Genomic DNA, 115343 nt, shown 5'->3' with positions numbered 1-115343 from the left:
ATTGCGATTAGATAAGTATAACCTTCATTGATTTTTTTAAAAATCTGCAATGTTCCGCTAGGAATTATTTTTATAAAATGCGGAATATTTTTGGGATTCACGCCGTTTAACATCAAAGCATTGCCGCTGACCCTGAAGCTTACGCCTTTACTTCTAAGCATATTAAGTAAACGATTGTATTTCTTATGCGAAACGGTTAAGAACTTTACGACGGGTCCGTAAAAAACTACCTGTATGGAATATTTTTTGCCTTCCGAATTAAGGTACTTTATTGCATGTTCCGCATTCAGCATGGAAATTCCTAACTGTTGTCCAGGCATATTGACGCCGGCAACTATCCTTACAGGTTTATTATAGTTTCTAAAAAATCCGCCGTAGTAAGAATTTTGTATAGCGAACGCGGAAACCGAGCTAAAACCTAAAATAAGAATCGAAGCGGCTATTAATATTAATCTAATCCTAAACATAAAAGTAATCCCCCTTTTAAATTATTTCTAATTATTCCTTCTTAACCATTGATAATAAAATTTGTTTAATAAAATTATCATTATTATTTAAAAATTTCTGTCGCGTAAGAGACATTTTTATAAATTCATTATCATTATAATATGTTATAATAAAAAAATGATCAAAAAAGACAGGAATCAAAAAATGCCAATTTATCAGTATAAATGCCAAAAGTGCGGCAGGGATTTTGAAGTTTATCGAAGCAAACTTTCCGAATTTTATAGGAAAACCTTTAAAACAAAATTTGTGCCCGATGTATAAATTGACGGTAGCCTTTTAAAAAATGCCGACTGTAACAATCGTGACATAATAATCCCAAATTGTAAAGTAAAATATACTGTTATATAATAAATAAAAATTAACTAATTGGAGGTGCTTTATGAAAAAATTAATTTTCATGACAATGGCCGCATTTATGATGTTAGGTTTGATTGCGGTTGGAAACGCAAATGCAAGTAATACAGGGATGTCAAACCCTTGCGGCAAAAACATGTCAAATGCCTGCGGCAAGAAAAAAACCTCGATGAAAAATTCTCACAGTAAAATGAAAAATCCCTGCGGAAACGGCGGCGGAATGAAATAGAAAAAGGCCGTTTATTGCCGGCGTAGATTAATTAACCGTTTCTTGCTTTATCATTATATTATAGATTATATAATATAAGATAAAGTTACGGATTTTTAATGCTGCGCCGGTTTGTTTATTTTAACGAGGATGCGGTTTTGTGAAGTTTGAGAAATATAAATCGTTGCATGCCCTTCAGGGTATTTTTAGATTTAAGCGGTTGAAGAACAGCGCACTTTATTTACCCATAATTTTAATCCCGTTACTTTTTGCATCCGTTATTTTTTTAACCATTTATGTTTATGCTAAAGTTAATGTAAGAAATCAAAATGCCGATAAAAAATATTTATATTTGAAGAAACTTGCCGCACATAAAAATACCCATAAGTTCCTAAATATTTACTGGAAAACTCCCATCGATGAGGGGAAACCCCCGTATAAATGGCCCGAGATTCAAAAATCCCTTTCACCCTCTTCTTGCATGGCATGTCATTACGATCAATACGAGGAATGGAAAAATTCAAGAATGGCGCATTCGATGGATGCCGGTGTAGTAGCGCAGCTTTTATTAAAAAAAATGACATCAAAACACTGGAAGCCTTGGGTAGAAAGTTGTATGAGCTGCCATTCGCCCATCGGCGAATATTATGTAGAGCATGGCGGATATAAAGGACTGACGGCGAAGGAAAAGAATATCTTAAAAAATGGCTCAAAAGCGCAAAAAGCGATGGTCGTCGCTTTAAATATGCTAAAAATACCGATGGGCAGGGGTGCGTTAAGCGTCAGTTGCGCCGCCTGTCATGTCAGATATTACCGCAGATTCGGGCCCGGCGTTAAAAAATATATGAAAGAAGGAAACATTGTGCATGGAGGTTTTGTTCCGTCTAATGCATTCAATCATTCATTTTTTTGTATAAAATGCCATCAATTTGGACATGATCAAAGGAGGCTTGACGGGAAATTGTTTGAAAATACATACAGCGAGTGGAAACGAAGTATTTATGCAAAAAAAGGTATTTCATGCGAGGTTTGCCACAATCCGCAAGGGTCAATGGCATTTAAAAGCATTTATAATAAAAATTTTGTTTTGAAAGCCGTAACCATTCGCTTTAAAATAATTCATATTAATTCCGGCAATGTCCATGCAATTCTAAGTTTAAAAAATTCGGAAGTCGGACATGATTTTCCTACTTATACGACACCTAAGGTTATTTTGTACATAGGTCAAGAAAATTTTGAAAAAGAAATTTATCAAAAAACGGTTGAAAGTTATATAATCGGCTGGAGCGTTAGTTTAAATTTAAAAAAGCAGTATTTTGACACGCGACTAAAGCCGTTTCAAACCGCTAAACTAATTTATGACCGCCCGTTAGTTAAGGCAGCTAAATATCTTAAGGCATGGGTAGTTGTTGAACCGGAATCTCATTATGTTAGATTTTTTAAGGCATTTTTAAAAATTAAGCGGTTGCCTAAAATTATTAAAACTTTAATGTCAGAAGCACTAAAACAAGATTTAGATAGTAAATATATTTTATGGAAAAAACAGATAAAATTAAATTAATAATTTTTCAAAAATGACCGGCTATTTCTTTTAATTTATTTAAATCTTTTATAATAAGTCTTTTTTTATAAAAATCTATAATTCCAAGATATTTTAATTTATCCAGTATAATCGTCGTTCTCTGTCTTGATGCTCCTGCCAAATTTGAAATTTCTTCGTGAGTTAATTTAAATTTAATTTGTAAGGATTGTTTGGTTTCAAGCGGTGATTTTTCTATCATTTCTTTAATTCCAAAATTATTTGCAAGGTATATTAAGACCTCGGCAATTCTAACATCTAAACTTTTATATGCTAACGATATAATTTTAGTTGAAATATATTTAAATCGCAAACCGATTAATTTTAAAATTTTATTACTTATATCCGGATAAAAGGTCAGTATTTTGTCGAAATCATCTTTTTTGAATTTACAAACCAGAGAATCCGTCAAAGCGTAAGCGTTTTCTGCTTCTAAAAAATCGAGTTTTGCTGGGCTGCTCAAGATATAATCGCCGAAATTACCAAAAATTTCACCAGGTTTTAGAATTTCAACTATATATTCTTTTCCATCTTCATTCGACAAAGTTATTTTAACGTTACCTTCTTTTAAAATATAAATAGAACTAAATGAAGGTTCATCTAAATATATGTTATCATTTTTCTTATAATATTCCATTTTAGATAGTTTATCTATATTCTCAATATCTTTTGAAGGAATATTTTCAAATATTCTTAGTTTTTGCAAAAGCCATATTTTATTCATATATTATTGTAAATTTTGTTGATATAAAAAAATAAAAATAAATTAATTTATATGTTATATATTATCAAAAATAAAAATAATAAACAAAATTTTTTATTGACAACTTATATTCATAATTTTATAATGAATATATGAATATAAATTCATATATTAAATTTTCATTATTTCTTTTAGCTAACATTTTTTTATAAAAATATATGACAAATAACGAGTTGATGCTTAACAAATTTTTTAAACTGCTCGGCGACGAAAACAAATTTAAAATAATTTCCGAACTAAAAAACGGAGAAAAATGCGTATGCGTTATTTATAAGGCGCTTGGTCTCGACCAGACTTTGGTTTCGCATCATTTGTCGGCTTTAAAAAAAGCAGGATTAATAGACGGCAGGAAAGCAGGGAAGTGGGTTTATTATTCTCTCAACAGGAAAGCATTTAAAGAACTCGAAAATCTTTATAATAATTTATTTGGAATTAAAAATTTAAAAGAAGCTAAAAGCGATGATTGCGACGATGCAATATGTGGCGTTTAAATATGCATAATTAATTTTTAAAAAAGGAGGTATGAGTTAATTATGAATAAAATTGTTTTTGAGATTTATGATCCTGCTTTATGTTGTTCTACTGGCGTTTGCGGTCCAAATCCAGACGAAAAACTTATAAAAGTCAGGAATTTAATCGACAAATTAAAATCGGATTTCGGCGAGTATATCGAAATAAAAAGGCAGACGATATCGCAGGAACCGAAGAAATTTCTTGAAAATCCTTCGGTTAAACTTTTGATTCAAAACGAAGGCAAGACGGCGCTTCCGGTCTGCATTTTAAACGGAAAAGTCTTAACATACGGGAGATATCCCGAAGAAAAAGAGGTTTATAGCTATATTTCTTCTTTATCTTCTTAAATTAAACCGTTCTTAAGATATTTCGGAGGATAAAATGCATTATTATTTTTTTCACGGTAAAGGCGGCGTCGGCAAGACGACGGTCTCGTCGGCATTTGCCGTGAGATTTGCGCTAGAAGGAAAAAAAACATTAATTGTTTCGACCGATCCGGCTTCCAACTTGAGCGACGTTTTTGAACAAAAAATAGGGAGCGCCGAAAAAAAGATTGAAGGATTTGAAAATCTTTACGCGGTAGAAATGGATACGGATGCCGAGGTTATAAAGTATAAGCAGAAAATCCTTGGGGATAGCGCAGAGTTTCTGCCCGAAGAGGTTTTAAATTCTATCGAAGAAGAATTTAAATCTCCATGCACCTCGGAGATAGCTTTTTTTAACAGTTTTACCGAGCTTTTTCTTAAGAAAAATTACGATGTTATTATATTCGATACGGCTCCTTCGGCTCATACCTTAAGGCTTCTTGAACTACCCATGGAATGGACCACATATATCGACGAAGTCAAAAAAGGAGCAGGACAGACATGTATGGGGCCCGTGGTAAATTTAGACGGATATTACGAACAATATAAAACCGCCCTAAATGGAATAAAAGACCATGAACTTACGACTTTCGTATTCGTAATGCATCCTAAAGAGCTTGATTTGCTTGAAATTAAAAATTCAATAGACGAAGTAAAAAAATTCGGTGTAACAAATATAGAAATTGTAGTTAATGCTATTTTACCGGATGAATTATACCGCAAGGCGGAATTTAAAGATATTATTGATGACCAGAGGAAAATTTTAAAACAAATAGATTCAATGGGCTTTAAAATCTTAAAAATAAATTTAAAAAAGAACGAGGTCAAGGGATTAAGGTCGCTGGCCGTCTTTTTTTCAAGTTTGATTGAAAATTTCGATGAAGATAGAATTGCTTTTTCGGATGAAATCGACATTAAACAAAAAAACAACGAACTTGTTCAAAATATAACGCCTCAAAAGACGCCGTTTTACCTGTTTTTTACGGGTAAAGGCGGGACGGGCAAAACAGTGTCTTCCCTTTTGTTCGGGAAATATTTCGCCGGCAGAAGAATGAAAACATTGGTGGTTTCCGCCGATTATTCCGGGCATATCGCAAAAATAACCGGATTAAAAAATATCGGCGAAGTTCCTGCAAAGTCGGAAGATGACGATAATCTCTATTTTGCCGGAATTTCTCCCGATTCGGCTTTGGGCGAATATAAGAAAAATACAGTCGAATATTTTAAATCATATTCAAATAACGAACAATCGCTTAAGGTTTTAGAAGAGGAGTTAAACTCTCCGTGTACAGAAGAGGTTGCCGTTTTTAAAAAATTCAGCAGTTTCTTTTTTGGTTATAAAGATTATGACGTTATAATTTTCGATGCCGCTCCCACCGGCCATGCACTAAGGCTTTTATATATCAGTTTGGAATATGCCAAAATGGACAAGAAAGATGAGGGACTTGAAGAATTTGTTAAAATACTTAAAGATACAAATAAGACCATATTTTCGCTCTGCCTTTATCCCGAATACAGCCCTATCGAAGAAGCCAAAAGGGCATACGACGATTTAAAAGCGGCGGGAATTAATACATCCTTTCTTATCGTTAATTATATTCTCGGCGAAAATTTTAACGACAGCTTTTTTAACGGTAGGAAGAAAATGCAGGAAACTTATCTTGAATCGATAAAGCAAAAATTCGGCATTCCTCTTTTCACGATACCGCAATATTCAGGCGAAATTAATAATCAAAAAACTTTGGATGCTCTTTATTCCGTCGTATTTTAACCAATAGATTTTTACGATAATTATTTTAATCCTTAAATAGAGTATATGTTATGTATGATATTGAAATTAAAGTAAAAGATTTATGTTTCACGTGAAACATAAAAATTAAATTTAAAAAAGAATAATTTTATAAATATGATTGATGAAAATATAAATATTTTAGAGTTTTGCAAAAAACCGAGCCAGTTTGAAAAGGTTAACAGGGTTTCTTCGGAATGGTCGCTGTCTGATTATTCAGGCTCCGTAAAATGCAGGATAAGCAATTCGTTCAGGATGAAATATAGGATTAAACCGGGGATGTATGCTGTCGGCGAACCGGACGCGAATTCCGAGGTATTTGCAAGCGCAAATTATAAATTAAGTTTCGATATTCTCAGAAAAGCGCTGAAGGGTTTAAACGTATGGATCTTGGTACTCGATACTAAAGGCATAAACGTATGGTGCGCCGCCGCAAAAGGAACATTCGGCACCGAAGAGCTTGTAAAACGGATAGGCGGGGTTAAACTCGGAAATTTTTTAAATCACCGGCGGATAATACTTCCCCAGCTCGGAGCGGTCGGCGTTAATGCGGATGCAGTTTTTAAACGGACGGGGTTTAAAGTTTATTTCGGTCCCGTGTATGCAAAAGACATTAAAGCTTATTTAAATTCCGGCAGAAGAAAAACTCAGGAAATGAGAAAAATTAAATTTTCTATGGTCGACAGGCTTGTTCTCACTCCGAGAGAAATTATTCCGGCAATGAATAAATTTATTATTTTTGCGGTCATTATACTTTTATTTTTCGGCATCCAGCCTACGGGCATTTTATTTAAAAGCGCATGGGTTTACGGAGAGCCTTTTATTTTGCTCGGACTTGCGAGCGTTATATCGGGTTCGTTTATAACTCCGGTTTTGCTTCCTTTTATACCTTTTCGTTCATTTGCCTTAAAAGGCTGGATAAGCGGAATGTTATTAACCGTCCCCGTAATTTTCCTGTTCAACACGCCGGAGTTAGAGAATATTCTAATTTTTATCTCGGCAATTCTTTTCTTTCCTATGGCAAGCTCGTATTTAGCATTGCAATTTACGGGTTCTACGACATTTACAAATATGTCCGGAGTAAAAAAGGAATTGAAAACAGCCCTGCCGGTTTATTTAATATCTACTGTTATATCTATTGTTTTGTTGATAATTTATAAACTTCATAAATTGGCGGTTATATGAAATATCTTAAGAATGTATCGAGCCTTAAATTTTTTGCCGAAAAATGCACTAATTGTTTAGTATGTATAGACGTATGTCCCCATGGAGTATTTCAACTAAAAAATAAAAAAGTCGGCATTGCCGATAAAGATTTATGCATGGAATGCGGCGCCTGCGCTCTTAACTGCAAATACGGGGCTATCAGCGTAAATTCGGGCGTCGGATGCGCAAGCGGCATAATAAACGGAATGCTCACCGGAGGCGAGCCTTCATGCGATTGCGGCGGGTCATCTTCTGCCGAATGCTGTTGAATACTATCTCTAAAAAATACATAGTAATTAAACTAAACTCTTCAAATATTTCTTCTATAAAAAATTCCAAGGCGCCTGCAAAAAAAACTTGACATGATACCTAAGTATAAGGTGTAAAATATTAATAGTCGGAGATGTATAAAAATTTTAAAATTTAATAAATTAAAAATAGAGGCTTTTATGAAAAACTATTTAAACAGGAAAAAATTTGTCGGAGGTATTTTAGCAATTTTGATTTTTACAGCATTAGTATTAACGGCATCTGCATTTGTTTATCAAAAGAATTACGATTCAAAGAACTTAAATCTTACGGATTTTACAAGTTCAAATATTGTTCATACCGACAGATTTAAGGTTTACGGGCTTGTTTGCGGCGATACTTTTTGCATAACAAGTATTCAAAACGCATTATACAAGATTAAGGGAGTCGATAACGTAAAGATTGATATGCAACATCAAGAGGCTATAGTAAAATTTAAAGGAAACATATCACCGAAAATATTTATAAAGGCGATAGACGGCGCATCGAACGCTATGTTCCATTACAGCGCGCGCTATATAAAATAAAATATTTAGCAATAAGTTTAAGTATAATTACATTGATTAACTTGCTATTGCAGGAGAATATTATGAAAACAAAAAAATTATCAAATTCAGTTAACGAAGTAAGCTCAAGCGCAACATCTTTTTCAGCCGGAATTTTTGCTATTTTAGGCGGAGTTTGCTGCTGGGGACCGTTAGTTTTCAGTATACTTGGAGTAGGCGCAAGCACAGGCGGGGTATTGGGATCTACCGCATCTTTTCTTGGCGCAATTGCACCGTATAGAAACTATTTTTTGTTATTAAATATTATCGGCATTCTTTTATCTTTTTTATTTATTTACGTGATGCCGAAAATATCTTTCCAAGGTAAAAAAGCGTCGGATATCGAAGTAAGCGCTAACGGTGAAACCTGCGATTGCGAGACTTCGTCAGGCTCTTTTAATTTTAGCAAAATAGTCTTTTTCTCATCTGTTTTGATAACGGTTGGTATTTTTATATATTTGTATGCCGACACAGGTCAGATTTTTATGGCTTGGCCGCAGTTGTAAATAAAAATACTTTTATTTACATATAAAGCGTCAATAAAGCATAAGGAATGATTTAGCTAAATTAATGGAGGTGCAATTATGCAGAGCAAAAAAATGAACGAAGAATTTCAAGATACTATACAGAGTTTACTGATAGAAATAGACAATATTAAAGAATATCTCGAAGAAATATACGGTTATGACGGAGAAGTAAAAAAACTTTTTGAAAATTGCGAAAATGCAACTTATATTGAAAATAAAGTAAAAGAATTAAATGATAAAATTGCGGTTTTTAACTGGTGGTGGAAGGTGGCAGCAAGAGATGTAGAAGAGATGAAGGGAAAACTCATTAAATAAAAAAAATTTTATTTTTTTTGTCGAACCGGAGGTATAGCAAACCAAACGATAAAAACTGTTATGCCGAATACTATATATATTGCATTAAACATCCATATAGGAAAATTATAATATAAAACTTTATTAACCATTCCGGCAATAAACGGCATAGAACTATGCCGCATATGGTCTAAAGACATAAGCTTATATTCAAGCCAAGTTAGCGGACATTCGATATTAAAGACGGATTCAAAAGCCACAATTCCAATCATTGAAAGATGAATTAACCTGAAAGTAAAATTTCTTACCCATTTCCAACGCGCAAAAAAACCCGCAATTATAAGAAAAAACCCGATTACAATTATAAGCGCGTAAAGCAAATGCACTATATATACCGTTGAAATAGCGATAGAATAAAATTCTTTCATAATTATCCGCCTTTATTTATTATATTCCACTTTGATTTAAATGTTAAATTATTTTGTGAAACCGTGCATTGTTGCTTATATACAAAATCTGTAATATAATGAAAAAAATTTTGAAAATTGGAGCGAATAACATTATGTCGATATTTAACAGGAATAAAGCGGCGATAGTTCGTTTTTCCGGCGCTATAACCGCGCAAAGCGTTTTGCCTTATATTAAACTTTTGAAAAAACTTGAAAAAATGAAATCCGTAAAAGGAGTTATGTTCGTTATAGACAGTCCGGGAGGCAGCGCTATTCACTCTGAACTGCTGTTTTTAGCAATAAAAAGGCTCAGAGATAAAGGCAAGGTAATATACGGATATCTCGAGGTTGCGGCTTCGGGCGGTTATATGATAGCATGCGGATTGGAAAAATTGTATGCTCCGTCAACTGCGCTAATCGGCTCAATAGGCGTTATAAGCGTTAAACCGGTGCTTAAAGAAATATTAGAAAAAATAGGAATAGGCTATGAAGTCGTTAAAAAAGGCAGCCGTAAAGATATGTGGCTTTTTACCAGAAATTATACGGAAGAGGAAAGGGAAAGCATAAGCGAACTTCAGGCCGAAATTTACGATCGTTTTATTGAAATAGTTTCGGAGGGAAGGGAGATTCCAAAAGATGAAGTCCTTAAAATAGCGACGGGAGAACTGTTTTCTTCAAAAAAATCCGTTGCGTTAAAATTAATAGATAAGGTGTCGGGTTTTGACGACGCGCTTGAAGAGTTATGCAAAACCGTTAATGCCGACCCCGATAAAGCAGTCAGACTGGGGATAAAAAAACCTTTTTTTCAAAAGATAATAGGAACTTCTATTAACAATATCGTAGAAGAAATTTATTACGGAGCGCTTTATAAAAGTTAGCTAAAGGTGAATTAAAAAATTAAAGAGAATGTATTATTAAACCTATAGCGGCTAAAGATAAAATTATCAATACCGAATAGTAAAAAGTTTTTTGATTTATTTTAAAATGCATCTTATTTCCGAAAAATAAACCGATAAGCAAAGAAGGTATTAATAATCCGGAAAATTTTAAGACTTTTATGGTTATAAGCCCGAACGATAAATAAATAGCCGCCCTTACTATGCTGTCGGTAATTGCGACTATCTGAAACGTTGCCCTGAACGTGCGTTTGTCGTGGTGTTTCATCTGAAGGTAGGCGACGATAGGCGGACCTCCGCCGCCGTATAAACTGCCTATAAAACCTCCTAAAAAACCTAAAGGCGCGCCTACGGCGTTTTTAACGTAAGGCAATTTGTCCTGTTTTACTTTTAAGGCGTATATTATATACATTATAATAAAAATGCCGAGAAAAATTGTTAGTTTTTGCGGGTCCGCATATTTTAATACGTAAGCTCCAAGCAAAAGCCCTAAAACCGTTGAAGGAAGTAAATATGAAAGATCGTTCCATTTTACTTCTTTAAGGTCGTATGCGCCCAGAATTATGCTTCCGATAAAATCAAGTATAAAAACGGCGGGAACGGTAATTCTTATGGGAAGCAGTATAGTTAAAAACGAAACCGATATTAATCCTGAGCCGAAACCAATCGTCGCCCTGACGAAGAATGCAAAAAGTACTACTAAAATTCCCGCAATTACGTCAAATAGAGGTATGGATATAAAGTGCATTAAGATAAATATTTAAATAAAAATTATGTTTCTATTTCTTCGTAATATCTTTCCAGAAATTATATACTCATAAATATTAAAGTCAAGTCGTATATTTTTTTTACATTTTTTTTATAGTATAAAAGTATAGGCGAAAGCTGTAATTGCCTCTTGAACGCAACGTATTTTTTGCCAATGTTTATTTGACAATCCGAACTTTTATGATATGTTGTTATATAGAATTACGTCAAAACGATTGACGAAAAATAGGGGGAATAACATAATGGCAAACGACGACGAATACTTGGATTCATTAAACGGCTATAATTATTATAACGAGTACGATGGAAATTTAAGATTTTATTTCAATAAGATTAAACGTTATCCTTTGCTTTCCCGCGAAGAAGAATATGAACTCGCCCTAAAAGTATGCGACGGCGATAAAGCGGCAAGGCAAATAATGATAAAATCTAATTTAAGGCTGGTTATAAACGTAGCTAAGAAATTCATCGGAAAGGGGCTTTCATTCGGCGATTTAATAATGGAAGGCAATATAGGGCTTATAAAGGCAGTAGATAAATTTATTCCAAAAAAAGGATTCAAGTTTTCAACATATGCCATATGGTGGATACGTCAGTCTATAGAAAGAGGAATATCCAATTCGGCAAGGCTTATCCGCATACCAATACATATATCGGATAATTTTTGCAAATGCAGTAAAGCTTCAAAAGAAATAGAAGTAAAACTTAAAAGAAAACCTTATATATCTGAGATTTCCGAATTTATAGGAATTAAAGAAGAAAAAATAGAAGGAATATTTAATTCCAATTTTATTATATCCTCTCTTGACGATTCTTACGAAAGCAATGATGAAAACATAAATATTTTAGGTCGTGGGGGGGGGGTAGCTTTTCTAAATATATCACCGAAGATAAAGAATCTATATCTCCATGTGAAATTTTAATAGACTACGAAAAACTTGAGATATTGGACGAATCTTTTTATAATCTTGACGAATTACAAAAAAAAGTATTAATTTCAAGATACGGTCTTGATGGCGAAAATCCGAAAACTTTGAATGAAGTCGGCTTAATGATAGGGCTAACAAAAGAGCGCGTAAGGCAGATAGAAGTAAAAGCTATATCTATACTAAAAAAGTCATTGGAAGATTAAAATATTGCATTTTTATTTTGAGGTTTGTATAATATTAAGCCGTCAATGAATAAATTAATATAAGATATTTTTTAATTTTAATTTAATTTTAATAATTGCTATTGATACTATATAAAAACATGCATTTAGAAATTTAATATTAATGAAAACATATGCGACGAAAGATTATTCGGCTTTTGACAAACTTCTGTGCCCTATACTGGCAATTAACGCAAATTTTAACGTAATATTTTTAAATAAAACCGCCGAAGAAGTTTATAAAACCGATAATAACTGCATTAATAAATTTGAAGAAAATTCAAAAACTGCAGGTAGTTTATCCTGTAAATGCTATAAAATATCCCACGGTTACGATATACCCTGCTACGAGCTGAAGTCGGAGGAGATAAGATGTCCTATAAAAGAACTTAAAGAAAATAAAGATATAAACGTTTCCAACGTAATTCATAATCATAAGGGATATCTATATAAAGTAGAAGCTTTCAGGGACGATTCCGACAGCCAATTGTTTTTTGAATCTCACACTAATATAACAGAATTTATATCCGAAATAGACATCGTTAAAAAAGCAAAAGAAAAGGCAGAATCGTCTGAAAAAAGAATCGAAACTTTTTTTGAAAACATTCCGGTTCCTACTTTTATCATAGATATCGAATCCGGCGTTATAGTTAATGCAAACAAAAAAGCCGTAGAATTTTACGGTTATTCAAAAGAAGAATTTAAAAATATGACGGTGCGGGATATTAACCCGTTCATATCCGATAATGATTTAAAAAATTATAGGAAGCAGGCTTTAAAAGAAGGTTTGAATCATAATTTTTTTAAACACAGGCTTAAAAACGGAGATATAAAAGATGTAGAATCTTTTTTTGCGACTGTTAATTATAACGGCAAAACTTATATTTTAAGGATAGTTGTAGATATAACCGAAAAGAAAATTCTCGAAGACAAACTTAAAGAATCTGAAGAGACGTTTAGGATTATTTCCGAAAATATTCCGATAGGAATAGATATACACAAAGAAAAATTTATTTACGCAAACCCGGCTCTCCTGAATATGCTCGGTTGCACTCAAGAAGAACTAAAAGGTAAATTCTCTTGGGAATTTTTTTCGTCTGAATACTATAAAGAGCTGCAAGAATCTATCGAAAAAGGGTTAAGCGATATCGGCCATAAATATTCACGAACTGATAAAATAATAAAAAAATCAGGAGAAGAGTTATGGATTTATCTTTTTGCGGTTTCGGTCAGATATAAAGGAGAAATAGTAAGAGTAGCAAGCTGGACGGATATTACCGAACAGGTTAATTTAAGAAAATCTTTAGAACAGGAAAGAAATATTTTTAAAGTTTTAATTGAAAATATTAATTCGGGAATAGCTTTATACGATAAAGATAAATTATTATACGTAAATTCGGCTCTGCTTGATTTATTAGGTTTGACCAAAGAAGAACTTATTGCCGGCAGTCCATTCGATATATTTAGGATAGACGAAACTCAGCTTTATTCTTCAAGTATTTCTCTATTTAATATGCATCACACCGATGAATTTTCTTCCCATTTTATTTATAAATACGATAAAGCCGGAAACATACGTTATATAGACTTATTCAGAACGAAGGTAACTTACAACGGAGGAGATGCTGGTCTTGCAATTTTTACGGACGTTACCGATCAGTTATTGAGAGAGCAGAATATGCTTATCGAGAAAGACAAATACAAAGAACTTTCCGAAATTGACTCCTTAACGGGAATTTATAACAGAAGGTCTATGGATTTAAAACTTACCGAACTTTTAAACCTTGCTAAAAGATACGAAAGGCCCTTTTCTATAATTATGTTCGACATTGACAGATTTAAAAATATAAACGATTCCTGCGGGCACGATACCGATGATACAATTTTAAAAGATCTTGCTAAATTAGTCAAAAAAGAGCTTAGAAACACCGACTTCTTTGCGAGATACGGCGGAGAAGAATTTATGGTGCTTGCGCCGGAAACTCCTATAGAAACGGCTTTAGAACTTGCCGAAAGATTGAGGCTTAAGGTTCAGAACCACGATTTTAAAATAGGAGAAAGGGTTACTATAAGCTTAGGCGTTGCGTCGCTTATTTTTTCCGACAACGAAGCCGATCTACTTAAAAGGGTAGATTTAGGGCTTTATAAAGCAAAAAATGCCGGAAGAAATTTGGTCGGGGTTGTTTAAACTAAAGTATTAACCGCAGATTATTTGACTATGTAAAATTTTGCAATAATAATTTATAGATTACATAATAATTGAGTTTAATATTAAATAGACAAACATATTTTATATTTAGTACTTATTTTCATAAATTAGTGATATAATTATTAAATTTAAATAAAGTAAAATTCGGTTAAATTTAAACATATTAATTTAATCGGTTCATATTGAATAAACATTATGGTTGAAACAACTGAAGCGTATATTAATAGCATATCGCGATTAAGAAATTTATTGGATAATGACGGCAATGTATTGCTTGCTTTTATATTTGGCTCTTTAGCGGCAAACAGACAAAGAAACGATAGCGATATTGATATTGCAATTTTTTACAAAAATCCTCCTTCAGGATTCGAAATTCTGTACGAAATCGATAAACTATCCAAATCTGCCGGAACAGACATACATTTAGTTATTCTTAACAACGCTTCTCCTCTTTTAAAACATCAAGTTATGAAAAATAAGATAAATCTTATCGTAAAAGACGAAATACTTTTTCGAAAATTCAGGGAAAACATAATGTCGCAATACGAGGAATATAAGTATATTTCGGGACTCGGAAAATATGAATAAAATTAAATTATCGTATGAATTATGATAGATAAAGTTTTGATAGAAAAGAAATTAAGAAAAATAAAAGAATTTTTGAATGAAATTAAATCCGTTGAGATTAATTCGCTGAACGAATTCAAAAATAACGTTATGGTAAAAAGATTTATCGAAAGAAATATAGAACTATGTATTGAACAAATGATCGACGTTTGTAAACATATAGTTGCAGGATTAGACCTCAAAGAGCCTGGGACTTATGGAGAATGTTTTGAAATCATTTCCGCTAAAGGAATAATATCGGAAAATAGTTATAAAATTTATGAATCTATGGCTAAATTTAGAAATTTAATTATACATTCATATGACGATATAGACGATTCTATTGTTTACGGTATTTTTAAAAATCATTTGTCAGATTTTACTAATTTTATAAATGAAATAAGAAAATATTTAAAGATTTCAAGCAGTAATTAATAAAGTAATAAAAAGTCTATTGTTTTTAAATTAAAATTATGTTAATATTTCTCTGTATTGGTCCGTCAAATTCGCAAAGAAAAATTCCTTCCCATCTTCCGAGATTCAGCTTATTGCCGGAATAAGGCAATATCCTTGAATTGCCTATTATCGCCGCTTTTATATGGGCGTCGGAATTTCCTTCGGCGTGACGGTAATTATTGTTTTTAGGCGCCAAATTATCTAAAAAACGATTTATATCGAAAGCGACGTCTGGGTCATATGCTTCATTGATAATAACTGCGGTTGTAGTGTGAGGCGAATAAACCAAACAAAGTCCGTCATCTTTGCCGTATTTGACTATAAAATTTTCAACGGTTTGCGTAATGTCTATTAATTCGCTTCTTTTGGCGGTTTTTACCGAGAAATTATATATTTTCATAGATTTTATGCCTGCTTTTTGCAATAGGTAAGATTAAGCTTTTCAAGAAAGACCGCTTATAATTTTGATTAAGAAAATTAAATGGATCTCATTATACAAATTTTAAATAATTTTTTTGATTTTCCAATTTTGAGTTCTTTATTAAAATTATATATTCTCTCTTAATTTTAATACTATCATAATTTGACGCTTTTTCAAGCGGCGGGTAACAGCCTGAAAGCCTAAGTAAAAAATTAATTTTTATAGTATAATAGTTTTTTTACCGGATTTTTTACTCGAAACCGTATCAGTAAAATTTTATTAATATATTAAATTATGCTTCGTTTCATAGATACGATTAAATTAATCGACGGACATTATAAACTTATCGATTATCATAATAAAAGAATTAATAATACCATAAATCATTTTTGCGGGTTCAATCCCGAAATAGACCTTAATTTTTTCTTGCCTGAACCATGCAAATATAAACCCGGCATTTATAAATGCCGGCTGACTTATTCTAACCGTATCGAAAATATCGAAATTACCCCTTATATTAAAAGAACAATCAAAGGATTAAAGGTTGTCGATTTAGATTCAAAGGTTTTTCTTCCAGAGTATAAGACGTTTAATTATGAGTTCAAATATCAAGACAGAACGCTTATAAATTCATTCTTAACGGGAATTGACGCTTTGTCCGACATTCTTTTTATAAAAAACGGCCTGTTAACCGATACCTCTTTTTCTAATATAATTTTGTTTGACGGAGAAAAATGGATTACGCCGGATACTTACCTTTTAAACGGAGTGAAAAGGCGCCATCTTTTAGAAAATGGCGAGATAATAGAAAAAAAGGTTTCTACCTACGACCTAAGCCGTTTTCAAAAAATATCCCTAATAAACGCAATGCTCGAACCGGAAGATATTACTATCGATATTTGCAACGTAGTATTTTAATTTGTTCGCTATAAAACACGATTTGCCAAATCTTAACGCGATATGATTTTAGATTCTAATTTCATAGAAAAAATGAATTATTATGGGATAAACGGAATCAAGTTTCTTTTTATCGTAGATTTTGAGATGAAGTTTCCCGTTATTATGGAATTAGCGGAGACGAAAGACCACGATATAAAATATTCTATAGACGGCGCAGACAATTATACGGGATATGCAGATAATATATTTGATAAAAATGAATTCAGAATTAAAAAAAATCCGGTCCCGTTCGAAATTTATAAAAAAGCTTTCAATAATGTTATTAAACATGAGAAGGCCGGCAATTCGTATCTCGTAAATTTAACCTTTAAAAGCCCAGTAAAGATTAATCTTGGTTTGCAGGAAATATTTCATAAGAGCAGGTCTAAATATAAGCTGTATTTTAAGAATGCGTTTCAAGAATTTGTTTTATTTTCCCCCGAAACTTTTATCAACATATCCGGCGGAAAGATTTTTACTTATCCTATTAAAGGAACGATAGACGCCGGTATTCCTAACGCAAAAGAAATTCTTGTAAACGATAAAAAGGAAAGGGCAGAACATTTAACGGTCGTTGACCTTTTAAGAAACGATTTGAATATCGTATGCAAAGACGTAAAAGTCAACAGGTTTTGTTTTATAGAAACGGTTAAAACAAATTTTGGAGAATTATTGCAGATGACCTCCGAGATTGAAGGCAAAATTAAACCTGAATTAAATAGGCGGTTCGGGGACATTCTTTGCGGCATGCTTCCTGCAGGTTCCATTTGCGGGGCGCCTAAAAGAAAAACTTTGGAAATTATAAAGGAAACCGAACCGGAAGAAAGGGGCTACTATACAGGAGTATTCGGCATATACGACGGGGAAACCTTTAAAAGTTCTGTTATGATAAGATTTATAGAAAAAACGGCGGGAGAATATTTTTACAGAAGCGGCGGCGGCATTACGGTTTACAGCGATATTAAAAAAGAATATGACGAAATTATTAAAAAAATTTATATTCCTATATATTAAGATTATAAGTATTTTAAGAACCATTCTGCGCTAAGGCGGGCAACTTCTTCCAGCGCCCCCGGTTCTTCAAAAAGATGAGTAGCTCCCGGTATAATTTCAAGTTTCTTTTTTGCCGGAATATTTTTATAAGCGGTTCTATTTAATTCGATAATCTCAAAGTCGTTCCCTCCGACTATTAACAGCGTCGGCGCCTTAACCTCAGGTAAACTCTCCATGGCAAGGTCTGGACGGCCGCCCCTTGAAACGACGGCATAAATAATGCTTGGTCTTTTTGCAGCTGCGATTAGAGCCGCCGCGGCTCCGGTGCTTGCCCCGAAATAACCTAATTTTAGAACCTAAATATTAAAGTCAAACGTAAAATTAAAAAGTAAAATAAATGTCCAAATTCCATATATCTCATATTAATTATGTATGTTAATTGACAAACTAAAATTATGTGATATTTAATTATATATAGAATATCACATAATATATGCGAAAAGGAGGAGTTATGGAAAGCGTTACTGCCACAAAAAAATTTTATAAAATAATTAATATTAAAGATAAAGAATATGAATTAGTCTTAAAAATTAAAGAGGATGATAAAAAAGTAATGGATTTAAGATTAACTCAAGCTTATAGATAAATGAGGTAAATACTACTATGAAATCGATGATGTTAACTAAAATATCGGATTTAAAAATAAATAAAACGCCTCTAATTGCAGCGGAATCCGAAATTCCTAAAATTAATAAAAATGAAGTTTTAGTTAAGATTAATGCCTGCGCGGTCTGCCATACCGAATTAGACGAAATAGAAGGAAGAATACAACCTATTAATCTTCCTGTTATTCCCGGACATCAGATAGTCGGCAGAGTAATTGAGACCGGCAGCGAAGTAAATAAACTTAGGATAGGAGACAGGGTTGGGATAGGCTGGATTAATTCTGCTTGCGGAAAATGCGAATATTGTAAAAGCGGGTTTGAAAACTTATGCGTCAATTTTGTCGCTACAGGTAAAGACGTGAACGGCGGTTATGCGGAATATACTAAGATAAACGAGAACTATGCCGCAATTATACCGGAAAGTTTTACGGATGAAGAGGTTGCTCCGCTTTTATGCGCAGGCGCCGTAGGGTATAGGGCTTTAAAACTTTCGGGAATTAAAAACGGAATGAATTTAGGTTTTCTCGGATTCGGAGCTTCCAATCATTTAGTCCTTAAGATAGCCAAAGCCATTTTTCCGGATTCTAAATTTTTTGTTTTTGCAAGATCCGGAAACGAAAGAAAACTTGCCTTACGGTTAGGCTCATACTGGAGCGGAGATATTAAAGATATTCCGCCGGAAAAATTACATGCGGTTATAGATACCACTCCGGTCTGGATGTCGGTAATAGAAATTATGAAAAATATAAAACCAGGCGGTCGACTTGTTATAAATAATATAAGAAAAGAAGATTCAGACAAAGATTATATATTAAATATCGATTATGCGCGTGATTTATGGATGGAAAAGGAAATAAAATCGGTTGCCAACGTTGCGTTTGCAGATATTAAAGAAGTCTTGGAAATTGCCGCAAGGTTTAATATAAAACCTGAATTTCAAATTTATGATTTAAAAGAAGCAAATACCGCTTTATACGAAGTCAAAAATAAAAAAATTGAAGGCGCTAAAGTTTTAAAAGTTTCATAATTAGATATTCCGTTATATATGTTTCACGTGAAACGTATATAACGGAATAAATTTTGCTTTAATGGGAACAGCCTGCATTATGGTGATGTTCGTGCGAAGAGCAGGTATGTCCAAATTCAAAAGTCGAAAAATTATTTTCCTTGCTGTCCGTAAGAATATCCGAAATTAAACTTTTATCGGTTTTATAAACCTTAATGCCGTTTCTTTCCAGATTTCTTATAGCTCCTTCCCCTATGCCGAAACAAACGACCGTATCTACGTTTTTGCCGGCTAAAGCGCCTACAGGGTTGCACATATTGTGTTCGTGATTTTTATTTGAATTTGCAATAACTTCGGAAGTTTCCGTTTCAGTATCGTATATAAAAAAATAAGGGGCGCTTCCAAAATGTTTGCTTATTTTTTGGGCTTCAAAATTTACCGTCGGGATACATAATCTCATAGTTTATCTCCTTGTTAAAATTAAAAAATTAAATTAAAGTATTTTTTATTATCTATTAATTTCCGTTTGCGCAACGGCGTCCCTTTCTTCCATGTCCGCATTTTTCGTTTCTATCGTTAACCCTGCGAAAGTTTTTATCTCCGCATTTCGGACACTTTTCAGGCCTGCCGGTTCCAAACGGCTCATTCCAAGTACCGTTGCAGTTTGAACAAAAAAAGTTTCGTTTCATTTCTATCTCACCTCCTTCTATTTTAAGAGCTTTAGCATTAACTAAGCAATCCGCTATTTTTCGGCGAGCGGAAGCTATAATATTTCCGAACGTCTGTCTTGATATGCTCATCTTCTCCGCCGCTTCTTCCTGATACAGGCCGTTTAAATCAGCTAGCCTTACCGCTTCGAATTCATCGACCGTCAAAACTACTTTCTCCAAAAATTTTGCCGGAATTCCGTTCGGTTTAAAAAATTTTATTTCCGGCTCTTTCTCAATTCTTCGGCACTTATAAGGTCTCATATTTATTTCATTTTTAATTTTATTATTAGCATATGCCAATAACTATATATTAAAATAAATATATATGAATGTCAATATATTTTTGAAATTATATTTTTTATTCTTAAATTTATTGGTATAATAAGTCGGTGAATCTTTTATATAGGAGGAATTAATTGGCTAATATAGCCGTATTATCTCTAAATCCCGCATTAGACGTTACATATAAAATTCAAAAGTTAGTCGACGACGAAAAAATTCATTCGTTTGAAACAAGGTTTGATCCGGGCGGAAACGGAATAAATGTGGGCAGGGCATTAAAAGACTTAAAACAAAGGCTACGACTTGCTGTGTTTTAGCCGGAAAAATAGGAACTCTTATAGCCGATATTCTAAGAAACGAGTTAGACGACCCGCATTTTATATGGGAGGAAGGCGAGACAAGGATAAATTGCGTTATTCAGCAAAGCGACCCTGTTTCGCAATATGAGATAAACGGCATGGGTCCCGCTATGAGCGCGTCGGTTCTCGATAAACTGGAAAAAGAACTATATACGCTTATTCAAAAGACGGTTTTGCCGTGCTTACAGGCTCCCCTCCTTTAAATATAACCCATGACATATACAGCATATTATGTATGCGTTTGAAAAACGCTGGCATAAAATGCTTAGTAGATGCAGACGGCGCCTTATTGAACAGCGCGGTAAAATCTAAGCCTTATATAATAAAGCCGAATATACATGAACTTGAAAGGTTAGTCAAAAGAAATTTTGATTCTGCGAATGATATTGCCGCTGCGGCAAAAGAGTTGCATAATTACGGCATAGAATACGTATTCATATCTATAGGGCATAAAGGAGCGATATTAGCCTCAAAAGAAGGCGTTATGTACGGTGTGTGTGTGTGTGTCTCCGGAAGTTCCCGTGGTGTCGAGAGTAGGAGCAGGAGATTCTATGGTTGCCGGTATTTTGAGCGTTATCGCAAACGGAGGCAGTGCCGAAGATTCCCTAAAACTTGGAATAGCTTGCGGTACGGCAACAGTGCAGATGCCGGGGACCGAGCTGTTTACAATGGATATTGTCGATAATATCGTAAAAGAAATAAAAATAGAAAAAATAAATATTTAGTCGGCAGTACCTATACTTATATCTGTTGCATACGAATTTCGTCTATAATATAATAATAAAAATTTTTAATAAATTTATTTATAAGTAGTCATATTAATTAAGATTGAGGTCTTTTATGAAATCAGTTGTACGGACAGCGTTAATTTTTATGTTTTTGAGCTGTTTTTTAATGCCTTTATCGGCTAACGCCAAGACCGTAACTTATTTTTCTCCGAGATATAATCTTCAAAATATAGACATACATTGGTTAAATAAATCTTTGATTTCCAAGAGATTATATATCGCAATGTTTTCTTTCACCGATTATAAAATTGCAAAAGATTTAATATATCTTGCGCATAGAGGGGTTAAGATTTATATTTATAGGGACGATTTACAGATGAAAGACAAAACAGACAGAACTTATATGCTTAAAAACGTAAAAAATATTTTTATAAAAGCAAAAAGAGACAGAGGGTTTTGGAATATAATGCATGAAAAAATATTTATCATACCCGGCGTCGTATTTAGGGAGGGTTCGGCTAACTGGTCGCCTTCGGCGGAGGGAGCATCCTGCTACGAGGGAAATTGCGGGCATGCCGAAAATCAAGACAACAATGCTACGTATATTACTAACAAAAGCGAAATAAAAATTGCGCTGCGCAATTTTTATTATATGTGGAACAGAAAATCTAATATAGACGTCAATTAAAAATAAAAATCGCATATTTTTTTAATAATCGTATTAAAATCGTATATAAAAGGAGCGCATTTACATGATAGTAGTTACCGGCGGTGCGGGATTTATAGGATCTAACATTATAGAGGAACTCAATAAAAGAGGCGAGTCCAATATATTGGTCGTAGATAATTTAACTAACGGAAAAAAAATGTATAATCTTCACGATCTTGATATTTTAGACTATATGGACAGGGAAGATTTTATTGAACGAATCAAATCAAATTACGATTTTGGAAAGATAACGGCAATTTTTCATGAAGGCGCTTGTTCTTCGACTACCGAATGGGACGGGAAATTTATAATGAGGAATAATTTCGAGTATTCCAAAGAGCTTTTAAAATGGTGTCAGGAAAATGAAGCCCAATATATTTATGCCTCTTCGGCTTCGGTTTATGGACTCGGCAAAAAAGGGTTTACGGAAAAAAGAGAATGCGAGCTTCCGATAAATATGTATGCTTATTCAAAGTTTCAGTTCGACCAGTTCGTCAGGAGCGTAATTAAAAGTGCGAAGTATCAAATAGCTGGGTTTAGATATTTTAACGTTTACGGTCCGCGGGAATCTCATAAAGGCACTATGTCGAGCGTCGCATATCATTTTAACAACCAGATAATTGCAACGGGAAAAGCAAAGCTTTTTGAGGGGACAGACGGTTACGGCAACGGAGAGCAGAGACGCGATTTTGTTTACGTCGAAGACTGCGCAAAGATTAACTTATGGTTTATGGACAATCCTTCAAAATCCGGAATATTTAACATAGGTACGGGTAATGCGAGGTCGTTTAACGATGTTGCAAACGCCGTAATAAAATATCACGGGAAAGGCTCTCTGGAATACGTTAAGTTTCCGGAGCACCTTAAAGGCGCCTATCAAAGCTTTACCGAAGCGGATATAGCGGCATTAAGAAACATCGGATATAAAGAAAACTTTACGCCGGTCGAAGAAGGGGTAAAAAAATATTTAGGCTGGCTTAACCGATAAGATTTTTTAAAGTATCCAAATCCGCCTTATGTTCTTTGTCGCCGCCCGGGGTTTCTATTATGAGCGGAATGTTTTCAAGCCTTTTATCGTTTAAAATAAATCTGAATGCTTCAAGTCCTATATAGCCTTTTCCTATAGGAGCGTGACGGTCGATTTTTGATCCTAAAGGTTTGAGGGAATCGTTCAGGTGAAAGGCGTATAATTTATTAAATCCTATTATCTTATCAAAGTATTTCATAAAATTATCGTAAGCGTCGGACGTTCTTATGTCGTATCCGGCGGCAAAAATATGGCAAGTATCTATACAAACGCCGAGTCTTTCAGAATTATTGGACAGTTTAATAATTTCGGCAATATGTTCCGGTTTGTAACCTATCTGGTTTCCCTGTCCGGCAGTAGTTTCTATTACTAAAATTACGTTTTTAAAATCCTTAGTTTTACTTAAAATTATATTCAAATTTTCGGCAATTTTATTAATAGTTTCTTCTTCCGTTAAATTTTTATTAGATCCGGGATGGAATATTAAATATTTAATGCCGAGCATACTGCATCTATTAATTTCGCAGATAAAGGCGTTCAACGACTTTTTCGTTATATCTTCGTCAGAACTTCCAAGATTTACCAGATATGAAAGGTGCGACAAAACTATTAATTTTTGAGCGGCTGCGCATTCTTTAAAATCTTTAATTTCATTGACATTCAATTCTTTAGCCTGCCATCTTAATTGGCTCTTGGTAAATATCTGTATAGCCGTCGAACCGGTATTTTCTGCGGAAATACAGGCATTTTTAAGTCCTCCGGCAACTGAAACGTGAGCGCCTAAAACCATATGCATAAATATATATAATCCTTTTTCGCAATTAATTTAAACTTGTTATCTATTATACCCCGGACGGATTATTTTTGTATGATATAATTAATATACAAACCGGAAAATAAATAAAATATTTTAAAATTCAGGAGGCAAAGTTTATGAAAGGCAGCGAAGAAATTATTAAAAGGCTTAATTTAAGGCTTGCAGAAGAGCTAACCGCTATAAATCAGTATATGGTTCATGCAGAAATGCTGGACAACTGGGGTTATGAAGAATTGCATAAAGAAGTAGAAAAAAGGGCTATAGACGAGATGAAACATGCCGAAAAATTAATAGGCAGGGTATTATTTCTCGAAGGAATACCGATTGTGTCTAATTACAATAAACTTCATATAGGGTCTAACGTCGAATTAATGCATAAAAACGACAGGGAAGCAGAAGAAGTCGCAATCAAAGCTTATAACGAAGATATAAAATTTGCCGCAGAAATAAAAGACAACGGCACTAAAGATTTATTGCAGTCGATTTTAGACGATGAAGAACAACATATAGACAGGCTTGAGGAGTATCTTGACCAGATAGAACAGATGGGGCTTCCCGTTTATCTTTCTACATTTCGGAAATAATATAATATTTTAATGCAAGGAGACTTTGTATGGAGTACGTTAATTTGGGGAATACAGGACTAAAAGTATCGAGGCTTTGCTTAGGAACGATGACTTTTGGGTTTAAGTTCAGGAATATAGGCGCGGTAGGGCAGGAAGACGCTAATGCAATGGTTAAAAAAGCATATGAATCGGGAATAAATTTTTTCGATACGGCGGATATGTATTCGTTCGGAGAGTCCGAAGAGATACTAGGCAATGCATTAAAAATCTTAAACGTTCCAAGAGAAAAATTCGTTATCGCGACGAAAGTTCGTTCGCCGCTTAGCGAAGCGGCGATGAACGGCACGGGAGACGTAAATAATGCCGGTCTTTCCAGAAAACATATTATAGAGGCGTGCAATAACAGCTTAAAAAGATTAAAAACCGATTATATCGACCTTTATCAGGTTCACGGCTGGGATCTGTCCTGCGGATTGGAAGAAACTCTCGAAGCCCTGAACGATTTAGTAAGGCAGGGCAAGGTTCTCTATCTCGGCGTTTCAAACTGGACGGCACGGCATATTATGAAAGCATTATACTTGGCAAAAGCGAAGAATTACGCAAACTTTGTTTCTCTTCAGGCATATTATTCTCTTGCCGCACGTGATTTAGAACATGAGCTTCTGTCTTTATGCAATGAAGAAGGTCTTGGGGTGCTTACATGGTCTCCTTTATCCGGCGGTTTTTTAACGGGAAAATATACAAGGCAAAATCAAAAGCCGTCAGGCGCAAGAAGAAGCGAATTTAATTTTCCTCCTATTGATGAAAGGGGATTTGATGCGATAGACGTATTGACGGGCATATCGAAAAGTAAAAACGTAACGATTGCTCAATTATCCCTTGCCTGGCTTTTGGCTCAAAAAGGCGTTACGTCGGTTATTGTAGGTGCCAACAAGATGTCTCAGCTTGAAGACAATTTAGGTTCCGTAAAGATTAATTTAACGGAAGATGAAATTTCCAAACTGTCGAACGTTACTATGCCGAAAAAATTATATCCGCAATGGATGGTAGAATGGCAGAATAACAGAAAATCATTAAATCCGGACGAATTAAAATAAAATTGCGGCAATGCCGGAATTCAATTCCGGCATTGTATTAAAAGTGAGAATTTTACTGCAAAATAAAAGGAGTTTCTTTAGTAACTAATTTAGTAAGCGAAAAATCGCCGGGACCCATAATAAATATGCTTAAAGCGATTACAAATTCCGTTAATGCATATTCGTATCCGTTGGCCATTATGTTGAAACCGTTAGGCAGGTGCAGTAAAAATATGGCGCCCAGCATTACGAGCATAATGTTTATAGCGCCGATTCTTGTTAAAACTCCGCTAATCATTGCAAGACTGCCGGTAGTTTCTGCAATTCCTACAAGAACGGCAATTGCGATAGGGAAATGCATGTATCCGGCAAATCCTTTAACTCCGGGTCCGTCAAACCAGTCGAAAAGAATTCCCGTTCCATGATAGAAAAAGCTAAGGAATAACACAAATCTTAAAAAGAATAATGTAACAGATTCTTTTTTCATAATAATTCCTCCGTTTAAAAATTTAAAGTTAGTTAAATAACTTAATGTAAATATGTTATGTAATAATGATATTCTATTAAATAAAAATCGTCAATCAGGGATTTTTTTATTATTAAGTATAATAAAAGATACTTAATTGACATTTTATATTAGAAAATGGTATTATTTTATATTATGGAAAACGAAACCAATAAGAACTATTGTCCAGCGCAGGAAGCTTTTAAAGTACTTGCAAACAAGTGGTCTTTGATGATAATTAAAGAACTTTCAAGCGAAAAAATGAGATTTAACGCAATTAAAAAAAAGATAGATGGAATTTCCTCGCGCGAACTTTCAAAAAGGCTGGAAGTTTTGGAGCAAATAGGCGCAATAAACAGAAAAATCATTTCTATTAAACCTATAATGGTGGAATACAGTCTTACCGAAGCCGGCAATGAACTTACCGATGCTATTGAAATACTGCACGATTGGACGATTAAAAATAAAAAGAATATCAAACAGATCGAAAAATCAGCCCACATTTAAGTATATAAAAAGTACTAAGTATTTTTAAAATCCCTGATTGACAATATATACGTAGAAACATTATATTATTATTAAGGATAAAATTTTATAAACATTAAATTAACTTAATTTAATTAAGGAGGTATTTATTATGCCCAGATTAGTCAAGCACGAAAAGAAACTGCCTATTGCAATCGAAGAAAAAGACGCAAAATTTCCTATTTATGTATGCGCATGCGGTTTATCAAAGAATTTTCCGTTTTGCGACGGTTCGCACGACCATACGAAGGACGAATCCGATAACGGAGTTTATGTTTATGAAGGAGAAAAAAGAGTTAAACTATAATTAGTAATCATTAAAACCATTCTACTGCAATATATAATATAAAAATGTGTCAGGTTTTATTTTACGCATACGAAAATAAATTATTAACGATAAAAGATTTTAAGTAAAATTAATCTGACGCATTTTTATATTCCCTGCCTTTAAATGATTTTGTTGAATAACCGCTTTCATATATGTTATTCTATACGCAATCAAATTTAACTATTAAATAAATTAAATAAGCATCAATCAATATAATTAATAAAAATGAAAGAAAATTTAAAAGCGGACGGAGTCAGGGTTCGTTTTGCGCCGAGTCCTACGGGGAATTTACACATAGGAGGGGTGAGGACAGCCTTTTTTAATTATATTTTTGCCCTAAAATACGGCGGTGAATTTATCCTAAGAATAGACGATACGGATAGAGCGAGAAGCAAAAAAGAGTATGAAACCGAAATTATTAAAGATTTAAATTGGTTTGGAATTAAATACGACGGTTTTTACAGGCAGTCCGAAAGGACGAAGGTTTACGAAAAATATCTTGAAGTTCTGAAAGAAAAAGACCTTATATATGAATGCTTTTGCACCGAAAAAGAAATTTTAATGTCCAAAGAAATTGCCGTTAAGTCAAAAAAACCTTATATATATAACGGCAGATGCGCAAATCTTTCAAGCTACGAAAAAGAAAAATTAAGCGGTCAGTTTAAAGAACGGGGCATATATCCGTCAATTCGTTTAAATATAGCCAAAGTTTTAAAAGCGGGAGGAAATTTTAAAGCCGTAGAATTTGAAGACGCCGTTCACGGACTGCTTTCGTTTAATCCGAAACTTATAGGCGATTTTATTTTAAAAACGGAGCATAACAGGTTTACGTATAATTTCGCCTCTATAATAGACGATTACGATATCGGAATAACCCACGTAATAAGGGGCGAAGACCATATAAGCAATACGCCTAAACAGATTTTAATTCTTAACGCTTTAGATAAAATCCCGCCTGTTTTTGCGCATATTTCACTTTTGTACGGAAAAGACGGCAAAATTATGTCGAAAAGAGATGCGGCGGCAAATATCGAATATTATAAGAAAGAAGGCTATCTTCCCGAAGCGATATTAAATTACCTTGCGGTAACCGGCAATACTTTTACCGTCCGTCAATTTGAAAACGGCAAAGAAAAAATATCGGAAAAAGAGATATTTTCCGATATTTTAGAAATTGCGGAGCTTTTTGACATAAAAAAAGTAAGGGGTTCCAGCGCAATCTTTAGCGAAGAAAAATTAAAACACATAAACGAAAAATGGCTGCAGAGTATAAAAACCGAAAGATTGATAAAGATTTTAATCGAAAAATTTAATTCGGAAGAAACGCTTAAAAAACTACAAGAATCTTACGGAGAAACAGTATTCGTCGAAATAATAGATTTTTTAAAAAACGAGTTTAAGACCGTTAAAGAAATTTTAGCCGCAATTAAGATATTTTTTGAAGATTTTAAGACAGAAACGCAGGAAATTAAATATGATATTAAATTAAAAGAAACGCTTTTAGATAATCTTCAAAAAATAAAATCCGATAAATTCGACGAAAATGCAATAAAAAATGCCGTTAAAGAATCTGTTTCCGAAAGCGGCAAAACCTTAAAAGACTGCTATGAAACGTTAAGGCTTTGCATAACAGGACGGCCGGACGGCCCGTCAATTCTTAAAATTATAAAATTTATGGGCAGGGAAAGAACGCTTAAAAGGCTATATGGGAGGCAATAATTGGATCCGTTAAAAAGATTTCATAACGAAGACTGGCATACGCCGGAAGGCAGATTGATAAGAGAATTCGTATTTGGAATTAACGACGGTTTAGTTACTACGGTCGGTTTTATAGCCGGCGTCACCGGCGCATTGATAAACTTAAAAATTGTTTTAATGTCCGGCGCCGCGGAAATCGTCGCAGGTACAGTTTCGATGTTTTTTGGAGCTTATCTTGCCACAAAATCGCAGAACGAATTTTACCAGAAAGAAATCAACAGGGAGATAAGGGAAATTAAAGAAAATCCGGAACATGAAATTGAAGAAATATATGAAATATACCAAGATAAAGGATTTACGGTAGAAGAAATAAAGCCTATAGTTAAAAAACTTATGTCGGATAAAAAAATACTGCTTGATTTTATGGTTCAGGACGAACTTGGGATAAGCAAAGATTACTATGAAAACCCGATAAAAATAGCATCATATACCGGATTATCTTTTTTAGCAGGCGGTATTCCGCCTCTGTTGCCTTTTTTCTTTATTAAACATTCATTAACGGCAGTTTCCGTTTCAATTATTTTTACCGTCGTCGTTCTTGCCTTTACCGGACTTGCCAAAGCAAAAGTAACTAAGACAGGCAGATTAAAAAGCGCTTCCGAAATGGTTTTGATAGGCGGAGCCGCCGCCGCCGCAGGGTTTATTTGCGGAAAGCTTATAGCATTAATGTGAAAGAATATAATTGTTTCACGTGAAACAATTATATTCTTAAAATTAAACGAGAATAAATTGGAATTAAATTTAATTAATGATATAATTATTCCGTAATTTTTTGATTATATATATAAATGATGTTTGCGGGTTAATTTTATGTCAAAAGTAGTATGTATTTCAAATCAGAAAGGCGGAGTGGGCAAAACTACTACCGCTGTTAATATTGCCGCATGCTTATCTGCATACGAGAAAAAGGTGCTGCTGATAGATGCGGACCCTCAGGCGAATGCCACAAGCGGGTTAAACATTTCCGCCGATAACGGAAAACCTACCGTTTATGAATGTCTTGCAGGCACGGCCGAAGTAGTCGATGCAGTTTATCGTACGCAGATGAAAAATCTTTATTTAATGCCCGCAAATTCAGACCTTGCCGGCATAGAGGTAGAACTCGTAAACGTTAAGGAAAGAGAGTATTTTTTTAAAAAAAATATTATAAATAAAATAAAAGACGATTATGATTATATTTTTATCGATACCCCGCCTTCTTTAGGGCTTTTGACTATTAATGCACTGACCGCTTCGGACAGCGTTTTAATTCCTATGCAGTGCGAGTACTATTCTTTAGAAGGGATATCTCGGCTTATGCAGACTATAAAATTAGTCAATCAAAGATTAAACAAAAATTTATGCGTAGAAGGGGTTTTGTTTACTATGTTCGACGGAAGAGCCAACCTTACAAATCAAATCGTAAGCGAAGTTAAAAAATATTTCGGAAAGAAAATTTACGAAAACGTTATACCGAGAAACGTAAAACTTCCGGAAAGTTCCAGTTTCGGAAAGCCCATAATTCTATACGACATAAATTCAAAAGGTGCGGTTTACTATCTAGAACTTACAAAAGAGTTTTTATCTAAAGCGGCATAAACTTAAATAAGGACTAATAATATGGAAGAAAAAGCAAAACATATTAAAAAAAATGTGCTGGGCAGAGGGCTCGGGGCGCTGTTAACCGATTTCAACATAAAAGAGAATATGCCCGGTATAGACGATAAGTTTTCCGTTTTTGAAATAGAAATAGATAAAATTAATACCGGCGTATATCAGCCAAGGCAGTATTTCGATAAAGATAAGCTTGTCGAGTTGAAAAACTCGATTAAAGAAAACGGCATAATTCAGCCTTTAATAGTTGCGAAATCTAAAAAAGAAGGCGGATACGATTTAATAGCCGGAGAAAGGAGATACAGAGCCGCCGTTGAGCTTGCGTTTAAAAAAGTTCCGGCAATCATTAAAGACATTTCCGGTGCGGCGGCACTTGAAATTGCATTAATAGAAAACATACAGAGACAGGATTTAAACGTCATTGAAGAAGCAAACTGTTATATGCGGCTTATAGAAGAATACAAGCTTACGCATGAAGAACTTGCGGCGAAAGTCGGGAAAGACAGGGCTACTATTACCAATATGCTGAGGCTTCTTTCCCTGCCCGATGAAGTCAAAAAAGAGCTTATTTACGGGAAAATAACTCCTTCGCATGCAAGAAATCTTGTAGGGTTGTCCGACGATGAAGCCGGCATGCTGTTAAATACGATTTCCGGCGAAAAATTAAACGTAAGGGAAACGGAGCGCAAGGTCAGAGAGCTTAAATCAAAAAATAAAGAAAAGAAGCCGACAAAGGATATATCGGTATCATATCAGATTAAAGGTTATGAAGAAGAACTGCTTGAAAAACTTCAGACTAAAGTTAAAATTAATTATAAGAGCAAAGGAAGCGAGCTTAAAGGCAGAATAGAAATAGAATTTTATTCGGGCGAAGAGCTTGAAAGAATTATAGAATTTATAAATAAAAATTGATATAATAATAAAAATATAAAATATAAACATCGTATGCCAGAATTAGTCATTACTTGGCAGGGGCTTTTATTTGAAGCCGTCTCGTTTTTAATTTTTACTTATCTTTTAAACCTTTTTTTGTTTAAACCTATAAGAAAAATTCTTAAAGAACGGGAAACCATTTTATCCACCCATAAAGACGGCAAAGAAAATTTCGAAGATTTAACTAAAAAATTATATGAATCTGCCGAGCAGGAAAAAAATAAATTAAAAATAGAATTAAACGGTATTCGCGAATCTTACAAAAAAGAAGGTTTAGCCGAAGCGCATAGAATAATTGCCGAAGCCAGAAAAAAAGCGTCGGAAAATTTAACCGAGGCGCTTAAAAACTTCGATAAAGAAAAAAACGATTTAATAAAAGATTATATGTTGAAATCCGAAGAAATTGCCGATTTAATATCAAAAAAAATTATAAATTTATGAATATCGAAATCTTCTGGCGAATATTTGATACTATTATACTTGCTGTAGGAATAGCTTATATTTATATTAAATACGGCATAACATTTCTGGGCGGCAGGCGGCACGACATAGAATCCCATCTCGAAAAAGCCAAGGAATATGAAAAAAAAGCTAAAGAGATATATCAAGAGGCTAAAGCCGAACTTGAGAAAGCAAGAAAAGAGATGCGTGAAATTAGAGAAGACGCAATAAAAGAAGCGGCAGCGGAAAAAAATTTGATCATTAAAAACGCCGAAATGACCGCCGATAAAATCGTCAATGCTTATTTAGAACATGCAAAAGCCGAAATAGACAATCACAGGAAAAAGCTTCTGGAAGAAATGATAGGCAAGTCTTTTCAAACCGCAAACGAAAAGATAAAAAAGAAGATAGAATCCGACAGCGATAATAAATTAAACGAAAATTTTCTTAAAGCACAAGAGGAAGGATTTGCAAGACAGTCAGATAAGTAAGCGCTATAGTTCGGCTCTATTCGACGTAGCCGCAAATTTTCACATAGTCGATGAAATTTTTAACGACTTCAATAAGTTTATTAATTTTTGTTACGAAAAGCTATGCCTTAAAGAATTTATTTCGCAGACATACATAGATAAACAGGAAAGATTTGAAGTTATAAAATTACTGAGCAAAGAACTTTCTTTTAACGAGTATTTTATAAATTTCCTTCATTTTTTAATAGAACAGGAAAGAATAGAGTATCTTCCTAAAATTTTTACGGAATATTCAAATCTGCGCGATAACCGCAATAATATATTGAAAGTAAAAGTTATTTCCGCAAAAGAACTAAAACCGGAAGAAAAAAGCAAACTTATCGCGATAATAGAAAAAGCGCTAAAAAAAACCGTATCTATTAAGTCCGAAATAGACGAAAATATCGTAGGCGGTTACATTATAAATATAGATAACGTTTTATACGATTCAAGTATAAAAACCCGTTTGGATAATTTTTATAAATACTTAAAGCAAGGAGCTATTATTAATGGCAATTAAGCCTACTGAAATTACCGATATTATAAAAAGTAAGATAGAATCTTATACCAAAAGCATCGATATCAGCGAAGTAGGCGTGGTTTTATCCGTCGGAGACGGCGTTGCGAGAATATACGGCATTAAAAACGCTGTAATAGGAGAAATGCTTGAATTTACCCCCGACGTTTACGGATATGTTTTAAATCTGGAAGAAGATAACGCCGGCGTTATCGTTCTCGGAGAAGAATTTTTGGTAAAAGAGGGAGATACCGTAAAAAGAACCGGAAAAATTGCCGAAGTTCCCGTAGGCAAAGGAATTATAGGGCGAGTTTTAGACGGACTAGGAAGGCCTATAGATGGAAAAAGTCCGGTGCAGGCCGAAAAATACTATAATATAGAAAAAAAAGCACCCGGAATAGTCCAGAGGCAGAAAGTTAACGAACCTTTATATACCGGTATAAAAGTTATCGATTCATTAATACCTATCGGAAAAGGACAGAGAGAGCTTATCATCGGTGACAGGCAGACCGGCAAGACCGCTATAGCAATCGATACTATATTAAATCAGAAAGATTCCGGAGTTTACTGTATATACGTCGGAATAGGGCAGAAACAGTCTAGTATTTCGTTTATTTACGACCGCCTTATGAGTTCAGGCGCAATGGAATATACCACTATAATAGCGGCTAACGCAAGCGACCCTGCGGCATTGCAATATTTTGCTCCTTATACCGGAGCCACTATGGGCGAATATTTTAGAGACAACGGTATGCACTGCTTAATAATTTACGACGATTTATCAAAACATGCGGTAGCATACAGAGAACTTTCGCTGCTCTTAAGAAGACCGCCCGGCAGGGAAGCATATCCGGGCGACGTTTTTTATTTGCATTCAAGACTGCTCGAAAGAGCGGCAAAATTAAATCATGCCCATGGCGGAGGGTCGCTCACCGCTTTGCCGATAATTGAAACGCAGGCGGGAGACGTATCGGCTTATATTCCGACCAACGTCATATCGATTACCGACGGGCAGATTTTTTTAGAAACCGACCTGTTTTATGCGGGAACGAGACCCGCCGTCAACGCGGGGCTTTCAGTTTCGAGAGTTGGAGGAGACGCACAAATTAAAGCTATGAAACAGGTTTCCGGAGGTTTAAGGCTTTCGCTTGCTCAATACAGGGAACTGGCGGCATTTTCGCAGTTCGGCGCCGACCTTGATAAAACTACGCAGGAAATGCTTATGCGGGGCAGAATGATGTCCGAACTTCTTAAACAGCCCCAGTATAGTCCGATGCCGGTCGAGAAAGAGGTCGTTATACTGTTTGCCGCAAATAGCGGCTATCTGCAGGATTATAAACTTACGTCTATAAAAAAATATGAAGAAGAACTGCTTTACTATATAGAAAATAATTATCCAGAAATATATTCCGATATCAGAGAAAAAAAATCTATTGACGATACTCTAAAAACAAAGATTTTAACGGCATTGGACAATTTTAAAAAAATTTTCGTAGAAGACTGATAATTTATGCCTAATTTAAAATCTATAAAAAGAAAAATCTCCAGCATTAAAAATACGAGGCAGATTACTAAGGCTATGAAAATGGTTGCCGGTTCAAAGTTCAAAAAAAATCAGGCGGCTATGAACGAATATAAAGCTTATGCATCGATTTACGACAATGTTGTCGATAACATTAAAAACAATAGCGTACTGTGTCTTCATTCTTTTTACGGAAAAAATGAGGGAAATGCCGGCAGAAATATCGGAATAGTAATAATCTCTACAGACAGGGGTCTTTGCGGTTCTTTCAATATAAATCTGTTTAGACTATTTAAAGAAGAAATTAAAAGCAAAGGATTAGATGAAGGCAAAATAAAATTATATGTTCTGGGCAAAAAAGCGTATGATTTTTTTAAAAAAAATAACTATAATATTGTTTTCGGAATGTTATATTCGGACGGCGATTCAATAATGAATATTACGGAGCTTTTATGCGATACCGTTATAAAAGATTTTAAAAATAAGGAGATAGACGGAGTTTATATAATATCGAACCGTTATATTTCTACCATTCAGCAGAGGGCATATTCGGAAAAACTTCTGCCTTTTGAAGCCGCAGACGGGAATAAATCCAGTAAAAGCGGGGGCTATTTAATAGAAGAAACCGTCGATTATGAAAATGAAGTAATCGATAAAATTTTTAATAATTATTTTCGGACTAAAATTTATTATAAAATTTTGGAATCTTTTGCCGGAGAGCAGGCGTCGAGAATGAACGCAATGGATAATGCTACGAGGAATGCAGGAAAATTAATAAATAAACTGACGATAGCTTATAACAAAGCCAGACAGACGGCGGTCACCCTCGAAATTTTAGATATTATAAACGGAGTTAACGCGGTAAAATAAATTTTTAATTTTTAAATTATCGGGAGAATTTATACATGAATGAAGGTTATGTTGCCCAGGTAGTCGGCCCGGTTATAGACGTCAAGTTTGAAAATAAAAAACTGCCGCCTATTTTCAATGCGCTGTATTTGACTAATCCTGCTATAAACGATAAAGAAAACAATTTAGTTTTGGAAGTAACCCAGCATCTGGGCGAAGATATGGTCAGGTGCATAGCTTTAGATTCTACGGACGGCTTGTCGCGCGGAATAAAAGTAACGGATACGGGAAACAAGATAACCGTTCCGGTAGGAAGAGAAGTACTGGGCAGAATATTCAACGTAGTGGGAGAACCGGTCGACGAACTGCCGGAAGCTCATTTTAAATCCAGGCTTCCTATACACAGACCCGCTCCGACTTTTGAAGAACAGTCCACAAACGTGGAAATATTAGAAACCGGCATTAAAGTTATAGACCTGCTGGAGCCATACTTAAAGGGCGGTAAGGCGGGGTTGTTCGGCGGAGCCGGGGTTGGCAAAACAGTTTTAGTCATGGAACTTATTCACAATATCGCAATAGAGCATGGGGGTTTTTCCGTATTTGCAGGCGTCGGAGAAAGAACGAGGGAAGGAACAGACCTTTGGACGGAGATGAAAGAATCGAAAGTTTTGGATAAAGCGGTACTTGTTTACGGACAGATGAACGAACCGCCCGGGGCAAGGGCAAGGGTTGCGCTGTCCGCTCTTACTATGGCCGAATATTTCAGGGACGAAGAAAGACAGGATGTATTAGTTTTTATAGATAATATTTTCAGGTTTGCGCAGGCAAATTCGGAAATAAGCGCGCTTCTCGGAAGAATACCTTCCGCAGTCGGCTACCAACCTACTCTTGCGACGGATATGGGCGAACTTCAGGAAAGAATAACAAGCACAAAAAAAGGCTCTATTACTTCAGTTCAAGCGGTTTACGTTCCGGCGGACGATTTGACCGACCCTGCTCCGGCGACTACCTTTGCCCATTTAGACGCGACTACGGTTCTTTCCAGACAGATAGTCGATCTTGGCATTTACCCGGCGGTTGATCCGCTCGATTCTACGTCAAGGGCGTTAGACGCAAACATTATAGGTGAAGAACATTATGCCGTAGCGAGAAGAGTTCAGGCCGTCCTTCAGAAATATAAAGAACTACAGGATATAATAGCGATCCTCGGCATGGACGAACTTTCGGAAGAAGATAAGCTGATAGTAAACAGGGCAAGAAGAATACAGAGATTTCTTTCCCAGCCTTTTTTTGTAGCGGAAGTTTTTACCGGTTTTCCCGGAAGATACGTACCTTTAAAAGAAACGATACGCGGTTTTAAAGAAATTTTAGACGGCAAACACGATGAACTGCCGGAGCAGGCTTTTTATATGGCCGGCACTATAGACGAAGTAATAGAAAAAGCTAAAGAATTAGGTAAATAAATCTTGTTAAAATTAAAAATAGCGGATAAAAAAAAGCTGATTTTTGAAGGCGAAACGGATTTTTGCGAACTTCCCGCGCAGTCAGGCATAGAAGGGGTTATGCCTAAACACGTTAATTTTATATCTAACTTAGTGAAGGGCTTAATAAAATACAAAACGGACGGAACTATTAAAGAAATTGAAGTTTTAAGCGGCGGATTTGCGGAAGTAAGCAACGATAACGTAAATATTTTATTAGATTCCTGATTGATATTTTGATTTAAAAATATTAATATATTAAACTTATAACAAAAGTTAATCTTAAAAAATAAAATATGATAGACATAAAGCTCATAAGGGAACAGAAAGAATACGTTAAAAAGGAAATGGAAAAACTTTTTGTTTCCGTTCCCATAGACGAAATTTTTGAATTAGACGAAGTTAAAAGGAAACTTTTATACGATTCGGAAAATTTAAGGAATACAAGAAAAACGCTTTCAAAAGAAATAGCTTCGGAAAAAAATGCAGAAGTCGTTTTAATTAAAAAAGAAGAAGTAAAAAAGATAAACGAACTGATTAAAGTTCAAGAAGACGAGTTAAATGCCGTAGAAGAAAGGCTTAATTCGCTTATGCTTAACGTGCCTAATATTCCCGATCCGGAAGTGCCCGTCGGAAAAGACGATTCCGAAAACACTCCCATAGCATATTTTAACGAAAAGAAAAAATTTGAATTTGAACCCAAAACTCATTACGATATCGGCGAAAAAAGAGATTTAATAGACTTCGAAAGGGGAGTTAAAATTTCCGGTACCCGTTTTTACGTTTTAAAAAAGGGATTGGCAAAACTTCAAAGGGCGCTGATTAATTTTATGCTTGATACCCATGTAAATTATCACGATTACGAAGAAGTGTATCCGCCGTTCATGGTAAACGAAGAATGCCTGACCGGAACGGGGCAGCTTCCCAAGTTTTCCGATAATCTTTATAAGGACGAAGATTCAGGAATGTGGTTCGTTCCGACGGCAGAAGTTCCGGTAACAAATATGTATAGGAACGAAATACTGCCGATGGATAAGCTTCCTATAAAACATGCGGCTTATACGGCTTGTTTTAGAAAAGAGCAGCTTTCCGCAGGCAAGGACACCAAGGGTATAAAGCGCGGCCATCAGTTCGACAAGGTCGAACTTGTAAAGATTGTTGCGCCGGAAACTGCAAAGGAAGAATTATCAAGCTTAATAGCCGACGCACAGGACATATTAAACAGATTGGATCTGCCGCACAGGTTAATCAGAATCTGTACCGGAGATTTGAGTTTTACCGCAAGCGAAAAATTCGATATAGAAGTTTATGCACCAGGCATAAACGAGTGGCTTGAAGTCAGTTCATGTTCTAATTTTGGCACTTTTCAGGCAAGACGCGCAAATATAAAATTTAAAAGAGATAACAGCTCCAAAGCGGAATTTGTTTCTACTTTAAACGGTTCAGGACTTGCGCTTCCCAGGGTAATGATAGCGATAATAGAAAATTACCAGACTAAAGACGGTTTTATAAAAGTTCCGGACGTTTTGAAGCCTTATTTTGGAACGGAAGAATTTATTTAAATATGCCGAGCCGTAAGAAGACAATATGGGGAGTTTTGATCGTATTTTTTTCGATTTATTCACTGCTATCTCTTTATTCATACAATATAGTCGAGCAAACCTTTAATTCCTATTCTATTTCTACGGTTCACAAAGCAAATTGGGGGGGCTATTTCGGCGGAGTCCTTTCTAATTTTTTGCTTCAATTATTTGGATTTAATACTTTTTTAATAATTTTTTTTATTTTGTCGGTCGGGGTTGTTTTGCTGTTGAACAAAACTATTGCAAAAAGATTTTATGCAGGAATTTTGCTTTCCGTCTTAGCCTTATCCGTTATGCTTTACCGCTTATTTCCAAAGATATCGTATCACGGCTTTATGATGTCCGGCGGAGGACTTATAGGCAGAGGAATTTACGGCTTTATTTTTAAATTTTTCGGTTTTGCGGGCGCCGTAATAATTATATTCTTGCTTTTTCTGTCGGCATTCTATATTTTTTTTAAGAAAATAGACTTTAAACGTGTCGCTGAATATTATAATAAAATAAATTCCAAGAAAATTAAATTTTCCGACTTTAAATCCTTCCGGTTAAAAATAGCCTCATTTTTTAATTTCATAAAATTAAGGTTTGAAAAAAGAAAGGGGCTTAAAAAGAGACAAAAAAGTTTCGTAATGAATAAAGAATTATTTGGAGGCACAAGGGAAGAGCTTATAAGCGATTTGGAAAAAAAAGAAGAAAAGGCGGAAACGGTTCAGCCTGTACGCATAGAAGAAAAACCGGCGACCTTCGACTTTATAGGCGATAGGGATTCAAAAATACCGCCTATATCTTTAATACAGGAGGACGGGGCTGCAAAAGATTTGCAGAAAGCCGACAAGCAGTCTTTGCTTGTTAATGCAACTCTTATAGAAAAGAAGCTTATGGATTTCGGGGTTAGGGGAAAAGTTACCGGCATAAATCCAGGCCCGGTAATAACAATGTACGAATTTGAACCGGCCAGCGGCATTAAAATCGGAAGAATTTTGACGCTTTCCGAAGATTTGACTATGGCGTTGAAATCTAAACCAGTAAGGATAACCGGAGTAATAGAAGGAAAATCGGCGGTAGGAATCGAAGTTCCAAATAATAAAAGGGAAACCGTATTGTTTTCCGAAATTATCAATTCCAAAGAATTTGCGGATTCAAAGTCTATGCTCACTATAGTACTGGGAAAAGATACAACCGGAAAAATTATTGTGTTTGATTTAGCAAAAGCTCCGCATTTGCTTATAGCCGGAGCTACCGGCGCAGGGAAAAGCGTTTTTATCAATACGCTCATTATGAGCCTTATTTTTAAAGCAACCCACGAAGAACTTAATTTTTTAATGATAGACCCTAAAAGATTAGAACTGGCGCCTTTTGAAAATCTTCCGCATTTAATAAGCGACGTAGTATATGATCCGAAAAAAGCAGGCGTAGCATTAAAGTGGGCTGTTTCCGAAATGGAATCCAGATACAAAAGAATGCAGTCGGAAAAGGTTAAAAACATAGAACAGTTCAACGAAAAATACAGGAAGCAGGGCTTAAAGCCTATGCCTTATTTGGTCGTGATAATAGACGAGTTAAGCGATTTAATGCTTACAAGTCCGAAGGACGTTGAAACGTCTATAATAAGGCTTTCGCAAATGGCAAGGGCATGCGGAATACATTTGGTAATAGCTACGCAAAGGCCTTCCGTAAACGTAGTAACCGGCGTTATTAAAGCAAATATGCCTTCGCGCATATCTTTTTTAGTTTCGTCGAAAGTAGATTCAAGGACGATATTAGATTCAAACGGCGCCGAGGAACTGCTGGGAAACGGAGATATGCTGTTTATGCCGCCTGGACAGGGAAGGCTCATAAGAATTCACGGTTCATATATATCTGAAGACGAAATTAAAAAAGCGATAAAATTTATAGAAGAAAAAAACTTTCCGTCGCAGAAAAACGAAATGCTAATAAATGAGTTTGACAATAACGGTAATTTTGATAGAATAATTACGGACGACCCTGACGACGAGATATATAACGAGGTGCTTAGCCTTGTCCAATCCGAAGAAGAAAGAGAAAATATTTCGATTTCTTACGTCCAGAGAAGATTCAGGATAGGTTTTAACAGAGCGGCCAGAATAATAGAAAAAATGCAGAATGAAGGAATTTTGACTAAAAAAAGGAGACAGGGAAAATGAAAGCCAAATTGTTAAAATTATTTATATTTTTTTTAGTTTTGCAATCTTTTATTACGCTATATTTTACAGGCAAATCTTATGCCGAATCTAATAATACGGTTAATAAAATAGAGGCAAAATATAAAAACGTTTATTCAATAGCGGCATATTTTTATCAAAAGGAAGAGATACCCGGTTATTCTCAAAATATGGCGTTTAAGGGATATTTTTATTATAAAAGACATAAAGGAATGGCATGGATTTATGAATACCCTTTTCATAAAAGGCAGGTTTTAAAAAACGGCAGACTTTATATCGTCAATAAAAATATGAGAAAAGTAACGGTAATAAACGTAAGCGGCGAAAGAGGAGGATTTCCGCCTAACGTCGTAGAAGTAATCGGAAACCTTACCCATTATTTTAAGGTAATAAGCGTATTTAAAAAGTCCTCATTAAACGAAATAATACTTGTTTTAAAACCTATAAAAATGCAGAGGGCTAAAAAAATATACGTCGGTTTCGGTTCCGGAAATTTAAAAATAAAATATTTAAAAATTATTACTTATCAGGGACAGACGATTATTTTTAAATATAAAAACGTTAAATTTAACGGCAGTATAAAAGATAAAATTTTCAGCGTTAATTTTCCGTCGTATTATAAAATAATTAAAGCAAATTAACGAAAATTAAATATCATTTTTAATAATAAAAAAAGGAGAATATCGTGCCTTCTTTCGATATAGCGTCAAAAGCCGATATGCAGGAAGTCGACAATGCAATTAATCAGGCTATAAAAGAAATAACCGGCAGATACGATTTTAAAGGAACCAAAAGCGAAATTAAGCGCCAGGATAACATCATTACTCTTTTGGGCGACGACGATTACAAACTGACCGCCGTTATAGATATATTAAAAGGCAAACTTATAAAACGCGGAGTTTCCGTTAAATTTTTGGATTTTAAGAAAAAAGAGGAAGCGTCCAAAGGAATGATGCGGCAGGAAGTAGAAATTAAAGAAGGAGTCGATAAAGAGTCTTCAAAGAAAATTATACAGGAAATAAAAAAAATAGCGCCCAAAGCAGGAGTTGAAAACCTTAAAGACCATCTGCGCGTCAATTCAAAATCTAAGGACGAGCTTCAAAATATTATTGCCCATTTAAAAGCTTTTCCGATAGATATAGAATTGATATATATTAATTTCAGGGATTAAATTTAATGGTTATTTTTTAAGCAATATCTTTTTTATTGCATATTTTTTATACAAAATATATAAATAATTTTATGATACAGGCTTTAATATAGTTTGATTTGCTTATAAGTTTATTTACGGCATATTTTTTGCTTTAAATTTTAAAAGGGAGGAATAATGAAAAAAATTGAGGCTATATTTAAACCCTTTAAACTCGACGACGTTAAAGAGTCTCTAAGTAAAATAGGAATACAGGGATTGACCGTAACGGAGGTTAAGGGATACGGCAGACAGAAAGGGCATACCGAACTTTACAGGGGAGCCGAATATGTCGTAGATTTTATACCTAAAGTCAAAATAGAAGTCGTAGTTCCCGACGACAGGCTTGCAGTCGTAATAGAGACTATTACGACAAGCGCAAAAACCGGCAGAATAGGAGACGGAAAGATATTCGTATCGTCAGTCGAAGATGCCATAAGAATAAGAACGGGCGAAAGAGGCGACGAAGCGTTATAGTTGTGATAGTGCCGGAATTAAATTCCGGCACTATAATATAATAATAATTAATTTTAATTTTTTGGAGGAGAAATGACCGAAAACGAAGTTATGCAGTTTATTAAAGAGCAGGAGGTGCAGTTCATAGACGTAAAGTTTTGCGACCTTCTGGGGACTTGGCAGCATTTTACGGTACCGGTAAGCGAATTTTCAAAAGATACTTTTAAAGACGGCTTTGGATTTGACGGTTCAAGCATCAGGGGATGGCAGGCGATAGACGCATCCGATATGCTTATGATACCCGACCCTTCCAGTGCCGTTATAGATAACTTTATAGAAGCAAAAACCCTGTCTTTGATATGCAATATAAAGGATCCGGTTACCGGAAAGTTTTACGACAGGGACCCGCGCTATATTGCCAAGAAAGCCGAAGAATACTTAAAATCTACCGGTATCGCCGATACGGCTTATTTCGGACCTGAAGCGGAATTTTTTATTTTCGACGATATAAGATACGACCAGACGTCAAACAGCGGATATTACTATATAGATTCTGAAGAAGGCACTTGGAATACCGGAAGGGACGAAATGCCGAATCTCGGTCATAAACCCAGACATAAAGAAGGTTATTTTCCGGCTTCTCCTATAGACAGCCAGACCGATATCAGAAACGAAATGGCTCTTGAGCTTCAGAACGTAGGAATCAGGGTCGAAGCGGCACACCATGAGGTTGCAACCGGAGGACAGGCTGAAATAGATATGAGATTTAATTCTTTAACCGCTATGGGCGATAATTTTATGTGGTTTAAATACATAATTAAAAACGTCGCAAAAAGATACGATAAGACGGCTACTTTTATGCCTAAACCGCTTTTTGGCGACAACGGTTCGGGTATGCACGTCCACCAGTCTTTATGGAAAAACGGACAGCCCCTTTTCCCCGGAAAAGAATATGCCGGACTTTCCGAACTGGCTCTTTATTATATCGGCGGAATATTGAAACATGCAAAGGCGTTATGCGCATTTACAAATCCTACTACAAATTCCTATAAAAGACTCGTGCCGGGTTTTGAAGCTCCCGTAAATTTTGTCTACTCTTCAAGAAATAGAAGCGCAGCCATAAGAATTCCTATGTATTCCAACTCTCCCAAAGCGAAAAGGATAGAATACAGGACGCCGGACCCGACCGCAAACGGATATATTGCATTTTCTGCGCTTCTTATGGCAGGCTTAGACGGAATTAAAAATAAAATAAAACCAGGTAATCCAGTCGATAAAGACCTGTTTACTCTGTCTAAAAAAGAGCTAAAAAATATTCCGGTAGCCCCAGGCTCTCTTGAAGATGCGCTTAAAGAACTTGATAAAGATCATAAATTTTTACTTGAAGGGGAAGTATTTACGGAAGATTTAATACAGGCATTGATTGAACGCAAAATGGAAAACGACGTAAATCCCGTCCGCATGAGGCCGGTTCCTTACGAATTTGCGCTGTATTATGATGTTTAATAGTTAAAGTAATCAGCGTAAAAAGTTTATTTATTTAGTATAAGGCGAGGCGGGCATAAATTATAAATTTATACCCGCCGCTGTTTTTAAAACGGAATATCGTCGTCCTCGCCCGGCTGGTTTGACGTCCCGCCGGTATTTGCGGAGCCGGCGCCGTAAGAACTGCCGCCGTTTTGTGCCGCATAGCCATAATCGTTTGAGACCTGCCCGTAATCGGCATCTGCCGGTTCAGCGCCGCCGCTGCCGCCTTTTGCGCCGAGCAGAACGATATTGTTAGCGATTACCTCGCTTATATATCCTTTAGTTCCGTCCTGTTTATCGTAAGAACGGTTATTAATTCTGCCTTCTACGAAAACTTGTTTTCCCTTGTTAAGATAGTTTGCAAGAGTTTGAGCTATCTTTCCGAATACTACTACATTGTGCCAAGTAGTTTTTTCCGTTTTATTGCCGGATTTATCGTTATAATACTCCGACGTCGCAATGGAAAACTTTAAAATAGCCAAACCGTCCGGCGTGTACCTTAATTCAGGGTCTTTTCCAAGATTGCCTATAAGCATTACTTTGTTTAAACTTGCCATACAACCTCCAAAATGAATAATTTAATGAAGTTAAAGGATAATAAATAGATAAAATAGATAAAAATTTTAATCCAATATTTTAATGCAATAAAGTTATGATAAATTAAGTAAAGCAATTTGGCAAGTTAAATTTATGTTACATTTTTGTTAAATTTATATTTCGTTTATGTTACGTTTCGGTTACAATTTTTTATTAAGTTATATAATAAATTAATAAATTTTGACTTTTTTTTGTACAATGATATAATTATTTATATAAAACAAAAATAGAATTTTTAAAATAAAATTTTATAGAATGCATATGAAAAATTGCGTATCGATAAAAAACCGCAACGGTGCTTCTCTTCTTGAGGTAATGATAGCTATGGTCATTCTCACCGTCGGGTTTCTGGGAGTAATGGCGCTTTCTATAGACCTTACTAATAACAATGCTACGGCCGGCAAGATAAATACCGCTACGGCTATAGCGCAGGCCGAGGTCAGCCAGCTAAACTGCCTCGGAGTGACCGGAATTAATAATAATTTAACAAACTGGGGCATTTCTGCTCTACCAGGGACTTACACTTACACCGTTTCTCCAGTCGTATTGAATCCCGATTCTAGAAATTCGGTTACATCCTGTATAAATCCAGTTTTAGCAGTAGGAGGTGCGGCGCCGGATTCTCCTGCATCTGCAGGGCTTGGCGTTACTATTCCTTATATCGTCACAATTAATTTAGCATATAATTCAATTTCACCTTCATTAATAAATGCAAAAGTTCAGGTAAGTTGGTATAATGCTTATAATGTTGGGAATGCAGGGAATAATATCGGCGAACATATTATTACATTATATGATACTATCTGATAAGTTATTATGAAAATATTAAGCGGTTTAAAAAAATTAAGATATATCATTAAGTTAAACAGTAAGGGACTGACCGCAGTAGAGCTCATAATTGCTCTTGCTATTTCTCTTATTGTTGTTGCGGCGGCAGGATTTATTTTGCTCACGCAATCCGGCGTTATAAGGCTGAACAGGTCTGTTTCGACCGAACAGCAAAGATTAAATACGGCATTTAATACGGTCAGGTATTCGCTGCGTATGGCCGGATTCGATTATGGACAGAATCTTTTTAATCAATCTGCGTCAATTCCGTCCGTACAAATTCCTTCGTCTGCATCTATTCCTGCCGGTCCTTATAATGTAGAAATAGAAGAATCTAACGGGAATATACTTTCGGTTAGCCCCACTCCGACTTTCGAAGTCATGACAACTTATTATTCGCCGCCTTACTCGCCTTTGTCTCCTAACAATGCAAATGCTTGTACTTTAACGGCTGTTAATGCCGGAGGCAATCCGCCGGGGGGCGCGGCAGAATTTAACGTGTCGCCGCAATGCAATATTAATAACTTTTTTATAGGCGAAAATATACTTGTTTCAACGCCTGCTGGTGCTATAGACGGGGTATGTATAACAAATGTACAGCCGGCTGCCGGTAAGATTCAGATCAATCCCGGAAACGGAGGCGGAGTGTGCTCCGGTAATCCAAACCCGGTCCCCCCCGATAATATATCCGGCGGAACAGTTTTAATGAATTCTTCTACCCAGCAGACGATAGTTCAGGTTTTGTTTTACTGGATACAACCGGCGCCGCCATATATATTTAATGCTCCATATTCTCCTTATAGCGAGCCGGGCGCATTATATGAATGCGATATACAGCCGCCGTATAATCCAACGAATAATATAGCCCCTCCCACCCTTGTTTGCGCTCCTAATACGATTATTAAACTCGACAATTATATAACAGGATTTAGCGTTACGTCGTTAAATCAGTTAAATTCTACGACCCAGCTGAGCTATCTTTATCTTTTATCTATTACGGGGGAATCCGACGTCGCAATATCCGATTCCCCTGCTTACAGCGTGCATACGGCACCAAATGTCGGCACAGGGACAAACGTTTCAAAAACGCTTAGTTCTAATGTTTTTTTAAGGAATGTTTATTACGGCAGTTAATTTTTTGATTATTCGGCGGCAGTTATGAAAAATAGAATTGTAAAAAACAAAGTCAGAAGCAATATAATAAGTAACAATAACGGTATAGCGCTTTTAACGGTAATATTGGTTATCGCAATTCTGGGTATATTGGCGGCGGTAGCTATCGAAACTACCGGCACGGATATTATTAATGCCGGAAACAATATTGTTAATCAGTATACGGTTAATGTATCTAATTCTGCGGCGGATATAATATTGTCTCAAATAGGAACTAATCAAGGCGTAGATGCCGGAGTAGGCATAGCAGGTATGCCTTTGCCGGGATATTATTATTACACCGTAGAGAATCCGGCTGCTCTGTGCAGTCCGCTTAAATTAGCAAACGGCAACCAGACAAACGTAGAAATAAACAACACGTATAATATTTATATGGCTCCCGTTCCTTCAGTTTCAAATGGGATAACCTGTCAGTCTTTATCCTCGAGCAATATAATTCCGGTTACAAATAGTAATATTGTAAACCCGGATAATCTTCCCCAAAACAACGGGCAAATCGGTTTTAGTTATTTTGGCAGTTACGGCAATGCTAAAGGATATGGAAATAATTTTTATTTTTATAAAGGTCAAATAGACGTAATAAGTCAAGATATTATAAACAGCAATAAGCCGTCCGTAACCGCCCATACGGGTATGACGTTTAAGTATGGACCTTTGAATGAGGGTGGTTAGATTTATTTATGATTAAAACAAATTGCAGCTATAAATAATAAGGGCGTATGTATTATTATAATTAAAAGAAGGAGAAAACCATGTTAAAGGTATTTAAAAATAATGTAATGTTATTTTTAAAAGGATTTATTTACCGAATTTTCATATTTGCAATTTTAACTTCGGTATATATGACAGCGATGATATTTAATACTGCTTTTGCGCAAGGTACTCTTATCACAAATAATGCGAATATTTTAATATTTTTAGATACATCAGGCTCTATGATGTGGAATCAGCAGCAAAATTACGGAACAAATGGCCTGTACGATCCTCCGGAAAGCTGGGCGGGAAGCGGCGCTAGTAAAGTATGGGCTCCGGGTTCTAACTCCTTTTTTTCAAAGATTTATAATGCAAAACTTGCGATAGGAGGCGTCGTAAGCAATTTTTCCGATATGAATTTTGCCTTTGCTTCATTTCAACAAAATAGCAACTTCGGGCAGACGAAATACTGTGTATATTCAGACGATGCAACATTTACAAATCCTTCGAATTTACAGCATTATTCTTTAAGTTTAGGAGGTACAGGAACCCCTGATGAATCCGGCGCTTATTATTCAAACATTAGTAAAAAGATTCTGAATAATAATTATCCTTTTGTAGATGTTGAAGGGAGAGGGAAATATTGCGGCTATCCTAAAGGCATGTTCCAAAGCGGAGGCGTAACTTACTATTTTGTGTCATATGATTACAGACGATATATAACGAACTATCTGCCTCCTCGTTCTTCAGTAATTTCGAGTCTTAGTCCATGGTATTTATATTTTCCAGTGCAAAGCGGAGGGACTCTGGGGACGGGAACTGCAAGCGTTAACGTTGCACAGCCTTTTCAAAGCGGAACAATAGTAAATAGCGATATTAATAACCTTTTATGGACAAGTGAGATATACGGAAGCAATAGCTTAAACCCGGCAGATACGCCTATTTCTGGGCTTAAAGCAGGCGGAGGCACGCCTATGTCGGATTCCGTTGCCGATATGTACGAGTTTTTTGACAATGCGATAACAAACAGCAGTAGCAGTTCAAGCAGTTCGGCAAACGAGTGTTTAAGGTATTTTTCGATAATAGTGACGGACGGAGAGGCAAATATGGGATGCGACTGGAATGCGGACGATATTCCTCCGAATATTGTCAACACATCATGCTCTAACGGTAACATTAACGGTATTCCTAGCAATCAAACTCCTTTGGAAGTTTATGATATTTACAATCTCGGTGGTTCAAGTAGCACGCAAAAAATAAAAAAACCGATTGTAACCTATATGGTCGGTTTTGGCTACAGTCCGACCAATCCTACCAGTTATCTTCAAGAAATGGCAGACGCGGGTGCTGGCATAGACCCTAATGAATATTATACCGTATCTAGCGGCGGAGCGACGCCGACGTTAAATTTTGCGGCAAAGCAGGGTACAACGCCGGACACGCTCAATATAGGTTCGAATCCTACTACAAACGGCATTATTGTAGGAGACACCGTTTCGGACAACGGCGATACCAGCGTAACCTGCGAAGCCGATAATAACTATAGCATGACGTATAATAGTCCGAGCGACTGCGCTACCGTAACAAGTATTTACGATAATTCAGGAACTTCTACCACCATAACTCTTTCTAACTCTTTAAATACGTTATCTAACGGCATAACCGTTTCCGGCACCGTTTACCTTGCTAACAATTATTCGGTTTTAGTGCAGTATCTCACCAATATATTAAAACAAATCCAGTCTCAAACAGAATCTTTCACGTCTCCGGTAATACATCAGGTTTACGGTTCGAATAACGATGTGTATTACGCTAATTTTACGCCGTCTATGCCTCACCGCTTATGGGGCGAAGGCAATTTATTCGAATTCGAGCTTAATTCATCCGGCGAGCTTGTCGGTCCAAACGGCGTCGTCGCCGAAACATGTTCGAATCCAAATGATACCATTGCAACTTGTCCTGTAGGGGATATAGAAGTAAATACCGGCGATTCAATATGGTCGGCGGGAGAGCAATTAACGGGTAATTCAAATAGAAATATTTTAACTTCGGAATTAGATTCGAGCAACGGGCAGACCTCCCCGCTGGCTTTTAATACGTCAGAATCTTCTGCGTTGGCAACATTAATGGGAACGACTACGGCAAACGCAACAGATAATGTAATCCCGTTTGTTTTGAATCCTGGCGCAAATCTTGGAAGTCCATATACCGACTGGAAATTAGGAGCGATTTATCATTCCGACCCTGTTTTTATAGGGTCGCCTTCGGTCTTTCCATATTTTTCGGTTCCATCGTATCAGGCTTTTGCAAATAGTAACAGCGGACGTACTCCTGTTCTTGTAGTCGGAGCAAACGACGGAATGCTGCATGGATTTAATGCGAATAACGGACAGGAAATTTTTGGTTATATTCCTCCCAATTTGTTGACGGAACTTCCTCAGTGGTATGCCAATTCTTTAAGTTCCTCTACGCCTTTTTTTGTAGATTCTACGCCTTCCGTTTCCGACGTATATTTCAATAATCTTTTTGTCGTTAACGGAGTTCTTAGCTCTAACAGTGCAAATAGTTCTAACAGCGCATTTATTAATGACAGCTGGCATACAATCTTAATAGGCGGAGAAAGAAACGGCGGAATGAGTTATTATGCCTTAGGCCTTACAAATCCTTCAGGCAGTAGTTATCCTGACCCGTTATGGGATTTTTCCGACGCTTACTCTTCTTCCAGCAATCCTGACGGCAATATGGGATATACGTGGTCAAAGCCTGTAATATCGTATGTATGCCTGCCTTATTCTACTTCCACGAACGGGATTTGCGCAAATAATCCTTTAAATGACCCCGAATATGCTAAAATATATGCGGGGTTTACAGGCGGCGGCTATTATACTTCTACTTCGACTTCGGCGGGTAATGCTGTTTATGCTCTTTATGCATCGCCAAATCCAGTTAATATTTCTTCTACGACGACACCAAATTATGCCTATGAGCAGGTATTATGGAAATTCGACAGTGCAGATGATGCCAATATGAAATATTCGATACCTTCAGCTGTTTCGCCTATTTTTAGTCCTAACGGCAGGATTGAAGCCTTTTATGTAGGGGATTTAGGAGGACAGATGTGGGCTTTCGATATTCCAGATTATACTATGCCGTATGCTTCCAGCGGGAAATCAAACTGGACAGGATGCAGAATTTTTGCTTCCAATTCACCACTTAATATTTTTTATCCGCCGGCGACCACAAATGATGTTTCTAATAATTTTTGGCTTTTTTTTGGAACCGGCAATAGGGCAGATTTAAATAACACTACAAGTGCAAATACGAATGAACTTATAGGCATAGATACCGGACAAACCACTGTAACCCCGGTCGGCACATGTCCGTCGGGTGCTCCTTATTCGGAAACTAACCTTTATAATGCAACTAATACAAGCGAAACCGTGACCAAAACAACTACAAATTCAAGTGGAACTAGTACTACAACAACAAATTTATCGGTAATTTCTAACGGAGATGTCGGATGGGTAATAGATTTGCCTCACACCAATGAAAGAGTCGTATCTTCCCCTGTAGTTTATGATAATATCGTATATTTTACTACATATGCTCCATCCTCTACATCTTGCGGACAGGGCACGGGTCGGCTTTATGCCGTTTATTATACTAACGGGGGAAGCGCAATCGAAAGCAACGGAACTATTTCGGAACCGATAACCGGCTCCGGTTCAACTCCTACTTCATCTACGGAACAATCTATCAACCTTGGAGAAGGAGTGCCTTCGGCTCCGGTTATATCTGGCAATACTCTTATCGTGACAACTTCCACAGGGAAAGTTATTACGGAGTATGTTCCAGGTCCTGTTGCCAACATTACGCCGACATCATGGTTCGGGTTACCGTAAATATTTATTTAGAAGAGTGGAATATTAGAACGTGTTCCTGCTTTTGCAGGAACGGCGGTTTATAAGGTATAATTTTTAATTAATAAGGAAGGAGTAAGATGATGATATTTGGGGAAAAAAGATTTTTAATAAGACTATTTGTTATTGCATTTATAACATTAAGTATTCCCACAACCGTTTTAGGCGCTAACCGGTTGTCAATGAAGTCAAAACCCGTATTGATTTTAGCAACCGGTACTGTAATAGTAAAACCGGCTTATGGGACATATTCTTTTGCCGGTACGATTAAAAATATAAGCAGTTCGTCCATAACACTGTATAATGGTGCAACCTGCATTATTACGGGTTCAACCGTATGCAAAGCCCCTATGTCCGACGGAAGCACGATGAATATGCAAACCGTTTCCTGCTCGTCTTTTACCAAGGGTGAAACGGTTAAAATTTTAGCCGTTAAGAATTCAAGCGGGGAGCTTGTCGCAACCGAAATTCATGAAGCATTATTCTAACAATAAACCTATCTTTAGTACAAATGGAGGGTTATTTAGTTTTTATACGAAAGAGCATGATAACGGATTTTCTTTTAAGTTTATATTTTTGGGCAGTTATAACCATGCTCACGATGATTTCAGGGATATTAGCCGTTATAGTTTCGTCTTTTAGCGAAGATACCTCACAGAGTATTGCAAAATTATGGGCAAAAGTTATATTAAAAGCCTGCATGATAAAGGTTGACGTCACAGGCGCCGAAAATATATCTTCGCAGAAATCTTATATTATTACGCCTAACCACCAGAGTTATTTCGACATATTCGTTTTACTAGCTTCGCTCGATTTAAATTTTAAATTTATTGCAAAAGCATCGCTTTTTAAAATACCTTTCCTCGGTTGGGCTATGAAAAGACTCGGATATATTGCTATAGACAGGGAAAATTTAAGAAGAGCGCTAAAAAGCGTTAAAAAATCTACCGAACTCATTAAAAACAAAACCTCCATACTCATTTTTCCCGAAGGTACAAGGTCTTTGGACGGAAAACTTTTAAGTTTTAAAAAAGGCGGGCTCAATATGTTTTTGAAACAGGGCAATCCGACCGTTCTTCCAGTCGTTATTAAAGGTACGGTAAATATTTTAAGGAAAAACAGCCTTACAATCCATCCCGGACAAAAAGTCGAACTTCATATTTTAAAGCCTATTGAAGCATCCGAAAAGAAAAAGAATTTTACGTCCGGCAAAGAAGACGATATAATCAAAACGATAGAAGACGAAATACTAGAGGTCTTGAATAAAAAAGCATCAGATGATAAAATTAACGACGTTGTAAATTAATTAACTAATAAAAAAAATAAAAATATAAAAATAAATGCCTAAGTTAAAAGTAATACCTCTCGGCGGACTCGGCGAAATAGGTCTCAATATGATGGTTTACGAGACCGAAAAAGACATTATAATAGTAGATTCCGGAATTATGTTTCCGGAGGATTACATGCTGGGAATAGACATGGTAATTCCCGACATAAGATATTTATACGACCCCGAAAAAAAGAAAAAAATTAGAGGAATCGTTCTTACCCACGGGCACGAAGACCATATAGGCGCCATACCGTATGTGTTAAGGGAGTTTAACATTCCGATATTCGGCACGCCCTTTACTCTTGGAATACTTGAAGAAAAACTAAAAGAACACGACCTGCCTTTTAAAGTATCTCTTTTCACCGTCAAAACCGGAAATACGATTACTCTCGGCGATTTTGAAATAGAATTTATAAGGGTAGCGCATTCTATAATAGACGGAGCAAGCCTTGCAATAAAAACTCCTGTAGGAACCATTATACATACGGGTGATTTTAAATTAGACCAGACGCTCGAAAAAGATGCCGCAACGGATATTAACAGGCTTGCATATTACGGGGATAGAGGCGTTTTAGCATTATTTTCGGATTCTACCAATATAGAAAAAGAGGGATTTACGATATCGGAAAACGATATAAAAAAAACTTTCAGAAATATTTTCAGGGATAACGAAACCAGAATTATAGTAGCTCTTTTTGCCTCCAATATTCACAGAATTTCGGAACTGCTTTCGCTTGCCGCCGAGTTTAATAAAAAGGTTATATTCAGCGGAAGAAGCCTTATGACGTACACGAAGGTAGCCAGAAAATTGGGCTATTTAAGCATTCCCGAAGATATTTTAATAGACGAAGAAACTATCGGCTATTACAAGCCGGAAGAACTTTTAATACTGACGACCGGAACGCAAGGCGAAGCAATGTCTGCGCTGTCCAGAATTTCGGTCGACGACCATAAGTATGTTAAAATTAAGCCTAACGACCTTGTTTTAATGTCTTCTAAGTTTATTCCCGGAAACGAAAAAGCTATATCCAAAATAATAAATAATCTTTATAAAAGAGGAGCCGAAGTTTATTACGAAAACATATCGGAGATACATGTATCCGGGCATGCCAGCAAAGAAGAACTTAAATTTATGATAAATATAGTGAAACCTAAATATTTTATTCCGGTACACGGAGAATTAAAACATCTTTATCAGCATAAAAAACTTGCCGTAAATTCAGGGATTTCGCCATCGAATGTTTTTGTCCTCGAAAACGGAAACAGTCTTGAATTTAATGAAGGATCTGAATGTATGAGAGGCGCAGATGTTTATTCCGGCAGAATTTTCGTGGACGGCAAAGGAATCGGCGACGTCGGCGCACATACTCTTAAAGAGCGGGCGCATCTTTCCGAAAACGGAATGATTATAGTACAGCTTGTAGTGGATTCCAAAACGTCCAATATAATTTCCGGTCCTGATATCGTTTCCAAAGGTTTCGTTTTTGAAGACTACTTTAAGGAATTAAACGAAATTCTTCATAAATTAGTCATGAACGTTATAGAAGAAAATCAAAAAAGAGAAAAAGAAAACGTCGATTGGGTAAAAGTTAAAGACGATATTAGAAAGGCCTTGAAAAAATATTTAAATAAAAATATCGACAGGCATCCTTTTATCTTCCCTATGATTACAGAGATTTAATTTGTTTCGGATTAAATATTTCCATTTTAATGTGGTATAATCTATTTAAAAGTTAATAATTATTAAAGATAATTATTAAATATTCCGTTTAATAAATAGATAACTTACGGAGGTGATAAAAAATGGCATGCGCATCCAAAAAAGCCGCTTCTACATCTAAAAGCAAACCTGCAAAATCAAAAAGCAAATAACATAACTTTTGCGATTTTTGCTTTTAAGCCGTACGGCGGATACCGGCAATACGTTTTTATTATATATATGAAAAAATTAAAACGTATTGCCGTTTTTATTATTAATCGTTGTCTTTGCCGTTTTCTTCTTTAGTTACGCTCTTTTCTGCGTTGGTTCTGCGCTCTTTTGTTTTTGCGATTCTGTCGTCAATTCTTTTGACGAAACCGTTGAAAACTCCTTCGATAGCAAATATAAATTCTTTATTTGCATTGCCGAGATGCTCTACGACGTCGACCGGAATTCTGTCGTAAATTCCATCGACTATTTTATGCCTGAATTCAGACCTTTTTTCCCAGAAAGATTTTTCGTCTTTTGAAAGCATTTTAACCTCCTTATTTCGATACGTTTAATTATACTTATATAAATATTATAAACCTAATCTGACTAAAATTCAAATTGCATAACGGATTATAAAATTAAAATAAAAGGATTTATAAATTAAACGTATTTTTTACCTATTTCGTAACCTAATTTTTCGGAAATCTTATTGCTTGCTTCTATGGTCAGCGGAATAAACATATTTTTTAGTTTTTCGGGCGTAGTTCTTATTACCGGAGCGGAAATAGATATTCCGCCTATTATATGGGTGGTATAATCTCTCAGGGGAGCGCCGATGCAGATAATGCCTTCGTCAAGCTCTTCGTTGTCTATGGCGTAACCTTGAACCTTTACTTTTTCTAATTCTTTGAACAGTTTTTCTTTATCGGTTATAGTATTTTTAGTAAAAGCTTTAAGTTTTTCGGGTAAAATTTTTTCTATATTTTCTCTCGACTCAAAAGCTATTTGACATTTGCCTATAGCCGAAGCGTAAACTGGAAGCATATTGCCTACCCTTGATGCTACCCTTAAAACCTGATCTGCTTCTACTATATCGAGATAAATAAGATTTTTTTCCCTTATTACCCCTACGTAAGCAGATTCTTTTATTTTATCGACCAATTCTTTCATTACCGGTTTTGCTATGCTCAAAAGTCTAAGGTGATTAATGAACGACTGGCCTAACTCTAAGCTTTTAAGACCTAAACGGTAATTTTCGGTGAACGGGTCCTGTTCTATATAGCCCATATATTCTAAAGTAGCAAGGAGCCTGAAAATTTTATTTTTGTGGAGTTTTAGGATTTTACTCAGTTCGCTTACTCCGAGTTCGGACTTATCTCCTTTAAATGCTTCTAATAAATCTAAAGAGTTTAAAACCGTTTTAATGAGATAATTTGTTTTATCCTTTTTTTTGATAGTTTTTTCCATATCCTTTTTATTTTTATTAAGCATATTTGCACCTTTAATCTTTTAACAAATTTTATTTTTAAAAATTTAAACTTGAAATTAATTTTACATAAATAAAAAATAAAATGCAATTTTAAAATATATATCTAGGAAATAATTTAAAAATTTGATGTATAATTAATATAGGATAATTAGTTTAAGACGCTATGATATAATAGTAATCGGTTAAAATTAAATTATAAATTAATTGATAATTAATTAAAAATGAACGCTATCAGGCTTTACCATAAATTGGAATCCGACGATTTTGTGCAATGTCTTATATGCGCCCATAAATGTAAAATTAAAAAAGGCATGACGGGCGTTTGCAAAACAATCGCAAACATAGGCGGCGTTCTATACACTATAAATTACGGTATCTTAGTAGCAAAGAGCGTAGACCCGGTAGAAAAAAAACCGCTTTTTCATTTTATGCCGGGAACGGGTTCTTATTCAATCGCTTCCCCAGGATGCAACTTCAGGTGTTTAGGCTGTCAGAACGCAGACATATCTCAAACATACAGGGACGAAAATTTTGAGCAGTATCTTGAATATTTTAAAAGCCTGGAAAAAACGCCGCCCGAAGACGTCGTAGAAAATGCATTAAAAGCAAACTGCAAATCGATTTCATACACCTATACCGACCCCGCTGTTTTTTTCGATTATAGTTTAGACGTCATGGAGATAGCTCATAAAAAAGGATTAAAAAATATTTTCGTTACCAACGGATATTATACGGAAGAATCCATAAATGCGGCAAAAGGACTTTTAGATGCCGCAAACGTCGATATTAAATTTTTTAACGATACGAGCTACAGGAGAATATGCGGCGGAAGACTTGAGCCGGTGCTTGAATCGGTAAAACTGTTTCATAAAAACGGCGTGCATTTAGAGCTGACTACCCTTTTAATAGACGAATACAATAACAATGATGAAGAAATTAAAAAAATAGCGGATTTTATAGTTTCGGTAGATAAAAATCTGCCGTGGCATATTTCGCGGTTTTTCCCTTTATACAAGATGCAGGACGGACGCGTAACCGAGGAAGAAACGATAATAAATGCCTATAATATCGGTAAGTCGGCAGGATTGAGTTATATTTATGCCGGAAATATACGTTTGAACGGCTATGAAGATACGTCCTGTCCTTCCTGCGGAAAACTTTTAATAAAGAGGCAGGGTTATAATATTCTGGAAAATAACGTGATTAAAGCGGCCGACGAAGCGGGCGAAGGAAAATGCAAATTCTGCGGATATAAAATTTACGGCGTATTTTAATATAAAATTATCTTTAATATAAAATTTTCTTGAATTAAAGTACCGCAATATTATATAATCTATTTTGTAAATATTATTCAGCTATTCATTCCAAGAAATTTAAATTGGGGGATCGTCTAGCGGCAGGACCTGGGACTCTGACTCCCATTACGGAGGTTCGAATCCTTCTCCCCCAGCCATTTAAAAACCGCAGTAAATAAGGCATTTCAGACAATATCCTACCTTGACGTAATTTCTAAATCAACCGATTTTAATATTCTTTACGGCAAGATATTCAATACGGAAAAGATAATCGTTTTATTTTTTCAAAAAATTAGTTCTTTTAATTAAAAATTTGATATTATATATTATTGGTAAAGTAATATAAGTCAGTCCGACCGACAATCGCATATATTAATATAGGAATAGGATAGATATGATTAAAAAGCAAATAAAAATATTAATACTTTCGCTTGTCATATTTTCCGCAAACTCTGTTTGCGCTTTTTCCGTCCTAAGCCCGCCCTACAACCAGTCCGACCATAATTTTAATAAACTTGCGATGCGGGTGTATAATACCGGCAGTCCTTATACTTATGTCAGCGGAGCTTATACCTATAACGCTTTGCCTTTAACTACGACTATGTCGGGCTGTAAACTCATAAGCATTATAAGACGCACGCAGGGCTTTCCGAAACCTGCATATTGGGCTGTCGAAAATTACAAGATATGCGGCGGTAATATCGCAGAGGTTAAAAACACCAATATGGCTGGCTGGGATAATTTGCCAAAAGGTATTAAACCTGTTATCAATAATACTATCCAACAGGCAAGACAATACGGCAAAGCGACCGCTAATTATTACGGATACAGAATAATAGCAAAGACTGGAGCTTACGTCGGGACGGTATTTGTATATGTGCTTAACGGGATAAAGTTAGAAGAGATGATGAGGTTTTAAAAAAATAAGTAAAACTTATAAATGACAACATAAAAAGATTTATTATGTTTAGGTTTAAAATATTATAAAATAAATTAATCTACCCTCTTATCGCCTTTATTGAAAAGTGAGCCGATTCCGCGCGGCGGAGTCCGTAAGCGGCTTCAAGACCCAACAAATATTTCATAAATTAAAATATGCTATAATAAAATTATGGAAAAGGCATTAGATAAAAACCTTGAAATCGCAAAAAAAATAATTATGGAAGAAGTCGAAAAAGCCGGCTATGAGGTGGAGAGGATAATTTTATTCGGTTCAAGGGCAAGAGGGGATTATAAAGAAGGCAGTGATTGGGATTTTTTTGTAGTAATTGATAAAAATATATTTAAAGAAGATATGAAAATGATTTTGCGCAATATTCGTAGAAGAATGGCTGTTAATAACATATCGAACGATATTGTTATTAAATCTAAAGATATATATAAAAATCAAAAAAACGATACAGGATTTTTATCGTATTACGTTAATAAAGAAGGCGTAAATATATGAAAGAATCCGTTGTCGTTTTATTAAAAAAAGCTGAAAACGATTTAAAAGATGCTAAAATATTATATAATAGCAATGAAGCATCCGCAGAAGGAATTTGTTTTCACTGTCAACAGGCGGTTGAAAAATTTTTAAAAACTTACTTGGTTTATAACAATAAAGAAATTAATAAAACGCATGATATATCGGAATTATTACAAGCCTGCAAAAATATAGATAATGCTTTTAGCGAACTTGAAAGATTAAATATAGACGATATAACAAATTATGCGGTTATAGTTAGATATGATGATATTATAGAACCGTCTAAGAAAGATGCAGAAGAAGCTATTGCCATAGCCGAATATGTAAAATTATTTGCTTTAAAAAAAATAAATATAAAATAGAATAAGTTTTGACAAAATAATTTTTGAAAAAATTAACATTGAAATAAATTCTGAGTTTAGGTCTAAAGATATAAGCGAAGGGTTAAGTGTGGATATTTCTTTACAGGTCTTTAGTCAACAGGACTCATGCAAAGCAATTAATTATTTTTCGGGAATAGAAGCATATGAACGAAAAAATCAGTAAAATAAATTATTTTTATGACTCTCTTTTCCAGTAAACCCTTAACAATAAATCTCTTTCGGAAAATGAATAATCTACTTCGCCTTTATATGCTTTTTCTATGTTCCTTCCGATTCTTTGGGCAAGGTCTTCGCTTGTAGTATATATTGTAATAGTTTTTTCTTTTTCGTTTTCTTCAATATTTTCGATTTTTTCCAAAGGGTCTATATAATCCGCTTTTTCTGCAGTATTATTTATAAGATTTAAAATATCGCTTTTATGTTCGAATAAAAAACCGCCGCTTAATTCGACGACTCCATTGTAAAATTTTGTTTTTATTTTTAAACATGCCGGGCAAATAGTATAATTTATATTTTCTTTCTTCTTTAAGGCAGATTTATAAAGTTCTTCGTCTTTTACCCATCTTTTATTATGATAAATATTATGACAACTTTTGCATACGGACATATTTTTATAAGACAAATTGTTTTTATAGGCATCGGATTCGTCGCTTGCCGAATGTTTTTTTATATTCGCAGGATTCCATCTCTTTTCATCCGTCATTTTATTTACCCCCTTTTAATCCTTACAACCTAAAATTAATAATATAGTTATGCTTGATGTTCTATCTTTGTTTTAATTATACCATATGAAACATTTTTTTGTCCGCTTAAGGCAAAAACATATTAAATAAAAAAGGGCAGAACAACAATATGCTTATTTATATCGTTTATAAACGCAACTCCAAATTATTATATAATTGTATTATCTCGTATGATTATCTCATAATAAAATTTATTCATAGATTTATTGCAGGCAATTTAAAATTCCGTGTAACTAAGTGAAATCTAATTTGACTTTTTTGATAAACCGGATATTATTAAATTAAGAGAAGCATTTAATAAACTATCCTTTTTAAATGTTTAAAAATAGAAAAGAAGCTGGAGAAAAACTTGCTCTAGCATTAGGAAAATATAAAGGCGAAGATGTAACCGTAATTGCCCTTCCGAAAGGGGGAATTGAGGTTGCTTTTGAAGTTGCAAAATATTTAAATGCGGAATTTTCGATTATCATCGTGAGAAAACTGCCTTTTCCCGATAATACCGAAGCCGGTTTCGGCGCAGTGGCGGAAGACGGAAGTATTTATATAAACAGACAGTCGTCATGGTATCTTTCCGAAAAAGAAATAAACGGCATAATATCCGCCCAAAAAAATGAAATCAAAAGAAGGATTCTTGTTTTAAGAAAAGGGAAACCGCTCCCTAATCTTGCCGATAAAACGGTTATTCTTATAGACGATGGAATTGCCGGAGGTTCAACAATCAGAGCGGCGATAATGTTGTGCAAAAAACAGCGGGTTAAAAAGATAGTAGTAGCCGTTCCGGTTGCGGGCAGGGATATTGCCGTGCAGATAAGTAAATTAGCCGATGAAACGGTAGTTCTAGAGATGCCGTACGATTTTCATGCCGTTGCCCAGGTTTATGAGAATTGGTACGATGTTTCAGATGAAGAGGCTTTGGAAATAATGGGGCGTATCGGCTATAATTAATAAATTATGCGGGATATTATATTCCGCAAATCCGCTTTATTTCTTCAGATATTCTATTATTTCTATAATAATTCCGTCGGGATCGTTGAGAAAGGCGATTTTCATGCTTTTGTCCATAGAAAGAAAAGGTTCTCTGGAAAAGGTTACGCCGGCTTCTTTTATTTTTTTTGCGTCTTCGTCTATGTTTTCGGATTGAAAAGCGAGATGAGCAAAAGAATTTTCACAATCGTTAAGAGGTTTCGGATTGTCGTCGGCGATAAGTTCTATTTCAAAGTCAGCATTCCGGCTTTTGAGAAAAACTAAAGTGGTTTTATGTGCCTCTATATATCTTTTTTCCCTAACGGCAAATCCAAAAACTTTAACGTAAAAATCTAGCGATTTATTGAGATCGCGAGTTCTTATGGCGGAATGTATTAATTTCATATTATTATTATAATTTATATACTTTTTATTTTCAACGCAATTTCCTGCAATTTCTTTCAATGCGGCATTTCTTGAGGCATTTATAAAAATCTTCACAAATAAAACCTTAAGTGTTATAATAATTAAAATTAAATTTAAACGGGGGTAAATTTATGAAAAGTTTTAAGTTATCAGCTATTGCGGCATTGTTTTCTATTTTTGCAATATCTTTTTTTTCTGGAATATCATATGCAAGACATTACTACTGTCCGCTCGGATATTCGTTTAATCCTAAACTTCAGCTTTGCGTTGGTAAAGGAAGTCTAAAAGGATATAATGCGCTTCCGCAAACTAAAGTTAATAAATTCGAAGGTAAACAGCACATATATATTTGCCCGGATAAATATACTTACGATAAAAAATTACAATTATGTAAAGGCGAAGGTTCTTTGAAAGGAAGCACCGCTCAACCGACGGTTAAAACTTTGAGAGCCGCCGTAAAAGTGTCGGAAAAATTAAATAAAAAAAATAAATCTGCAAAAAATTAGTTTAAAATAATACAAAATTACTTTAATTTAGAATAGCTTAAAAAATCAAATTATTATGAATATTGCCGTAATATTAAGGTCAAGGGAAATGTACGATATTTTAAAGCCTTTCCTTGCGGAACATAATGTGCGGCATTATTCAAATAAAGAAGATTTTTTAAGCTGGATTAAGAAGTCCGGCGACGCTAAAGACTCAGAAAATTTGACTTTAATAGTTAATGCGGGAATTCCTATCGGAGAAGACGTTTTATCTTTTCCAAATATAAAAATTATCCAGCAGTTCGGCATAGGATACGAAAACGTCGATATAAATTATGCATCAAAGAAAGGCGTTTTAGTGTTTAACGTGCCGACTGCCGGTACTTTTAACGCCGTTTCGGTCGCAGAATTATCGCTGTTTTTTATTTTAGCCTTAGCAAGGGATTACAACGGATGCGTCGATTCTATAAATCACGCTATTGCAAATCGTCCTATAGGCGGCAGTATTACCAACAAGAAATTTGCAATAGTCGGATTGGGCGGTATAGGGCAGGAATTAATAAAGATTTTAAAACCTTTTAATCCTGAAATTTATGGTTTGAAGCACAGCAAGCCTGAAGCCGGCTATGCGGAAAAACTCGGTATTAAGTTTGCAGGTACCGTAGACGAAGATTTTAAAAAAGTTGTACCGTCGGCAGATTATATAGTACTTGCAGTTCCGCTTGAAAAAAATACGGAAAATTTAATCAACGACGAAACGGTAGGCTTCATGAAAACAGGTGCATGCATAGTAAACGTCGGAAGGGCGGGATTAATAAATAAAGATTCTTTGATAAAAGGGCTGAAAAGCGGAAAAATTAAAGGGGCCGGTCTTGACGTATTCTGGAAAGAGCCTGTTCATATAAGCGACGAAATTTTTCATTTTAACGTTATAGCTACTCCTCATATAGGCGGAGCGACTTTTGAATCTATTGCGGATATTTCTCGCATATGCGCCCAAAATATAAAAGGTTGGATAGATAACGGAGATTTAATCAACTGCGTAAATAAAGACTTAATAACTGAAATTTAATTTGCTGTCATTATCGCTTTCGCGATATTTACGTCCGCGTTTATCAAAGCATGTCTTTGATGCGGACGGAAATGGACAGATTATAGGGACTATTACTATTATGGAATATAAAGACACGCTGAATTTGCCGAAAACCGATTTTCCGATGAAGGCTAATTTAAAAGCTACGGAAGAAAAATTCCTTAAAGAATGGGAGGAAAGCGGACTTTATAGAAACATAACGGAGAAAACGAAAAGCAGGCATAAAACTTTTATCCTTCATGACGGACCTCCTTACGCAAACGGGCACATTCATCTTGGAACCGCTTTAAATAAAATATTAAAGGATATTATAGTCAGGTTTAAACTGATGTCCGGCTACCGTACTCCTTTTATTCCGGGTTGGGACTGTCACGGACTGCCCATAGAACATAACGTAGATAAGACTTTAAAATCTAAAGACTCTATCTCGAAAAGCGAAAAGAGAAAACTTTGCAGAGAGTATGCGGCAAAGTTTGTCGATATTCAGAAGCAGGAATTTAAAAGGCTTGGAAGCATAGGAAGATACGACGACCCTTACCTGACTATGAATTATGCCTATGAAGCCAATACGGTTAGAAAACTTGCCGATTTCATAAAAAACGGCGGGCTTTACAGAGCAAACAAACCTATATACTGGTGTTCGTCCTGCAAAACCGCTCTTGCGGAAGCCGAAGTAGAATATGCCGAAAAATCTTCGCCGTCTATTTTCGTAAAGTTCAGGATTAATTCCGATATTTCCGAAATATTAGGCAGCTTTAAAACCGGCGGCAAAGACGTTTTTGCGGTAATATGGACTACCACGCCTTGGACATTGCCTTCTAATCTTGCGATATCCGTGCACCCCGATTTTGAATATGTTTTCGTCGATAAAGGCGATGAAATTTTCATTCTAGAGGAAAGCCTTGCCGAAGAATTAATGAAAAAATTCGGATACGGCGATTTTAAAATTATAGCTAAAACAAACGGCAAAAATCTTGAAAATAAAAAAGCCAGACATCCTTTTATAGACAGAGATTCACTGCTTATACTAGGTACGCACGTTAAAAAAGACGCCGGAACCGGCTTAGTGCATACAGCGCCAGGCCACGGCGACGACGATTATGCCGTAGGACTTAAGTATAACCTCCCGGCTTATGCTCCTATAAACAACGAAGGCAGGTTTTTATCCGAGGTAGAAACGTTTGCGGGAATGCACGTATTTGAGTCCAACCCTCATGTCGTAGAAAAACTTAAGGAAGTCGGAGCGTTAGTTCTGGAAGAAAAAATAGATCATTCCTATCCCCATTGCTGGAGATGCAAAAAACCGGTAATTTTAAGATCTACCAAGCAGTGGTTTGTTTCTATGGAAATAAATAATTTAAGAAAAAGATCGTTGGAAGAGATAGAAAAAGTAAAGTGGATACCGAAGTGGGGCATAGACAGAATTTCGGGCATGCTTGAAACAAGACCCGACTGGTGCGTTTCGAGGCAGAGGTCGTGGGGCGTGCCTATAACTGCATTTTATTGCAAAAATTGCGGCGAAGCATATATAGATTACGACCTTACGCTTAAAATAGCCGGAGAATTCGATAAATACGGCGCAGACGTATGGTTTGACAAGCCCGCCGAATATTTTATAAATTTAAGCGAAAAAGAAGTTAAATGCGAAAAATGCGGTTCAAAAGATTTTGAAAAAGAAGAAGATATATTGGATGTATGGTTTGACAGCGGCGTCAGTTATTACTGCGTTCTTAAAAACGACGAAGAGATTAAAACCGTCGGATTTCCGGCAGATTTATATCTTGAGGGGTCGGACCAGCACAGGGGATGGTTTCATTCAAGCCTTTTAATAGGGGTGGGGACCGACGACGGAGCTCCCTATAAAACGGTTTTGACTCACGGTTTCGTCGTTGACAGTTCAGGGAAAAAAATGTCTAAGTCCCTTGGAAACGTCATCAGCCCCGATGAAATAATCAATAAATACGGAGCCGATATTTTGAGATTATGGGCGGCGTCCGAGGATTACAAAAACGATATGAGAATATCGCAGGAAATAATACTCAGGCTTTCCGAAGGATACAGAAAGATAAGGAACACCTTGCGTTTTATGCTGGGCAATATATACGATTTTCAAGAAACGGAGAATTCAGTAAAATACGAAAATTTATCGGAATTGGATAAATACGCGCTGCACAGGATTACCCTTATTTCGCAGGATATTTTAAGGTATTACGAAAATTACGATTTTCATCTCGTTTATCAGGGTATTTATAAATTTCTTATAGAATTTTCCTCTTTTTATTTAGATATAGTAAAAGATATGCTGTACGTCGAAGGGAAAGATTCGCTAAAAAGGCGTTCCGTTCAAACCGTATTGAATTATGCCTTAAACGCGTTTATTAAATTCCTTGCGCCTATTATACCGTTTACGGCTTCTGAAACCTGGGGATATTTTAAAAGGTCTTTAAAACCTGAAAGCTTATTTTTTGAAAATTTTGACGAACCCGACGAAAATTTACAAAATTTTGATATCGAAGAAAAATTCGATAAATTAATAGAAATAAGAAATATAGTTTTATCCGCATTAGAAAAAGCAAGGGATAAAAAAGTTATAGGAAGTTCTTTAGAGGCTAAGATTGTTTTAAAGGCAAGCAATGAAGACTATGGCATACTGAGTAAAATCAACGGCGACGAATTGAAAGACCTGTTTATAGTATCGGGTATAGCTCTTCAAAAAAAGGAATCTTCCGAAGCCGATATAACGGAAGCGGAAGTCGAAAAAGCAGAAGGCGAAAAATGCGCAAGGTGCTGGAAGTATGATGCCGCGGTCGGAACTTATAAAGATTATCCTGATGTTTGCGAAAGATGCCATAGCGTAGTTTCCGATATTATGCGTTAAGCAAAATCATTCTATAATTATATGTGAAGTCGTCGGAACGATAGCTGGGCAGTCTTTTCTAATTGATCTAACTTAATCCCGATTAATAAAGAAACTACGATCTATTATTTTATAAGCCGTAATTTCAATTAATTTACAATTTAAACTATCGAATAATATTATTTAGGGGATATTATGAGAAAGCAGATAATTGCCGCAAATTTTAAAATGAACAAAACGGATGAAGATATTAAGAAGTATTTTGCCGTTTTTCTTGACCTCGTTAACGGATTGAAAAGCAGGTCTAATTTAAGCGGTTTAGATTCCGACCTTATATTTGCTCCGCCTTTTACATCTCTTGCCGAAACTTATAAAATCATTAAAACTTGCAATGATTTTATAAAACTATCGTCTCAAAATGTTTATTTTGAAAAAAGCGGCGCATATACCGGCGAAATTTCCATAGATATGCTGGCGTCGTGCGGATGCGAATATACTATCATAGGCCATAGCGAAAGAAGAAATATATTTAACGAAAATGACGAATTAATCGGCAAAAAAATAGAATCGGTATATAAAGACGGAAGATTAACCCCTATATTGTGCGTGGGAGAAAACTTAGACGTAAGAAAAAATGGCGGCCAAGAAAAATTTGTCGAAAATCAGCTTTTGAATGCGCTTAAATATATTAAAGGAACCGATATAAAATCTTTAATAGTAGCATATGAACCGGTATGGGCTATAGGCACTGGAATGCCTATAAAAGCAGAGGACGGCGAATCTATGCACCGTTTTATTTACGATTATTTGAAGTCTGGTTATTCTATCGGCGAAATAAGGGTTATATACGGCGGCAGCGTAACCGAAAAAAACATTAAAGAGCTTATGGAGAAGCCGTATATAGACGGCGTTTTGGTAGGCGGAGCAAGTTTAGATCCTCAAAGTTTTTATAATATATTTAGGTTTTCGGCTAATATTAATTAAAATGGGGCATATTTTAAAACTGTCCCAACTAAAAAAAGGAGGTAAATTATGAAATACGTTATTCAGGTTTCAAACGGAACTATTAACCCGGGTCTTTTAATGAGCGTCATTAAAAATACAAGCGCTATAAGTGAAACGGAAGAAATAAACGTGGTAGCCATAGGTCCGGCGGTAGTCGCACTCCTGCATCATTCTCAGCTTAAAGAGCAGTTAAGAGCCGTTTTGAACGACAAAGTAAATATTTACGTCTGCCGCAACGCTATGAATATGTTTGAACTCAAAGACAGCGACATACCGGATTACGCAAAAATAGTTCCTGCAGGCGTGGAAAAAATAGGAAAACTTTCAAAAGAAGGATGCGTGTATATAGCGCTTTAATATGAAGATATGAGCAAATTAGTCCAGCCGCCTAAAGGAACGAAGGATTTTCTTCCCGAAGAGATGGTTTTAAGAAGAAATGTTATCGAAACTATACGGGAATGTTTTGTCCTTTACGGCTTCGTAGAAATAGATTCTCCCGTTTTTGAATATTTCGAGCTTCTTTCCCGAAAATGCGGAAGCGAAGTAGAAAAAGAAATTTATGTTTTTGAAGATAAGGCAAAACGTAAACTTGGGTTAAGATTTGAATTTACTTCTCCTTTAGGGCGCTATTATGCTACTAATGCAGAAAAGTTAACAAAACCTTTTAAAAGATACATAATAGGCAAAGTTTACAGGTACGAAAATACCCAGGCTGGAAGATACAGGGAATTTTATCAGGCCGATGCCGATATAATAGGCTCATATTCCATGAACGTTGAGAGCGAACTTATAGATTTAGCCGTTTTTACTCTTGAAAAATTAGGCATGGGAGATTATGAAATAATTATAAATAACAGAAAAATACTCGACGGTATTATCAACGCTGCGGGCATAGACGAAATCAAAAAAGACGCGGCGCTGAGAGCTTTAGATAAAACGGCGAAAGTAGGAGAAGCCGGAGTAATAAAAGAATTTAAAGAGAACGGCATAAGCGAAGAAAATTATCGTTCGTTTATGCGCATTATCGATTTAGACCCGGCAACCGATAACGCAAAAAAATTATCTATTTTAAAAGAGCGTCTTATAGCAGAAATAAAAGAAGAATCCATTAAACAAAGAGCCGTCGAAGGAATAGAAGAGCTTAATTCCGTTATAGAAAACGGGCGTAAAGCAGGAACCGGCGGAGCACCTGCCGCTGAAACCGATGACGAGGTAATAAAATTTGACCCGCTTTTAGTCAGGGGGTTAGGATATTATACAGGTCCTATTTTCGAGATAAAATCGAAAGACGTCGCCATAGGAAGTTTTGCCGCAGGCGGCAGATACGATAATCTCGTAGAACTTTACGGCGCCCGTCCTGAAGGCGCGTGCGGAATATCGTTCGGCGTAGAAAGAATAATAGACATCATAATCCAAAAAAATGCAGACCTCATTCAGTCCATTTCTTCGCCCGTGAAATTGTATATAGTTTATTTAACCGAACAAGAGAAGCCTTTTGCGTACAAAGCAGCCAAATTTTTGCGTTCAAAAGGAATAAGCGCCGAAATTTGCGTTTCGTCCGAACCGAACATAAGTAAAGAGATAAAATACGCCGATAAGAAAAAAATAGAATATATAGCCATAATAGGCGAAAGAGAAGCCGCGGAACAAAAACTTACCTTAAAAAATCTCAAAACCAGAGAAGAAATATTATCGACGATTGAAAATTTGGCTAAAATTTTACTTTAATCCGAATATTTAATCTTTTCATATCCGATTTTTTTAATAAAAGCCGATATAAAAAAGAATTGTCAATAGATTATGTTTAAATTTTTTAAAAAAAAGCGCGATAAAACGGTTATAAAATCGGAAATAATAATAAGCGGTTTTAGTATAACCGTTTTAAAAAAAGATATTAAAAATCTTCATTTAAACATTCTTCCGCCTGACGGAAAGATAAGGGTTTCGGTGCCTAGGAGAATGGACGACCGGTCCGTCCGCGTTTTTATAATATCAAAATTGTCGTGGATTGAAAAACACGTAAACAGCTTTAAAGAGAGGCCGAGGGAAACTCCGAGGGAATATGTTTCTGGAGAAAGCCATTATTTTAAAGGAGAAATATATTTGCTTAACGTTATCGAATATAGCGGAAAACCTTATATAATTATAAATAATAATAAAAATATAGATTTTTACGTAAAAAAAAATGCAGATTTAGAGGAAAAGAAAAAAGTTTTTTTACGCTGGCAGAGGGAAGAATTAGCAAAAGAACTTTTCGGCATATTTAATAAATGGCAGGAAATAATGGGAGTTTCTGCTAATGAGATAAGAATAAAACGCATGAAGACTAAATGGGGCACCTGCAATATTAAAGCAAAAAGAATATGGATAAATTTAGAACTGATTAAAAAACCTGTTTATTGTATAGAATACATTGTAGTTCATGAACTGACGCATCTTATCGAGATAAATCATAATAAAAGATTTAAAGAAATTATGGATAAATTTATTCCTCACTGGAGAAATTATAAAAAAGAACTGAACGGTTCTATTTTGCAGGGCAGTAAAATTCTCTAAAATACATATTAAATCCCTAATTAGTTTGACTTTTTTAAAATAATGGTTTAAAATTAATCATCGACCGCTGTTTGTAAAAATTTAACTGATTTCTTATATAATACAAACCGCTTCCGCGAACTCAGCCTTAATCGTTTTTCTAATTAAAATATTTCTGATAATATAAGTAATATAAGAAGATAAGTCTATAAAAATTTTATGAAACAGTTTAAAAAAGTATTGATAGCCAACAGGGGAGAAATCGCTTCCAGAATCATCAGGGCTTGCAAAGAGCTTGGAATTAAAACCGTTGCTATTTATTCGGAAGCAGACGGTCAGGCTCTTCACGTAAAAAAGGCGGATGAAGCTTACTTAGTCGGACCTGGACCTATATCGGGTTATTTGAATATTAACAGGATAGTAGATTTAGCTATTAATACAGGCGCCGATGCCATACATCCTGGATACGGATTTTTATCGGAAAATCCAAAATTTCCGGAAGTCTGCGAAAAACGGGGGGTAATATTCATAGGCCCTTCATCTAAAACTATAGCGATGATGGGTGATAAGATAGAATCCAAAAGGCTTATGAAATCGGTCGGAGTGCCTGTAGTAGAAGGATCGGAAGGCGGCGTAGAATCGGAAGAAGAGGCGGTTGCAGTCGCAAACAAGATAGGTTATCCCGTCATGATAAAAGCCTCGGCCGGCGGCGGCGGAAAAGGAATCAGGATATGTTTTAACGACGGCGAGCTTGTTAAAAATTTTTCTTTATCTCGTTCAGAGGCCGAAAAAGCGTTCGGCAATCCGGAAGTATTCATAGAAAAATATATAGAAAAACCCCACCATATCGAGTTTCAAATACTGGCGGATAATTACGGCAATATTATACATCTCGGCGAAAGAGACTGTTCCATACAGAGAAGGCATCAAAAACTGATAGAAATAGCTCCGTCCCTTATACTTACCGAAGAAACCCGCAGAAAAATGGGCGAATCGTCTATAAAAGCCGCGCGAGCCTGTAACTACCGCAATGCCGGAACAATAGAATATATCGTCGATAAAAACGGTAATTACTATTTTATGGAAATGAACACCAGAATACAGGTTGAGCACAGCGTCACCGAAATAGTTACGGGAGTCGATATAGTCGGCGAACAGATTCAGATAGCTATGGGCAAAGAACTCGACATTAAGCAGGAAGACGTTTCTATGAGGGGTTATGCCATAGAATGCCGCATCAACGCAGAAAATCCCAGAAAAGATTTTGTTCCGAGCACAGGAAAAGTCACGGCTTATTATTCTCCGGGCGGAATTGGAGTAAGAATAGACGGCGCGGTTTATAAAGATTATGTAATCCAGCCTTTTTACGATTCTATGATTGCAAAACTGACGGTAAGCGGCAGGACATGGGAAGAAACCGTGCGGAGAGCGCAAAGAGCTTTAGACGAATATGTTATTAAAGGCGTTAAAACTACTATACCTTTTCAGCTAAGGATAGTTCAGGACGATGATTTTTTAAAAGGAAATTTCGATACGCACTTCATAGACGAAAGACTTTATTTAAGGGATTATAAACTGCAGAAAGATCCTTTCGACAGAATACTTGCAATATCGGCTGCTATTGCGGCTTATTATGGAATTTAACAGGAATTTAAAAGGAAGGTATTAATATATGGAAGAAAAAACTTACATAAGAAAAATAGGCGTTATGGAAACAGTTTTAAGAGATGCGCACCAGTCTCTTTTGGCTACAAGAATGATAACGCCCGATATACTGGGGATAGCTAACGTTTTGGACAATATAGGGTTCTGGTCCTTAGAAGTGTGGGGAGGAGCTACTTTTGATTCATGCCTTAGGTTTTTAAAAGAAGACCCGTGGGAAAGACTTAAAAGAGTCAGGAAGGCATATAAAAATTCGAGGCTGCAGATGCTTTTGAGAGGTCAGAATTTAGTCGGATACAGGCATTATGCCGACGACGTGGTAGAAAGATTTGTTTCTTTAAGCGCCGATAACGGCATAGACGTATTTAGAATTTTCGATTCCCTTAACGATTTTAGAAACATAAAAAAAGCGGTAGAAATCGTAAAAAAGAAAAAAAAGATAGTAGAAGCTACAATATGCTATACTACTAGCCCCGTTCATACAAACGAACTTTTTACGCAGATGGCGATAGAGCTTGAAAACATGGGAGCTGATACTATATGTATAAAAGATATGGCGGGATTGCTTTCTCCGGCAAACGCTTATAACTTGGTATCTATGATAAAGAAAAAAATAAGTCTGCCCATTCACGTTCATTCCCATTCCACTATAGGTTTTGCTTCAATGTCGCTTCTTAAAGCAGTAGAAGCGGGAGCGGATATTATAGATACGGCAATATCTTCTATGTCTTGCGGAACTTCGCATCCTCCTACCGAGTCGATAGCTTTTACTTTATTAGAGATGGGTTATGACGTTGACCTTGATTTTGAAAAACTAAAAGAAGTTGCAGATTATTTTAGAATCGTCAGGAAAAGATACGCTTCTTTAGAAAGCGAATATACAAATATTAACACCGATGTTATCGTTACTCAGGTTCCCGGCGGAATGATGTCAAATTTAGCTAGCCAGCTTAAGGAACAGAATGCGCTCGATAAAATGGAGGAGGTGCTTTATGAAGTACCTCAGGTCAGGGAAGATTTCGGTTATCCTCCGCTGGTAACTCCTTCCTCGCAGATTGTAGGAACGCAGGCCGCTCTTAACGTAATAACCGGAGAAAAATATAAAGTTGTCACAAGCGAAACTAAAAACTACCTAAAAGGCTATTACGGGAAACCGCCCGCTGAAATTAATCCGGAGATACAGAAAAAGGTGTTGGGAAACGAAGAAGTAGTAACCGTAAGGCCGGCAGATTTATTAGAACCGGAAATGTCGAAGGAATATAAAGATATAAAAGAGTTCGATATAAGCGAAGAGGATTTCTTGTCTTACGTATTGTTTCCGAATATAGCTTTAGAATTTTTTAAAGCAAAAAAAGAAGGCAGTCTTCCCGACTATTCAAAACCCACTGATACGGATGCTCTAAAAAATTTATCCGAAGGTAATAATATAACGCCTGAAGTTTCGGATTCTTCTATTCTTGCAAAAGACGGGGGACTAGCTCCAAGCGAATTTATCGTTACCGTTCACGGCGAAAGCTATAAAATTAAAATTGCCGGAGCCGGACATAAATCCGACCAAAAAAGACCATTCTTTTTAAACGTGGACGGAACTTTGGAAGAAGTCGTCATAGAATCGCTTACCGAAATAGTTCCAAGCGCAGGCGGCGAAATAGTCGGAGAGAGCATAGCAAGGTCGAAAAGGCCGTCGCCGAAAAGAGAAGGAGACGTTTATGCGCCTATGCCGGGAAGAATTACGAAAGTTATGGTTAAAGCAGGGGACTCGGTTAAGGCAGGCGATACCGTTTTAATAGTAGAAGCGATGAAGATGGAAAACGAAATACATACTCCTATAGACGGAACGGTTAAAGAGATTTACATAAAAGAAGGGGACAGCGTAAATCCGGATGAAACTTTGATTTATGTAGAGTCGTAAAATAAAAAGTTAGTGATATAATATTATATATAACTTAGTAAATGTCATTGAGAGCATATCTTCGAATGCGCTTATAAAAGCCAAAGGTTGTTATGTATTAATTAGAAGATTAGAAACAATATTATATTTACATTTAGCCGCAAAAAATATGCTCGCAATTAAAATTCGATTAACTTAGGACGGTGCTTTAAATTGATAAGAAAAGCTGCGGTAATGGGTTATTTTTATCCGGAAGGATTAAATAACATAAATAATTTCATAGATTCCTTTAAAGCGGTTATACCGGCTGCCGGCAAAAAAATAGATGCATTCGGGATTATATCGCCGCACGCCGGTTACGTATATTCAGGAAAAATTGCTTACGAAGGATATTCGAGCATCGATATAAAAAACAATATAATTATTATAGGTCCGAACCATACTGGTATGGGAGCTGACTATTCGGTAATGAATAAAGGAAAATATGATTTTAGAGATTTCTCCGTTCCGATTAATTCAAAACTTGCCGATGCTATTATCGACGGCGCAGACAGTCCTTTCATTGCCGACGAACAGGCTCATTTAAAAGAACATTCCGTTGAAGTTCAGATTCCGCTCATATACAATTTAAAAAAAGATTTTTCTATAGTTCCTATAGTTATTTCGTTTATCAGATACAATGACGTTGTTAACGCTTCAAAAGCTATATATAACGCTTTAAAAAAATTAGATTTAATGGACGATGTTTTAATAGTAGCAAGTTCCGATATGACTCATTACGAACCGGCCGAGTCGGCAAAATATAAGGACGATATCGCGATAAAAGAAATACTGGATTTAAATTCACGGGGTTTGTACGAAAAAGTAAGGTTAAACGATATTACGATGTGCGGTTTTATCCCCGCATCCATAATGATTAACGTCGCCAAAATGGCCGGACGAACCAAAGCAAAAATTATAGGATATACCAATTCAGGAGAAGTTACCGGCGATTATTCAAGCGTAGTCGGATATTCTTCTATCGTTATATATTAAATATTTTTATAAACTCCTTAATATTTATTATGGATACAATAAAAACAAGATTTGCTCCGAGTCCTACGGGCTATCTGCATATAGGCGGAGCAAGGACGGCTCTTTTTAACTATGTTTATGCCAAACATAACGGCGGAAAATTTGTTTTAAGAATTGAAGACACTGATTTTGAACGTTCCGAAAAAATATTTGAAGAAGATATAATAGAAAGCCTTAAATGGATGTCTATTATATCTGACGAAGAAATATTGCATCAATCCGAACGTCTTAATATCTATAATTCTTACGTAGAAAAACTTTTAAAAGAAGGAAAGGCTTATTATTGTTTTTGCTCAAAAGAGCTTTTAGAAGAAGACAGAAATAAACTTATAGCCGAAAACAAAAAACCTATGTACGTCGGCAGATGCCGTGAATTAAAGCCTGATGCCGAAATGCTAAAAACGCCGCACGTTATAAGGTTTAAAGTGGGCAGAGAAGCAGGGTCCGCCACGTTTTTCAAAGACTTAATAAGAAATCAGGTTATAAGCATAGAAAACAAAGAAATAGACGATTTCGTAATAGTCAGGGAAGACGGAATTCCTACATATAACTTTGCCGTAGTCATAGACGATGCTTTGTCTGGAATAACGCACGTGCTTAGAGGCGACGACCATGTAAGTAATACGCCTAAACAGATAATGCTGTATAATGCTTTAGGCTTTAAAGCGCCGGAATTTGCTCATGTTTCCATGATACTCGGTCCTGACGGCAAAAGGCTTTCTAAAAGGCACGGCGCTACCTCCGTCATCCAGTACAAAAAGGAAGGATTTTTACCTGAAGCTTTAGTTAATTATCTCATTAGGCTCGGCTGGTCTCATGGTAACGACGAAATTCTTTCTATGGATGAAATTATAAAATTTTTCGATTTAAAAAACATAAGCAAATCCGCCGCTATTTTTAATACCGAAAAATTATTATGGCTCAATTCCCATTATATAAAATCGAAAGACCCGTTTACCTTAATAAAACTTATAAACGATATATCGGAAGACTCTCAAACCTTGCTTAACGAAGACATAAAAACGGCTGCCCTTGTTGATTCCCTTAAATCCCGCTCCAAAACTCTCGTCGAGTTAAGACGGAAATTAGATTTTTTCTTAAATAAAACCGTTGAATATAATACGGGCGTTATTAACGAATTTAATTTTAATCAAAACGATGTGGATTTTTTGTCGTCTTTTAAGGGTTTTATAATAAGTTTGGACGATAAGATTTTTACAGACGCAAAAAATTTGGAAGATTTGAAAGTCTCAATAGAATTAATAAAAAATGCATTTAACGATTTTTTTTCGCAGAACGGATGGACTATGAAAGAAAAAGCCATGATAATAAGACTTGCTTTTACAGGAGAAAAAGTCAGTCCTCCTATATACGAAATGATATTTTCGCTGGGAAAAGAAAGATGCGCAGAAAGAATAGAGGCTTTTTTATGCCGTTAAAAATATGCGGAATAGACGAAGCCGGCAGAGGCTGCCTTGCAGGGCCGGTAGTATCGGCGGCGGTTATAATAGATAAAAATAAAATTCCTACCGGTATAAAAGATTCCAAACAGTTAACCGAGCCAAAAAGAAAAGAGTTCTATAATATTATTTTAAGTTCCGCCGTATCTTATTCTATAGGCATCGCTTCTAATTTGGAAATAGATAAAATTAATATTTTTAAGGCGGCTATGCTTTCTATGGAAAGAGCTTTTGACGGTTTATCGGTAAAGCCCGACGTCGTAATTATAGACGGTCCTATAGTGCCGAAAGGTTTATCGGATATTTCCGGATTAAAAGTAATACCTGTAATAAAAGGCGACGACAGGGTAAAAGTAGTTTCCTGCGCATCGGTAATAGCTAAAGTTTTTAGGGACGGACTAATGGCGGACGTCGATGAAAAATATCCGGAATACGGCTTTAAAAAACACAAAGGATACGCAACCGTCGAACATAAAAAAAATATTAGAAAATACGGATTAACGAAAATTCACAGGAAAACTTTTAAATTTTAATATTTAATAAGATTTAGTATATATAAAGATGATTATTATTATATAATAGCCATATGGCATATGTGATATATTAATTATATCAATATGTAAATTAATTAACGGATAAAATGAATCTAAATATAAACGATAAAAAGATGAACGACAAGTCGTTAAATAAAGCTAAGGGAGACGAAGGAGAAGCGGTTGCGGCAGAGTTTTTAGAAAAAATAGGATACAGAATTATTAAAAAAAATTTTAAAAAAGGCAGACGCGAAATAGACATTATTGCCGAAAACGAAAGCGGCAATTTAAATTTTATAGAAGTAAAGACAAGGTTTAAAAACCGATTCGGTAAACCTTACGAAGCGGTGAACAAACGAAAACTTTCAACTATTATTGAAGTATCTGATTTTTTTTTAATGCAGTCGTCTGCGTCTAATATAAAAAACTACAATAAAACAATTTACTATGGCATAATTTCTATTGAATATATCGAACGCGGTTCGATTAAATTAATTTTTTTTGAAAATATTCTCGAATGATAAATAAAAGCAATAACCGGATAAACGTCTGCTTAGCGCAGACAGACCCCAAAATGGGGGATTTAGAAAAAAATATAGAAAACCATATTAATATTATTTCCTCAGCAAAAAACAAAGGGGCGGAAATAGTGGTTTTTCCGGAACTTTCTCTCACGGGCTACTTTTTAAAAGACTCCGTTTACGATTTAGGCGTCGATATTAATTCCGATGAAGCCGCCGTCTTCCAACCTCTTTATGAAGTATCGAGAGAACTTAATATTGCCGTTATCGCAGGTTTCGTAGAAAAAGACGCAGATTTTAATTTTTATAATTCGACTTTTTGCGTTTCTAACGGAAAACTTATTAATATTCACAGAAAGGTTTATCTGCCCACGTACGGCATGTTTGAAGAATTGAGATATTTTAAACAGGGAGACGGTTTCGGCGTTTTCGATTTAAACGGCGTTAAAATTTCAGTCTTGACATGCGAAGATGCCTGGCATCTTTCGTCGTCTTATATCGCCGCTAACAAAGGCGCTCATATAATTATTATCAATTCCGCTTCTCCGGCGAGAGGTATAACCTCGGGACTTAACAAATTTAATTCGACTAATATGTGGGAGGAACTTCTTTCCGTTATTGCTTTCTATTATAAATGTTACGTTATATACGTAAACAGAGTCGGTTTTGAAGACGGCATAGGATTTTCCGGCGGTTCATGTGCAATAAACCCTTCGGGCGATATCGAAAGCAAAATAGATTATATAGAAACAGGAGAAATTATAGCGGAATTAAATTTAAATCTGCTTAATAACGAAAGATTTAAAACGCCTCTTTTACGCGACGAAAATTTAAATCTGACCCTTAAAGAATTAGAAAGTATAATAGATAATAATAAAGTTAAGTGAAAAGATTTATATGAATCATAAAATTGAACTGCCAAAAATAGACGAATTAAATTTTCCTTTATTTTATAAACATCTCGGTAATTTTATAAAAAGCGAGGTTTTAAAGGCGGGGTTAAAAAGCGTAGTTTTGGGCTTGTCGGGAGGTATAGATTCGGCTGTGTCTTGTTTTTTGGCTGTAAGCGCGCTTGGAAAAGATAACGTAACGGCTCTAATAATGCCTTATGAAAGCAGTTCCAAGTCAAGTATCGAGGATGCTTTAAAAGTTGTAAATACGCTAGGCATTAAATATTACGTTTTAGATATATCTAACCAGATTAACGAATATTTTAAGAACGAGTCTAAAGAGACCGAGAAAAGCGAAAATGCCGATGCTGCAGGCGATATCGCCTTAAAACTTAGAAAAGGCAATAAAATGGCCAGAGAAAGGATGTCTATTCTGTATGATTATTCATATAAGTTAAATTCGTTAGTCCTTGGGACAAGCAATAAATCGGAACTGCTTCTGGGCTACGGAACTTTATACGGCGATATGGCTTCAGCTTTAAATCCAATAGGAGATATTTATAAAACTCAGATTTATCAGCTTGCGGAGCATCTCGGCATCCCAAAAAATATTATAAATAAACCGCCGTCTGCCGATTTGTGGGAAGGGCAGTCGGATGAATCGGAGCTGGGTTTTACATATAAAACTGCGGACGATATAATGTATCTCTTAATAGATAAAATGTATAAACCCGAAGTAGTAATTTCTTTAGGATTTGAAGAAAATATCGTAAACAACATATATGAAAGAATAAAAAAATCGCAGTATAAAAGACGTATGCCTTTAATAGCAAAGGTTTCTGAACGGACCATAAATATTGATTTTAGATATTTAAGGGATTGGGCATAGTTTTATGAGCGTATTATACGTCGTGGCGACGCCCATCGGAAACCTCGAAGATATTACTATAAGAGCGTTAAAAGTAATGAGGGAAGCGGACTTTATAGCCTGCGAAGATACCAGAAAAACGAGGATATTAACTTCTAAATATCATATTAAAACACGCTTAATTCCATATCACGAATATAATAAAAAATCGGCTGCCGACGCTATCGCCGGCGGTATAATGAAAGGGAGAGATTACGTTTTAGTCAGCGAAGCCGGGACGCCTTTAATATCCGACCCCGGTTCTTATTTAGTCCGCTTGTGTATCGAAAAAGGAATAAAAGTAGTTCCTATTCCCGGCCCTTCCAGCGTATTAACCGCAATATCGGCATCGGGATTGAATACTTCGGAATTTACTTTTATCGGTTTTTTACCTAAAAAAGAGGGAAAAAGAAAAAAATTACTTGCAAAATTAAAGGATGAAAAAAGGGTTTTTATACTTTTTGAACCAGGCAGAAGCGTCGAAAAACTGCTTGCAGATATAAACGAAATAATGGGCAACGTTAAAATATGCTACGCAAAAGAGCTAACTAAAATTTATGAATTTATAGAAACAAAAGACGTAAAAACTATAACGGAAGAAATTAAAAACAGGCCTGAATTAACAAAGGGCGAGTTGACGGTTATCGTCGATCCGTCGCCTATAGAGGAAGCAGACTAAGAATTATCTTAATATTTTAAAATCTTTGAAATTAGAAAGCCCGTCCTGTTCATATAGTTTAACTTCTTTGACTCTCGACGATGGCGGACCGACATGCACGGAAGCAATAATTTCCTTAATTTTTTCTTCCTCGCCCTCAAAAAATGCCTCTACATGACCGTCATGAGTATTCATTACATAACCCTTTATGCCGATTCTTTCGGCTTCAAGTTTTGTAAAATTTCTAAAATTTACGCCCTGAACGATTCCTTTTATAATAACCCTATAAGATTTTAAAGTCATATAGCATAATTAATTATTTTTTTTATTATTTTTAATACTGTTGCCGATGCTTTTAGTTTTAGCTGAACGAGAAGTATCTTTATGTTTAGAATTTGCGCCGGACCGTTTATTAATTTTTTCTTCAAGCATATTGATCTTTTCTTCTAATCCTTTTACTTCGGAACTTCTGGCTATATCGGCTTTGCTAAGGGCTTTTTTTACGGATTCGTCTACTATAGACATCAATTTTTTTTTATTTGTATCGTATATGTCTTTCATTTTTTGGGAAAAAACTTCAGATTCTTTTTTGCCGAAATTATGGCTGACTATAAATTCGTCTAAAATCTTCTGAAATCTATCCTCGGTCACTCCAAGTACCGATCCTATAAATTCGGTAAACTTATCGACAGCCGTTTTTTGCGATTCCATAAAACCTCCATTAAATATTAATTATAATTATACTTACGATAATTCGTTTAATATTATAAGTATATCATCAATATTTAAAAAAAGTTAATTAAATAACCCTAAAACGTAATTCAGCTTTCATTTTAACTTACTGCTGCTGCTGAACCATATCGAGCCTTTCTATTTTAGCTTCCTTCCCTTTTTTCTTTCTTAAGTAGTATAATTTTGCCCTCCTTACCTTTCCCTGATAAAGAAGTTCAATTTTATCGATTAGCGGAGAATTAATCAAAAAAGTTTTTTCGACTCCGACGCCGTAAGAAATTTTTCTTACTGTAAAAGCCGACCTGATACCGCTTCCTTTTCTCGCAATAACCACTCCTTCATAAACCTGAATTCTTTCTTTGTCGCCCTCTTTTATTTTTTGATATACTTTGACGGTATCTCCCGATTTAAATTGAGGAACATCCGTTCTTAACGACGCATTTTCGATTTTTTCTACGATATTCATTTAAGTCTCTCCTTTTGTTTATATTATTAATTAATTTTTCTTATTTGCTCCGTTTTTTTTAATGCTTTTTCCATTCTCCACTTTTCAATCAGCTTATGATTTCCGCTGAGAAGTATTTCTGGAACGGATAAATTTCTAAACGTTTTTGGTTTAGTATATTGGGGATATTCTAATATTTTTTTAAAATCGCCGGAAAGGCTTTCCTCTTTAAGCGATTCTTGATTGCCCAAAAAACCTTTAAAATATCTGCTTACCGATTCTATGAAAACTATCGAAGCGATTTCGCCGCCGGACAGTATATAACTGCCTATCGATATTTCTATTCCTCCCGTTAAATCGGCTACCCTTGCATCTATGCCTTCATATCTTCCGCAAATTATTATAATATGGTCAAAATCGGACATTTCCGAAGCGGTATCCGAGTCGAGCAATTTTCCGGATGGAGACATTATAACTACAACTTTTTTTCCGGTTTTATAATTTTTTTTAAAATTTTTTACGGAATATTCGAAGGCTTTAATAATAGGTTCCGCCATTAACAGCTGACCTGCCCCCCCGCCGTATATTTTATCGTCCACCCTTTTATATTTACCGCTTGAAAAGTCTCTGGGATTAATAATATTTATTTCCATTAATCCGGATTTTAAAGCCTTTCCTATAAGACCGTTTTTTAAAAACGAATCAAAATATTCCGGCATTATAGATATAACGTCTATTACCTTCTTCATGTTTTTATATTCTATAATTATTTTCGTTTTTAACCGATATTTTTGAATTTTTAATATCTATAGTTTCGATATTTTCAGCCGTCATAGGAATCAGGTAAACTGCAGCGCTGGACTTTATTTCCATAACGTCTGTTTCTCCTCCGTAAATTTCCGAAACCGACCCTATGTTAATTTTTTTTTCGTTATAGCAGTTTAAACCGATTAAATCTGAAATTAAAAATTCGTCTTTATCCAATTTAATATCGGCTTTATTAATATAAACGGAAGTCTTTTTAAACTTTTCCGCAGATTCAATAGAATCTGCGCCGTTTAATTTAATGAGATAACCTTTGTTTGCCCGTCTGATTTTTTCGATTTCTAATTTTTTATATGCGCCGTTTTCTTTAATAAAAAGTTCGCATTCAGAATCCATAACGTTAGACAAGGGGTTGTATAGATTAAATAAAAGTTCGCCTAAGATACCGTGCGGTTTTATAAATTCCCCTATATCTATATAAACGGGATTCATTTAGCCTGTTTTTTTACTAACGCCATAACGGTATCGCTGGGTTTTGCCCCCAAACTTACCCACTTGTCGAATTTGTCCTTATCGATATTAAACTGGACGCCTTTATCGGCGCACGGATTATAAGTCCCCAGTATTTCTATAAATTTTTTCTGCACGGCTTTTTCTCCGGAAGCCGCCACGATTCTGTAAAAAGGTTTTTTGTGAGAACCGATTCTAGATAATCTGATTTTTACCGCCACTTGAAATCTCCTTTGTTAAACATGTTTTTAATATTATTTATATTTTTTAAAGAACCCAATTTGTTCTTTTTGAAAGACTTCATAATCTTTTTTACTTCTTCGAATTTATTTATAAAGATATTAACATCGTTGACGGTGGTGCCGCTTCCTAAAGCGATTCTTTTGCGCCTTCCGCCGTTTAATATGTCGGGGTTCAGCCTTTCTTTTTCCGTCATAGAATTAATAATAGCCTTAATTTTAACTATCTCTTTTTCAGCCGCTTCAGAATTAAATTTATCTTTTATTTTTGAAAAGCCGGGTATCATGCCTGCAATCTGAGTAATCCCGCCTATTTTTGACATCATTTTAAGCTGTTCGGCAAAATCTTTAACCGTAAAATCTTTTTTGTTAAGAGATTCTTCTATAGATTTAGCAGATTTTTCGTCAATAGACTCCTGGGCTTTTTCTATAAGGCTTAATATGTCGCCCATGCCGAGTATCCTGTCGGCTATCCTGTCGCCGTAAAAGACTTCGAAATCGCTGAGTTTTTCGCCTACGCCTATGAATTTAATCGGTTTGGCGACGGTTTTTTTAATAGAAAGAGCCGCTCCGCCTCTTGCGTCGCCGTCAACTTTCGTCAGGACGACCCCTGATATATCAAGAGCTTCGTTGAAAGTTTTTGCTACCGTAACCGCGCTCTGCCCCAGCATAGAGTCTGCTACGAATAATATTTCGTTTGGATTAAATTTATTTTTGAGAAGTTTAAGTTCGTTCATTAACGGTTCATCTATTTCAAGTCGTCCTGCAGTATCGACGATTATGGTATCATAAGCATGTTTTTCGGCTATTTCTATAGCGCTTTTAACTATTTCGTCGGGCTTTTGCAGGATTTTACCGTTTTCTTCCGGCGTTTCGTAAACCGGAATATTTATGCTTGCGCCGATTTTCTTAAGCTGAAGTATAGCGGCCGGTCTGTAAATATCCGCGGGAACTAGATATACGCTGCGTTTCATTCTGTGAAGATAAAGCGCGAGTTTTCCCGCAGTAGTAGTTTTACCAGAACCCTGAAGCCCGATAAGCATTATGATGACGGGAGGCTTTGTCTTAATATTTAAAGGCTCGTTGTTTCCCAGCAGTTCAACTAATTCGTCCCTTATTATTTTAATAATCTGTTGGGCAGGGGTCAGGCTGTCGGCTACTTTTTCGCCTACGGCTTTATTTTTTACGGATTCTATAAACTCTTTTACTATAAGGTAGTTTACGTCGGCTTCAAGCAAAGAAAGCCTGACTTCCTTAAGACTGTCTTCTATATTTTTTTCAGACAGCTTTCCGTAACCTTTAAGGTTTTTAAAAACTTTTTCGAGTTTTGAACTAAGTCCGTCAAACATTGCGCTAATTTATAATTTAAATAATTTTTTAAAAATACCGAACAGGCTTTTAGCTTATTCAATATCTTAATTAATAATTAAGAAAGATTTTATAATTGAAAACTATTATTTTATTAGTTTTTTTAAAATATGTCAATGCGAAAAAAGGTGTCGAAAAATTGTAAATACGGCGACCGGAATTCAATTCTGTCACCGTCACAAATTTAATCAGAAATATCCAAGCTGACGCAGTTTGTCCATGGCGGCTTCTTTATCTTGCGAGCGCCCGGAGCGTTCGGCGGCATCTTTTTCCGAGGTTTTATGAGTGCAGGGCGCGCAGTCTATAGATCTGTAACCCTGTTCGTAGAGATTGCAGTACGGAAGATTATTAAACTTGATATAATCCCATATATCTTTTTCCGTAAAATGAAGCAAAGGATGAATTCTGAAATGGTGGGGGTCTTTTCTTTTAGAAAAATAGGATTCGTTTGCCCTGGCTTCGTTTTCATCCCTTCTTATTCCGGTAAACATAGCTTTAAGATGAAGATCTTTAATAGACTCCTTAAGAGGAATAGTTTTAAGGGTGTTGCAGCAGTCGGTTTTATCTTTAGCTATAGGATATTTTTGCCGAAGTGCTTCATTGTTTGAGTATTTTACAATTTCAAAGTTCCATGCGGATTTTAATTTTTCCATAAATTCTTTAATTTCGGGGAATTCTGCCGACGTATCTATGGTAATAACCTTAAAAGGTATTTTCCCATTTTTCGAGCGTCTTATCAAGTCTAATAAAACGGTTGAATCTTTACCGCCCGTGAATGCTATGCCGATTTTATCTCCATATCTGTCTTCCGCTTCTTTAATAATTTCTATACCGAGCGAAATTTTTTGTTCAAGAAGCGCAAGAGATTCAGCCGCTATGTTTTTATCGGATTCCGGCTGGTTAAATATAATGCGTGCGCCGTTTTTGCCGGTTGCGCTTTTATCGTCGAATAAGTTTTCGCTTATAAATGAATGGCTTTCTATTTCGTTTAATATTTCGATATATTTTATGGAATCAGATAGAGAAGTATTTAATGCATTGAAATTTTCTTCAAGCGGGTCGTTTATAAGGTCGAAATAATAATTTTTAGGCCTGTTATAAATTTCCGAAGTTATCATGCTTTGATAAATGTTTTGTCTGGTAGTCTGTTTCGATTTAAGCGAATTGAGGAGAAACAGGTATTCTGGTTTGCCGACCCTTTTTCTCATAACTGAGTTAAACATTTCTATTATAAAGTCTTCATCGGAAAGATTAATGTTTTCTAAGATTTTTTTTGCTTCCGACTGCAAAATATTATCCGGAATGAATAAATATTTACGGTCTTTAGTCCTTATCGAGCGTTGAGACAGGAAATACTTGTCTTTAAAAGAGGCGCCGTTTTTGCTTCTGTCATAAACGCCGGCGGAAAATTGCATTATTTCGTTGTACATATTTTGCGTGCAAAATTCCGAATAGCAGTATTCTCTTTCTTTTTCTCCAAGTAAAGATAATCCGTCCGTTTCGATTAAATTTGAACCTGATGGGGCGCTTTTATCGTCGAGAATGACCTTTAAACCGGATAAAGAGATCAAGGTCGGAAATAAATCTACTATAGAAGCTAATTTATTATTTACTCCTTTTTCTAATTGCGGCGCATGCAGTATCAGCGGTATTTTTATGACTTCGTCGAAAAGTTCGCCCATATGGCCGAAAACCGGCATATCGTAGAAAACTATTCTGCCTTCTCCGTGGTCGGCAAAAATAGAATATATATTTTCATCGTTAAAATATCCGGCATTTTTTAAAAAACCGTATATAAGCCTGAAGCGCCCTTTGTCGAATTTATTGACCCCGTAAATGTATGGGGGAAGCATAATTTGCACCCCGTAATTTACTTTTCCGGAAAAATTATTCCAGAGAGTGAAAGGATTATTATTCTGAACGGGTATTTTGTATAAAGAGGACATTTTATTTATGAATGCAAAATAGTCGTCGTTATAATGATTTTCGTTATAATTTTGCGAAAAAATATAAGGTTCGTGAATGTCGAAAAGATGTATGAAACAGAATACCTTTTCGTTTTCTAAAGCCGAAATTTGTTTAAAAAGCAGATTAATATCGTTTGCATATATAAAATCGAATCCCTTGGTAAGCCCCAAAGGCTGAAAAAGTTCTATAACGTCTGAATAAAATATGGTTTTATAGCCGCTATTTTTGTAAATTTCCGCTAGAGTCGCGCAGTCTGTCCTCATTTTTTTATAAAAAAAAGGCCTTAAACCGTGCTTGGGCTGTAACAATCCGGTAAATAAAGAGGCATGCGCCGCAGTCGTATAGCTCGAGGTGGAAAAACAATCGGTAAAAACCGTGGAGTTTTCGGCGATTTCGTCTAACGTGGGCGTATCTACTAAATTTTCGACGTAAAATTGTTTCAGATGAGGTCTGTTTTTAATATAGCTAACGCAGTCGTATCTGAGGTTGTCAACCGATATAAGTAAAACCTTATTGTTCATCTTAATCGAATTTTTTTCTGTAATTAAGAGCTTCCGACAGCGTGTCTTTATCTACGTATTCCAAATCGGAGCCTATCGGTATTCCTCTTGCCAAAGCGGAAATGCGGACGTTATAAGGCGATAAAATTTTATGAATATAAATAGAGGTAGCTTCTCCGTTGGAATTTGGATTAAGCGCAAGAATAATTTCTTCAAAACCGCCGTTTTCTACCCTGCTTGCAAGCTCTTTTAGCTTTAAATCCGACGGCGTTATACCTTCAAGAGGATTTATTAAACCGTGCAGGACATGATAATAACCGTTATAATTTCCGCTTTTTTCAAATACGTATATTATTTCCGGATTTTCTACTATACACAGCTGTTTTCCGTTTCTGGACGGGTTGCCGCATATATGGCAGATATCGTCGGAGCTTAAATTAAAACATTTTTGGCATAATTTTATGTTTTGTTTGGCATTTTTTATTGCATCCGCAAGACCGTAGGCTACGGATTCGTTCTGTGACAATAAGTAAAATGCAAGTCTTCTTGCAGATCTTTCTCCTATGCCGGGGAGTTTTTTAAATGCGAATACTATATCTTTGACGTAATCCGAATGGTTTAAAGACATTAAGCGGCCTGTTAAAAAAGACCGGGCATATTAAGCCCGCCCGTTAATTTGGACATTTCTCCGGTTACCATATCTTTAGACTTGTTAAGAGCTTCGTTTATAGAAGCTACTATAAGGTCCTGAAGCATTTCGACGTCATCGGGATTTACGACTGTTTTATCTATATTTATTTCAAGCAGTTCCTGTTTTCCGTTTACCTTTGCGGTAACCATTCCTCCGCCTGCGCTTGCTTCTACTATTTTAGAGCCCAATTCTTCCTGCATTTTAAGCATATCGGATTGAAGTTTCTGCGCCTGCTTTAACATTCCGGCGATATTTTTCGACATTTTATTAGCCTCCATTATATTGATTTTTTAAATATATCTTTATATTTTATTTAATTTTTTATTTTTTTGCAAACGTTTGCAAACGTTTAACTTTTCAATAGGCTTTTAATATGCGTTATATTTTATCTATTCTTTTAATACTATCGCCGAATACTTCTTTTATGCTTTCGATTATTTTATCGTCCGTTATTGTTTTTTCGGCGAAGTCTTTTTGAAAATCTTTTTGAAGACGTTCTTCCGTTATCGGCGAAGCCGTTTGAAAATTTTTTGGTTTTGTTGTTTTTTCTTTTTCATTCAACTTTTCATCCATTTTTGAAAAATGTTCGAATAGTTTTTCATGTTCCAAAAGCTGTCCCGAATCTTTTTTCAGCTCGTTCCGTTCAAAAGTTTCGGCATGTTCAACAGGTTTCGCATATTCAACCTGTTCATTGTAAGTTGTGCGTTCAACCGGTTTCGCCTGGACGTATTTTCCTTCGTTCAACCGGTTATTTATAATTATATTTTGTTTTTCGGCAGGCTTTATTTCTATAGATGTATGAGGTTTTATCGATTCTGCCGTTCCGTAATTATGTTTAGTTTTATTTTTTAATTCGTCGATTTTTAAAATAAGTTCGGTCACGTTTTTTTTATCGGGAACGTTAAACAGCCTGAAAATCGTCAATTCCATCATTAATAAAGGCGAAGAAATCCTTTGAAATTTAACGTCGGCGTTTATCATTACGTCGAGCATATCTAAAAGCTCTTCAAGGGATTTTTGCTCCGCAAGCGGCTCTATCGTTTTAATTTCTTCGTCGGTTAAGTCGTATATAAGGTCTTTATATCGTAATTTTACGATTATTATGTTTCTTATATAATGCGCCGCTTGTTTCATGAACTGCCTTAAGTCTGATCCCGATTCGTAAATTTCCTTTACCGCTTTCAGCGCGCCTTCATAATCTTTATTGAATATAGAAGATATAAGTTGTGAAGTTATAGATTTAGACGTAAGTCCAAGCACGCCTGAAATATCTTCTTCAATATTGTTTCCAAAATAAGATATAACGGTATCGAAAATTGAAAGAGAATCTCTCAGAGAACCGTCGGCAAGAGATGCTATAATCATAAAATTTTCATCTGTTGCGTTGATATTTTCTGCTTTAGCTATTTCTTTCAATTTTTCGAATATTATTTTCGTCGGTATCCGTTTAAAGTTAAATCTCTGGCACCGCGATAAAATAGTTTCCGGAACTTTATGGATTTCGGTAGTGGCGAAGATAAATTTTGCGTGAGTGGGAGGTTCTTCCAGAGTTTTTAACAGAGCGTTAAACGCGCTGTTGGATAACATATGGACTTCGTCTATTATATAGATTTTAAATCTTAAACTTTGCGGCGAATATATTATGTTTTCTTTTAACTCTCTTACCGAATCGACTCCGGTATTCGATGCACCGTCTATTTCTATAACGTCCACAGAACTTCCGTTCTGAATTTGGACGCAGGCCGAACATACGCCGCAAGGATTTACAGTCGGACCGTTTTCGCAGTTAATGGATTTTGCGAGTATTCTTGCAATGGATGTTTTGCCTACGCCCCTGGTTCCCGTAAATATATATGCGTGGGAAAGCCTATCGTTTATTACCGCATTTTTCAAAGTTTGAACGATTGCATCCTGCCCTATTATCTCGTCAAAAATCCTTGGTCTATATTTTCGTGCAAGCACCTGGTACATTTTAATTATTATATCATTTTTTTGTTTTCTAAAGTTGATTTTTTAATAAAAAATTGCTAAACTTGAAAAACAATGCAAGAAAAGAACGATTTTATAGATTTCAAGGATTTTCCTAAAAATTACGATTACAAGTCGGTAGAGGAAAAAATATCTAAATATTGGGAAGACAACGATATTTATAAATTTTCTTTGGAAGATAAAGGAAAAGATATTTATTCGGTCGATACTCCGCCTCCTTATGTTTCGTCGGCGCATCTGCATGTCGGACACGTAATGAGTTACTCGCAGGCGGAATTTATTATAAGATATAAAAGGATGAAGGGTTATAACGTTTTCTATCCTATGGGTTTCGACGACAACGGTCTTCCGACCGAACGTTACGTAGAAAAAAAATATAAAATCAATAAATCTAAAATTACGAGAGAAGAATTTATAGATTTGTGCCTTAAAGAAACAAAAATAGGAATAGATATATATAAATCGCTATGGAGATCGGTCGGAATAAGCGCCGACTATAGTTTATCGTATTCCACGATAGACGAAAGATGCAGAAAGACCGCTCAGAAATCGTTTCTAGACCTTTACGGCAAAGGTCTTATCGAGCGGCGCAACGAACCTATACTTTGGTGTCCGCAGTGCAGGACTTCTCTTGCTCAGGCAGATGTAGTCATGGAAGAATTTACAGGCGTACTGTACGATATAGAATTTAAATCAGACGAAGGTAAAGGCCTTATTATATCTACGACACGTCCCGAACTGCTCGGAGGATGCGTCGCCGTTTACGCTAATCCGGCGGACGAAAGATATCGTTTTTTGGAAGGAATGAGCGTCAAAACTCCGTTATACAATAAAAACGTTCCGGTTAAATATGACGAGTCCGTAGATATGTCTTACGGTTCGGGTCTTATGATGGTCTGTACGTGGGGCGATGCGGAAGACGTTAAGAAATGGAAAGAACATAGTTTAGACACGGCAATTATAATAGACAGGTCGGGAAGATTAAACGAATTATCCGGCGGCTATAAAGGATTAAACGTCAGGGACGCTAAAAAAGGCATAGTTGAAGATTTAAGAAAAATGTCGCTGATAAAGTTGGAAAAGCCTCTGAATCATAACGTCGGAGTTCACGACAGATGTTCGACTCCGGTCGAATTTATTTTAGCAGAACAGTGGTTTATAAAAATTTTAGAAAATAAAGAAAAATTTATAGACGCAGGCAACAGGATGTCCTGGCATCCTCAGTTTATGAAAACCAGATACGACGAATGGATTAATAATCTTAAATGGGACTGGAATATTTCGAGGCAGAGATTTTACGGAGTTCCGTTTCCGGTCTGGTACTGTGCGGAATGCGGAGAAGTCGTCGTCGCATCAGAAAAAGAACTTCCCGTGGATCCCGCAGTAATTATGCCGGTAAACATGAAATGCAAAAAATGCGGCGGAAGCAAATTGATTCCCGAAAACGACGTTATGGATACTTGGATGACGTCCTCGCTTACGCCTCTTATAAACTCATTGTGGTCATACGAAGACGCCGAGAGCAAAAAACTTTATAATACTATTTATCCTATGGGGCTGCGTCCGCAGGCGCAGGAAATTATCCGCACATGGCTTTTTTATACGGTTGTAAAATCCGTTTATCATACGGGAGACATACCTTTTAAAGACGTAATGATAAGCGGATGGGGTTTGGACAAAAACGGCAAGAAGATGTCTAAAAGCTTGGGAAATTTTGTAAGCCCCGAAGAAATAACCGGCAAGTACTCGGCAGACGCCCTAAGATACTGGGCATCTAAGGCAAATTTAGGACAGGATCTTCGTTTCAGCGAAGAAGACGTTGCAAACGGCAGAAGATTGACCATTAAAATATGGAACGCCGCAAGATTTTTGATAACGAACGTAGAATCCGATTTTAATCCTTACGAAAAAAATGTAAAAGACCTTAAACTTAGCCGCATAGACGAATGGATATTGACGGAATTCGAAAACACGCTGAAATCTTGCGGCAATTATATGGAGTCTTATGAATATTCTCTGTGCATGAGAACGCTTCAAGATTTTTTCTATAATTCATACTGCGATAATTATCTTGAAATTATAAAAAACGTGTTTTGGGACGAAAGCGAAGAAAGCTCCGAAAGAAAAAAAACCGTGCTGAATATTATGTATTTTATTTCTTTAAATGCCGTTAAAATGTTTGCGCCTTTCATGCCGTTTATAACCGAGGAACTCTATCTGTCGTTCTATAAAAGATATGAAAAAGATAAAAGCATACATAAATCTTTTTGGCCGGAATTTAGAAACGATTTAATTTTTAAAGATTCTTTAAAATACTCGGCTGTATTGCTGAATATTCTTGATGCTTCAAGGAAATTGCGCACTAATTTAAATCTTCACCAGAATCATAAAGTTCATAAAATCTTAATTCAGGCGTTAAATCAGGACTATATAGAAATCATAAACGATATTTCCGGCGATATAAGGTCGGCAGTCAGGGCCGAGCGGTTAATATTTTCCGATCAAGCGGATTTTAAGGCGTCCGACGATAATATTTTAATAGCGTTAGAAAAATGAAATTGACTTTTTATAATTTTAATTTAATAATATAGCATAGATTTTTATAATTTTTTTATATAAGATAAACAGGAGAATTTCAAATGGCAAATCCAAAGAAAAGACATTCAAAATGCAGAAGGGATAAAAGAAGGACGCACGACAGCCTTACGCCCGTTAATTATTCAAAATGTCCTAATTGCGGCGAACCGCTTCTTCCGCACAGGATGTGTCCCAGCTGTAAAACTTACAAAGGTAGAAAAATAGTAGCAGAAAAAGCGCAGGAAAAATCTTAAATAAGCGGATACCATGCGCAAACTTGGAGACTGTTAATGATTAGAATAGCTTTGGACGGTTTCGGTTCCGATAAGGCTCCGGAACCTGAAGTTATGGGAGCTATAGCCGCAGTTGAGTCCAATAAGGATATAGAAATAACTATAACCGGCGATGAAACCGTTTTAAAGGATGCTATTAAAAAAAATAACTATAACGGCTCCAGAATTAAAATAGTTCATGCGCCTGAACGCATAACGATGGAAGATTCGCCTTCGGCTATAGTAAGAAATAAAAAAAATTCTTCAATGCGTATCGCTTACGAATTAGTAAAAAAGAATGAAGCAGATGCAATTATAAGCGCAGGAAACAGCGGTGCATCTCTGGCTATAGCCATGTTTGTTTTTAAAAGAATTAACGGAATAGACAGACCTGCGATTGCAACGATTATGCCTGCAGTCGGAGGATATACCGTTTTAATAGACGCAGGGGCTAACGTTGACGTTAAACCTTATCATCTTGCGGAATTTGCCATAATGGGTTCGGAATATGCTTCGTTTATGAAAGGAATAGACAATCCAAAGGTAGGATTGTTAAGCAACGGCGAAGAAGCATCTAAAGGTAACGATCTGACGAGGGAAGCATTTGCTATAATTAAAAATACCGATTTAAATTTTTACGGCTACGTGGAAGGAAGGGAAGTGTTTAACGGCAAAGTTGACGTCGTCGTTTGCGACGGTTTTACGGGAAACGTTATATTGAAAGCGGCGGAAACATTGGCGGAGACGATTTTTAATCTTTTAAGGGAAGAGATAAATAAAAGTTTTATGGCAAAGTGCGGTTTTTTTATGGCAAGAAAATCTTTAAAAAAATTTAAAAAGCTCGTGGACCATAACGAATACGGCGGAGCGCCGTTACTCGGCGTTAACGGAGCCGCTTTTATCGCTCACGGCGGAGCAAGTTCAAAAGCTTTAACGAGCGCAATATTGGTAGCAAAGCATTTCGTCGAAAAAGGCATAATACATAATATAAGCAATAAAATAGAAGCAAATGCCCAAAATATCCCAAATTAACTAATTATGGAGTTTAATTTAAGTTGATTTATTCAAAAATAACCGGTATCGGCTCTTTCGTTCCTAAAAAAGTGTTGACGAACGAAGAACTGTGCAATATAGTGGACACGTCCGACGAATGGATTATGTCCAGGACGGGCATAAAAGAAAGGAGAATTGCGGAAAAAGGTTTGACGACCTCCGACATAGCGGCGGCTTCCGCAAAAAAAGCCTTAGATGTTTCAGGTTTAAAACCGGAAGATATTGAGCTTGTGCTTGTCGGAACTATCACCCCTGATATGATTTTCCCGTCGACTGCCTGCATAGTACAGGACAAATTGGGACTTAAGAATGCGGCTGCTTTTGATATCAGTGCTGGATGCAGCGGTTTTATATATTCGTTGTCCGTAGCCGACAGTTTTATTAAATCCGGAAAATATAAAAATGTTTTAGTTATAGGAGCCGATCTGCTTTCAAGAATTACGGATTACGAAGACAGATCGACCTGCGTTTTATTCGGAGACGGGGGGGGCGCTGCGGTGTTGACGGCAAATATTCAAAATAACCGCGGTATTCTTTCTACACATATGCATTCCGAAGGCGGACACGACGATATTTTAATGCTTAAAGCCGGCGGCTCTTTGATGCCGGCCAGTCACGAAAGCGTCAACGGCCGCGAGCATTATATAAAAATGAAAGGTTCCGAACTGTTCAGATATGCCGTAAATTATCTTAAAGATATAGCCCAGGAAGCCATAGATTTTAACGGACTTAAACCGGAAGATATAGATTTATTCGTTCCGCACCAGGCCAACATCAGAATTATAGAAGCTACGGCAAAGAAATTAAAATTTCCCATGGAAAGAGTTTTCGTTAACGTGGAAAAATACGGAAATACTTCAAGCGGGTCGATACCGATTGCTCTCGACGAAGCTTATTCGTCGGGCAGAATTAAAGAAAACGACATAGTGCTTATAGATGCTATAGGCGCAGGTTTAACCTGGGCTTCTTCTATAATAAGGTGGTAGAATAAAATGATAAAATCTCCTATCTGCGATATTCTTGGAATAAAATATCCGGTATTTCAGGGCGGTATGGCATGGGCGTCAAACCACAGGCTTGCCGCGGCCGTTTCAAATGCGGGAGGTTTGGGTATTATAGGCGCCGGACAGATGCCGCCGGAACTTGTCGTGCAGGAAATAAGAAAAGCAAAAGAAAACACGGACAAACCGTTCGGAGTAAATCTTATATTGTATTTAAGCTATATCGAAGAGCTTATAGATGCGGTAATAAAAGAAAAAGTCGCGATAGTTACGACAGGGGCGGGCAATGCGGGCCCTTACATAAAAAAGTTTCATGATGCCGGAATAAAGGTTATACCCGTTATACCTTCTACGGCTCTTGCAAAAAGAATGGAAAAAGCCGGAGCGGATGCCGTAATTGCGGAAGGCACGGAATCGGGAGGACATATAGGAGAAATTACTACTATGGCTTTGGTTCCGCAGGTTGCCGATGCCGTTAATATTCCGGTAATAGCCGCAGGCGGCATTGCCGATTACAGGGGTTTTGCGGCGGCGTTATGTCTCGGCGCAAGCGGCATTCAAATGGGAACGAGGTTTCTTGCGACTAAGGAGTGTCATATACATCAGAACTGGAAAAATTCCGTTATAAAAGCGTCAGACAGAGATACCGTCGTTACGGGAAGACCGACCGGCCATCCCGTCAGAGTTTTAAAAAACAAGCTTGCAAAAATGTTTCTTGAGCTTGAAGAAAAATGCGCGCCTATCGAAGAATACGAAAAACTTGGAACAGGAAAATTAAAAGCGGCGTCGGTTGACGGAGATGCGGAAATGGGTTCTTTAATGAGCGGGCAGATAGCAGGCCTTATAAAAGAAGAAAAAACGGTCAAAGAAGTTATCGATGAAATTGTTTCGCAGACGGAAGCGTTTTTTAAAAACGCAGGAAAGTTTGTAGCGAATTAATTATATTTTGTTTATATAAAATTTATGGAAATAGAAAAATCTTTAAATTTAAATTCAAATATTGCTTTTGTTTTTCCCGGTCAAGGTTCTCAGCATATAGGGATGGGGAGAGATTTTTTTGAAAATTTTAACGAAGCTCGCCATATCTTGGAAGAATCTTCGGACATCTTAAAGCAGGATATGAAAGATTTAATTCTCGGCGGCAACGAAAGCGAGTTGAACTTGACGGAAAATACGCAACCTGCACTTTTGACCGTAAGCATTGCTATACTTAGAGTGATAGAAAAAGAATTCGGCTTAAAGCCGAAATGCGTATCAGGACATAGCTTGGGAGAATATACCGCAAATGTTTCTGCCGGAAGCATCGATTTTGATTACGCTCTCTTAATAGTCAAGAAAAGAGGATTGTTTATGCAGACGGCTTGTCCGGTAGGTTTCGGCAAAATGGCGGCAGTTATAGGCCTTGACGACGGCATAATAAAAAACGTTATAAAAGAAATAAATACTTCAAAAAATGAAGAAGGAGTTTTTATAGCAAACTTAAATTCTTCGGTTCAGACGGTAATATCCGGAATTTCGTCTTTTATAGACGAAACTTGTGCGCTGCTTAAGGAAAAAGGAGCAAAAAAAATAGTTATGATTCCAGTAAGCGCTCCGTTTCATACGCCTTTTATGGCTAAAGCAAAGGAAAACCTTTCATTGTTTATAGACGCAAACCGTTTTAACGATGCCGGTTTTGAAATATTTTCTAACGCAACGTCGCTTAATTATTTTAAAAAAGACGATGCCGTCAAACTGCTTTTAGAGCAGATAACGTCGCCGGTTATGTGGAAAGATTTAGTGATAAATATGGAGAAAATATCCGGAGTTACTAAATTTATAGAAATTGGACCGTCAAACGTATTAAGCGGATTAATTAAAAGAATAGATAAAAATGTAGACGCAGTCTCAATTAATTCCGTGGATTCGCTTAAAGAATTCGAGAAAATAAAATTAGAAAATTGATAAATTCATTAAATATAGGAGCGTTTTATGTCCGTTAAAATAGACCTGAAAGGCAAAGTTTCCGTTGTGACGGGAGGTTCTTCCGGAATAGGACTGTCTATATCTAAGGTTTTGCTTAATGCAGGCGCAAGAGTTATAATAATCGACATAGACGATAAAAGATTTGAAACCGTTAAGGATGAAATAAAAAAAATATCGGAAAATTTTGATTTTTATACTTCAAACGTTAAAAATTCAGAAAAAATTTCCGATACTGTTAATGCGATTATAGCTAAAGAATCTAAAATAGATATTCTCGTCAATAATGCAGGAATAGTTAAAGACGGCCTGCTTATAAGGATGAGCGACGAAGACTGGTTAGACGTTATAAACGTTAATCTTAACGGTATGTTCTATATTACCAAAAATGTATTAAAACATATGTTTAAGGCAAAGTCAGGAAGAATAATAAGCATAGCCTCGGTTATAGGAGAAATAGGCAATACGGGACAGGCTAACTATGCCGCTTCTAAAGCAGGAATTATAGCTTTTACAAAATCTATAGCAAAAGAATATGCGGCGAGAGGAATACTCGCAAATGCGATAGCCCCCGGATTTATAAGGACGGTAATGACGGATAAATTGCCTGAAGACGTAAAAGATGCTATTAAAAAAAGTATTCCTTTAAACAAAATAGCCGAACCGGAGGAGATAGCAAACGCCGTTCTCTTCCTGTGTTCGGAACTTTCAGCCTATATTACCGGCACAGTTTTAAACGTCAACGGCGGGATGTATATGTAATGCAGGGGCAGAATTGAATTCTGTTTTCAAGTTGTTATGGGGACAGAATTGAATTCTGTCCCCATAATATATAATATATAACAAGGAGGAGGTGAAAATAAATGTCAGTGGAGAGCAAGGTTAAAGAGATTATCGTCGAGCAGTTGGGAGTTACGCCCGATGAAGTTACAAACGAAGCTTCTTTCGTTGAGGATCTCGGAGCAGATTCTTTAGATACCGTCGAATTAGTTATGGCTTTCGAGGAAGAATTCGGAATAGAAATATCCGACGAAGATGCCGAAAAAATTAAAACGGTTCAGGATGCCGTTTCATATATCGACGAACATACAAAATAATATAATTTATTTACAATGTACTAAATTATTCTTATTATGGAAAAAATTAATTGCAAAAGAAGGGTCGTCGTAACAGGATATTCCATGATTACGGCGCTCGGCAACGACGCAGAAACTTCATGGGAAAGAATGATCAAAGGAGAAAGCGGCGTAGGACGCATTACAAGATTTGATACCGAAGGCTATACGACAAAAATAGCCGGCGAAGTTAAAGGATTTGATCCGGAAAAATTTATAGAAAAAAAAGAAGTTAAAAAGATGGATCAGTTCATACACTATGCCGTAGCAGCGTCTAAGATGGCTTTAGATATGTCGGGGCTTCAAATTAACGATGCTAACGCCCACAAGATAGGCGTTTGGATTGGAGCCGGCATAGGCGGTCTTATGACTATAGAAAAATATCACACTATGCTTTTAGAGAGCGGACCCAAAAAGATTTCCCCGTTTTTTATACCGATGCTTTTGATAAATCTTGCTCCGGGGCAGGTTTCTATAATGACCGGAGCAAAAGGGCCTAACGCAAGTACGGTATCGGCTTGTTCAACCGGTACAAATTCTATCGGAGACGCTTATAAAATTATTGCAAGAGGCGATGCCGACGCAATGATAGCCGGAGGAGCCGAATCGACTATATCGCCTCTGTGTATTTCGGGTTTTAACGCTATGAAAGCTCTTTCCACAAGGAACGACGAACCCGATAAGGCTTCAAGGCCGTTTGATAAACAAAGGGACGGTTTCGTAGTCAGCGAAGGCGCAGGCATATTAATTTTGGAAGAAATGAATTCCGCGCTTGAAAGAGGAGCAAAAATATATGCCGAGATAGTAGGATACGGAGTGTCTTCGGACGCATATCATTTATCTACGCCGGATCCCGAAGCTAAAGGCGCGTATTACAGCATGAAAAATGCGATTGAAGACGGAGGGATAAATCCAGCCGACTTGGATTACGTAAATGCCCACGGGACGTCGACTTATTATAACGATTTAAATGAAACCAAAGCTATAAAACAGCTTTTTGGAGATAAAGCGTATAAACTTAAAATAAGTTCTATTAAATCTATGATAGGGCACTCATTAGGAGCCGCAGGAGGAATAGAGGCGGTTGCTACAGTGTTGACCGTTAAAACGGGAATTATACCGCCGACTATTAATCTTGAAGAAAGGGATGAAGAATGCGATCTGGATTACGTCCCTAACACGGCTCAAAAAGGGGACATAAAGTTTGCCATATCGAATTCTTTCGGCTTCGGCGGCACTAACGCTACGTTAGTCTTTAAAAAATGGGAGGGTTGATACATACATGATATATTTAGGTTCTGATCATGCCGGTTTTGAATTAAAAGAATCTATAAAAGATGCGCTTGAAAAAAAAGGCGTAAAGTATCTCGATATTGGGACGGATTCTTTAAAGAGCGTGGATTATCCGGATTATGCGCTGAAAGTAGCCGAAAAAGTCAAAGAAGATAAAGATGCAAATTCTTTTGGAATATTAGTATGCGGTACCGGAATAGGAATGGAAATAACGGCAAATAAAGTTGACGGGATCAGGGCGGCGTTAGTATACGACGAATATACTTCGCAGGTTGCGAAAGAGCATAACAACGCTAATATAATAACGATGGGCGGAAGGACTACTACTCCCACGGAAGCATTAAGATTTATAGACAGGTTTATGTCTGCAAAATATGAAGGAGGCAGGCATGAAAACAGAATTAATAAAATAAGTTCTATAGAGAAACTAAATATATAAAAATATTTAAAAAGGTGAAAATAAATTGGATTTTAAAAATCTTGAAGAAACAGATATCGAAGTTTACGAGTTTATAAAAAAAGAGGTCAACAGACAAAGAAACTCAATAGAATTGATAGCTTCCGAAAATTTTGTATCTCCTGCGGTTATGCAGGCGCAGGGTTCCGTTTTAACGAACAAATATGCGGAAGGATATCCAAAAAAAAGATATTACGGCGGATGCGGCTATATAGACGATATAGAACAGCTTGCAATAGACAGGATTAAAAAAATATTTAACGCCGAATATGCAAACGTTCAGCCTCATTCCGGATCTCAGGCAAATATGGCCATATTTTACGCTTTTTTAAAACCCGGCGATACCGTTCTCGGAATGGATTTATCCCACGGAGGACATTTAACTCACGGAAGTCCCGTAAATTTTTCAGGCAAATATTTCAATATTATTCCTTACGGAGTAAATAAATCTACGGAGACTATAGACTACGAAGAATTAAGAAAAATAGCCATAGAAAATAAACCTAAAATGATAATTGCCGGCGCAAGCGCATATCCTAGAATTATAGATTTTAAAAAATTCAAGGATATAGCAGATGAGGTTGGTTGCTATCTTATGGTGGACATGGCGCATATAGCCGGATTGGTAGCGGCGGATCTTCATCCAAACCCAGTACCTTATGCCGATTTTGTAACTACTACGACGCATAAGACGCTAAGGGGTCCCAGAGGAGGAATTATACTTGCAAAGGCTAAATACGAAAAGGAGCTTAACTCGGCAATATTTCCAGGAATTCAGGGCGGTCCGCTCGAGCATGTAATTGCCGCAAAAGCCGTGGCTTTCAAAGAAGCGTTAAGCGAAAATTTTAAAAATTATCAGAGGCAGGTCGTGTTTAATGCCGCGGCTCTTGCCAATACGCTTCAAAGTAACGGTTTTTCCTTGATATCCGGCGGTACGGATAATCACTTGATGCTTGTAGATTTCAGAAAATCGGAAATGACCGGCAAACAGGCGGAGGCATTACTAGACGAAGTAGGTATAACAGTAAATAAAAACAAGATTCCGTTCGACGAAAGATCTCCTTTCGTTACAAGCGGAATAAGGATAGGTACTCCGGCGGTTACGACAAGAGGCATGAAGGAAAACGAGATGGTAAAAATAGGCGAATTTATAGTAGAAGTTTTAAAAAATCCCGGCGACGAAACAGTCAAAAACGACATAAAACAAGAAGTACATGCTTTATGCGCCAAGTTCCCTCTGTATGAAACATTATTATGAAATGCCCTTTTTGCCTTAACGACGACGACAAAGTCGTAGATTCGAGAATATCGAAAGACGGTAGATCTACTAAACGAAAAAGGCAGTGTAACGTCTGCGGAAAAAGGTTTACGACTTTAGAAACCGTTATTTCTTCATCTCCTTTAATAATTAAAAAAGACGGAAGAAGAGAATCGTTCGACAGGCAAAAAGTTCTCAACGGTTTAATAAAAGCATGCGAGAAAAGGCCCGTTCCGTACTACAACATAGAAGAAATAGTAATTTCAATAGAGAAATGGTTCGAGGAAACTAATTTAAAAGAGATAAAAAGCGAAGAAATAGGAAAGCATGTCTTAAATAAATTAAAAAATTTGGATGCAATAAGTTACGTCCGGTTTGCTTCCGTCTATCTTTCCTTTAAAGATATAAACGAGTTATACGAAAATGTCTCCGAACTCATCAAAAAAAAATCTTAATAAACATACATACGACAAAGACGAATATTTTATAGCCAGAGCTTTAAATCTTGCAAAAAAAGGACAAGGATTAACTTCTCCCAATCCAGCCGTCGGAGCCGTAGTAGTTAAAAACGGTATTATAGTCGGCGAAGGATTTCACGAAAAAGCGGGTCAGCCCCATGCGGAAGTTATAGCTTTAAATAATGCGGGAAAAGATGCCGAAGGCGGTACTATATACGTAACGTTAGAACCGTGCAGCCATTTCGGAAAAACTCCTCCGTGCGTGCATAAAATTAAAGAGTCCGGAATAAAAAGAGTAGTATCGGCGATTAAGGACCCAAACCCTTTGGTATCGGGAAAAGGATTGGAATATTTACTAAATAACGGTATTGAAGTAAAAGACGGCGTTCTCTCAAAAGAAGCTAATCGGATTAACGAAATTTTTTTTAAATACATAACTACGGGTATGCCTTTTATAACCGTTAAAGAGGCCGTTACTTTAGACGGAAATTTGGGCTATAAAACCGATACAGAAAAAGTATATATCTCGTCGCCTAAATCTTTAGAATATACTCATTATATCAGGTTTATCAACGATGCCGTGATGATATCGGCAAAAACCCTAATAAAAGACGACCCTTCGTTAGACGTTAGAATAAATAAATCCGATATGAAAGAAAAATTTCTAAAAAAAAGATGGACTAAAATAGTTTTAGATTCTTATTTAAATACTCCTCCGAACTCAAAAATTTTTAAAAGTCACGGCGATGTTTTAATTTTTGCTTCAAATGATTACGATGAAGCAAAGGTGAAAAGAAAAAAGCAATTAGAAGAAAAAGGTGCAATTATAGCAGATGTATATTATAATATTAAAGAAGGTAAAAAATTATTAAACTTGGAATATGTGTTTAAAAAATGCGGTGAATTAAAAATAACCGGAATATTAGCAGAAGCCGGTCCGGAACTTTTTAGTTCGCTGATAAAAGAAAAATTTTGCGATAAATTAATTTTTAATGTTACTCCTTATATTTTAGGAAGAAAAAACGGGTTAGATTTGTTTGGACTGATAAATTTTGAATTTAACGAAAAAATTAATTTTTCAGATTTAACCGTAAAAAAAATTAAAGACGATGTATTTTTATCGTATTATCCCGAATTTGCTTAGACCGCTATATTTTAGCGTAGAAGTATAAATATATTAAATTTTAGGATAATGTATATTTTATGTTTACCGGTATAATAAAAGAGCTTGGGAAAGTTAAATCTATAAGCGGAGGCGTTATTTCGATAGCCGTAAAAGGCGCCGGAAAAAGCGCATATATAGGGCAGAGTATTTCGGTTAACGGAGTCTGCCTTACTGTGAAAAAAATAGCTTATCCGGTTTTATCTTTCGATTATACGCCTGCGACGTTTAATGCGTCCGCGTTAAAATATTTGAAAATTAACGAAGCCGTAAATATAGAACCGGCTCTTTCGGTTAATTCGGATATCTCGGGACATTTTGTTCTAGGACACATAGACGGCATAGGGAAAATAACCGAAACTAAAAAATTCGGCAACTCTATAATAATCGGCATAAAAATAACGCATTCGATAGACGATAATTTAGAAAAATACATAATCGCAAAAGGTTCGGCGTCTATTGACGGAATCAGCCTTACGGTTAACGAAGTTAAAAGCGATACATTTTTAGTCAGCATTATTCCGTTAACATATAGAGAAACTAATCTTAATTATAAAACTACCGGCGATTACGTAAATATCGAATCCGATATAATAGAAAGAACGGTCGTCAGCCGTTTAAACGATTTAGGAGCGTCGAAACTTATCCGCGGCGGCGAAGGTAATGCGGTCAAAGAAAGAAACGGCTACGGCAAAGCGGGGGGCGTGACGATGGAATTTTTAACCGAAAACGGGTTTATTTAAAAATTATAGCGCATATATATTAATTATAGTATTGTGGATTGCATTAAAAAAAGGAGATGACCGATTATGAGTTTAGCTACCGTAGAAGAGGCGGCTGCAGATATAAAAGAAGGTAAAATGATTATACTCGTCGACGACGAGGACAGGGAAAATGAAGGAGATTTAGTAGTAGCGGCAGAGCATACCACCCCTGAAATTATAAACTTTATGACGAAATATGCCAGAGGCTTAATATGCCTTACGCTTACCGAAGAAAAAGCCGACAGTTTAGATCTCCCGCCTATGGTGGTTAATAACGAGTCAAAATTTACTACGGCGTTTACTGTTTCTATTGAGGCTAAAGAGGGAGTTACGACCGGCATCTCTGCGCACGACAGGGCGAAAACTATATTAACGGCTATAAAGGACGACGCAAAACCCTCAGACCTGGTAAGACCCGGCCATATTTTCCCTCTTAGGGGTAAAAACGGCGGCGTATTAACAAGAACCGGACAGACGGAAGGCTCTATAGATATAGCCAGAATAGCAGGTTTAAAGCCATACGGAGTTATATGCGAAATAATGCACGACAACGGAACTATGGCGAGGATGCCTGATTTAATAGAGTTTTCAAAAAAATTCGATATTAAAATTTTAACTATTAAAGATTTGATAAATTACAGGCTTAAACATGAAAAACACGTTAAGCGGCTTGTCGAATCTAAAATTCCTACCGAATTTGCAGGGGATTTTAAAATTATAGCTTATTCTAACGATATAGACTTTGAAGAACATGTTGCTTTAGTTAAGGGAGAAATTAACAAGAATGAACCCGTTTTGGTGAGAGTCCATTCGCAGTGTCTTACCGGAGATATTTTCGGATCTATGAGGTGCGACTGCGGAGACCAGTTAAAGGCGGCTATGAAAATGATAGACGAGGAAGGCAAAGGCGTAATACTTTATCTAATGCAGGAAGGCAGGGGAATCGGCTTGGTAAATAAATTAAAGGCGTATAACCTTCAAGACGAAGGCTACGATACGGTAGAAGCAAACGAAAAATTAGGATTTAAAGCCGATTTAAGGGAATACGGCGTAGGCGCTCAAATTTTGGTCGATATAGGAGTAGGGAAAATGAGGCTTATGACTAATAATCCTAAAAAAATAATAGGGCTTGAAGGATACGGACTAAGTGTAGTCGAAAGGGTCCCCATAGAGATATGTCCTAACGAAACCAATAAACATTATTTGGAAACTAAAAAAGAAAAAATGGGACATCTGCTGAAAATTAAGTAAAACCATAATTATAATTTAATTATTTAATTTAAGGGAGTATGCAATGGGAATGCACGGTTTTAATTTGATTGAAGGAGAGCTGAAAGCCGCCGGTTTTAAATTCGGCATAGTTATATCGAGATTTAACGATTTTATTAACGGCAAACTTTTGTCCGGAGCCTTAGATTATCTTAAAAGAGCTGGCGCTGTGGATGATAACGTTTCCGTAGTAAAAGTCCCCGGAGCGTTTGAAATTCCTATGGCTGTAAAAATGCTGCTGGAAACAAAAAAATATGACGCCGTAATATGCTTGGGAACGTTAATAAGAGGCGAGACCACTCACTTTGACCTTTTATCTAATCAAGTTACGAAATTAATTTCCGAACTTTCGATTCATTATAACGTTCCGGTAAGTTACGGAATTATAACTGCGGAATCAATAGAACAGGCTATATCGCGCGCAGGAACTAAGATGGGCAATAAAGGTTTCGATGCCGCAATGTCTGCGGTCGAAATGGCAAGTCTTTACGCAAAAATTAAGAAGAGCTGAAAATAAAAAGCCGTATATGACCAAAAGAAGAAAAGCAAGAGAGCTGGCGTTGCAGTTTTTATACGAAGAAGACGGCGATATAAGCAACTTGGATTATAAAATAAACAGATTTTATAACGATTTTGCGGTGGAAAGCCTAAAGAGAGACGGATTTATAAAAACAAAAGAAGATTTAAATAAAAAGAAAGATACAGCGGAAATATTAGATTTTTTTTCTTCAATAGTTAAGGGAACGCTGATAAATTTAAAAAAAATCGACGAAGTAATAAAAAATATTTCCAAAAACTGGAGTATAGAAAGAATGTCGCGCGTGGACAGAAATTTATTGAGGCTTTCTATTTACGAGATTATTTTTGCGCCTGAAACTCCCAAAAACGTCGTTATTAACGAGGCGGTAGAAATCGCAAAAAAATTTGGAAACGACGAATCTCCTGCATTTATTAACGGTATTTTAGATGCGGCGATAAAGGTTAAATAAGTTAATTCGGCAGATAAAACTTAACTAATCAAATTAGAAAGGGGTAAAAATGGAGAACAAACAACTATTAAATTACGGCATTAACGTACTCGACATCAGAGGGCTTTGCTGAGGCCCTCCGGTATGGGCGGTCGTCCGTAAACTTAAAACTTTGAAACAAAACGATATCTTAACCGTAATTTCGGATAAGGATTCTTTGTTAAACGATATACCCGCATTATGTTCTTTAATGGGCGTGCAGTTGCTAAATGCGGTAAACTTAAAAGACCTTTATGTATTTTTCATAAAAAATAAAAACTGGGAATAAATAAAAATGTTAAGAAACAATAATAGAGCTGTCGACGAAATGAGACCTATGCTTATAACTCCGGGTTATATGAAATATGCCGAAGGTTCTTGTCTCGTTGAAGCGGGAGATACTAAAGTAATATGCACCGCATCCGTAGATTATAAGGTGCCGCCGTTTTTAAAAGACAAAGAAGAAGGATGGCTTACGGCGGAATATTCGATGCTCCCAAGGTCTGCGCAAAGCAGAATACCGAGGGATTCGTCAAAAGGAAAAGTAAACGGGCGGGCGCAGGAGATACAGAGATTAATCGGCAGGTCGCTTAGGTCGGTTATTAATTTTTCATATTTTCCCGGCATAACTATTCTTATAGACTGCGACGTTATAAACGCCGACGGCGGAACGAGAACGGCTTCCATAACCGGCGCTTACGTAGCCGCATACTTAGCGTTTTTAAATCTCATAAAACAAGAAAAAATTGAAAAAATGCCGTTTTACGACTCCGTCGCCGCAATAAGCATAGGCATAGTAAACGGAGAAATTCTGGTAGATTTAGATTATTCGGAAGACTCGACCGCCGATCTGGATTTTAATTTTATAATGACGGGCAGCCAAAAAATTATCGAAATTCAGGGATGCGCCGAAAAAACGCCTATAGAATTTGAAGTTCTCGACAAACTTTATAACCTTTCTAAAAAGGCGGTTGCAAAAATCACGGAATTGCAGAATAATGCAATATCCAATACGGCAATATAGTTTTTTTATTAGAATCCTCTTTATTTTCTAAATACATACGACTATTTTATTCTTTAATCAAATTCATCATGTCAAAACAAATTTTGTTAAAAATATTAGATTTTATGATAAAATACAAATAAATTAATATTTTTCACAGTAAATATATCAAAAAACAATGAGACTTTCCGATTTAGAAAAAAGGGTATTGATAGAACAGGCAAAAAAATACTTCGGCAATAATGCTAAAGTTTATCTTTTCGGAAGCAGAATATACGACGATAAGAAGGGCGGAGATATAGATATATTAATTGAAACTGATAAAGATATCGAAAAACTTGCAGAACTTAAGTTTTTAACAAGCTTTCGCAGGCTTGCGGCAGACAGAAAAGTGGATTTAATAGTAAAAACTCCTTCTTCTCAATTTAAGCCTATTCAGGAAACGGCTAAGAACGAGGGAATTTTACTATGTTAGAAGAAACGCTTGAAATTATTGATATTAATATAAAAAGAGCCGAAAGCGATTATAAAGAAATAAAATCTTGGAATGCGTTAATGCCGCAATTTTTTGACGACGATAACAAAAGGCGCGTTATAGATTCTTTTATTTTTCGTTTTATTAAAATTCAGGACTTAATGGGCGAAAAGCTTTTTAAGGAAGTTTTGGCGAGTTTAGGAGAATATAAAAGAAATATGTCTTTTATAGACATTCTTGATAAAATGGAAAAATTAGAAATAATAGACAGCGCAGATAAATGGAATGATTATAGGGAATTAAGGAACGGTTTATCGCATGAATATCCTCTTAATGAAGAGGAAATCGTAAAAGATATAAAACTGGCGACGACGGTCTTCGAAGATATTTGTAATGTTTATTTAAACATAATAAAATATCTTAAAAATAAAAAAATAATTTCTTGACAATTTTTTCGTAATATGCCAAAATTATAAAAAATACGGCAATGGGGTTTGCCTAACCGCTTTGTATAAATACAAGCTAATAACTCCTACATCGCATATTGGTTGACGCAGTATTATAAGCGTTGCCGATTTATTGATTAAACGTAATGTAGAAAAAGGAGTATCGGCTTATTATAATGAGCGGCTATCTAAATTTATGCCTAAATTCGACCGTTTTTCAAGTCTTTCAGGTTCTAACGGTTATATTAAGTTCTCCATTTATCGCAGGGTTTATATCGAAAGCGGAAGAAATCATAGAAGGCAAGACCGGACCGTCGGTTTTTCAGCCATATTACGACCTCTATAAACTTTTTCATAAAGAAATTTTAATACCGAAGGATGCATCGTTTGTCTTTAGGTCGGCTCCGTTTGTTTCTTTTATTTCGATGATACTCATAACCCTTCTGATTCCTGTTTTAACGGCATATCCGCTTCCTCTCGGGTTTATGGGCGATATGCTGGGCGGAGCGTTTCTGTTTTCTCTTTCATCATTTTTTATAAATATTGCGTCCCTTGACCTCGGCACAAGCTATGGCGGGTTAGGTTCTTCGCGCGCCACCCTTCTTGCCATTCTTTCCGAACCTACCTTAATTCTTGTTTTTGTAGGCGTTGCTTTAATCGCAAAATCGACTCTTCCTTATGTTATGCTTCATACTATAACTGCGTCCCTGCCTCTTTATTTCAGTTCGCCGCATTTTATGATAATTGCCGCCTTTTTCCTGTTATTTTTAGCCGATACGGACAGGAGGCCTATTAACGCTTCTACCCATGCCGAGATGAGTATGATTGAGGAAGCTAGGATTTTACAATACTCGGGGCCGTATCTGGCATTATTAAAATGGGCGGGATACATGAAGCAGTTTTTACTTTTAGTTATTTTTTTGAACGTTCTGGTTTTTCCATGGGGTTTAGCTGTAAATCATACGCCGGTCTCTCTTATTATAGCTATAGCAACCCTTGTTATAAAAATGCTTGCAATCGGGGTAATCGCCGCAGTGATAGATACGGCAATTTCAAGATTAAGGTTTTTCAGGTATCAAGAATATTTCGGAGCCGCGTTTGTTTTAAGCGTGCTTGCCATAATGACTTTTCAATACAAGGGGTTTTAAAAAATGCTTGGATACTCAATGCCGCTTTACATTTACGTTATCGAAGACCTTCTGGTATCGATGGTTCTTTTGTCCTCGTTCGTAATGCTGAGTTCTAGATGGATTTCGTTTTATATACACGCTTACGGTTTCCAGTCATTTTTAATATTCGTCCTTACCCTGATTCTGGGAATAGAAGCCCAAAGCGTAGATTTGTATCTTGTCGCTTTTTTAACGCTTTTCGTAAGAACTATATTTGTTCCTTACATTCTTTTAAAAATGATAAAAAAATTTAACATTAAAGAAGAAGTAAAATTGACCCTTAAAATACCGTTTTCAATTATTTCAGGCGTTGTTTTAACGGTTTTTGCCTATTTTTTGATATACAGATTGATTTCCCCGTTTTCTTCTAAAATAGTCGTAAATGTTGCTTCAATTGCTTTAAGTTTAATATTTGTAGGATTTTTTATGATTATCTCGAGATTTACTACGATAACGCATATTTTGGGACTTCTTGTTATAGAAAATGGAATATTTCTTTTATCGGTCGTCGTAGTTCCAACTCTTCCGATAATAGTAGAGCTGGTAGTTTTATTCGATATTCTGGTAACGGTAACGGCAATGCTGATTCTTTCGATGTTTATGAAGATGCGGACGGGATCATTTTCCACTTCTATGTTAAACAGACTGGTAGGTTAAAATCATATGAATATGAAACTTTTTATAGTTATAGTTTTGATAATTCCGATAGTCGCATCTTTAAGTTCTTATATTTTAAAAAATAAAAGATTTGCGGAATACATAAGTCTTTTAGCATCTTCTTTAGATATTATAGGCGCGTTTATTATTCTTTATTTTGTGTTAAATTTTAAACCGATTTTTTTGTTTAATAATGCGATAGCAATAGACAAATTTTCCGCTTATTTAATTCTGCTTGTAAGTATAGTTTATTTTCTTTCGTCTATTTACAGTATTTCATATATGAGGCTCGCTATAAATAATGAAAAGATGACCGAAAATGAATTTTTTAGGTATGAACTTTTTTTTAATCTTTTTGCGTTGACTATGCTGGTTGCCCCTATGATTAATAATATGGCGGTTTACCTTATAGATATCGAACTTACGACTATTACAAGCTCCTTTTTGGTAATATCCGAGGTTACCGAAAAATCTATAGAAGCTGCATGGAAATATATTTTAGTAGTGTCTTCCGGAATATCGCTTGCTCTTCTAGGCACAATCTTATTCTACCTTTCAGGAAACATTCCTGGAAGCGCAAACATAGTTTCATCTTTAGACTGGACGGTTCTTGGTTCAAATGCCGTTTATCTTAACGAAGGTATAGTGCGTATAGCTTTTGTATTAATAGTAATAGGATTAGGGACAAAAGTAGGACTTGCTCCTATGCATACATGGGTTCCCGACGCCTATTCGGAAGCACCTTCTCCCGTATCGGCTATGCTATCGGCATCCTTAGAAAACGTAGCCCTATACGGTATTATTAGATATTTCGGTATTGCCGGAAAAAGCTTAGGGTTCGGTTATCCCGAGGTTATACTTATTGCTGTAGGCATATTCTCAATTTTTATAGGAGTAATGGGAATAATTTACCAAAACAGTTCAAAAAGGCTTTTTGCTTATTCCAGCATAGAGCATATGGGAATAATTACTTTAGGTTTCGGTCTTGGCGGAATATTTGGAACGTTTGGGGCGCTTTTACAGATGTTGGGACACACCCTGACAAAATCTACAATGTATTTCGGCGCCGGGAATTTTTTACATAAGTTCAAGACTAAAAATATTAAAAAAATCAAGGGAGTTTTTCATATTATGCCGAAAACCGCTTTTTTGTTTTCTATAGGTTCCGTTGCGTTGATCGGAGTTCCTCCGTCGGTAATCTTTATAAGCGAATTTTTAATTATACTTCAGAGTTTAAAAGACGGTTATTACTTGATAGCTGTTATATTAATAGGTTTTTTATTAGCTGCTTTTATAAGCTTACTCACGAAATCTGGTTCAATGGTTTTCGGTAAAGCGGACGAAAATTTTAACGAGGAAAGAGGCGATTTTTCGCCGTTTTCATATGTGCCTATGTTACTGCCGCTCGCGGCATCGTTAATTTTAGGATTTTATATTCCAAGCGGTCTGCATAATTTATTAATTGGGATAGTCCATATCATAAATTTTAAAATAAAATAAAATAAAAATTTACAAAAGTTATGAATCACGGCAAATATAAATTTTTGGGAGATTACGAGTTTATCTGGGGTCCGGTAAGAAAAGGCGTTTCCGAGTCTATTTTATTTAATTTTCTGTCGTCGGGGGAAGAGCTTCATAATTTAGAAATTACGGCAGGTTATAAGACAAGAAATGTTAAAACCATTCTTGCCGGAAAAAGAAATTTATACGAACAGATTTTGCTTATAGAGAGAATATCGGGACTTCACGCTTTTTCCGCATCCCTGAGCTGCTGCCTCGGCGTTGAAGATTTCTTAGGGCTTAAGGATAAAATACATAATAATATTAAAATTCTGCGAATGTTTTTTGCAGAATTTGAAAGAATCAGAAACCATATAGAAAATTTATCGGAAATAGCCGAGTCCACCTATATTCAGGTTCCTTCCGCTTTATATGCCTATCATGCGGAGGCGTTAAAACAGTTGTCTCATAAGTATTTAAAATCCCGTTATTTTATGGGCATTAACGAAATAGGCGGAATCAGAGTAAATTTATCGCTCGAAGATATCGAAAATATTTTTAATTCCGTAAGATTAATCGTAAATAAAGTTCAGGAAATAATTAAAAAAAATATGGAAACAAAATCCCACATAGACAGATTGAAGACTACCGGAAAAATAGATTTAAAAACGGCAAAGCGGTTCTGCGCAAAAGGAGTTGCAGCAAAAAGCGCAGGTATTTCATCAGATTTAAGAATAAACAGGCCGTATCTTTTATACGGTAAAATAAACGTTAAACCCGTCGTATTTGAAGACGGAGATGCTTTTTCGAGATATATGGTCAGAATTGAAGAAATAGGGCAGTCTTTAAATATACTTGAATACTGTCGCGATATGCTTAAACGAAACGGATTTCGTTACACGGCGGATTATTTATCGAAGCGGGAAGAATTTGAAGAGTCGAAGGATTTGGAAAACCGATATTTTAAAGACGAAAAGTCAAAGCACGGTTTTGGATACGCGGAATCGTCCGAAGGAGCAATTTTTTGTTATATAAAAGATTTTGACGGTACTATTTTTAAAAAAATAAGCATAAAATATCCGTTTGAAAATAATTATAAATTGTTTGCCTGCGGTACAAAAAATACGATGATGATGGATTTTAACATAAACGAGACGAGTTATAATTTTTCCGTTGCGGCATTGGATAAATGAAGCGGAACAAAAACAATAAAGTTAAAAAAATCAATATAATAATGAATTATAATATAAGGATTAAAGCATAATGGCTTTCTGGACTTATAACGGATTAAAATTCGGAATAAAATCGGTTAAATTTCCTAAAGAAAACGATTTTTACGACGGGTTTATCTCATCGATAAAAATAAATGAACGGAAATGTTTAAATTTGACAAAAAAAGACAACGAGCGGGAACGGAAATGCAGGGAGTGCGAACTTGTTTGTCCGACGAAAGCAATAAACCTGAGTAATTTATCCGGTGAAGAAGAAATAAAGGAATGTGCGCCGTTAAAAGTTATCGATGCGGAAAGGTGTATTTTTTGCGGATTGTGCATAGACGTTTGTATCGATGTTAACGGCTCAGGAGGTATCGGCGCAATAAGTTATGCAGCAGGATTAGATTTCAATATACGTCCGCGAAATTATACGGCCGATAAAAAAATTTTTAAAAAATCGTTATTTGTTAAACATATAGATACGGGTTCTTGCGGGGCGTGCGAATCGGAAATAAACGCGTTAAACAATCCGTATTACAATATGCACAGGTTAGGAATATTTATTACGCCAAGTCCAAGGTTTGCCGATGTTTTGCTTGCGACCGGAACTTTTACGGAACGAATGAAGGAGGTATTTTTAAATGTTTTAGATAATATTCCGAAACCGAGGTTTATCGTTTTGGCAGGTTCATGCGCTATTTTCGGCGGCATTTTCGAGAACGAAACGGCAAAGGGGGCGGAGGATTCAAACCTGCTTGCTTTACTCGATAACGAAAACGTAATTATGCTGCCGCACTGTCCGCCAAATCCTTTTGAAATATTAAACGTTTTGCTGTTAATAAAAAATGGCGGTTTAAAATGATGTATAATTATTATTATCTATTTTTACTTTTTTCGTTATCCGGCGTTATTGTTTCGATGATAGGTTTGATTTCGGGGGATAGATTTAAATCCATACCCTTCGTTTTTTCAAACATTCTATATATGGCGGCTTCCTTTACGGCTGTTTTATATTCGGTAATTTCGTTTATGGAAGCGGGAAATCTTTTAAACCTGTCGTTTCAGATTGGAAGATTTTTTCCGGCAGGCAGAATAATATTAAAATTCGACCCGCTAAGCGATTTTTTTATACTGTTTATTTTTTCGGTATTTTTTTATATAGCCCTCTACCAGATAAAATATATCGAAAAGATAGGGCGAGAGATAAATACGCCGCTTTTTTCGTTCCTGTTCGGCATAATGCTTATCAGCGTTTATTACGTCATTATTTCTTTTAACGGCTTTATATTCATAATTTTTTGGGAAATTATGGCGGTATCTTCCTATTTTCTTGTAATGACCAAACATTATGTCAAGGGAACCAAGAGGGCAGCTTTTTTAATGGCGGTCATAATGGAAATAGGCGCAATGCTTATAATAGTCGGTTTAATAATTTTATATTTGCATGCAAATAGTTTTAATTTCGAAACGCTTAAAAGTTTAACGATGCCGGCTTATGTAAAAGAAATAGTTTTTCTGTTGTTTTTATTCGGTTTCGGGGCAAAAATGGGCATAGTTCCACTTCATATATGGCTGCCTGAGGCTCATCCCGCGTCGCCTTCAGGAGTGTCCGGAGTTTTAAGCGGCGTGTTGACGTCCTGCGGAGTTTACGGGGTCATCAGGTTTGGACTTTATGTTCTTCATCCGCTAAACACTGCGTTAATGCTTGGTTCAATCGTATTGATTATTGCGGCGTCAACGATGTTTTTCGGCGTTTTATATATGTCTCAGACGCATGATATTAAAGTGCTGTTGTCATATTCTACCGTCGATAATATGGGTTTGATATTAACCGGAATAGGCGCATCGCTTTATTATAATTATTTCGGTTTGGCCGGTCTCTCAGCGCTTGCTCTCGTCGCCTCGCTATATGCTCTAATAAATCATGCGTTTTTTAAAAGCCTTTTATTTATGGGTTCGGGAAATATAGAATATGAAACGGGAAGCCACGATATCGATAAATTCGGAGGAATTTTAAAAGGCATGCCTTTGACCGGAGTGCTTATATTTATAGGGATTTTATCCGCCGCCGGAATTCCGCCGCTTAACGGGTTCGTTTCCGAATGGCTCAATCTCGAGGTTGTTTTTTTAGGTTTTCATATAAGTTCCGTTCTTCCAAGGATACTTATTTTTACGGTAGGAGCCATAATGGCTTTAAGTATGGCCGTTGCTGTTTCGACTTACGTAAAATTATACGGACTTACGTTTCTCGGTTTGCCGAAGTCAAAGGAAGCAAAACAAGCGAAAGAAGTTCCGTTTTCTATGAATATAGCCCTTTTAATACCGGCGCTTATCGGCATATCGTTGGCGGGCTTTATGTTTTTATATACTCCGGTTCTGTCAAAAGTATCGCAGTCTATATATCACATTAATATTAGCGGTAAAATATTAAAAAATTATATATTTATACCTTATTACAGCTCGTTTTCTGCGTCAAGCCCTGTTTACCTGTTTTTCGTATCTATCGCGTTTATATTAATCCTTTATATTTTATATAAAACTATAGTAAAACCCAAGCAGCGTTTCGTGGATTACGCATGGACAGGCGGCGGAAGCAAAAATTTAATAAATCCGCATGCGCAGGTATCGGCGCTGGGTTTTTCCAATGCTTTAAGAATTATGTTTAATCTTGTTTATAAAAAAAGAAGCAGGGTACATGTTCAAAGCGAAACATCAAAACATCCTCACGAACTTAAAAACCCTTTTCCTTACTCGTCTTATTATCATAATTCAAGCGGTTACGGCTCTTATATATTTCCGCTTATCGAATATTATCTATATCTGCCCCTGATAAAACTGTTCGAAAAAATCAGTTCCGTAACGACCGAACTTATGCAGAACGGTTCTTTAAATTTGTACATATTTTATATATTCTTCGTCTTTATCGCGGCTTTTTTTATAATCGTTATGATACCCTTGTAAAATTTATAATGCAGGAGGGACAGTTTCAAAACGAAACGATAAAAAAGCAATATTTTATTTATTTTAGTGTTTTTTAAAAGGCAGGGAGATTAAATTAGTCTTATGCGGTTTTTCATCAGCGTCGAGATCTTCAGCCTCTCCGGCTTCCGTCGTAAATACATCCATGCCGTCTTCGGCTTCGTTATGTACGTTATGATAATAATAAGTAAAATTGCCTTTCAATTTATTTTTGAAGTATTTAAATATCAGATATATTAGAAAATAATTTAAAAACGGAATCAAAAAAAGAACCGCTATGCAGTCGGTTATAAATCCGGGAATAAAAAACAGCACTCCGGCGATAAAGTAAGCCGCCGATTTAATAAAATTTTTATTTAAAATTTTTCCTTTTGAAAAATCGGATAGCGCATTTTGAAAAGCGGCATATTTAATTCTTTTAGTTATTACGTAACCGGCTATACTAAATAATATCAAAAGGCCGGCTGTTTCGGCATAGCCCAATCTTTCGGCTATTTCAATAAATACGTAAATTTCTAAAAATATATCTATAACTATTGCAAAAAAAATTTTTCCAAATAACCCCATTTATTTAATATACAACGAATTTAAATAATAATCAAATTTGAATTTTATTTAAATCTATTTTAAAAATATTTTTGCCGCCCGTATATTCGTATATAATTTTTAATCCATGTTTTTCTATTATTTGTTTTGTTATATACAAACCGAGTCCGAAGCCGTCTTTATTTTTTGCGTTAATATCTTTTGCAAAAGGCTCAAACATAGCGTCTTCTGAAATAGAAGGTTTTGCTCCTTCGTTTATTATGTTCAAAACGCCTTTTTCTATGTTTACGGTGACGGCCGATTCCTCGTTAGTTTTAAATTTAACCGCATTATCCAATAAATTTTTTATAGCTATGCTAAGCAGTTCGCAATCCGCTTTAACCGTATAATTCGTATTATCGGAAATAACGCTTATAATGCCGTCGTTTTTTACGAAAAGCAGTTCGGTTGCCCTGTCGATTACATCTTTTAAACTGCAGGCGTTCATATTTAAAATTTCGCTTCCCGCCGCTATTTTTTCCGCGGCGAAAAGTTCGTTTATAAGCATTTCAAGCCTGTTAAATATGTCCGAAAATATTCTTTTTTTATTTTCGTCTTCGTCTTTTAATAATTCGAGGGCAATTTTTCCTTTAGTAATAGGCGTTTTTAATTCATGGGCTATGTTTCTAATAAACCAAACTCTAGTATTCATGGTTTTTTTAAGATTATCTACAGCTTCTTTAAATTCTTTCGCTAAAAATCCTATCTCGTCTTTTCTTGATGCATAACCGCCTAAATCGACGTATATATTTCCATTTTTAAATTCTTCTATATTGTCCCTTAATTTTTTAAGAGGCCTTATAGAGCGGAATATACTGATATATAAAAGAATCAGTATAACGTTTAAACCTATCCATGCGGCTAATAAAACGTTCTGCCTTTCGTTTATGCCCGAAATTCTTTGTAATAAAAGATTAGTTGTTCCCGTTTTAGACTTGAAATATAAATACTTATTTCCGCCTGAGCTAAGTAAATTAAGCGTATAATTAAGGCGGGGAGGGTTTCTTCTTAATATAATTTTGCCGTTTTTTAAAATCTTATCGATATTTTTTTTATTTTTTAATAAATTAATGCCAAACATTTCGGCGTCTTTCAATTTATTTTTTTTAACCAGAAACACTGCTTTTCTAAGAAATTTGAAAGTTTCGACGCGGTTTATTATTTTATGCGCAAATAAATAGAAAAACAGCAGTACCGCGAAAGACAGAATAAAAACTATATTTATTTTAAACAATACGGAGTGCCTGTTAATTTTCATCGGAGTAAAATTTATATCCGTAACCCCTTATGGACTTAATGTATTTTGGATTTCGCGTATCGTCCCCTATTTTTTTTCTTATTCTTCCTATCAAAACGTCTACCGTCCTGTCTATACTCTCATAGCTCATAGTTTTAATATTTTCCAAAATATAATCCCTTGTAATAACGTTTCCTTTATTTTTATATAAAAGTAAAAAAAGTTCGTATTCCGCTGAGGTTAAGTCGACGGTTTTTCCGTTTTTTTTAATAAGCATTTTGTTTTCGTCTATTTCAAAGCCGCCGCCGTTATCAACCTCATTATTGCCGGCAACATTGCTTTTATTAGACGCTTTTCTTCTGGTTAACGCCCTGATCCTCGCTACAAGTTCTCGCGGATTGTATGGTTTTGCGACATAATCGTCGGCGCCTATTTCAAGTCCCGTTACTATGTCGGAATAATCGCCCCTTGCCGAAGAAATAATTATCGGAAGGGCATATAATTGAGAAACAGATTTGCATACTTCCAATCCGTCGGAGTCCGGTAACGTTAGGTCTAGAATTAAAAGGTCAAAGCCGTCTGCGTTCTCTTTTAAAGCGTTAAGTCCGCCTTCCGCCGTTTCAAAGTTTACCAGCTCTATATTAAATTTGTAAAGATATTCTTTTAAGAGTTCGGCGATTTCTTTGTCGTCCTCAATCATTATAACTTTTGTCATAATATTTAATGATAGTATGTAAAATAAAAAAAATTGTTAAAATTTAGCGTGCCTTAAAGGATATAATATAATAAATATCGAATTAAATTGCATTACTATATTAATTTGATAAATAAGACGGCGGAAGCGGCCGCATTAAGTTAATATAATGATAGCAAATAACGCAACCGCTTCGCAAAATTTAAAATTAACCGTTCCGGATGTCGATTAATATTGATAATGCCAATCGATATTCAATAAAATATAAAT

The 115343-nt window shown here is 36.0% G+C and carries 129 protein-coding genes, 1 tRNA gene and 1 pseudogene (1 of these 131 running past the window's edge); 102 read left to right on the top strand and 29 right to left on the bottom strand.

Features of this window, described 5'->3' with window-relative positions; genetic code table 11:
* Positions 1-467: the 5' portion of a hypothetical protein gene (locus EVJ48_00655; GenBank protein ID RZV40465.1), read on the bottom strand. The gene continues 4 nt to the left of window position 1, outside the view; 467 of the gene's 471 nt are visible here — the first part of the coding sequence; it begins with the start codon at positions 465-467; the stop codon falls past the left edge of the window.
* 157 nt (positions 468-624) lie between these two features.
* Here EVJ48_00655 and EVJ48_00650 point away from each other — a divergent pair, with 157 nt between their 5' ends.
* The 3 genes from EVJ48_00650 (at position 625) to EVJ48_00640 (ending at position 2630) form a co-directional block, all read left to right on the top strand.
* Positions 625-768: a hypothetical protein gene (locus EVJ48_00650; GenBank protein RZV40464.1), complete on the top strand. Its 144-nt coding sequence runs from the start codon at positions 625-627 to the stop codon at positions 766-768.
* A 118-nt stretch (positions 769-886) separates the two neighbouring features.
* Positions 887-1090, top strand: coding sequence for a hypothetical protein (locus EVJ48_00645; GenBank protein ID RZV40463.1), 204 nt, complete (start codon positions 887-889; stop codon positions 1088-1090).
* A 139-nt stretch (positions 1091-1229) separates the two neighbouring features.
* Entirely contained in the window at positions 1230-2630 is a 1401-nt protein-coding gene (locus EVJ48_00640; GenBank protein ID RZV40462.1) for a hypothetical protein, read from the top strand.
* 7 nt (positions 2631-2637) lie between these two features.
* Here EVJ48_00640 and EVJ48_00635 read toward each other — a convergent pair whose 3' ends face one another.
* Positions 2638-3372 carry a Crp/Fnr family transcriptional regulator gene (locus EVJ48_00635; GenBank protein ID RZV40461.1) on the bottom strand — a complete coding sequence of 245 codons (735 nt, stop codon included), beginning with the start codon at positions 3370-3372 and terminating at the stop codon, positions 2638-2640.
* Positions 3373-3569: 197 nt separating this feature from the next.
* On the opposite strand from EVJ48_00635, the gene EVJ48_00630 reads away from it, so the two are divergent.
* The 8 genes from EVJ48_00630 (at position 3570) to EVJ48_00595 (ending at position 8980) form a co-directional block, all read left to right on the top strand.
* Entirely contained in the window at positions 3570-3902 is a 333-nt protein-coding gene (locus EVJ48_00630; GenBank protein RZV40460.1) for an ArsR family transcriptional regulator, read from the top strand.
* Between the two features lie 42 nt (positions 3903-3944).
* Positions 3945-4271 (top strand): arsenite efflux transporter metallochaperone ArsD, encoded by a 327-nt coding sequence (gene arsD / locus EVJ48_00625; GenBank protein ID RZV40459.1) that lies wholly within the window; start codon positions 3945-3947, stop codon positions 4269-4271.
* A 34-nt stretch (positions 4272-4305) separates the two neighbouring features.
* The gene (locus tag EVJ48_00620) at positions 4306-6060 is read left to right on the top strand and encodes a hypothetical protein (GenBank protein RZV40458.1); all 1755 of its coding nucleotides are present in this window, start codon (positions 4306-4308) and stop codon (positions 6058-6060) included.
* 135 nt (positions 6061-6195) lie between these two features.
* Positions 6196-7263 (top strand): acetyl-CoA synthase subunit gamma, encoded by a 1068-nt coding sequence (locus EVJ48_00615; protein RZV40457.1) that lies wholly within the window; start codon positions 6196-6198, stop codon positions 7261-7263.
* Complete coding sequence (locus EVJ48_00610; protein ID RZV40456.1) at positions 7260-7553, top strand: ferredoxin; 294 nt, start codon at positions 7260-7262, stop codon at positions 7551-7553. Before EVJ48_00615 ends, EVJ48_00610 begins: the two co-directional genes overlap by 4 nt.
* A gap of 180 nt (positions 7554-7733) precedes the next feature.
* Entirely contained in the window at positions 7734-8120 is a 387-nt protein-coding gene (locus EVJ48_00605) for a heavy-metal-associated domain-containing protein (GenBank protein RZV40455.1), read from the top strand.
* Between the two features lie 62 nt (positions 8121-8182).
* Complete coding sequence (locus EVJ48_00600; GenBank protein RZV40454.1) at positions 8183-8644, top strand: hypothetical protein; 462 nt, start codon at positions 8183-8185, stop codon at positions 8642-8644.
* Positions 8645-8722: 78 nt separating this feature from the next.
* Positions 8723-8980 carry a hypothetical protein gene (locus EVJ48_00595; GenBank protein ID RZV40453.1) on the top strand — a complete coding sequence of 86 codons (258 nt, stop codon included), beginning with the start codon at positions 8723-8725 and terminating at the stop codon, positions 8978-8980.
* A gap of 8 nt (positions 8981-8988) precedes the next feature.
* On the opposite strand, the gene EVJ48_00590 is transcribed toward EVJ48_00595, so the two are convergent.
* Positions 8989-9387: a DUF2784 domain-containing protein gene (locus EVJ48_00590; GenBank protein RZV40452.1), complete on the bottom strand. Its 399-nt coding sequence runs from the start codon at positions 9385-9387 to the stop codon at positions 8989-8991.
* Between the two features lie 98 nt (positions 9388-9485).
* On the opposite strand from EVJ48_00590, the gene sppA reads away from it, so the two are divergent.
* Positions 9486-10286, top strand: a complete 801-nt coding sequence (sppA, locus tag EVJ48_00585; protein RZV40451.1) for a signal peptide peptidase SppA — start codon at positions 9486-9488, stop codon at positions 10284-10286.
* A 19-nt stretch (positions 10287-10305) separates the two neighbouring features.
* Here the strand turns inward: sppA and EVJ48_00580 are convergent, their stop codons facing one another.
* Positions 10306-11052 carry a sulfite exporter TauE/SafE family protein gene (locus EVJ48_00580; protein RZV40450.1) on the bottom strand — a complete coding sequence of 249 codons (747 nt, stop codon included), beginning with the start codon at positions 11050-11052 and terminating at the stop codon, positions 10306-10308.
* A 205-nt stretch (positions 11053-11257) separates the two neighbouring features.
* On the opposite strand from EVJ48_00580, the gene EVJ48_00575 reads away from it, so the two are divergent.
* The 5 genes from EVJ48_00575 to EVJ48_00555 all read left to right on the top strand — a co-directional run bounded on the left by EVJ48_00575 (position 11258) and on the right by EVJ48_00555 (position 15472).
* Complete coding sequence (locus EVJ48_00575; protein ID RZV40449.1) at positions 11258-11995, top strand: sigma-70 family RNA polymerase sigma factor; 738 nt, start codon at positions 11258-11260, stop codon at positions 11993-11995.
* On the top strand, positions 11953-12204 hold the full coding sequence (locus tag EVJ48_00570; protein ID RZV40448.1) for a hypothetical protein: 252 nt from the start codon (positions 11953-11955) through the stop codon (positions 12202-12204). The genes EVJ48_00575 and EVJ48_00570 overlap by 43 nt, the downstream gene beginning before the upstream one ends.
* 142 nt (positions 12205-12346) lie before the next feature.
* Entirely contained in the window at positions 12347-14410 is a 2064-nt protein-coding gene (locus tag EVJ48_00565) for a PAS domain S-box protein (protein ID RZV40447.1), read from the top strand.
* Positions 14411-14626: 216 nt separating this feature from the next.
* A complete protein-coding gene (locus tag EVJ48_00560) occupies positions 14627-15019 on the top strand; it encodes a nucleotidyltransferase domain-containing protein (GenBank protein RZV40446.1) in 393 nt (130 codons plus the stop codon).
* A 21-nt stretch (positions 15020-15040) separates the two neighbouring features.
* Positions 15041-15472: a DUF86 domain-containing protein gene (locus tag EVJ48_00555; GenBank protein ID RZV40445.1), complete on the top strand. Its 432-nt coding sequence runs from the start codon at positions 15041-15043 to the stop codon at positions 15470-15472.
* A gap of 25 nt (positions 15473-15497) precedes the next feature.
* Here the strand turns inward: EVJ48_00555 and EVJ48_00550 are convergent, their stop codons facing one another.
* Complete coding sequence (locus tag EVJ48_00550) at positions 15498-15887, bottom strand: YjbQ family protein (protein RZV40573.1); 390 nt, start codon at positions 15885-15887, stop codon at positions 15498-15500.
* Between the two features lie 321 nt (positions 15888-16208).
* Here EVJ48_00550 and EVJ48_00545 point away from each other — a divergent pair, with 321 nt between their 5' ends.
* Both EVJ48_00545 and EVJ48_00540 read left to right on the top strand, forming a co-directional pair.
* Positions 16209-16832, top strand: coding sequence for a hypothetical protein (locus EVJ48_00545; GenBank protein ID RZV40444.1), 624 nt, complete (start codon positions 16209-16211; stop codon positions 16830-16832).
* 42 nt (positions 16833-16874) lie between these two features.
* Entirely contained in the window at positions 16875-17867 is a 993-nt protein-coding gene (locus tag EVJ48_00540; GenBank protein ID RZV40443.1) for an aminodeoxychorismate synthase component I, read from the top strand.
* 2 nt (positions 17868-17869) lie between these two features.
* Here the strand turns inward: EVJ48_00540 and EVJ48_00535 are convergent, their stop codons facing one another.
* Positions 17870-18151 (bottom strand): alpha/beta hydrolase, encoded by a 282-nt coding sequence (locus EVJ48_00535; GenBank protein RZV40442.1) that lies wholly within the window; start codon positions 18149-18151, stop codon positions 17870-17872.
* A gap of 358 nt (positions 18152-18509) precedes the next feature.
* Here EVJ48_00535 and EVJ48_00530 point away from each other — a divergent pair, with 358 nt between their 5' ends.
* Positions 18510-19538: an alcohol dehydrogenase gene (locus EVJ48_00530; GenBank protein ID RZV40441.1), complete on the top strand. Its 1029-nt coding sequence runs from the start codon at positions 18510-18512 to the stop codon at positions 19536-19538.
* Positions 19539-19596: 58 nt separating this feature from the next.
* On the opposite strand, the gene EVJ48_00525 is transcribed toward EVJ48_00530, so the two are convergent.
* Positions 19597-19977, bottom strand: coding sequence for a hypothetical protein (locus tag EVJ48_00525; protein ID RZV40440.1), 381 nt, complete (start codon positions 19975-19977; stop codon positions 19597-19599).
* Between the two features lie 55 nt (positions 19978-20032).
* On the bottom strand, positions 20033-20488 hold the full coding sequence (locus EVJ48_00520; protein ID RZV40439.1) for a DUF134 domain-containing protein: 456 nt from the start codon (positions 20486-20488) through the stop codon (positions 20033-20035).
* A gap of 155 nt (positions 20489-20643) precedes the next feature.
* Here EVJ48_00520 and EVJ48_00515 point away from each other — a divergent pair, with 155 nt between their 5' ends.
* The 5 genes and pseudogenes from EVJ48_00515 to EVJ48_00495 all read left to right on the top strand — a co-directional run bounded on the left by EVJ48_00515 (position 20644) and on the right by EVJ48_00495 (position 23293).
* Positions 20644-20826 (top strand): hypothetical protein, encoded by a 183-nt coding sequence (locus EVJ48_00515; protein RZV40438.1) that lies wholly within the window; start codon positions 20644-20646, stop codon positions 20824-20826.
* A 190-nt stretch (positions 20827-21016) separates the two neighbouring features.
* Positions 21017-21355 (top strand): annotated as a pseudogene (locus tag EVJ48_00510) (1-phosphofructokinase family hexose kinase).
* Between the two features lie 16 nt (positions 21356-21371).
* On the top strand, positions 21372-21593 hold the full coding sequence (locus EVJ48_00505; protein ID RZV40437.1) for a hypothetical protein: 222 nt from the start codon (positions 21372-21374) through the stop codon (positions 21591-21593).
* Positions 21594-21708: 115 nt separating this feature from the next.
* Positions 21709-22284 carry a hypothetical protein gene (locus EVJ48_00500; GenBank protein ID RZV40436.1) on the top strand — a complete coding sequence of 192 codons (576 nt, stop codon included), beginning with the start codon at positions 21709-21711 and terminating at the stop codon, positions 22282-22284.
* A 64-nt stretch (positions 22285-22348) separates the two neighbouring features.
* Positions 22349-23293, top strand: coding sequence for an ADP-glyceromanno-heptose 6-epimerase (locus EVJ48_00495; GenBank protein RZV40435.1), 945 nt, complete (start codon positions 22349-22351; stop codon positions 23291-23293).
* Here the strand turns inward: EVJ48_00495 and EVJ48_00490 are convergent.
* Complete coding sequence (locus EVJ48_00490; GenBank protein RZV40434.1) at positions 23283-24128, bottom strand: deoxyribonuclease IV; 846 nt, start codon at positions 24126-24128, stop codon at positions 23283-23285. The genes EVJ48_00495 and EVJ48_00490 overlap by 11 nt on opposite strands.
* A gap of 137 nt (positions 24129-24265) precedes the next feature.
* Between EVJ48_00490 and bfr the strand changes: the two genes are divergently transcribed.
* Positions 24266-24733: a bacterioferritin gene (bfr, locus tag EVJ48_00485; protein ID RZV40433.1), complete on the top strand. Its 468-nt coding sequence runs from the start codon at positions 24266-24268 to the stop codon at positions 24731-24733.
* 29 nt (positions 24734-24762) lie between these two features.
* Complete coding sequence (locus EVJ48_00480) at positions 24763-25812, top strand: aldo/keto reductase (protein RZV40432.1); 1050 nt, start codon at positions 24763-24765, stop codon at positions 25810-25812.
* Between the two features lie 52 nt (positions 25813-25864).
* On the opposite strand, the gene EVJ48_00475 is transcribed toward EVJ48_00480, so the two are convergent.
* Positions 25865-26278: a DoxX family protein gene (locus tag EVJ48_00475; GenBank protein RZV40431.1), complete on the bottom strand. Its 414-nt coding sequence runs from the start codon at positions 26276-26278 to the stop codon at positions 25865-25867.
* A gap of 156 nt (positions 26279-26434) precedes the next feature.
* Between EVJ48_00475 and EVJ48_00470 the strand changes: the two genes are divergently transcribed.
* The 19 genes from EVJ48_00470 to glnA all read left to right on the top strand — a co-directional run bounded on the left by EVJ48_00470 (position 26435) and on the right by glnA (position 43669).
* Complete coding sequence (locus tag EVJ48_00470; protein ID RZV40430.1) at positions 26435-26803, top strand: transcriptional regulator; 369 nt, start codon at positions 26435-26437, stop codon at positions 26801-26803.
* A 130-nt stretch (positions 26804-26933) separates the two neighbouring features.
* Positions 26934-27128 carry a CDGSH iron-sulfur domain-containing protein gene (locus EVJ48_00465; GenBank protein ID RZV40429.1) on the top strand — a complete coding sequence of 65 codons (195 nt, stop codon included), beginning with the start codon at positions 26934-26936 and terminating at the stop codon, positions 27126-27128.
* A 246-nt stretch (positions 27129-27374) separates the two neighbouring features.
* Positions 27375-28868 (top strand): glutamate--tRNA ligase, encoded by a 1494-nt coding sequence (locus tag EVJ48_00460; GenBank protein ID RZV40428.1) that lies wholly within the window; start codon positions 27375-27377, stop codon positions 28866-28868.
* Positions 28869-29579 (top strand): hypothetical protein, encoded by a 711-nt coding sequence (locus tag EVJ48_00455; protein ID RZV40427.1) that lies wholly within the window; start codon positions 28869-28871, stop codon positions 29577-29579.
* 138 nt (positions 29580-29717) lie between these two features.
* Positions 29718-30485, top strand: a complete 768-nt coding sequence (locus tag EVJ48_00450) for a ParA family protein (GenBank protein ID RZV40426.1) — start codon at positions 29718-29720, stop codon at positions 30483-30485.
* Between the two features lie 21 nt (positions 30486-30506).
* Positions 30507-31412 carry a ParB/RepB/Spo0J family partition protein gene (locus EVJ48_00445; protein RZV40425.1) on the top strand — a complete coding sequence of 302 codons (906 nt, stop codon included), beginning with the start codon at positions 30507-30509 and terminating at the stop codon, positions 31410-31412.
* A gap of 33 nt (positions 31413-31445) precedes the next feature.
* Positions 31446-31874 carry a hypothetical protein gene (locus EVJ48_00440; GenBank protein RZV40424.1) on the top strand — a complete coding sequence of 143 codons (429 nt, stop codon included), beginning with the start codon at positions 31446-31448 and terminating at the stop codon, positions 31872-31874.
* On the top strand, positions 31871-32365 hold the full coding sequence (locus EVJ48_00435) for a hypothetical protein (protein ID RZV40423.1): 495 nt from the start codon (positions 31871-31873) through the stop codon (positions 32363-32365). The genes EVJ48_00440 and EVJ48_00435 overlap by 4 nt, the downstream gene beginning before the upstream one ends.
* Positions 32316-32903: an ATP synthase F1 subunit delta gene (gene atpH / locus EVJ48_00430; GenBank protein RZV40422.1), complete on the top strand. Its 588-nt coding sequence runs from the start codon at positions 32316-32318 to the stop codon at positions 32901-32903. Before EVJ48_00435 ends, atpH begins: the two co-directional genes overlap by 50 nt.
* Positions 32893-34404: a F0F1 ATP synthase subunit alpha gene (locus tag EVJ48_00425; GenBank protein ID RZV40421.1), complete on the top strand. Its 1512-nt coding sequence runs from the start codon at positions 32893-32895 to the stop codon at positions 34402-34404. Before atpH ends, EVJ48_00425 begins: the two co-directional genes overlap by 11 nt.
* A gap of 6 nt (positions 34405-34410) precedes the next feature.
* Positions 34411-35292, top strand: a complete 882-nt coding sequence (gene atpG / locus EVJ48_00420) for an ATP synthase F1 subunit gamma (GenBank protein ID RZV40420.1) — start codon at positions 34411-34413, stop codon at positions 35290-35292.
* 35 nt (positions 35293-35327) lie between these two features.
* On the top strand, positions 35328-36734 hold the full coding sequence (gene atpD, locus EVJ48_00415; protein RZV40419.1) for a F0F1 ATP synthase subunit beta: 1407 nt from the start codon (positions 35328-35330) through the stop codon (positions 36732-36734).
* The gene (locus EVJ48_00410; protein ID RZV40418.1) at positions 36735-36980 is read left to right on the top strand and encodes a F0F1 ATP synthase subunit epsilon; all 246 of its coding nucleotides are present in this window, start codon (positions 36735-36737) and stop codon (positions 36978-36980) included. It begins immediately after the preceding gene.
* 68 nt (positions 36981-37048) lie between these two features.
* Positions 37049-38314 (top strand): serine--tRNA ligase, encoded by a 1266-nt coding sequence (locus EVJ48_00405; protein ID RZV40417.1) that lies wholly within the window; start codon positions 37049-37051, stop codon positions 38312-38314.
* 2 nt (positions 38315-38316) lie between these two features.
* The gene (locus tag EVJ48_00400; protein RZV40416.1) at positions 38317-40500 is read left to right on the top strand and encodes a DNA translocase FtsK; all 2184 of its coding nucleotides are present in this window, start codon (positions 38317-38319) and stop codon (positions 40498-40500) included.
* Entirely contained in the window at positions 40497-41159 is a 663-nt protein-coding gene (locus EVJ48_00395; GenBank protein ID RZV40415.1) for an outer membrane lipoprotein carrier protein LolA, read from the top strand. The genes EVJ48_00400 and EVJ48_00395 overlap by 4 nt, the downstream gene beginning before the upstream one ends.
* Positions 41160-41203: 44 nt before the next feature.
* A complete protein-coding gene (locus tag EVJ48_00390; protein ID RZV40414.1) occupies positions 41204-41689 on the top strand; it encodes a YajQ family cyclic di-GMP-binding protein in 486 nt (161 codons plus the stop codon).
* A gap of 156 nt (positions 41690-41845) precedes the next feature.
* A complete protein-coding gene (locus EVJ48_00385) occupies positions 41846-42184 on the top strand; it encodes a P-II family nitrogen regulator (GenBank protein RZV40413.1) in 339 nt (112 codons plus the stop codon).
* A gap of 72 nt (positions 42185-42256) precedes the next feature.
* Positions 42257-43669, top strand: a complete 1413-nt coding sequence (gene glnA, locus EVJ48_00380) for a type I glutamate--ammonia ligase (GenBank protein RZV40412.1) — start codon at positions 42257-42259, stop codon at positions 43667-43669.
* A gap of 86 nt (positions 43670-43755) precedes the next feature.
* On the opposite strand, the gene ssb is transcribed toward glnA, so the two are convergent.
* Positions 43756-44247 (bottom strand): single-stranded DNA-binding protein, encoded by a 492-nt coding sequence (ssb, locus tag EVJ48_00375; protein ID RZV40411.1) that lies wholly within the window; start codon positions 44245-44247, stop codon positions 43756-43758.
* A 295-nt stretch (positions 44248-44542) separates the two neighbouring features.
* Between ssb and EVJ48_00370 the strand changes: the two genes are divergently transcribed.
* From EVJ48_00370 to EVJ48_00340, 7 genes are all read left to right on the top strand, one after another.
* The gene (locus EVJ48_00370) at positions 44543-45094 is read left to right on the top strand and encodes a hypothetical protein (GenBank protein ID RZV40410.1); all 552 of its coding nucleotides are present in this window, start codon (positions 44543-44545) and stop codon (positions 45092-45094) included.
* Between the two features lie 9 nt (positions 45095-45103).
* A complete protein-coding gene (locus EVJ48_00365; GenBank protein ID RZV40409.1) occupies positions 45104-46249 on the top strand; it encodes a hypothetical protein in 1146 nt (381 codons plus the stop codon).
* A 24-nt stretch (positions 46250-46273) separates the two neighbouring features.
* Positions 46274-46960: a hypothetical protein gene (locus tag EVJ48_00360; GenBank protein ID RZV40408.1), complete on the top strand. Its 687-nt coding sequence runs from the start codon at positions 46274-46276 to the stop codon at positions 46958-46960.
* Between the two features lie 80 nt (positions 46961-47040).
* Positions 47041-50883 carry a hypothetical protein gene (locus tag EVJ48_00355; protein RZV40407.1) on the top strand — a complete coding sequence of 1281 codons (3843 nt, stop codon included), beginning with the start codon at positions 47041-47043 and terminating at the stop codon, positions 50881-50883.
* A gap of 200 nt (positions 50884-51083) precedes the next feature.
* Entirely contained in the window at positions 51084-51389 is a 306-nt protein-coding gene (locus EVJ48_00350) for a hypothetical protein (GenBank protein ID RZV40406.1), read from the top strand.
* 23 nt (positions 51390-51412) lie between these two features.
* A complete protein-coding gene (locus EVJ48_00345) occupies positions 51413-52207 on the top strand; it encodes a 1-acyl-sn-glycerol-3-phosphate acyltransferase (GenBank protein RZV40405.1) in 795 nt (264 codons plus the stop codon).
* A 34-nt stretch (positions 52208-52241) separates the two neighbouring features.
* Complete coding sequence (locus EVJ48_00340) at positions 52242-53912, top strand: ribonuclease J (protein ID RZV40404.1); 1671 nt, start codon at positions 52242-52244, stop codon at positions 53910-53912.
* A 292-nt stretch (positions 53913-54204) separates the two neighbouring features.
* Here the strand turns inward: EVJ48_00340 and EVJ48_00335 are convergent, their stop codons facing one another.
* The gene (locus EVJ48_00335) at positions 54205-54465 is read right to left on the bottom strand and encodes a hypothetical protein (protein RZV40403.1); all 261 of its coding nucleotides are present in this window, start codon (positions 54463-54465) and stop codon (positions 54205-54207) included.
* A 116-nt stretch (positions 54466-54581) separates the two neighbouring features.
* Complete coding sequence (locus EVJ48_00330) at positions 54582-55376, bottom strand: IclR family transcriptional regulator (GenBank protein ID RZV40572.1); 795 nt, start codon at positions 55374-55376, stop codon at positions 54582-54584.
* A 255-nt stretch (positions 55377-55631) separates the two neighbouring features.
* On the opposite strand from EVJ48_00330, the gene amrS reads away from it, so the two are divergent.
* From amrS to EVJ48_00305, 5 genes are all read left to right on the top strand, one after another.
* On the top strand, positions 55632-56684 hold the full coding sequence (amrS, locus tag EVJ48_00325) for an AmmeMemoRadiSam system radical SAM enzyme (protein ID RZV40402.1): 1053 nt from the start codon (positions 55632-55634) through the stop codon (positions 56682-56684).
* A gap of 105 nt (positions 56685-56789) precedes the next feature.
* Positions 56790-56863 (top strand) — tRNA-Gln (locus EVJ48_00320).
* 236 nt (positions 56864-57099) lie between these two features.
* Positions 57100-57624, top strand: a complete 525-nt coding sequence (locus EVJ48_00315; protein RZV40401.1) for a hypothetical protein — start codon at positions 57100-57102, stop codon at positions 57622-57624.
* Between the two features lie 192 nt (positions 57625-57816).
* Entirely contained in the window at positions 57817-58152 is a 336-nt protein-coding gene (locus EVJ48_00310; protein RZV40400.1) for a nucleotidyltransferase domain-containing protein, read from the top strand.
* Positions 58149-58535, top strand: coding sequence for a HEPN domain-containing protein (locus EVJ48_00305; protein ID RZV40399.1), 387 nt, complete (start codon positions 58149-58151; stop codon positions 58533-58535). Before EVJ48_00310 ends, EVJ48_00305 begins: the two co-directional genes overlap by 4 nt.
* Before the next feature lie 196 nt (positions 58536-58731).
* Here the strand turns inward: EVJ48_00305 and EVJ48_00300 are convergent, their stop codons facing one another.
* The gene (locus EVJ48_00300; protein ID RZV40398.1) at positions 58732-59259 is read right to left on the bottom strand and encodes an ATPase; all 528 of its coding nucleotides are present in this window, start codon (positions 59257-59259) and stop codon (positions 58732-58734) included.
* A gap of 355 nt (positions 59260-59614) precedes the next feature.
* Here EVJ48_00300 and EVJ48_00295 point away from each other — a divergent pair, with 355 nt between their 5' ends.
* Entirely contained in the window at positions 59615-60244 is a 630-nt protein-coding gene (locus EVJ48_00295) for a phosphoribosyltransferase (protein RZV40397.1), read from the top strand.
* A 36-nt stretch (positions 60245-60280) separates the two neighbouring features.
* Here the strand turns inward: EVJ48_00295 and EVJ48_00290 are convergent, their stop codons facing one another.
* Entirely contained in the window at positions 60281-60763 is a 483-nt protein-coding gene (locus tag EVJ48_00290; protein ID RZV40396.1) for a hypothetical protein, read from the bottom strand.
* Between the two features lie 56 nt (positions 60764-60819).
* Between EVJ48_00290 and EVJ48_00285 the strand changes: the two genes are divergently transcribed.
* The 16 genes from EVJ48_00285 to rsmI all read left to right on the top strand — a co-directional run bounded on the left by EVJ48_00285 (position 60820) and on the right by rsmI (position 78280).
* A complete protein-coding gene (locus EVJ48_00285) occupies positions 60820-61194 on the top strand; it encodes a hypothetical protein (protein ID RZV40395.1) in 375 nt (124 codons plus the stop codon).
* A 55-nt stretch (positions 61195-61249) separates the two neighbouring features.
* Entirely contained in the window at positions 61250-62245 is a 996-nt protein-coding gene (locus tag EVJ48_00280; protein ID RZV40394.1) for a lactate dehydrogenase, read from the top strand.
* A gap of 100 nt (positions 62246-62345) precedes the next feature.
* Complete coding sequence (locus EVJ48_00275) at positions 62346-65144, top strand: isoleucine--tRNA ligase (protein RZV40393.1); 2799 nt, start codon at positions 62346-62348, stop codon at positions 65142-65144.
* 174 nt (positions 65145-65318) lie between these two features.
* The gene (locus tag EVJ48_00270) at positions 65319-66107 is read left to right on the top strand and encodes a triose-phosphate isomerase (GenBank protein ID RZV40392.1); all 789 of its coding nucleotides are present in this window, start codon (positions 65319-65321) and stop codon (positions 66105-66107) included.
* A gap of 48 nt (positions 66108-66155) precedes the next feature.
* Positions 66156-66485 (top strand): hypothetical protein, encoded by a 330-nt coding sequence (locus EVJ48_00265; protein ID RZV40391.1) that lies wholly within the window; start codon positions 66156-66158, stop codon positions 66483-66485.
* A 9-nt stretch (positions 66486-66494) separates the two neighbouring features.
* Entirely contained in the window at positions 66495-67856 is a 1362-nt protein-coding gene (hisS, locus tag EVJ48_00260) for a histidine--tRNA ligase (GenBank protein RZV40390.1), read from the top strand.
* Positions 67857-67928: 72 nt separating this feature from the next.
* The gene (locus tag EVJ48_00255; GenBank protein ID RZV40389.1) at positions 67929-68684 is read left to right on the top strand and encodes a M48 family peptidase; all 756 of its coding nucleotides are present in this window, start codon (positions 67929-67931) and stop codon (positions 68682-68684) included.
* Positions 68685-68882: 198 nt separating this feature from the next.
* Positions 68883-70307, top strand: a complete 1425-nt coding sequence (gene accC / locus EVJ48_00250; GenBank protein ID RZV40388.1) for an acetyl-CoA carboxylase biotin carboxylase subunit — start codon at positions 68883-68885, stop codon at positions 70305-70307.
* Between the two features lie 28 nt (positions 70308-70335).
* Positions 70336-72237, top strand: a complete 1902-nt coding sequence (gene oadA, locus EVJ48_00245) for an oxaloacetate decarboxylase subunit alpha (protein RZV40387.1) — start codon at positions 70336-70338, stop codon at positions 72235-72237.
* Positions 72238-72429: 192 nt separating this feature from the next.
* Positions 72430-73251 carry an AmmeMemoRadiSam system protein B gene (amrB, locus tag EVJ48_00240; GenBank protein RZV40386.1) on the top strand — a complete coding sequence of 274 codons (822 nt, stop codon included), beginning with the start codon at positions 72430-72432 and terminating at the stop codon, positions 73249-73251.
* A gap of 29 nt (positions 73252-73280) precedes the next feature.
* A complete protein-coding gene (gene gltX / locus EVJ48_00235; protein RZV40385.1) occupies positions 73281-74729 on the top strand; it encodes a glutamate--tRNA ligase in 1449 nt (482 codons plus the stop codon).
* A complete protein-coding gene (locus EVJ48_00230) occupies positions 74720-75283 on the top strand; it encodes a ribonuclease HII (GenBank protein ID RZV40384.1) in 564 nt (187 codons plus the stop codon). Before gltX ends, EVJ48_00230 begins: the two co-directional genes overlap by 10 nt.
* 107 nt (positions 75284-75390) lie before the next feature.
* Positions 75391-75804 (top strand): YraN family protein, encoded by a 414-nt coding sequence (locus EVJ48_00225; protein RZV40383.1) that lies wholly within the window; start codon positions 75391-75393, stop codon positions 75802-75804.
* Positions 75801-76691 (top strand): carbon-nitrogen hydrolase, encoded by an 891-nt coding sequence (locus EVJ48_00220; protein ID RZV40382.1) that lies wholly within the window; start codon positions 75801-75803, stop codon positions 76689-76691. The genes EVJ48_00225 and EVJ48_00220 overlap by 4 nt, the downstream gene beginning before the upstream one ends.
* Before the next feature lie 10 nt (positions 76692-76701).
* Positions 76702-77583 carry an NAD+ synthase gene (locus EVJ48_00215; protein ID RZV40381.1) on the top strand — a complete coding sequence of 294 codons (882 nt, stop codon included), beginning with the start codon at positions 76702-76704 and terminating at the stop codon, positions 77581-77583.
* Positions 77584-77587: 4 nt separating this feature from the next.
* Complete coding sequence (gene rsmI / locus EVJ48_00210; protein RZV40380.1) at positions 77588-78280, top strand: 16S rRNA (cytidine(1402)-2'-O)-methyltransferase; 693 nt, start codon at positions 77588-77590, stop codon at positions 78278-78280.
* Between the two features lie 3 nt (positions 78281-78283).
* Here rsmI and EVJ48_00205 read toward each other — a convergent pair whose 3' ends face one another.
* The 11 genes from EVJ48_00205 to dnaX all read right to left on the bottom strand — a co-directional run bounded on the left by EVJ48_00205 (position 78284) and on the right by dnaX (position 87448).
* Entirely contained in the window at positions 78284-78562 is a 279-nt protein-coding gene (locus EVJ48_00205; protein RZV40379.1) for an acylphosphatase, read from the bottom strand.
* 9 nt (positions 78563-78571) lie between these two features.
* The gene (locus EVJ48_00200; GenBank protein ID RZV40378.1) at positions 78572-78970 is read right to left on the bottom strand and encodes a hypothetical protein; all 399 of its coding nucleotides are present in this window, start codon (positions 78968-78970) and stop codon (positions 78572-78574) included.
* Positions 78971-79097: 127 nt separating this feature from the next.
* Positions 79098-79457 carry a 50S ribosomal protein L19 gene (locus EVJ48_00195; GenBank protein ID RZV40377.1) on the bottom strand — a complete coding sequence of 120 codons (360 nt, stop codon included), beginning with the start codon at positions 79455-79457 and terminating at the stop codon, positions 79098-79100.
* 26 nt (positions 79458-79483) lie between these two features.
* Positions 79484-80185 (bottom strand): tRNA (guanosine(37)-N1)-methyltransferase TrmD, encoded by a 702-nt coding sequence (trmD, locus tag EVJ48_00190; protein RZV40376.1) that lies wholly within the window; start codon positions 80183-80185, stop codon positions 79484-79486.
* A 4-nt stretch (positions 80186-80189) separates the two neighbouring features.
* Entirely contained in the window at positions 80190-80693 is a 504-nt protein-coding gene (gene rimM / locus EVJ48_00185) for a 16S rRNA processing protein RimM (GenBank protein RZV40375.1), read from the bottom strand.
* Positions 80690-80932 (bottom strand): 30S ribosomal protein S16, encoded by a 243-nt coding sequence (locus EVJ48_00180; GenBank protein RZV40374.1) that lies wholly within the window; start codon positions 80930-80932, stop codon positions 80690-80692. Before EVJ48_00180 ends, rimM begins: the two co-directional genes overlap by 4 nt.
* A complete protein-coding gene (locus EVJ48_00175; protein RZV40373.1) occupies positions 80923-82299 on the bottom strand; it encodes a signal recognition particle protein in 1377 nt (458 codons plus the stop codon). Before EVJ48_00175 ends, EVJ48_00180 begins: the two co-directional genes overlap by 10 nt.
* Before the next feature lie 207 nt (positions 82300-82506).
* Positions 82507-84807, bottom strand: a complete 2301-nt coding sequence (locus tag EVJ48_00170) for a hypothetical protein (GenBank protein RZV40372.1) — start codon at positions 84805-84807, stop codon at positions 82507-82509.
* 1 nt (position 84808) lies between these two features.
* Positions 84809-85414 carry a recombination protein RecR gene (gene recR, locus EVJ48_00165; protein RZV40371.1) on the bottom strand — a complete coding sequence of 202 codons (606 nt, stop codon included), beginning with the start codon at positions 85412-85414 and terminating at the stop codon, positions 84809-84811.
* Between the two features lie 11 nt (positions 85415-85425).
* On the bottom strand, positions 85426-85740 hold the full coding sequence (locus EVJ48_00160; GenBank protein RZV40370.1) for a YbaB/EbfC family nucleoid-associated protein: 315 nt from the start codon (positions 85738-85740) through the stop codon (positions 85426-85428).
* A 115-nt stretch (positions 85741-85855) separates the two neighbouring features.
* Positions 85856-87448 (bottom strand): DNA polymerase III subunit gamma/tau, encoded by a 1593-nt coding sequence (gene dnaX / locus EVJ48_00155; protein RZV40369.1) that lies wholly within the window; start codon positions 87446-87448, stop codon positions 85856-85858.
* 72 nt (positions 87449-87520) lie between these two features.
* On the opposite strand from dnaX, the gene EVJ48_00150 reads away from it, so the two are divergent.
* The 27 genes from EVJ48_00150 to EVJ48_00020 all read left to right on the top strand — a co-directional run bounded on the left by EVJ48_00150 (position 87521) and on the right by EVJ48_00020 (position 112539).
* Positions 87521-90022, top strand: coding sequence for a valine--tRNA ligase (locus EVJ48_00150; GenBank protein ID RZV40368.1), 2502 nt, complete (start codon positions 87521-87523; stop codon positions 90020-90022).
* Positions 90023-90105: 83 nt separating this feature from the next.
* On the top strand, positions 90106-90297 hold the full coding sequence (locus tag EVJ48_00145) for a 50S ribosomal protein L32 (protein RZV40367.1): 192 nt from the start codon (positions 90106-90108) through the stop codon (positions 90295-90297).
* A gap of 39 nt (positions 90298-90336) precedes the next feature.
* Entirely contained in the window at positions 90337-91347 is a 1011-nt protein-coding gene (gene plsX, locus EVJ48_00140; protein RZV40571.1) for a phosphate acyltransferase PlsX, read from the top strand.
* A 23-nt stretch (positions 91348-91370) separates the two neighbouring features.
* Positions 91371-92354, top strand: coding sequence for a ketoacyl-ACP synthase III (locus EVJ48_00135; GenBank protein ID RZV40366.1), 984 nt, complete (start codon positions 91371-91373; stop codon positions 92352-92354).
* Positions 92355-92360: 6 nt separating this feature from the next.
* Entirely contained in the window at positions 92361-93308 is a 948-nt protein-coding gene (gene fabK / locus EVJ48_00130) for an enoyl-[acyl-carrier-protein] reductase FabK (protein ID RZV40365.1), read from the top strand.
* 24 nt (positions 93309-93332) lie between these two features.
* Positions 93333-94313: a [acyl-carrier-protein] S-malonyltransferase gene (gene fabD, locus EVJ48_00125; GenBank protein RZV40364.1), complete on the top strand. Its 981-nt coding sequence runs from the start codon at positions 93333-93335 to the stop codon at positions 94311-94313.
* A gap of 27 nt (positions 94314-94340) precedes the next feature.
* Complete coding sequence (gene fabG, locus EVJ48_00120) at positions 94341-95093, top strand: 3-oxoacyl-[acyl-carrier-protein] reductase (protein ID RZV40363.1); 753 nt, start codon at positions 94341-94343, stop codon at positions 95091-95093.
* Positions 95094-95194: 101 nt separating this feature from the next.
* Complete coding sequence (locus tag EVJ48_00115; protein ID RZV40362.1) at positions 95195-95428, top strand: acyl carrier protein; 234 nt, start codon at positions 95195-95197, stop codon at positions 95426-95428.
* 36 nt (positions 95429-95464) lie between these two features.
* A complete protein-coding gene (gene fabF / locus EVJ48_00110) occupies positions 95465-96721 on the top strand; it encodes a beta-ketoacyl-[acyl-carrier-protein] synthase II (GenBank protein ID RZV40361.1) in 1257 nt (418 codons plus the stop codon).
* 7 nt (positions 96722-96728) lie between these two features.
* Complete coding sequence (gene rpiB / locus EVJ48_00105) at positions 96729-97178, top strand: ribose 5-phosphate isomerase B (GenBank protein ID RZV40360.1); 450 nt, start codon at positions 96729-96731, stop codon at positions 97176-97178.
* A gap of 25 nt (positions 97179-97203) precedes the next feature.
* Entirely contained in the window at positions 97204-98454 is a 1251-nt protein-coding gene (locus EVJ48_00100; protein ID RZV40359.1) for a serine hydroxymethyltransferase, read from the top strand.
* Positions 98451-98909: a transcriptional repressor NrdR gene (nrdR, locus tag EVJ48_00095; protein RZV40358.1), complete on the top strand. Its 459-nt coding sequence runs from the start codon at positions 98451-98453 to the stop codon at positions 98907-98909. The genes EVJ48_00100 and nrdR overlap by 4 nt, the downstream gene beginning before the upstream one ends.
* Positions 98878-100056 carry a bifunctional diaminohydroxyphosphoribosylaminopyrimidine deaminase/5-amino-6-(5-phosphoribosylamino)uracil reductase RibD gene (gene ribD, locus EVJ48_00090; GenBank protein RZV40357.1) on the top strand — a complete coding sequence of 393 codons (1179 nt, stop codon included), beginning with the start codon at positions 98878-98880 and terminating at the stop codon, positions 100054-100056. Before nrdR ends, ribD begins: the two co-directional genes overlap by 32 nt.
* 59 nt (positions 100057-100115) lie before the next feature.
* Positions 100116-100817, top strand: a complete 702-nt coding sequence (gene ribE, locus EVJ48_00085) for a riboflavin synthase (GenBank protein RZV40356.1) — start codon at positions 100116-100118, stop codon at positions 100815-100817.
* Between the two features lie 66 nt (positions 100818-100883).
* A complete protein-coding gene (locus tag EVJ48_00080) occupies positions 100884-102089 on the top strand; it encodes a bifunctional 3,4-dihydroxy-2-butanone-4-phosphate synthase/GTP cyclohydrolase II (protein RZV40355.1) in 1206 nt (401 codons plus the stop codon).
* 49 nt (positions 102090-102138) lie between these two features.
* Positions 102139-102618 (top strand): 6,7-dimethyl-8-ribityllumazine synthase, encoded by a 480-nt coding sequence (locus EVJ48_00075; GenBank protein ID RZV40570.1) that lies wholly within the window; start codon positions 102139-102141, stop codon positions 102616-102618.
* Positions 102560-103096: a transcription antitermination factor NusB gene (nusB, locus tag EVJ48_00070; GenBank protein ID RZV40354.1), complete on the top strand. Its 537-nt coding sequence runs from the start codon at positions 102560-102562 to the stop codon at positions 103094-103096. Before EVJ48_00075 ends, nusB begins: the two co-directional genes overlap by 59 nt.
* A gap of 151 nt (positions 103097-103247) precedes the next feature.
* The gene (locus tag EVJ48_00065) at positions 103248-103403 is read left to right on the top strand and encodes a hypothetical protein (GenBank protein ID RZV40353.1); all 156 of its coding nucleotides are present in this window, start codon (positions 103248-103250) and stop codon (positions 103401-103403) included.
* Positions 103404-103409: 6 nt separating this feature from the next.
* Positions 103410-104138, top strand: a complete 729-nt coding sequence (locus EVJ48_00060; protein ID RZV40352.1) for a ribonuclease PH — start codon at positions 103410-103412, stop codon at positions 104136-104138.
* Between the two features lie 157 nt (positions 104139-104295).
* Complete coding sequence (locus EVJ48_00055; GenBank protein RZV40351.1) at positions 104296-104592, top strand: nucleotidyltransferase domain-containing protein; 297 nt, start codon at positions 104296-104298, stop codon at positions 104590-104592.
* A complete protein-coding gene (locus tag EVJ48_00050; protein RZV40350.1) occupies positions 104586-105038 on the top strand; it encodes a hypothetical protein in 453 nt (150 codons plus the stop codon). The genes EVJ48_00055 and EVJ48_00050 overlap by 7 nt, the downstream gene beginning before the upstream one ends.
* Positions 105039-105214: 176 nt before the next feature.
* Positions 105215-106186: a formate hydrogenlyase gene (locus tag EVJ48_00045; protein RZV40349.1), complete on the top strand. Its 972-nt coding sequence runs from the start codon at positions 105215-105217 to the stop codon at positions 106184-106186.
* A gap of 3 nt (positions 106187-106189) precedes the next feature.
* Positions 106190-106864, top strand: coding sequence for a hypothetical protein (locus EVJ48_00040; GenBank protein ID RZV40348.1), 675 nt, complete (start codon positions 106190-106192; stop codon positions 106862-106864).
* Between the two features lie 6 nt (positions 106865-106870).
* A complete protein-coding gene (locus EVJ48_00035) occupies positions 106871-108364 on the top strand; it encodes a hydrogenase 4 subunit F (protein RZV40347.1) in 1494 nt (497 codons plus the stop codon).
* A gap of 20 nt (positions 108365-108384) precedes the next feature.
* Positions 108385-109557, top strand: a complete 1173-nt coding sequence (locus tag EVJ48_00030) for a hypothetical protein (GenBank protein ID RZV40346.1) — start codon at positions 108385-108387, stop codon at positions 109555-109557.
* 70 nt (positions 109558-109627) lie between these two features.
* Entirely contained in the window at positions 109628-110440 is an 813-nt protein-coding gene (locus tag EVJ48_00025) for a 4Fe-4S dicluster domain-containing protein (GenBank protein ID RZV40345.1), read from the top strand.
* Positions 110437-112539 (top strand): hypothetical protein, encoded by a 2103-nt coding sequence (locus EVJ48_00020; GenBank protein ID RZV40344.1) that lies wholly within the window; start codon positions 110437-110439, stop codon positions 112537-112539. Before EVJ48_00025 ends, EVJ48_00020 begins: the two co-directional genes overlap by 4 nt.
* 63 nt (positions 112540-112602) lie before the next feature.
* Here the strand turns inward: EVJ48_00020 and EVJ48_00015 are convergent, their stop codons facing one another.
* From EVJ48_00015 to EVJ48_00005, 3 genes are read right to left on the bottom strand one after another with little or no spacing between them, the layout of a single operon-like run.
* A complete protein-coding gene (locus tag EVJ48_00015) occupies positions 112603-113124 on the bottom strand; it encodes an FxsA family protein (protein RZV40343.1) in 522 nt (173 codons plus the stop codon).
* 31 nt (positions 113125-113155) lie between these two features.
* Positions 113156-114400: a HAMP domain-containing histidine kinase gene (locus EVJ48_00010; GenBank protein RZV40342.1), complete on the bottom strand. Its 1245-nt coding sequence runs from the start codon at positions 114398-114400 to the stop codon at positions 113156-113158.
* On the bottom strand, positions 114390-115094 hold the full coding sequence (locus EVJ48_00005) for a response regulator transcription factor (GenBank protein ID RZV40341.1): 705 nt from the start codon (positions 115092-115094) through the stop codon (positions 114390-114392). The genes EVJ48_00010 and EVJ48_00005 overlap by 11 nt, the downstream gene beginning before the upstream one ends.
* Positions 115095-115343: the final 249 nt, after the last annotated feature.

Origin of the sequence: Candidatus Acidulodesulfobacterium acidiphilum, assembly GCA_008534395.1 — a bacterium.
GTDB classification, from domain to species: domain Bacteria; phylum SZUA-79; class SZUA-79; order Acidulodesulfobacterales; family Acidulodesulfobacteraceae; genus Acidulodesulfobacterium_A; species Acidulodesulfobacterium_A acidiphilum.
The sequence above is the reverse complement of the archived record's forward strand: the minus strand, read 5'-3'. Positions and strand labels throughout refer to the sequence as shown.

Bases quoted from the DNA above. Each gene is read 5' to 3' on its own strand.
- EVJ48_00650 (RZV40464.1), top strand. From the start codon at position 625: ATGATCAAAAAAGACAGGAATCAAAAAATGCCAATTTATCAGTATAAA.
- EVJ48_00645 (RZV40463.1), top strand. From the start codon at position 887: ATGAAAAAATTAATTTTCATGACAATGGCCGCATTTATGATGTTAGGT.
- EVJ48_00635 (RZV40461.1), bottom strand. From the start codon at position 3,372: ATGAATAAAATATGGCTTTTGCAAAAACTAAGAATATTTGAAAATATT.
- EVJ48_00630 (RZV40460.1), top strand. From the start codon at position 3,570: ATGACAAATAACGAGTTGATGCTTAACAAATTTTTTAAACTGCTCGGC.
- arsD (RZV40459.1), top strand. From the start codon at position 3,945: ATGAATAAAATTGTTTTTGAGATTTATGATCCTGCTTTATGTTGTTCT.
- EVJ48_00620 (RZV40458.1), top strand. From the start codon at position 4,306: ATGCATTATTATTTTTTTCACGGTAAAGGCGGCGTCGGCAAGACGACG.
- EVJ48_00615 (RZV40457.1), top strand. From the start codon at position 6,196: ATGATTGATGAAAATATAAATATTTTAGAGTTTTGCAAAAAACCGAGC.
- EVJ48_00610 (RZV40456.1), top strand. From the start codon at position 7,260: ATGAAATATCTTAAGAATGTATCGAGCCTTAAATTTTTTGCCGAAAAA.
- EVJ48_00605 (RZV40455.1), top strand. From the start codon at position 7,734: ATGAAAAACTATTTAAACAGGAAAAAATTTGTCGGAGGTATTTTAGCA.
- EVJ48_00600 (RZV40454.1), top strand. From the start codon at position 8,183: ATGAAAACAAAAAAATTATCAAATTCAGTTAACGAAGTAAGCTCAAGC.
- EVJ48_00595 (RZV40453.1), top strand. From the start codon at position 8,723: ATGCAGAGCAAAAAAATGAACGAAGAATTTCAAGATACTATACAGAGT.
- EVJ48_00590 (RZV40452.1), bottom strand. From the start codon at position 9,387: ATGAAAGAATTTTATTCTATCGCTATTTCAACGGTATATATAGTGCAT.
- sppA (RZV40451.1), top strand. From the start codon at position 9,486: ATGAAAAAAATTTTGAAAATTGGAGCGAATAACATTATGTCGATATTT.
- EVJ48_00580 (RZV40450.1), bottom strand. From the start codon at position 11,052: ATGCACTTTATATCCATACCTCTATTTGACGTAATTGCGGGAATTTTA.
- EVJ48_00575 (RZV40449.1), top strand. From the start codon at position 11,258: ATGTTGTTATATAGAATTACGTCAAAACGATTGACGAAAAATAGGGGG.
- EVJ48_00565 (RZV40447.1), top strand. From the start codon at position 12,347: ATGAAAACATATGCGACGAAAGATTATTCGGCTTTTGACAAACTTCTG.
- EVJ48_00560 (RZV40446.1), top strand. From the start codon at position 14,627: ATGGTTGAAACAACTGAAGCGTATATTAATAGCATATCGCGATTAAGA.
- EVJ48_00555 (RZV40445.1), top strand. From the start codon at position 15,041: ATGATAGATAAAGTTTTGATAGAAAAGAAATTAAGAAAAATAAAAGAA.
- EVJ48_00545 (RZV40444.1), top strand. From the start codon at position 16,209: ATGCTTCGTTTCATAGATACGATTAAATTAATCGACGGACATTATAAA.
- EVJ48_00540 (RZV40443.1), top strand. From the start codon at position 16,875: ATGATTTTAGATTCTAATTTCATAGAAAAAATGAATTATTATGGGATA.
- EVJ48_00530 (RZV40441.1), top strand. From the start codon at position 18,510: ATGAAATCGATGATGTTAACTAAAATATCGGATTTAAAAATAAATAAA.
- EVJ48_00525 (RZV40440.1), bottom strand. From the start codon at position 19,977: ATGAGATTATGTATCCCGACGGTAAATTTTGAAGCCCAAAAAATAAGC.
- EVJ48_00520 (RZV40439.1), bottom strand. From the start codon at position 20,488: ATGAGACCTTATAAGTGCCGAAGAATTGAGAAAGAGCCGGAAATAAAA.
- EVJ48_00500 (RZV40436.1), top strand. From the start codon at position 21,709: ATGAAATCAGTTGTACGGACAGCGTTAATTTTTATGTTTTTGAGCTGT.
- EVJ48_00495 (RZV40435.1), top strand. From the start codon at position 22,349: ATGATAGTAGTTACCGGCGGTGCGGGATTTATAGGATCTAACATTATA.
- EVJ48_00490 (RZV40434.1), bottom strand. From the start codon at position 24,128: ATGCATATGGTTTTAGGCGCTCACGTTTCAGTTGCCGGAGGACTTAAA.
- bfr (RZV40433.1), top strand. From the start codon at position 24,266: ATGAAAGGCAGCGAAGAAATTATTAAAAGGCTTAATTTAAGGCTTGCA.
- EVJ48_00480 (RZV40432.1), top strand. From the start codon at position 24,763: ATGGAGTACGTTAATTTGGGGAATACAGGACTAAAAGTATCGAGGCTT.
- EVJ48_00475 (RZV40431.1), bottom strand. From the start codon at position 26,278: ATGAAAAAAGAATCTGTTACATTATTCTTTTTAAGATTTGTGTTATTC.
- EVJ48_00470 (RZV40430.1), top strand. From the start codon at position 26,435: ATGGTATTATTTTATATTATGGAAAACGAAACCAATAAGAACTATTGT.
- EVJ48_00465 (RZV40429.1), top strand. From the start codon at position 26,934: ATGCCCAGATTAGTCAAGCACGAAAAGAAACTGCCTATTGCAATCGAA.
- EVJ48_00460 (RZV40428.1), top strand. From the start codon at position 27,375: ATGAAAGAAAATTTAAAAGCGGACGGAGTCAGGGTTCGTTTTGCGCCG.
- EVJ48_00450 (RZV40426.1), top strand. From the start codon at position 29,718: ATGTCAAAAGTAGTATGTATTTCAAATCAGAAAGGCGGAGTGGGCAAA.
- EVJ48_00445 (RZV40425.1), top strand. From the start codon at position 30,507: ATGGAAGAAAAAGCAAAACATATTAAAAAAAATGTGCTGGGCAGAGGG.
- EVJ48_00440 (RZV40424.1), top strand. From the start codon at position 31,446: ATGCCAGAATTAGTCATTACTTGGCAGGGGCTTTTATTTGAAGCCGTC.
- EVJ48_00435 (RZV40423.1), top strand. From the start codon at position 31,871: ATGAATATCGAAATCTTCTGGCGAATATTTGATACTATTATACTTGCT.
- EVJ48_00425 (RZV40421.1), top strand. From the start codon at position 32,893: ATGGCAATTAAGCCTACTGAAATTACCGATATTATAAAAAGTAAGATA.
- atpG (RZV40420.1), top strand. From the start codon at position 34,411: ATGCCTAATTTAAAATCTATAAAAAGAAAAATCTCCAGCATTAAAAAT.
- atpD (RZV40419.1), top strand. From the start codon at position 35,328: ATGAATGAAGGTTATGTTGCCCAGGTAGTCGGCCCGGTTATAGACGTC.
- EVJ48_00405 (RZV40417.1), top strand. From the start codon at position 37,049: ATGATAGACATAAAGCTCATAAGGGAACAGAAAGAATACGTTAAAAAG.
- EVJ48_00400 (RZV40416.1), top strand. From the start codon at position 38,317: ATGCCGAGCCGTAAGAAGACAATATGGGGAGTTTTGATCGTATTTTTT.
- EVJ48_00395 (RZV40415.1), top strand. From the start codon at position 40,497: ATGAAAGCCAAATTGTTAAAATTATTTATATTTTTTTTAGTTTTGCAA.
- EVJ48_00385 (RZV40413.1), top strand. From the start codon at position 41,846: ATGAAAAAAATTGAGGCTATATTTAAACCCTTTAAACTCGACGACGTT.
- glnA (RZV40412.1), top strand. From the start codon at position 42,257: ATGACCGAAAACGAAGTTATGCAGTTTATTAAAGAGCAGGAGGTGCAG.
- ssb (RZV40411.1), bottom strand. From the start codon at position 44,247: ATGGCAAGTTTAAACAAAGTAATGCTTATAGGCAATCTTGGAAAAGAC.
- EVJ48_00370 (RZV40410.1), top strand. From the start codon at position 44,543: ATGCATATGAAAAATTGCGTATCGATAAAAAACCGCAACGGTGCTTCT.
- EVJ48_00365 (RZV40409.1), top strand. From the start codon at position 45,104: ATGAAAATATTAAGCGGTTTAAAAAAATTAAGATATATCATTAAGTTA.
- EVJ48_00360 (RZV40408.1), top strand. From the start codon at position 46,274: ATGAAAAATAGAATTGTAAAAAACAAAGTCAGAAGCAATATAATAAGT.
- EVJ48_00355 (RZV40407.1), top strand. From the start codon at position 47,041: ATGTTAAAGGTATTTAAAAATAATGTAATGTTATTTTTAAAAGGATTT.
- EVJ48_00350 (RZV40406.1), top strand. From the start codon at position 51,084: ATGAAGTCAAAACCCGTATTGATTTTAGCAACCGGTACTGTAATAGTA.
- EVJ48_00345 (RZV40405.1), top strand. From the start codon at position 51,413: ATGGAGGGTTATTTAGTTTTTATACGAAAGAGCATGATAACGGATTTT.
- EVJ48_00340 (RZV40404.1), top strand. From the start codon at position 52,242: ATGCCTAAGTTAAAAGTAATACCTCTCGGCGGACTCGGCGAAATAGGT.
- EVJ48_00335 (RZV40403.1), bottom strand. From the start codon at position 54,465: ATGCTTTCAAAAGACGAAAAATCTTTCTGGGAAAAAAGGTCTGAATTC.
- amrS (RZV40402.1), top strand. From the start codon at position 55,632: ATGAACGCTATCAGGCTTTACCATAAATTGGAATCCGACGATTTTGTG.
- EVJ48_00315 (RZV40401.1), top strand. From the start codon at position 57,100: ATGATTAAAAAGCAAATAAAAATATTAATACTTTCGCTTGTCATATTT.
- EVJ48_00310 (RZV40400.1), top strand. From the start codon at position 57,817: ATGGAAAAGGCATTAGATAAAAACCTTGAAATCGCAAAAAAAATAATT.
- EVJ48_00305 (RZV40399.1), top strand. From the start codon at position 58,149: ATGAAAGAATCCGTTGTCGTTTTATTAAAAAAAGCTGAAAACGATTTA.
- EVJ48_00300 (RZV40398.1), bottom strand. From the start codon at position 59,259: ATGACGGATGAAAAGAGATGGAATCCTGCGAATATAAAAAAACATTCG.
- EVJ48_00295 (RZV40397.1), top strand. From the start codon at position 59,615: ATGTTTAAAAATAGAAAAGAAGCTGGAGAAAAACTTGCTCTAGCATTA.
- EVJ48_00285 (RZV40395.1), top strand. From the start codon at position 60,820: ATGAAAAGTTTTAAGTTATCAGCTATTGCGGCATTGTTTTCTATTTTT.
- EVJ48_00280 (RZV40394.1), top strand. From the start codon at position 61,250: ATGAATATTGCCGTAATATTAAGGTCAAGGGAAATGTACGATATTTTA.
- EVJ48_00275 (RZV40393.1), top strand. From the start codon at position 62,346: ATGGAATATAAAGACACGCTGAATTTGCCGAAAACCGATTTTCCGATG.
- EVJ48_00270 (RZV40392.1), top strand. From the start codon at position 65,319: ATGAGAAAGCAGATAATTGCCGCAAATTTTAAAATGAACAAAACGGAT.
- EVJ48_00265 (RZV40391.1), top strand. From the start codon at position 66,156: ATGAAATACGTTATTCAGGTTTCAAACGGAACTATTAACCCGGGTCTT.
- hisS (RZV40390.1), top strand. From the start codon at position 66,495: ATGAGCAAATTAGTCCAGCCGCCTAAAGGAACGAAGGATTTTCTTCCC.
- EVJ48_00255 (RZV40389.1), top strand. From the start codon at position 67,929: ATGTTTAAATTTTTTAAAAAAAAGCGCGATAAAACGGTTATAAAATCG.
- accC (RZV40388.1), top strand. From the start codon at position 68,883: ATGAAACAGTTTAAAAAAGTATTGATAGCCAACAGGGGAGAAATCGCT.
- oadA (RZV40387.1), top strand. From the start codon at position 70,336: ATGGAAGAAAAAACTTACATAAGAAAAATAGGCGTTATGGAAACAGTT.
- gltX (RZV40385.1), top strand. From the start codon at position 73,281: ATGGATACAATAAAAACAAGATTTGCTCCGAGTCCTACGGGCTATCTG.
- EVJ48_00230 (RZV40384.1), top strand. From the start codon at position 74,720: ATGCCGTTAAAAATATGCGGAATAGACGAAGCCGGCAGAGGCTGCCTT.
- EVJ48_00225 (RZV40383.1), top strand. From the start codon at position 75,391: ATGAATCTAAATATAAACGATAAAAAGATGAACGACAAGTCGTTAAAT.
- EVJ48_00220 (RZV40382.1), top strand. From the start codon at position 75,801: ATGATAAATAAAAGCAATAACCGGATAAACGTCTGCTTAGCGCAGACA.
- EVJ48_00215 (RZV40381.1), top strand. From the start codon at position 76,702: ATGAATCATAAAATTGAACTGCCAAAAATAGACGAATTAAATTTTCCT.
- rsmI (RZV40380.1), top strand. From the start codon at position 77,588: ATGAGCGTATTATACGTCGTGGCGACGCCCATCGGAAACCTCGAAGAT.
- EVJ48_00205 (RZV40379.1), bottom strand. From the start codon at position 78,562: ATGACTTTAAAATCTTATAGGGTTATTATAAAAGGAATCGTTCAGGGC.
- EVJ48_00200 (RZV40378.1), bottom strand. From the start codon at position 78,970: ATGGAATCGCAAAAAACGGCTGTCGATAAGTTTACCGAATTTATAGGA.
- EVJ48_00195 (RZV40377.1), bottom strand. From the start codon at position 79,457: ATGAATATCGTAGAAAAAATCGAAAATGCGTCGTTAAGAACGGATGTT.
- trmD (RZV40376.1), bottom strand. From the start codon at position 80,185: ATGAAGAAGGTAATAGACGTTATATCTATAATGCCGGAATATTTTGAT.
- rimM (RZV40375.1), bottom strand. From the start codon at position 80,693: ATGAATCCCGTTTATATAGATATAGGGGAATTTATAAAACCGCACGGT.
- EVJ48_00175 (RZV40373.1), bottom strand. From the start codon at position 82,299: ATGTTTGACGGACTTAGTTCAAAACTCGAAAAAGTTTTTAAAAACCTT.
- EVJ48_00170 (RZV40372.1), bottom strand. From the start codon at position 84,807: ATGAACAATAAGGTTTTACTTATATCGGTTGACAACCTCAGATACGAC.
- recR (RZV40371.1), bottom strand. From the start codon at position 85,414: ATGTCTTTAAACCATTCGGATTACGTCAAAGATATAGTATTCGCATTT.
- EVJ48_00160 (RZV40370.1), bottom strand. From the start codon at position 85,740: ATGTCGAAAAATATCGCCGGAATGTTAAAGCAGGCGCAGAAACTTCAA.
- dnaX (RZV40369.1), bottom strand. From the start codon at position 87,448: ATGTACCAGGTGCTTGCACGAAAATATAGACCAAGGATTTTTGACGAG.
- EVJ48_00150 (RZV40368.1), top strand. From the start codon at position 87,521: ATGCAAGAAAAGAACGATTTTATAGATTTCAAGGATTTTCCTAAAAAT.
- EVJ48_00145 (RZV40367.1), top strand. From the start codon at position 90,106: ATGGCAAATCCAAAGAAAAGACATTCAAAATGCAGAAGGGATAAAAGA.
- fabK (RZV40365.1), top strand. From the start codon at position 92,361: ATGATAAAATCTCCTATCTGCGATATTCTTGGAATAAAATATCCGGTA.
- fabD (RZV40364.1), top strand. From the start codon at position 93,333: ATGGAAATAGAAAAATCTTTAAATTTAAATTCAAATATTGCTTTTGTT.
- fabG (RZV40363.1), top strand. From the start codon at position 94,341: ATGTCCGTTAAAATAGACCTGAAAGGCAAAGTTTCCGTTGTGACGGGA.
- EVJ48_00115 (RZV40362.1), top strand. From the start codon at position 95,195: ATGTCAGTGGAGAGCAAGGTTAAAGAGATTATCGTCGAGCAGTTGGGA.
- fabF (RZV40361.1), top strand. From the start codon at position 95,465: ATGGAAAAAATTAATTGCAAAAGAAGGGTCGTCGTAACAGGATATTCC.
- rpiB (RZV40360.1), top strand. From the start codon at position 96,729: ATGATATATTTAGGTTCTGATCATGCCGGTTTTGAATTAAAAGAATCT.
- nrdR (RZV40358.1), top strand. From the start codon at position 98,451: ATGAAATGCCCTTTTTGCCTTAACGACGACGACAAAGTCGTAGATTCG.
- ribD (RZV40357.1), top strand. From the start codon at position 98,878: ATGTCTCCGAACTCATCAAAAAAAAATCTTAATAAACATACATACGAC.
- ribE (RZV40356.1), top strand. From the start codon at position 100,116: ATGTTTACCGGTATAATAAAAGAGCTTGGGAAAGTTAAATCTATAAGC.
- EVJ48_00080 (RZV40355.1), top strand. From the start codon at position 100,884: ATGAGTTTAGCTACCGTAGAAGAGGCGGCTGCAGATATAAAAGAAGGT.
- EVJ48_00075 (RZV40570.1), top strand. From the start codon at position 102,139: ATGCACGGTTTTAATTTGATTGAAGGAGAGCTGAAAGCCGCCGGTTTT.
- nusB (RZV40354.1), top strand. From the start codon at position 102,560: ATGCCGCAATGTCTGCGGTCGAAATGGCAAGTCTTTACGCAAAAATTA.
- EVJ48_00060 (RZV40352.1), top strand. From the start codon at position 103,410: ATGTTAAGAAACAATAATAGAGCTGTCGACGAAATGAGACCTATGCTT.
- EVJ48_00055 (RZV40351.1), top strand. From the start codon at position 104,296: ATGAGACTTTCCGATTTAGAAAAAAGGGTATTGATAGAACAGGCAAAA.
- EVJ48_00050 (RZV40350.1), top strand. From the start codon at position 104,586: ATGTTAGAAGAAACGCTTGAAATTATTGATATTAATATAAAAAGAGCC.
- EVJ48_00045 (RZV40349.1), top strand. From the start codon at position 105,215: ATGAGCGGCTATCTAAATTTATGCCTAAATTCGACCGTTTTTCAAGTC.
- EVJ48_00040 (RZV40348.1), top strand. From the start codon at position 106,190: ATGCTTGGATACTCAATGCCGCTTTACATTTACGTTATCGAAGACCTT.
- EVJ48_00035 (RZV40347.1), top strand. From the start codon at position 106,871: ATGAATATGAAACTTTTTATAGTTATAGTTTTGATAATTCCGATAGTC.
- EVJ48_00030 (RZV40346.1), top strand. From the start codon at position 108,385: ATGAATCACGGCAAATATAAATTTTTGGGAGATTACGAGTTTATCTGG.
- EVJ48_00025 (RZV40345.1), top strand. From the start codon at position 109,628: ATGGCTTTCTGGACTTATAACGGATTAAAATTCGGAATAAAATCGGTT.
- EVJ48_00020 (RZV40344.1), top strand. From the start codon at position 110,437: ATGATGTATAATTATTATTATCTATTTTTACTTTTTTCGTTATCCGGC.
- EVJ48_00015 (RZV40343.1), bottom strand. From the start codon at position 113,124: ATGGGGTTATTTGGAAAAATTTTTTTTGCAATAGTTATAGATATATTT.
- EVJ48_00010 (RZV40342.1), bottom strand. From the start codon at position 114,400: ATGAAAATTAACAGGCACTCCGTATTGTTTAAAATAAATATAGTTTTT.
- EVJ48_00005 (RZV40341.1), bottom strand. From the start codon at position 115,094: ATGACAAAAGTTATAATGATTGAGGACGACAAAGAAATCGCCGAACTC.